102 protein-coding genes, 1 tRNA gene and 2 pseudogenes (2 of these 105 cut by a window edge) are annotated in these 115,343 nt (G+C 50.1%); 37 read left to right on the top strand and 68 right to left on the bottom strand.

From position 1 onward, the window contains the following. A protein-coding gene (gene ftsY / locus AAZR23_RS16355) for a signal recognition particle-docking protein FtsY (protein ID WP_434693783.1) crosses the window boundary here: on the bottom strand, positions 1–955 show its 5' end (the start). The gene continues 1,250 nt to the left of window position 1, outside the view; 955 of the gene's 2,205 nt are visible here — the first part of the coding sequence; the start codon lies at positions 953–955; its stop codon lies off the left edge, out of view. 269 nt (positions 956–1,224) lie between these two features. Between ftsY and rsmD the strand changes: the two genes are divergently transcribed. Beyond that, on the top strand, positions 1,225–1,833 hold the full coding sequence (gene rsmD / locus AAZR23_RS16350) for a 16S rRNA (guanine(966)-N(2))-methyltransferase (RefSeq protein ID WP_166708568.1): 609 nt from the start codon (positions 1,225–1,227) through the stop codon (positions 1,831–1,833). Then, positions 1,824–2,129 carry a DUF1145 family protein gene (locus AAZR23_RS16345; protein ID WP_046893055.1) on the top strand — a complete coding sequence of 102 codons (306 nt, stop codon included), beginning with the start codon at positions 1,824–1,826 and terminating at the stop codon, positions 2,127–2,129. The genes rsmD and AAZR23_RS16345 overlap by 10 nt, the downstream gene beginning before the upstream one ends. Here the strand turns inward: AAZR23_RS16345 and AAZR23_RS16340 are convergent, their stop codons facing one another. After that, the gene (locus tag AAZR23_RS16340; protein WP_166708569.1) at positions 2,130–2,483 is read right to left on the bottom strand and encodes a DUF2500 domain-containing protein; all 354 of its coding nucleotides are present in this window, start codon (positions 2,481–2,483) and stop codon (positions 2,130–2,132) included. Between the two features lie 105 nt (positions 2,484–2,588). On the opposite strand from AAZR23_RS16340, the gene AAZR23_RS16335 reads away from it, so the two are divergent. Continuing rightward, positions 2,589–3,221 carry a lysoplasmalogenase gene (locus tag AAZR23_RS16335; protein WP_434693779.1) on the top strand — a complete coding sequence of 211 codons (633 nt, stop codon included), beginning with the start codon at positions 2,589–2,591 and terminating at the stop codon, positions 3,219–3,221. A 140-nt stretch (positions 3,222–3,361) separates the two neighbouring features. Continuing rightward, a complete protein-coding gene (locus AAZR23_RS16330; protein WP_434693776.1) occupies positions 3,362–5,767 on the top strand; it encodes a zinc/cadmium/mercury/lead-transporting ATPase in 2,406 nt (801 codons plus the stop codon). Between the two features lie 55 nt (positions 5,768–5,822). On the opposite strand, the gene AAZR23_RS16325 is transcribed toward AAZR23_RS16330, so the two are convergent. Continuing rightward, positions 5,823–6,662 (bottom strand): DUF817 domain-containing protein, encoded by an 840-nt coding sequence (locus AAZR23_RS16325; protein ID WP_218426708.1) that lies wholly within the window; start codon positions 6,660–6,662, stop codon positions 5,823–5,825. A 22-nt stretch (positions 6,663–6,684) separates the two neighbouring features. After that, positions 6,685–6,939, bottom strand: coding sequence for a sulfurtransferase TusA (gene tusA / locus AAZR23_RS16320; RefSeq protein ID WP_434693818.1), 255 nt, complete (start codon positions 6,937–6,939; stop codon positions 6,685–6,687). 157 nt (positions 6,940–7,096) lie between these two features. On the opposite strand from tusA, the gene AAZR23_RS16315 reads away from it, so the two are divergent. The 6 genes from AAZR23_RS16315 (at position 7,097) to AAZR23_RS16290 (ending at position 12,570) form a co-directional block, all read left to right on the top strand. Continuing rightward, the gene (locus AAZR23_RS16315; protein WP_434693772.1) at positions 7,097–8,209 is read left to right on the top strand and encodes a linear amide C-N hydrolase; all 1,113 of its coding nucleotides are present in this window, start codon (positions 7,097–7,099) and stop codon (positions 8,207–8,209) included. Positions 8,210–8,326: 117 nt separating this feature from the next. Further along, entirely contained in the window at positions 8,327–8,995 is a 669-nt protein-coding gene (locus AAZR23_RS16310) for a 7-cyano-7-deazaguanine/7-aminomethyl-7-deazaguanine transporter (protein ID WP_166708573.1), read from the top strand. 201 nt (positions 8,996–9,196) lie between these two features. After that, positions 9,197–10,300 (top strand): glycerol dehydrogenase, encoded by a 1,104-nt coding sequence (locus tag AAZR23_RS16305; RefSeq protein WP_107680453.1) that lies wholly within the window; start codon positions 9,197–9,199, stop codon positions 10,298–10,300. A 173-nt stretch (positions 10,301–10,473) separates the two neighbouring features. Then, positions 10,474–11,205 (top strand): hypothetical protein, encoded by a 732-nt coding sequence (locus AAZR23_RS16300; protein WP_434693767.1) that lies wholly within the window; start codon positions 10,474–10,476, stop codon positions 11,203–11,205. Positions 11,206–11,217: 12 nt separating this feature from the next. Beyond that, positions 11,218–11,859 (top strand): DUF2799 domain-containing protein, encoded by a 642-nt coding sequence (locus tag AAZR23_RS16295; protein WP_434693764.1) that lies wholly within the window; start codon positions 11,218–11,220, stop codon positions 11,857–11,859. Between the two features lie 3 nt (positions 11,860–11,862). Then, positions 11,863–12,570: a DUF2799 domain-containing protein gene (locus AAZR23_RS16290; RefSeq protein ID WP_166708576.1), complete on the top strand. Its 708-nt coding sequence runs from the start codon at positions 11,863–11,865 to the stop codon at positions 12,568–12,570. 17 nt (positions 12,571–12,587) lie between these two features. Here AAZR23_RS16290 and AAZR23_RS16285 read toward each other — a convergent pair whose 3' ends face one another. The 4 genes from AAZR23_RS16285 to glpA form a co-directional block, all read right to left on the bottom strand. Beyond that, the gene (locus AAZR23_RS16285) at positions 12,588–13,256 is read right to left on the bottom strand and encodes a DUF3313 domain-containing protein (protein WP_218426710.1); all 669 of its coding nucleotides are present in this window, start codon (positions 13,254–13,256) and stop codon (positions 12,588–12,590) included. Between the two features lie 146 nt (positions 13,257–13,402). Next, positions 13,403–14,599 carry an anaerobic glycerol-3-phosphate dehydrogenase subunit GlpC gene (glpC, locus tag AAZR23_RS16280; protein WP_434693761.1) on the bottom strand — a complete coding sequence of 399 codons (1,197 nt, stop codon included), beginning with the start codon at positions 14,597–14,599 and terminating at the stop codon, positions 13,403–13,405. Next, positions 14,596–15,882 carry a glycerol-3-phosphate dehydrogenase subunit GlpB gene (gene glpB / locus AAZR23_RS16275; RefSeq protein ID WP_218426712.1) on the bottom strand — a complete coding sequence of 429 codons (1,287 nt, stop codon included), beginning with the start codon at positions 15,880–15,882 and terminating at the stop codon, positions 14,596–14,598. Before glpB ends, glpC begins: the two co-directional genes overlap by 4 nt. Next, positions 15,872–17,518 carry an anaerobic glycerol-3-phosphate dehydrogenase subunit A gene (gene glpA / locus AAZR23_RS16270; protein ID WP_434693758.1) on the bottom strand — a complete coding sequence of 549 codons (1,647 nt, stop codon included), beginning with the start codon at positions 17,516–17,518 and terminating at the stop codon, positions 15,872–15,874. Before glpA ends, glpB begins: the two co-directional genes overlap by 11 nt. A 605-nt stretch (positions 17,519–18,123) precedes the next feature. Between glpA and frdA the strand changes: the two genes are divergently transcribed. The 4 genes from frdA to frdD are packed head-to-tail and all read left to right on the top strand — an operon-like array spanning position 18,124 to position 21,431. Beyond that, positions 18,124–19,926 (top strand): fumarate reductase (quinol) flavoprotein subunit, encoded by a 1,803-nt coding sequence (gene frdA, locus AAZR23_RS16265; protein WP_107680448.1) that lies wholly within the window; start codon positions 18,124–18,126, stop codon positions 19,924–19,926. Beyond that, complete coding sequence (locus AAZR23_RS16260) at positions 19,919–20,653, top strand: succinate dehydrogenase/fumarate reductase iron-sulfur subunit (protein WP_046893067.1); 735 nt, start codon at positions 19,919–19,921, stop codon at positions 20,651–20,653. The genes frdA and AAZR23_RS16260 overlap by 8 nt, the downstream gene beginning before the upstream one ends. Positions 20,654–20,664: 11 nt before the next feature. Beyond that, complete coding sequence (gene frdC / locus AAZR23_RS16255) at positions 20,665–21,060, top strand: fumarate reductase subunit FrdC (protein WP_046893068.1); 396 nt, start codon at positions 20,665–20,667, stop codon at positions 21,058–21,060. Between the two features lie 14 nt (positions 21,061–21,074). Further along, complete coding sequence (gene frdD, locus AAZR23_RS16250; protein ID WP_107680447.1) at positions 21,075–21,431, top strand: fumarate reductase subunit FrdD; 357 nt, start codon at positions 21,075–21,077, stop codon at positions 21,429–21,431. 59 nt (positions 21,432–21,490) lie between these two features. On the opposite strand, the gene AAZR23_RS16245 is transcribed toward frdD, so the two are convergent. The 4 genes from AAZR23_RS16245 to hydN all read right to left on the bottom strand — a co-directional run bounded on the left by AAZR23_RS16245 (position 21,491) and on the right by hydN (position 24,408). Further along, positions 21,491–22,903 carry a sucrose-6-phosphate hydrolase gene (locus tag AAZR23_RS16245; protein WP_434693753.1) on the bottom strand — a complete coding sequence of 471 codons (1,413 nt, stop codon included), beginning with the start codon at positions 22,901–22,903 and terminating at the stop codon, positions 21,491–21,493. Between the two features lie 295 nt (positions 22,904–23,198). Next, positions 23,199–23,471 carry a hydrogenase maturation factor HybG gene (hybG, locus tag AAZR23_RS16240; RefSeq protein WP_046893071.1) on the bottom strand — a complete coding sequence of 91 codons (273 nt, stop codon included), beginning with the start codon at positions 23,469–23,471 and terminating at the stop codon, positions 23,199–23,201. 36 nt (positions 23,472–23,507) lie between these two features. After that, positions 23,508–23,849 carry a hydrogenase maturation nickel metallochaperone HypA gene (gene hypA / locus AAZR23_RS16235; protein WP_046893072.1) on the bottom strand — a complete coding sequence of 114 codons (342 nt, stop codon included), beginning with the start codon at positions 23,847–23,849 and terminating at the stop codon, positions 23,508–23,510. 10 nt (positions 23,850–23,859) lie between these two features. Next, complete coding sequence (hydN, locus tag AAZR23_RS16230) at positions 23,860–24,408, bottom strand: electron transport protein HydN (protein ID WP_046893118.1); 549 nt, start codon at positions 24,406–24,408, stop codon at positions 23,860–23,862. A 410-nt stretch (positions 24,409–24,818) separates the two neighbouring features. Between hydN and AAZR23_RS16225 the strand changes: the two genes are divergently transcribed. Beyond that, positions 24,819–26,456 carry a sigma 54-interacting transcriptional regulator gene (locus AAZR23_RS16225; RefSeq protein WP_282098091.1) on the top strand — a complete coding sequence of 546 codons (1,638 nt, stop codon included), beginning with the start codon at positions 24,819–24,821 and terminating at the stop codon, positions 26,454–26,456. Positions 26,457–26,698: 242 nt separating this feature from the next. Here AAZR23_RS16225 and fdhF read toward each other — a convergent pair whose 3' ends face one another. Beyond that, positions 26,699–28,849 carry a formate dehydrogenase subunit alpha gene (gene fdhF, locus AAZR23_RS16220; protein WP_230060289.1) on the bottom strand — a complete coding sequence of 717 codons (2,151 nt, stop codon included), beginning with the start codon at positions 28,847–28,849 and terminating at the stop codon, positions 26,699–26,701. 496 nt (positions 28,850–29,345) lie between these two features. Here fdhF and AAZR23_RS16215 point away from each other — a divergent pair, with 496 nt between their 5' ends. Then, the gene (locus AAZR23_RS16215) at positions 29,346–30,257 is read left to right on the top strand and encodes an EamA family transporter (RefSeq protein WP_218426718.1); all 912 of its coding nucleotides are present in this window, start codon (positions 29,346–29,348) and stop codon (positions 30,255–30,257) included. 49 nt (positions 30,258–30,306) lie between these two features. Here AAZR23_RS16215 and AAZR23_RS16210 read toward each other — a convergent pair whose 3' ends face one another. Then, entirely contained in the window at positions 30,307–31,116 is an 810-nt protein-coding gene (locus AAZR23_RS16210) for a hypothetical protein (RefSeq protein WP_434693747.1), read from the bottom strand. Between the two features lie 68 nt (positions 31,117–31,184). Continuing rightward, positions 31,185–31,838, bottom strand: a complete 654-nt coding sequence (locus AAZR23_RS16205; RefSeq protein WP_434693744.1) for a protein-tyrosine phosphatase family protein — start codon at positions 31,836–31,838, stop codon at positions 31,185–31,187. Between the two features lie 377 nt (positions 31,839–32,215). Here AAZR23_RS16205 and AAZR23_RS16200 point away from each other — a divergent pair, with 377 nt between their 5' ends. Further along, positions 32,216–32,350: a hypothetical protein gene (locus AAZR23_RS16200; RefSeq protein ID WP_434693741.1), complete on the top strand. Its 135-nt coding sequence runs from the start codon at positions 32,216–32,218 to the stop codon at positions 32,348–32,350. A 45-nt stretch (positions 32,351–32,395) separates the two neighbouring features. Here the strand turns inward: AAZR23_RS16200 and AAZR23_RS16195 are convergent, their stop codons facing one another. Continuing rightward, positions 32,396–32,758, bottom strand: a complete 363-nt coding sequence (locus tag AAZR23_RS16195; protein WP_434693738.1) for a type III secretion system chaperone — start codon at positions 32,756–32,758, stop codon at positions 32,396–32,398. 236 nt (positions 32,759–32,994) lie between these two features. Here AAZR23_RS16195 and AAZR23_RS16190 point away from each other — a divergent pair, with 236 nt between their 5' ends. The 3 genes from AAZR23_RS16190 to AAZR23_RS16180 all read left to right on the top strand — a co-directional run bounded on the left by AAZR23_RS16190 (position 32,995) and on the right by AAZR23_RS16180 (position 36,858). Next, the gene (locus tag AAZR23_RS16190) at positions 32,995–34,191 is read left to right on the top strand and encodes a hypothetical protein (protein WP_434693735.1); all 1,197 of its coding nucleotides are present in this window, start codon (positions 32,995–32,997) and stop codon (positions 34,189–34,191) included. Positions 34,192–34,480: 289 nt separating this feature from the next. Continuing rightward, positions 34,481–36,583, top strand: coding sequence for a pyruvate/proton symporter CstA (gene cstA / locus AAZR23_RS16185; protein ID WP_107680441.1), 2,103 nt, complete (start codon positions 34,481–34,483; stop codon positions 36,581–36,583). A gap of 77 nt (positions 36,584–36,660) precedes the next feature. After that, the gene (locus tag AAZR23_RS16180; RefSeq protein WP_004235011.1) at positions 36,661–36,858 is read left to right on the top strand and encodes a YbdD/YjiX family protein; all 198 of its coding nucleotides are present in this window, start codon (positions 36,661–36,663) and stop codon (positions 36,856–36,858) included. Positions 36,859–36,917: 59 nt separating this feature from the next. Here AAZR23_RS16180 and AAZR23_RS16175 read toward each other — a convergent pair whose 3' ends face one another. Beyond that, positions 36,918–37,232, bottom strand: a complete 315-nt coding sequence (locus AAZR23_RS16175; protein ID WP_166708588.1) for a hypothetical protein — start codon at positions 37,230–37,232, stop codon at positions 36,918–36,920. 373 nt (positions 37,233–37,605) lie between these two features. On the opposite strand from AAZR23_RS16175, the gene AAZR23_RS16170 reads away from it, so the two are divergent. Both AAZR23_RS16170 and AAZR23_RS16165 read left to right on the top strand, forming a co-directional pair. Beyond that, a complete protein-coding gene (locus AAZR23_RS16170; RefSeq protein ID WP_107680440.1) occupies positions 37,606–38,085 on the top strand; it encodes an Hcp family type VI secretion system effector in 480 nt (159 codons plus the stop codon). Positions 38,086–38,094: 9 nt separating this feature from the next. Beyond that, positions 38,095–38,673, top strand: a complete 579-nt coding sequence (locus AAZR23_RS16165; protein WP_208323191.1) for a hypothetical protein — start codon at positions 38,095–38,097, stop codon at positions 38,671–38,673. Positions 38,674–39,176: 503 nt separating this feature from the next. Here the strand turns inward: AAZR23_RS16165 and hycI are convergent. From hycI to AAZR23_RS16110, 11 genes are read right to left on the bottom strand one after another with little or no spacing between them, the layout of a single operon-like run. Further along, a complete protein-coding gene (hycI, locus tag AAZR23_RS16160; protein ID WP_434693729.1) occupies positions 39,177–39,665 on the bottom strand; it encodes a hydrogenase maturation peptidase HycI in 489 nt (162 codons plus the stop codon). Next, positions 39,662–40,096 (bottom strand): formate hydrogenlyase maturation HycH family protein, encoded by a 435-nt coding sequence (locus tag AAZR23_RS16155; RefSeq protein ID WP_166708590.1) that lies wholly within the window; start codon positions 40,094–40,096, stop codon positions 39,662–39,664. The genes hycI and AAZR23_RS16155 overlap by 4 nt, the downstream gene beginning before the upstream one ends. Continuing rightward, positions 40,089–40,871 carry an NADH-quinone oxidoreductase subunit B family protein gene (locus AAZR23_RS16150; RefSeq protein ID WP_046893082.1) on the bottom strand — a complete coding sequence of 261 codons (783 nt, stop codon included), beginning with the start codon at positions 40,869–40,871 and terminating at the stop codon, positions 40,089–40,091. The genes AAZR23_RS16155 and AAZR23_RS16150 overlap by 8 nt, the downstream gene beginning before the upstream one ends. Beyond that, positions 40,868–41,419 (bottom strand): hydrogenase 4 subunit H, encoded by a 552-nt coding sequence (hyfH, locus tag AAZR23_RS16145; RefSeq protein WP_046893083.1) that lies wholly within the window; start codon positions 41,417–41,419, stop codon positions 40,868–40,870. The genes AAZR23_RS16150 and hyfH overlap by 4 nt, the downstream gene beginning before the upstream one ends. A 15-nt stretch (positions 41,420–41,434) precedes the next feature. Continuing rightward, on the bottom strand, positions 41,435–43,168 hold the full coding sequence (locus tag AAZR23_RS16140; RefSeq protein WP_166708591.1) for an NADH-quinone oxidoreductase subunit C: 1,734 nt from the start codon (positions 43,166–43,168) through the stop codon (positions 41,435–41,437). A 3-nt stretch (positions 43,169–43,171) separates the two neighbouring features. Continuing rightward, complete coding sequence (locus AAZR23_RS16135; RefSeq protein WP_046893085.1) at positions 43,172–44,752, bottom strand: hydrogenase 4 subunit F; 1,581 nt, start codon at positions 44,750–44,752, stop codon at positions 43,172–43,174. A 4-nt stretch (positions 44,753–44,756) separates the two neighbouring features. Then, positions 44,757–45,407: a hydrogenase 4 membrane subunit gene (gene hyfE, locus AAZR23_RS16130; protein ID WP_004235001.1), complete on the bottom strand. Its 651-nt coding sequence runs from the start codon at positions 45,405–45,407 to the stop codon at positions 44,757–44,759. 12 nt (positions 45,408–45,419) lie between these two features. After that, positions 45,420–46,862 (bottom strand): hydrogenase 4 subunit D, encoded by a 1,443-nt coding sequence (locus AAZR23_RS16125; protein WP_052926659.1) that lies wholly within the window; start codon positions 46,860–46,862, stop codon positions 45,420–45,422. Between the two features lie 13 nt (positions 46,863–46,875). Continuing rightward, positions 46,876–47,826 carry a respiratory chain complex I subunit 1 family protein gene (locus tag AAZR23_RS16120; protein WP_434693721.1) on the bottom strand — a complete coding sequence of 317 codons (951 nt, stop codon included), beginning with the start codon at positions 47,824–47,826 and terminating at the stop codon, positions 46,876–46,878. A gap of 11 nt (positions 47,827–47,837) precedes the next feature. Then, the gene (gene hyfB, locus AAZR23_RS16115) at positions 47,838–49,853 is read right to left on the bottom strand and encodes a hydrogenase 4 subunit B (protein ID WP_434693718.1); all 2,016 of its coding nucleotides are present in this window, start codon (positions 49,851–49,853) and stop codon (positions 47,838–47,840) included. Continuing rightward, positions 49,850–50,470, bottom strand: a complete 621-nt coding sequence (locus tag AAZR23_RS16110) for a 4Fe-4S dicluster domain-containing protein (protein ID WP_112550294.1) — start codon at positions 50,468–50,470, stop codon at positions 49,850–49,852. The genes hyfB and AAZR23_RS16110 overlap by 4 nt, the downstream gene beginning before the upstream one ends. A 249-nt stretch (positions 50,471–50,719) precedes the next feature. Between AAZR23_RS16110 and eptB the strand changes: the two genes are divergently transcribed. Further along, positions 50,720–52,393 (top strand): kdo(2)-lipid A phosphoethanolamine 7''-transferase, encoded by a 1,674-nt coding sequence (eptB, locus tag AAZR23_RS16105; protein WP_434693715.1) that lies wholly within the window; start codon positions 50,720–50,722, stop codon positions 52,391–52,393. A gap of 127 nt (positions 52,394–52,520) precedes the next feature. Here eptB and efp read toward each other — a convergent pair whose 3' ends face one another. After that, the gene (efp, locus tag AAZR23_RS16100; protein WP_004234989.1) at positions 52,521–53,087 is read right to left on the bottom strand and encodes an elongation factor P; all 567 of its coding nucleotides are present in this window, start codon (positions 53,085–53,087) and stop codon (positions 52,521–52,523) included. Between the two features lie 40 nt (positions 53,088–53,127). Here efp and epmB point away from each other — a divergent pair, with 40 nt between their 5' ends. From epmB to AAZR23_RS16085, 3 genes are all read left to right on the top strand, one after another. Further along, the gene (gene epmB, locus AAZR23_RS16095; RefSeq protein WP_434693711.1) at positions 53,128–54,156 is read left to right on the top strand and encodes an EF-P beta-lysylation protein EpmB; all 1,029 of its coding nucleotides are present in this window, start codon (positions 53,128–53,130) and stop codon (positions 54,154–54,156) included. 99 nt (positions 54,157–54,255) lie between these two features. After that, on the top strand, positions 54,256–55,038 hold the full coding sequence (locus tag AAZR23_RS16090; RefSeq protein WP_434693708.1) for a class I SAM-dependent methyltransferase: 783 nt from the start codon (positions 54,256–54,258) through the stop codon (positions 55,036–55,038). Between the two features lie 225 nt (positions 55,039–55,263). Further along, a complete protein-coding gene (locus AAZR23_RS16085; RefSeq protein WP_434693705.1) occupies positions 55,264–55,491 on the top strand; it encodes a hypothetical protein in 228 nt (75 codons plus the stop codon). 15 nt (positions 55,492–55,506) lie between these two features. Here the strand turns inward: AAZR23_RS16085 and AAZR23_RS16080 are convergent, their stop codons facing one another. From AAZR23_RS16080 to AAZR23_RS16045, 8 genes are all read right to left on the bottom strand, one after another. Further along, positions 55,507–55,854, bottom strand: coding sequence for a DUF4156 domain-containing protein (locus AAZR23_RS16080; RefSeq protein WP_004234982.1), 348 nt, complete (start codon positions 55,852–55,854; stop codon positions 55,507–55,509). A gap of 225 nt (positions 55,855–56,079) precedes the next feature. Continuing rightward, positions 56,080–56,376, bottom strand: coding sequence for a hypothetical protein (locus AAZR23_RS16075; protein WP_434693703.1), 297 nt, complete (start codon positions 56,374–56,376; stop codon positions 56,080–56,082). A 227-nt stretch (positions 56,377–56,603) separates the two neighbouring features. Continuing rightward, on the bottom strand, positions 56,604–57,974 hold the full coding sequence (locus AAZR23_RS16070) for a class-II fumarase/aspartase family protein (RefSeq protein ID WP_052926663.1): 1,371 nt from the start codon (positions 57,972–57,974) through the stop codon (positions 56,604–56,606). 11 nt (positions 57,975–57,985) lie between these two features. Further along, positions 57,986–59,542 (bottom strand): PTS transporter subunit EIIC, encoded by a 1,557-nt coding sequence (locus AAZR23_RS16065; RefSeq protein ID WP_434693700.1) that lies wholly within the window; start codon positions 59,540–59,542, stop codon positions 57,986–57,988. Positions 59,543–59,816: 274 nt separating this feature from the next. After that, positions 59,817–60,557, bottom strand: a complete 741-nt coding sequence (locus AAZR23_RS16060) for a MurR/RpiR family transcriptional regulator (RefSeq protein WP_046893122.1) — start codon at positions 60,555–60,557, stop codon at positions 59,817–59,819. A 165-nt stretch (positions 60,558–60,722) separates the two neighbouring features. After that, positions 60,723–62,369: a chaperonin GroEL gene (gene groL, locus AAZR23_RS16055; RefSeq protein ID WP_166708596.1), complete on the bottom strand. Its 1,647-nt coding sequence runs from the start codon at positions 62,367–62,369 to the stop codon at positions 60,723–60,725. A 64-nt stretch (positions 62,370–62,433) separates the two neighbouring features. Next, a complete protein-coding gene (locus tag AAZR23_RS16050) occupies positions 62,434–62,727 on the bottom strand; it encodes a co-chaperone GroES (RefSeq protein ID WP_004240601.1) in 294 nt (97 codons plus the stop codon). Between the two features lie 171 nt (positions 62,728–62,898). Continuing rightward, positions 62,899–63,405 carry an FxsA family protein gene (locus tag AAZR23_RS16045; protein WP_046893097.1) on the bottom strand — a complete coding sequence of 169 codons (507 nt, stop codon included), beginning with the start codon at positions 63,403–63,405 and terminating at the stop codon, positions 62,899–62,901. Positions 63,406–63,783: 378 nt separating this feature from the next. Between AAZR23_RS16045 and aspA the strand changes: the two genes are divergently transcribed. The 4 genes from aspA (at position 63,784) to AAZR23_RS16025 (ending at position 67,638) form a co-directional block, all read left to right on the top strand. Continuing rightward, the gene (gene aspA, locus AAZR23_RS16040) at positions 63,784–65,208 is read left to right on the top strand and encodes an aspartate ammonia-lyase (protein ID WP_004234963.1); all 1,425 of its coding nucleotides are present in this window, start codon (positions 63,784–63,786) and stop codon (positions 65,206–65,208) included. A 115-nt stretch (positions 65,209–65,323) separates the two neighbouring features. Then, a complete protein-coding gene (locus AAZR23_RS16035) occupies positions 65,324–66,625 on the top strand; it encodes an anaerobic C4-dicarboxylate transporter (RefSeq protein WP_046893098.1) in 1,302 nt (433 codons plus the stop codon). Positions 66,626–66,862: 237 nt separating this feature from the next. Further along, positions 66,863–67,435 carry a division control transcriptional repressor DicD gene (gene dicD / locus AAZR23_RS16030; protein ID WP_046893099.1) on the top strand — a complete coding sequence of 191 codons (573 nt, stop codon included), beginning with the start codon at positions 66,863–66,865 and terminating at the stop codon, positions 67,433–67,435. Positions 67,436–67,562: 127 nt separating this feature from the next. Beyond that, positions 67,563–67,638: transfer RNA gene (locus AAZR23_RS16025), tRNA-Phe, on the top strand. Positions 67,639–67,853: 215 nt separating this feature from the next. On the opposite strand, the gene AAZR23_RS16020 is transcribed toward AAZR23_RS16025, so the two are convergent. The 13 genes and pseudogenes from AAZR23_RS16020 to AAZR23_RS15960 all read right to left on the bottom strand — a co-directional run bounded on the left by AAZR23_RS16020 (position 67,854) and on the right by AAZR23_RS15960 (position 83,718). After that, entirely contained in the window at positions 67,854–68,816 is a 963-nt protein-coding gene (locus AAZR23_RS16020) for a tyrosine-type recombinase/integrase (RefSeq protein ID WP_434693695.1), read from the bottom strand. Between the two features lie 128 nt (positions 68,817–68,944). Continuing rightward, on the bottom strand, positions 68,945–69,409 hold the full coding sequence (locus tag AAZR23_RS16015; RefSeq protein ID WP_434693694.1) for a hypothetical protein: 465 nt from the start codon (positions 69,407–69,409) through the stop codon (positions 68,945–68,947). 362 nt (positions 69,410–69,771) lie between these two features. Next, complete coding sequence (locus AAZR23_RS16010) at positions 69,772–70,920, bottom strand: TraI domain-containing protein (RefSeq protein ID WP_434693691.1); 1,149 nt, start codon at positions 70,918–70,920, stop codon at positions 69,772–69,774. Positions 70,921–70,982: 62 nt separating this feature from the next. Beyond that, positions 70,983–72,035, bottom strand: coding sequence for an ArdC family protein (locus AAZR23_RS16005; RefSeq protein WP_434693689.1), 1,053 nt, complete (start codon positions 72,033–72,035; stop codon positions 70,983–70,985). A gap of 144 nt (positions 72,036–72,179) precedes the next feature. Then, positions 72,180–73,043, bottom strand: coding sequence for an integrase domain-containing protein (locus tag AAZR23_RS16000; protein ID WP_434693686.1), 864 nt, complete (start codon positions 73,041–73,043; stop codon positions 72,180–72,182). Positions 73,044–73,411: 368 nt separating this feature from the next. After that, positions 73,412–73,732, bottom strand: coding sequence for a DUF7716 domain-containing protein (locus AAZR23_RS15995; RefSeq protein ID WP_434693684.1), 321 nt, complete (start codon positions 73,730–73,732; stop codon positions 73,412–73,414). Between the two features lie 112 nt (positions 73,733–73,844). Beyond that, positions 73,845–74,011: pseudogene (locus AAZR23_RS15990) on the bottom strand (RHS repeat domain-containing protein); the annotation flags it as partial. Between the two features lie 246 nt (positions 74,012–74,257). Continuing rightward, positions 74,258–74,707 (bottom strand): SMI1/KNR4 family protein, encoded by a 450-nt coding sequence (locus tag AAZR23_RS15985; RefSeq protein WP_283624044.1) that lies wholly within the window; start codon positions 74,705–74,707, stop codon positions 74,258–74,260. 7 nt (positions 74,708–74,714) lie between these two features. Then, positions 74,715–79,085 carry an HNH/ENDO VII family nuclease gene (locus tag AAZR23_RS15980; RefSeq protein WP_434693682.1) on the bottom strand — a complete coding sequence of 1,457 codons (4,371 nt, stop codon included), beginning with the start codon at positions 79,083–79,085 and terminating at the stop codon, positions 74,715–74,717. 319 nt (positions 79,086–79,404) lie between these two features. After that, the gene (locus AAZR23_RS15975) at positions 79,405–79,761 is read right to left on the bottom strand and encodes a DUF4150 domain-containing protein (protein ID WP_112550237.1); all 357 of its coding nucleotides are present in this window, start codon (positions 79,759–79,761) and stop codon (positions 79,405–79,407) included. Continuing rightward, the gene (locus tag AAZR23_RS15970) at positions 79,754–80,965 is read right to left on the bottom strand and encodes a DUF2169 family type VI secretion system accessory protein (protein ID WP_434693680.1); all 1,212 of its coding nucleotides are present in this window, start codon (positions 80,963–80,965) and stop codon (positions 79,754–79,756) included. The genes AAZR23_RS15975 and AAZR23_RS15970 overlap by 8 nt, the downstream gene beginning before the upstream one ends. Before the next feature lie 12 nt (positions 80,966–80,977). Continuing rightward, entirely contained in the window at positions 80,978–83,089 is a 2,112-nt protein-coding gene (locus AAZR23_RS15965) for a type VI secretion system Vgr family protein (RefSeq protein WP_338856420.1), read from the bottom strand. A 110-nt stretch (positions 83,090–83,199) separates the two neighbouring features. Then, entirely contained in the window at positions 83,200–83,718 is a 519-nt protein-coding gene (locus tag AAZR23_RS15960; RefSeq protein ID WP_434693678.1) for an Hcp family type VI secretion system effector, read from the bottom strand. Between the two features lie 976 nt (positions 83,719–84,694). On the opposite strand from AAZR23_RS15960, the gene AAZR23_RS15955 reads away from it, so the two are divergent. Then, entirely contained in the window at positions 84,695–85,141 is a 447-nt protein-coding gene (locus AAZR23_RS15955; protein ID WP_283624048.1) for a hypothetical protein, read from the top strand. A 74-nt stretch (positions 85,142–85,215) separates the two neighbouring features. Here AAZR23_RS15955 and AAZR23_RS15950 read toward each other — a convergent pair. From AAZR23_RS15950 to AAZR23_RS15915, 8 genes and pseudogenes are all read right to left on the bottom strand, one after another. Further along, a pseudogene (locus AAZR23_RS15950) lies at positions 85,216–85,425 on the bottom strand (Fic family protein); the annotation flags it as partial. A gap of 22 nt (positions 85,426–85,447) precedes the next feature. Further along, a protein-coding gene (locus tag AAZR23_RS15945) for an IS3 family transposase (RefSeq protein WP_434693676.1) occupies positions 85,448–86,559 on the bottom strand; the annotation gives its coding sequence in 2 pieces (ribosomal slippage) (positions 85,448–86,298 and positions 86,298–86,559; 1,113 coding nt in all). A gap of 322 nt (positions 86,560–86,881) precedes the next feature. Further along, positions 86,882–87,187 (bottom strand): hypothetical protein, encoded by a 306-nt coding sequence (locus AAZR23_RS15940; RefSeq protein WP_166708603.1) that lies wholly within the window; start codon positions 87,185–87,187, stop codon positions 86,882–86,884. 6 nt (positions 87,188–87,193) lie between these two features. Next, on the bottom strand, positions 87,194–87,349 hold the full coding sequence (locus AAZR23_RS15935) for a hypothetical protein (RefSeq protein WP_431739766.1): 156 nt from the start codon (positions 87,347–87,349) through the stop codon (positions 87,194–87,196). Between the two features lie 8 nt (positions 87,350–87,357). Beyond that, a complete protein-coding gene (locus AAZR23_RS15930) occupies positions 87,358–87,681 on the bottom strand; it encodes a VENN motif pre-toxin domain-containing protein (protein ID WP_208323418.1) in 324 nt (107 codons plus the stop codon). 370 nt (positions 87,682–88,051) lie between these two features. Beyond that, entirely contained in the window at positions 88,052–88,432 is a 381-nt protein-coding gene (locus AAZR23_RS15925; protein ID WP_108655258.1) for a hypothetical protein, read from the bottom strand. Then, positions 88,429–96,462: a hemagglutinin repeat-containing protein gene (locus AAZR23_RS15920; protein WP_434693673.1), complete on the bottom strand. Its 8,034-nt coding sequence runs from the start codon at positions 96,460–96,462 to the stop codon at positions 88,429–88,431. Before AAZR23_RS15920 ends, AAZR23_RS15925 begins: the two co-directional genes overlap by 4 nt. Before the next feature lie 45 nt (positions 96,463–96,507). Then, positions 96,508–98,205: a ShlB/FhaC/HecB family hemolysin secretion/activation protein gene (locus AAZR23_RS15915; protein WP_434693670.1), complete on the bottom strand. Its 1,698-nt coding sequence runs from the start codon at positions 98,203–98,205 to the stop codon at positions 96,508–96,510. A 690-nt stretch (positions 98,206–98,895) separates the two neighbouring features. Here AAZR23_RS15915 and AAZR23_RS15910 point away from each other — a divergent pair. Both AAZR23_RS15910 and AAZR23_RS15905 read left to right on the top strand, forming a co-directional pair. After that, positions 98,896–101,688 carry an autotransporter outer membrane beta-barrel domain-containing protein gene (locus tag AAZR23_RS15910; protein ID WP_434693668.1) on the top strand — a complete coding sequence of 931 codons (2,793 nt, stop codon included), beginning with the start codon at positions 98,896–98,898 and terminating at the stop codon, positions 101,686–101,688. A 207-nt stretch (positions 101,689–101,895) separates the two neighbouring features. After that, positions 101,896–102,141, top strand: coding sequence for a DUF2543 family protein (locus AAZR23_RS15905; RefSeq protein ID WP_046894627.1), 246 nt, complete (start codon positions 101,896–101,898; stop codon positions 102,139–102,141). A 76-nt stretch (positions 102,142–102,217) separates the two neighbouring features. On the opposite strand, the gene AAZR23_RS15900 is transcribed toward AAZR23_RS15905, so the two are convergent. Beyond that, complete coding sequence (locus AAZR23_RS15900; RefSeq protein ID WP_434693666.1) at positions 102,218–104,875, bottom strand: autotransporter outer membrane beta-barrel domain-containing protein; 2,658 nt, start codon at positions 104,873–104,875, stop codon at positions 102,218–102,220. A 957-nt stretch (positions 104,876–105,832) separates the two neighbouring features. Between AAZR23_RS15900 and AAZR23_RS15895 the strand changes: the two genes are divergently transcribed. Next, on the top strand, positions 105,833–106,171 hold the full coding sequence (locus AAZR23_RS15895) for a helix-turn-helix domain-containing protein (protein ID WP_166708608.1): 339 nt from the start codon (positions 105,833–105,835) through the stop codon (positions 106,169–106,171). A gap of 218 nt (positions 106,172–106,389) precedes the next feature. Beyond that, complete coding sequence (locus tag AAZR23_RS15890; protein WP_434693664.1) at positions 106,390–107,322, top strand: VWA domain-containing protein; 933 nt, start codon at positions 106,390–106,392, stop codon at positions 107,320–107,322. A gap of 69 nt (positions 107,323–107,391) precedes the next feature. Here the strand turns inward: AAZR23_RS15890 and nikE are convergent, their stop codons facing one another. Genes nikE through nikA form a run of 5 tightly spaced genes read right to left on the bottom strand, consistent with a single transcriptional unit; the run spans position 107,392 to position 112,369 of the window. Continuing rightward, positions 107,392–108,195: a nickel import ATP-binding protein NikE gene (gene nikE, locus AAZR23_RS15885; RefSeq protein ID WP_046894630.1), complete on the bottom strand. Its 804-nt coding sequence runs from the start codon at positions 108,193–108,195 to the stop codon at positions 107,392–107,394. Beyond that, complete coding sequence (gene nikD / locus AAZR23_RS15880; RefSeq protein ID WP_166708610.1) at positions 108,192–108,986, bottom strand: nickel import ATP-binding protein NikD; 795 nt, start codon at positions 108,984–108,986, stop codon at positions 108,192–108,194. Before nikD ends, nikE begins: the two co-directional genes overlap by 4 nt. After that, positions 108,977–109,831: a nickel ABC transporter permease subunit NikC gene (gene nikC, locus AAZR23_RS15875; RefSeq protein ID WP_197565210.1), complete on the bottom strand. Its 855-nt coding sequence runs from the start codon at positions 109,829–109,831 to the stop codon at positions 108,977–108,979. Before nikC ends, nikD begins: the two co-directional genes overlap by 10 nt. A 5-nt stretch (positions 109,832–109,836) precedes the next feature. Continuing rightward, positions 109,837–110,781: a nickel ABC transporter permease subunit NikB gene (nikB, locus tag AAZR23_RS15870; RefSeq protein ID WP_434693661.1), complete on the bottom strand. Its 945-nt coding sequence runs from the start codon at positions 110,779–110,781 to the stop codon at positions 109,837–109,839. A 13-nt stretch (positions 110,782–110,794) separates the two neighbouring features. After that, complete coding sequence (gene nikA / locus AAZR23_RS15865) at positions 110,795–112,369, bottom strand: nickel ABC transporter substrate-binding protein (RefSeq protein WP_434693659.1); 1,575 nt, start codon at positions 112,367–112,369, stop codon at positions 110,795–110,797. A gap of 387 nt (positions 112,370–112,756) precedes the next feature. Between nikA and AAZR23_RS15860 the strand changes: the two genes are divergently transcribed. Next, positions 112,757–113,092, top strand: a complete 336-nt coding sequence (locus AAZR23_RS15860) for a zinc ribbon domain-containing protein YjdM (protein ID WP_025152572.1) — start codon at positions 112,757–112,759, stop codon at positions 113,090–113,092. A 96-nt stretch (positions 113,093–113,188) separates the two neighbouring features. Here the strand turns inward: AAZR23_RS15860 and AAZR23_RS15855 are convergent, their stop codons facing one another. Further along, the gene (locus tag AAZR23_RS15855) at positions 113,189–113,518 is read right to left on the bottom strand and encodes a helix-turn-helix domain-containing protein (protein ID WP_166708614.1); all 330 of its coding nucleotides are present in this window, start codon (positions 113,516–113,518) and stop codon (positions 113,189–113,191) included. A 374-nt stretch (positions 113,519–113,892) separates the two neighbouring features. Between AAZR23_RS15855 and AAZR23_RS15850 the strand changes: the two genes are divergently transcribed. Then, on the top strand, positions 113,893–114,390 hold the full coding sequence (locus AAZR23_RS15850; RefSeq protein ID WP_166708615.1) for a tyrosine-type recombinase/integrase: 498 nt from the start codon (positions 113,893–113,895) through the stop codon (positions 114,388–114,390). On the opposite strand, the gene AAZR23_RS15845 is transcribed toward AAZR23_RS15850, so the two are convergent. The 3 genes from AAZR23_RS15845 to AAZR23_RS15835 form a co-directional block, all read right to left on the bottom strand. Further along, positions 114,318–114,743, bottom strand: a complete 426-nt coding sequence (locus AAZR23_RS15845; protein ID WP_243846891.1) for a tyrosine-type recombinase/integrase — start codon at positions 114,741–114,743, stop codon at positions 114,318–114,320. The two genes, AAZR23_RS15850 and AAZR23_RS15845, sit on opposite strands and share 73 nt — an antisense overlap. Then, complete coding sequence (locus tag AAZR23_RS15840) at positions 114,724–115,083, bottom strand: helix-turn-helix domain-containing protein (protein WP_046894644.1); 360 nt, start codon at positions 115,081–115,083, stop codon at positions 114,724–114,726. Before AAZR23_RS15840 ends, AAZR23_RS15845 begins: the two co-directional genes overlap by 20 nt. A gap of 67 nt (positions 115,084–115,150) precedes the next feature. Then, positions 115,151–115,343, bottom strand: the 3' portion of a protein-coding gene (locus AAZR23_RS15835; protein WP_218426771.1) for an MrpH family fimbial adhesin. Its footprint extends 626 nt past the window's final position; the window shows 193 of its 819 coding nt (coding positions 627–819); its start codon lies beyond the right edge, outside the window; its stop codon occupies positions 115,151–115,153.

Below are 115,343 nucleotides of genomic sequence, written 5' to 3'. Positions count from 1 at the left end.
CCGCCTGACGTTTTTCTTCCGCGATGCGCTGCTGTTTAGCTTCTTCCGCAGCACGCAGTGCCTGCTCTTCCGCGCGGCGCTGTTCTTCAGCCGCACGACGCTGCTCTGCGGCCTGCTCTTCCGCCTGACGTTTTTCTTCCGCGATGCGCTGCTGTTTAGCGGCTTCCGCATCACGCAGTGCCTGCTCTTTTATCCGGCGCTGTTCTTCTTCCGCACGCTGCTGCTCCGCTGCCTGTAATTCGGCCTGACGTTTTTCTTCCGCAATGCGCTGCTGTTTTGCAGTTTCCGCATCACGCAGTGCCTGCTCTTTTATCCGGCGCTGCTCTTCTTCCGCACGCTGCTGCTCCGCTGCCTGTAATTCGGCCTGACGTTTTTCTTCCGCAATGCGCTGCTGTTTAGCGGCTTCCGCATCACGGACAGCCTGTTCTTTCAACCGGCGCTGTTCTTCTTCCGCACGCTGCTGCTCCGCTGCCTGCGCTTCCGCCAGCCGTTTTTCTTCCGCCAGACGCTGCTGTTCTGTAATTTCAGCGTTACGACGCGCCTGCTCCTGTGCAAAGCGCTGTTGTTCTGCAGCTTCAGCATCACGACGAGCCTGTTCTTCCGCCAGACGGATCTGTTCAGCCGCTTCGGCATCACGGCGGGCCTGTTCTTCTGCCTGACGGGCTTCTTCCGCTGCTTGTGCATCACGGCGGGCCTGCTCTTCTGCCTGACGGGCTTCTTCAGCCGCTTGTGCATCACGGCGGGCCTGCTCTTCTGCCAGACGGGCTTCTTCAGCCGCTTCTTCATCACGGCGGGCCTGTTCTTCCGCCAGACGGATCTGTTCAGCCGCCTGTGCCTGCTCTTCCGCTAAACGCGCCTGTTCTTCCTGAGCCGCCTGTTCCTGCTGCGCCTGTTCATCATCTTTACGGCCAAAACCCAGCCAGGAAAAAAAACCTTTTTTCTTTTCTTTTGCCACAGCCACTATACTCCTTGCATACTGCCGCCCGTCACCTCCCGGCACGGTATGTCCGGAAAATCCTGAGCAGATATGGCGTCTTTATCATCAATAATTGCGAATCAGACGCAGTCTATCATTTCACAGGATGGTTGCGCATCGGCTTTCCGTAATTTCATATTAAATTTAAACGAATTTTTACAAAACCTGCGTATAATATTCCGCTGTTTTCCCGTCTGTTATTCATATTTTTGAATTAATAATTTCAGAATTAATAAGTTGCGAAGGTTATGGTTAAAAAAGCTCAAACCGCACCACAAGGGCAGATCCGCATTATCGCCGGTCTCTGGCGCGGACGAAAACTGCCGGTTCTGACACATGACGGCCTGCGCCCGACCACTGATCGCGTGCGCGAAACGCTGTTTAACTGGCTGATGCCGGTGATTAACGGAGCGCGCTGTCTTGATGCGTTCGCGGGCAGCGGTGCACTCGGTTTTGAGGCGCTTTCCCGCTATGCCGCCGCCGTGACATTTACCGAGCTCAACCGCACCGTTGCGGCTCAGATCAGCGCCAATGCCCGTCTGCTCAAATGTGAACAGGCCACTGTCGTTAACCAGAGCGCCCTGCAATTTCTGGCGCAACCGGGAACACCGTTTGATGTCGTGTTTCTCGACCCGCCGTTCCGTAAAGGTCTGCTTCAGGAAACCGTTGATTTACTGGAGACAAACAACTGGCTCAGTCCGGATGCAATGATCTACATTGAAGCCGAGTCTGAATCAGACACACTGGTTGTTCCGGGTAACTGGGTGTGCCACCGGGAGAAGGTGGCCGGTCAGGTTGCGTATCGTCTTTATCTGCGTCAGACGCAGACGACTGAACAGGAGTCCGTATGTTCCTGATTAATATTGGCCGGGTACTGATGCTGGCCGTCTGGGGTTTTCTGATTTTCAGCCTGGTGCATCCGTTCCCGAAACCGCTGAATATCTTTATGCATATCGCCACTTTTTTCATGGTGGTGATGCACGGCCTGCTGATGTCACTGTTTAACGCCGGTCAGCCGCAGGACAGGAAACTGACCGCCGCCGGTAAAGTGCGTGTCTTTTTATTCGGCGTGTTTGAACTGCTCGTCCTGCTGCGCCGCCAGCAGGCAGAACTGAAAAACAAACCGGCGGATGATAATCAGGATAAATCCTGATCAGCGCAGCGGTTCATAACGGATAAACCGTGTCCCCTGCATTGACAGCGTTCCGCGTGAATGCAGGGCTATCTCCTTATACTCATCCTCTTTGATGTACACCACGATAGTTTTCCCCGACAGTGGCGTGAAATGCACTTCATAACGGAAGGTTTCCGGGAAGACCACATCCCGCTCACGGGAGCGCATATTCGGGTACGGATAATCCTTTTTCTCTGTCACGGTGACCTGATATGTCGCCACCGCAGCGTGATCATTTACCTCATTTTGTTTGCGCTGTTCGAAGAAGCGGCGGGTTGCCAGCACAATGATCAGGGCGGCCACAATAAAACCTAACAAACCGAATTTGTTCATGGGTAAGGTTGTTTTCCTGCAATCTGGTTGATCGTGTTCTGTAAATACGGGATATTATCAGATATTCAGGTGTTAATCGCCATCAACATACCTCAAGGACACCCTATGAATTGGCCATTTATTGCTGTACTTTTTTCCGGCTGGCTCTATATCGACGCCGCCTACCGGGGACCAAACTGGCAGCGCTGGGTTTTCCGTCCCGTCACCCTGCTGCTGTTACTGCTGTGGGCGTGGAGCGGGGATTACGGGCTGGATATCTCCGGGTATCTGGTGTGTGTCGGGCTGTTAGTGGCCATTGTGTCCGATACCATCCGTCTGGTTGCTGATAATAAAATCGACCTGTCGCTGTATACCAGCGCCGTGTTTTATCTGCTCTATGCCCTGAGTTTCGCCCTGCTCAATAATTTCACCTTCTATATTCCGCTGATGATTGCGGTACCGGTGATTGCCGTTGCGGTGCTCGCACTGCTCTGGTACAAACTCGGCGATCACAAAGTGCCGGTGATGACGGCGCTGCTCAGTGCACTGGTTATGGCCTGGCTGGCCGGAGAACAGTTCTTCGGGCAGGGAACCGATTACAATTTCTCCCTGATGATCGGGGCATTCTGTCTGGTGCTGAACCTGATCCTGTGGATGATTAACCGCTTCCTGTTTACGTTTAAACTGGCCAAAGCGATTTACTCCACCTTCTATTTCCTCGGACATTTCCTGATTGTCCGTGCCATCACGCTGATGTAATTCTGCTCCCCGCAACAGGAGCGCACAATTTGCCAATAATTATGCGCCCCTGTTGTTGACTCTGGAGTAGACTCCAATGTGTACACTTCCTGTTAATGAGAAAAATTAACATCAACTCACCGTTGAACAGGGAGGTGTTTATGCACCCGAACAAAGAACTTCATGAGCACACTCATAACAGCAGTTGCTGCAGCAGCAAATCTGCCTGCACCACCGGCGGGAAAAGTGAGTCACAGGCTCATCAGCAACATGACCATTCCGCACACGATCACAGTGAGCATGAGCATCCGGAACACGACGACGATGAGTCCCGTGCGCATGGTCATGCCCCGCACGATCATGCGCATTCTGAACACGACCATGACCACGCCGGTCATGAACACGCACACGGCAGTTGCTGTTCACACGACAGCGCCGCCGCGGATGATACCGCTCTGCCTGAATTAAGCGGCAGCCGGCGCTGGAACTGGCAGGTGGAAGGAATGGACTGCCCGAGCTGTGCGCGCAAAATTGAAACCGCCGTTCTGAAAATTGCGGCAGTTACCCAGGCAAAAGTGTTGTTCGCCACGGAAAAACTGGTGGTGGATGCCGCCGGGGACGTCCGCGCAGACGTGACCAGTGCCGTACAGCAGGCCGGGTTTACGCTCTGGGATCTGAACGGCAGCACTGCCGCGCCGAAGAAGAAAGAAGAGCAGAGTCTGCTGAAACAGGCGTCACCGATGCTGATCCTGGCTGTACTGATTGCTCTCAGCTATGCCCTGGAGTTTGTAAATCCGGTACTGGGCAAATACGCCTTTATCGCATCAACCCTGATCGGGCTGTTCCCGATCGCCAAAAGCTCGCTGCGGCTTATCCGCTCCGGCACACCGTTTGCGATTGAAACGCTGATGACGGTTGCGGCAGCCGGTGCCATTGTTATCGGTGCCACCGAAGAAGCCGCCATGGTGATCCTGCTGTTCCTGCTGGGCGAAATGCTGGAATCCTATGCGGCAGGCCGCGCACGGCGGGGAGTCAGTGCGCTGATGGCACTGGTGCCTGAAGATGCGGTGGTGATTAAAGACGGGAAAAAAGTGTCTGTCCCGGTTGCACAGCTGCGTCCCGGCGACATTATTGAAATCGCACCGGGCGGTCGTCTGCCGACAGATGCTGAGCTGCTCAGCGAGTTTGCAAGCTTTGACGAAAGTGCCCTGACCGGGGAATCCGTACCGGTTGAGCGGGCGTCAGGTGAAAAAGTGGCGGCAGGTTCACTGTCTGTCGACCGCGCAGTGCAGATGAAAGTAGTCTCCGAGCAGGGTCAGAACGCCATCGACCGTATTCTGACACTGATTGAGGAAGCGGAAGAGCGCCGTGCGCCAATCGAGCGCTTTATCGACCGCTTCAGCCGCTACTATACGCCGATGATTATGCTGTTCTCCGCCCTGGTGATTGTCATACCACCGCTGTTTATGGGTCAGGAATGGTATCCGTGGATCTACCGCGGTCTGACACTGCTGCTGATTGGTTGTCCGTGTGCTCTGGTAATCTCCACTCCGGCTGCGATTACCTCCGCGCTGGCCGCCGCCACCCGTCGTGGTGCGCTGATTAAAGGTGGAGCCGCACTGGAGCAGCTGGGTACGGTCACGACTGTCGCACTGGATAAAACCGGTACGCTGACAGAAGGTAAACCTCAGGTCACTGATATTGTGGCACTGAATAATCACAGCGATGCGGATGTGCTGACGTATGCCTCCGCCGTGGAAAGCGGGTCACATCACCCGTTAGCCAAAGCGATTCTGGAGCGTACCGAAGCTCAGGGTCTGACCATCACCGAAGCGGAAAACCGCAAAGCCCATGCCGGTAAAGGGGTTGACGGGGAGCTCAACGGTGTGACCATCCTGGTCAGTGCACCGGGGAAACTGGCTGACGGCCTGCTGACGGATGCCGCTGCGGCAGATGTCACCCGGCTGGAAAATGAAGGAAAAACAGTCGTTGCCGTCGTTGCAGATAACCAGCTGACCGGACTTATCGCCATGCAGGATACCCTGCGCAGTGATGCGGTGGAGGCTATCGCACAACTGAAAGCGATGGGTGTCAGCGCCGTGATGCTGACCGGGGATAACCCGCGTGCAGCCGCCGCTATCGCCGGCACCATCGGTATGGATTTCCGCGCCGGGCTGATGCCGGAAGATAAAGTCAAAGCGGTGATGGCGCTGAATAATGAGCACCACACCATGATGGTCGGTGACGGTATTAATGATGCCCCGGCAATGAAAGCAGCCAGTATCGGCGTTGCCATGGGCAGCGGGACCGATGTGGCGCTGGAAACCGCCGATGCCGCACTGACTCACAACCGCCTGACCGGTATTGCCGAGGTGATTACGCTGTCGCGGGCTACCCGTAAGATTATCCGTGAGAACATCACTATCGCACTGGGTCTGAAAGCGGTGTTCCTGGTCACCACCCTGATGGGACTGACCGGTCTGTGGGTTGCGGTTCTGGCTGACTCCGGTGCAACCGCGCTGGTCACCGCCAACGCCGTCCGCCTGCTGCGGGTCATGAAAAAATAACCATGGGTTACTGACTGGTTACTGACTGAAAAGGGATGCTGCGGCATCCCTTTTTTTATCTCACCACCAGAATCGTGGCTTTGATATGTTTGAGATAGGCCACAATCGTGAAGGTGACAATGACCAGCAGCGACCAGGATGCCCATTTCCCGGCATGCACTGTTGCCCATGCGCCAATCTGATTCGGGTACTGCCAGACGCCGAAAAAAGTACCGAAATTTTCCGCCAGCCAGATAAAAAAGCCGATCAGCACAAAGCTCAGCAACAGCGGCATTTTGCGCTCTTTATCATACGGCGTGAAATACACCATGGTCCGTGCATACAAGCCGAGAATAAAAGCGGTGAGATACCAGCGGTAATCACCGATGAAATGATGGGCAAAGAAATTGACATAAATTGCCAGCGCAATCAGCGTGGCCAGCCAGTACGGCGGGAAATTTTCGATCCTGACCTTCAGAAAACGCCACGCCTGGATAACATAGCTGCCGACAGCCGCATACATAAATCCGGTGAACAACGGCACATTCCATAATTTAGTATACGCCTCATCAGGATAACTCCATGAACCGATAGCGGATGATGTCTTGAATAACTCCATGACAAACCCCACCACATGGAAAATACAGATGGCTTTCAGTTCATCCGTGGTTTCCAGTTTTTTCCACACCATCACGGCCTGAAACAGTACCGCCAGGATCAGCAGAAAATCATAGCGGGGAATTCCGGCCACACCGGCGGCCGGTACCAGAAAAAGAGCAAGAAAGAAGAACGCCGCAAACAGACACGCCCGCGCCTCTTTCAGGCCGAAAAACCAGAATTCAAGAACAAACCGGCGCCAGCCGGTCAGAGAAGAGTGTTTCTGTGCCAGCAGAAAGGTATCAAAGCGGTCAAGCATGGTTCAGTCCCTGAAGGAAGGATTACAGCGCGCTCTCTTTTTTGCGGATCAGGTAGCGGTACGGCGCGGCTTCAGCATCCTGAGCCACCAGCTCATGCTCCATAAAACGGCAGAATCCCGGGATGTCGCGTGTGGTTGCCGGATCATCCGCCACCACCAGTAAGACCTCACCGGTATTCATTCCGCGGATGGTTTTGCGCACCAGCATCACCGGCTCCGGGCAGCGCAGCCCGAGTGTGTCGAGTGTTTTATCGGCACAGGAAAAAGTATCAGACATCATGATTGTCCTGTTAAGTAACGAATCTGCGAATTATACCGGAAATAAAAATCTGACGCCTGTTTCTCTGTTTTTGCTTCCGCCTGTTAAAAATTGATATTTATTCCGCGGTGACTCTCCGGCAGGCTCAAATCCCCGTCGCTAAAGGAAATAACCGATGAAAAAACCATTGAAATCTCTATTACTGACCGCAATGCTGGCCTCTGTTCTGGTCATTCCGCATACGGCGGATGCCTGTACCCGTTTTGTTTATCACGGCAAAAATGATCTGCATATGACAGCCCGCTCAATGGACTGGTCAAAACCTGCCGGCACTAATCTGTGGATCTTCCCGCGCGGCATGCACAGAGAAAGCGTCCCCGGCAATCAGGGCATATCATGGACATCCCGTTACGGCAGTGTGATTGTAACCGCTTATGACATGGCAACAGTCGACGGTATGAATGAAAAAGGTTTATCCGCCAATCTGCTCTGGCTGGAAGAAACCCGTTACCCGCCGAACCACCCGGGCACGAAAATCATGCCGGTTTCAATCTGGGCTCAGTATATCCTCGATAACTTTGCCACCGTGAAAGAGGCTGCTGAGGCGCTAAGAAGAGAAGAATTTATTGTTGTTACCGATAAAGAGCCGGGCAGAGACCGGCAGGTATTACTGCATTTATCGGTTTCTGATGCCACCGGTGACAGCGCGGTTATTGAGTATACTGACGGGAAACTGGTGATTTATCAGGGTGATGATACCGATGTGATGACCAATTCCCCGGTATTCAGTGACCAGCTGGCTCTTGGCCGCTATTGGGAAGCCGCAGATGGTCTGAAAGTACTGCCCGGCTCACGCCGTTCGGAAGACCGTTTTGTCAGCGCAAAATTTTATAACAGCCGTATTCCGGAAAATTTATCCCGCGATGAGGCGCTTGCCGCCGTACTCAGTGTGATCCGCTATACCTCCGCGCCTTACCGGTCAGCACAAACCCGGAATGCGGTTGTCAGCGGTGAGGTTGATCCTCTCTCTTCCACCCGCTTGCGCACAGTGGCAGATCACCGGAACAAGCGCTACTTCTTTGATGCCGTGATGGCATCTGCGGTGATTTGGGCGGATTTCAGTAATATCGATTTTTCAGCGCAAACAGGAACAGTCAGGAAGCTGAACTTAGGGAATAACCAGCAGCATCTGTTCAGCGGCAGTGTGACACCGTATTTCCGGGAAGCCGAACCGTTCAGGTTCGCCTTACCCGGTGATGAAGCAGTGCCGCATTATCCGCTGCGGTAACCGGAGACTCTCCCCGGTATACCGCGGAGAGAGTCCTTTGCTTTTGTTGCGCAAACGACGTATTATTGCGCCCGAGATTATTGGGTTCCCTCACCCCAACCACCAAAAAGGTACAATATGTTTGATTTATCTGCCCGCCAGCGGCGCACCGCGCTTGTCTGGTTATCACTTTTTCACATTCTGATCATTACCTCCAGTAACTACCTGGTGCAGTTGCCGATCACGATTTTCGGCTTCCATACCACCTGGGGGGCATTCACGTTTCCGTTTATTTTTCTGGCAACCGATCTGACCGTCCGTATTTACGGCGCGCCGCTGGCACGGCGGATTATCACGTCAGTTATGATCCCGGCACTGGCCATTTCCTATGTGGTGTCCGCCCTGTTCTTTCAGGGGGCATGGGCCGGTGTTGAGGCACTTTCGCATTTCAACCTGTTTGTGGCGCGGATAGCAGCCGCCAGTTTTATGGCATATGCCCTCGGGCAGATTCTGGATGTGAGTGTCTTTAACCGTCTGCGTCAGAACCGCCGCTGGTATGTGGCACCGGCTGCCGCCATGTTTGTCGGCAACCTGATCGATACCCTCGCCTTCTTCTTTATCGCTTTCTGGCGCAGTACCGATCCGTTTATGGCGGCAAACTGGGTGGAAATTGCGCTGGTGGATTACAGTTTCAAAGTCATCATCTGCATGCTGTTCTTCCTGCCGGCTTACGGCGTGCTGCTCAATCTGATCCTGCGCTCTTTTTTTGCGCAACGCGCTGACGGCTCCCTGCCCGCACATCACTGATTGTTCATTTTTCTGACATGCAGAGGCGCTATCCTGCCTCTGCGCTGTCGTCTGTATCACATTTTCCCGATCTGCCCCCGTGTTCCCGGCCCGTACAGTGCGTCAGCTCTCACATATCCGTTACTGTAACTGTTAGTCTGATTCAGACGGAATACTATCCCTCACTGACACCATAACGCGAATGCATTCAGGAGTTTGAGTATGTTAAAAGTGATCCAATCCCCGGCCAAATACATTCAGGGTCCGGACGCGCTTTACCATGTGGGTAAATACATCAGACCATTAGCGGAAAAAACGTTGGTGATTGCTGATAAATTTGTCCGCGAGCTGGTGGGCGATATTGTGAATGACAGCCTGAGCGAATACGAAGTCAGCGGTGTCTTTGAAACCTTCGGCGGCGAATGTACTCATGAAGAGATCGACCGTCTGACCAAACTGGTGAAAAACCATAAATGCCAGGCAGTACTGGGCGTCGGCGGCGGAAAAACACTGGATACCGCCAAAGCCGTGGCGCACTTTGCCAAACTGCCGGTGATCATTGCCCCGACTATCGCATCAACGGATGCGCCGACCAGCGCACTGTCTGTTATCTATAACGAACTCGGTGCATTTGACAGCTACCTGTTCTATCCGCAGAACCCGAATGTGGTGGTGATGGATACCAATATCATCGCCCGCGCACCGGCACGTCTGCTGGTGGCCGGTATGGGTGATGCGCTGGCCACTTACTTTGAGGCGCGTGCATGCAGCGCCGCCGGAAAAGCCACCATGGCAGGCGGCAGCACCACACTGGCGGCACTGGCGCTGGCTAATCTCTGCTTTGATACACTGCTCAGTGACGGCATCAAAGCCAAACTGGCGGTGGAAGCCGGGGTCAGCACCAAAGCCGTGGAAAATATCATTGAAGCCAACACCCTGCTCAGCGGGCTGGGCTTTGAAAGTGCCGGACTTGCGGCTGCACATGCTATCCACAACGGCTTTACCGCCCTGGAAGAGTGCCACCACATGTACCACGGTGAAAAAGTGGCGTTCGGTACCCTCGTACAGTTAGTGCTGGAAAATGCTCCGGCGGAAGAGCTGGAAACCGTGCTGGAATTCTGTGCTCAGGTCGGCCTGCCGATCACCCTGGAAGAACTGGGTGTGGACAGCATCGGCACCGAGCTGGAAGAGAAAGTCATGGCGGTTGCCGAACTGAGCTGCGCGGACAACGAAACCATCTATAACATGCCGTTTGAAGTTGATTCCGACCAGGTTTATGCCGCGATTATGGCTGCTGACCGTATGGGACGCGACTGGCTGTATTAATCTCCGGATTATCCGCTGACCTGTTGTTTTTCTGATCCCCGTACCGCATCCGCGGTGCGGGGATTTTATTTATTGCAGATTAATCCGGCTTATCATCCGGGATAAATCAGGTATCTTCATACAGGCATAATAAAAAAAATATATCAGCCAATGGAAACGTAATAATGCGGATAATGCATTACCTCACCGCCGGTATCATCATCACGCTGCTGGCCGGCTGCGGCAGTTATGATCCTATCAACCGCAGTATTGTCAGCGACAAAGTGCTTAAATCCACCGACGCGTTTAAAGCGACAGTCACCAACAGAAGCGAAGACCGTTTTATCGGTTTTTCTTATGATCCGAAGAAAAAAGAGTTTCTGATCGCCGGTGAAACATATTCCTATATTGCGCCGGTTGCGGAAAAAGTGCAGTTCATCATTGATACCCCCGCTATCCGCGATAATATCCGCGTGTTGTATCGTGATGAAAAAGGCTGGGGAATATGGCGCTACATTCTGGTTGATGATAACGGTATCCCGCTTGAAAAGCCGGTGCTTAACGATCTCACGCTGATAATGTGCTTTAACAGCACAGTGCCGCAGTCTCAGATCGATGAATACAAAAAAGCATTTGAACGCAAACGGATTTATTTTGCCCCTCACCTGAAAGAGCCGTGTTTTTATTTCCCGCTGGGTGACAGCCGCGCACAAATCTTTGCCGGCACCGCAGAATCAAAACGGGCGGCAAAAACCAGACTGCCGCGTCCGTTCCCGTACCTGCTTGATACCGTCACCACCAAAGATAAAGCAACGCTGGAATCTCAGAACCGTAAAGCCACCGCTCTCTCTCCGTTTGCCACCGTGGCAGACGGTGTACTGACCTTCGGACAGTATCTGGCACTGCCTTTCACCATGTGGTTTTGAGGGAATAACGATATGATGAAGAAAGGGTTTCTTTTATTTATTCTGCTTCCGCTGCTCAGCGGCTGTATGTCTGATGAAGAGTGGCGCGCCATGCAGATCTCGCGGCAGGCCGCCGGAGAACGGGAAATCTGTAAAAAAGGCGCAATAACCCTCGGGCGGGATTATGCACTGGCCGGTATCGACAGTGCGCCGGGGCTGGCTGAATACACCGCGTTGTGTAAAAAACATGATTTTGTGATTGACCGCAGTCAGTGGGACAGCGGCTATAAAAGCGGCAGCAGTCAGTACTGTGAGCCGTTACAGGCCTACAACACCGGTAAACAGAATTACACCTATCAGGCAAACCGCTGCAAAAAGAAACCCGCACAGATTTCGCAACTGAATAATGCCTGGCAACTGGGGCTGCGCTGGGCAGAAATAAACCGTCAGATCAGCGAACTGGAAACGGCTTATGACGATCTGGACAGCACCATCCGCAATCTGGAGTACCGCAAAGACAGCATGGACAAAGAAGATGCCCGTGAAGCCCGCTATCTGCTGCGCCGTCTGAAACAGGAACAGCGGGATGCGGAGCGGACACTGCGTCAGTACCGCAGCAGGCTGAGTGCACTCGACAATCAGAATCTTTCTGCCATCGTGAAATATAACGGATAAACCATGATAAACCGATTACCCGCCCTTCTGCCTGTGCTGCTCAGCCCGCTGCTGCTGAGTGCCTGCGGGACGATTGGTGATGCCCGCGACAGCTATAACTATTCTCTGTATGCTGCCTCTCCGGCGGGGATCGCAGAAAAACAGGCACGTGAGGCGCAACAGGCTGAAGAAGCCCGGATTGCGCGCGAAAAAGAGAAGCAAACCTGTCTGACCTATCAGCGTGACTGGCGCGCCGCCGGCTACAATGCCGGCAGTGCCGGCGGACATCCGCAATATTACAACACTCTCCTGCGCGAGTGTCAGGCGCACAATCTGACATTCAGCAAACCGCAATGGGACGCCGGATACCGGCAGGGACTGAAAGACCGCTATTGCGTGTATGAAACTGCGCTGTATATCGGAACAGAATACGCATTTGACCAGATGATGGCGCAATGTACGCCGTTGCTTTCAGCCCGGCAGCAGCAAAACATGCAGATTTTTTATCAGAAAGGACAAATTATCTCACAACTGAAATCGGAACTGTCAGAGGCGAAATATGATCTGTCACAACCGGAAAGCAGACTGCGCTATGGCCGTGATGAAGAGATAACCCGTGAAGATCGCCGCGAATACCGCAGCCGGCAGCGGGAGGTCAGTGATTTACAGTATGAACTGGAGCTGATGCACTCAGAGGCACAACGCCTGCTGTTGCAAACCGGCGGCAGATAGTCCCCCGCCGGTGCTTATTATGCTGCCGGAAGCACTTCGGCAGCGATGGTATCAACCGCAGCTTTCAGTTCTTCCAGTGTGATTGCCTGGTCTTTATTGCTCATCTGCTCACCTTTATTTTTCCGGATCGCTTCAAGATACGGTTTTTTCGATACTGAATCTGTTATTTTCCATTCAAAATAGATAGAAGTATCCGCATCCCGGTTACCGATAGCCAGTTGTGTTCCGGCAACAATCAGCATCACCGGTAATACTTCATACGGTTTGAAATCTTTATTGGTCACTTTAACCGCAGTCACCACGCCCTCAAAACGCAGCACACCCGGTGCCGCGGTTTCCGTCAGCTGATACCGTTTTGCCAGTTCACTTTTAATCTGCTGATTGGTGTAACTGAGCAGAACCGTCATAAACTGTTTGCCCATTTTGTTATCTTCATGCAGCGGTTTAAAAACAACCGGTGTGAAGATCAGCTTTGTTTTCGGGCTTTCTGCGGTGAAATCGTCAGATATCCAGGATTTAATGATCTGACCGGAAGCGGTGTCAGTTTCTGTCAGACGCTGATAATTACTCAGGAAATCGGATTGTTCGGTCGTATCCGGCAGACGGCTTGAACAGGCAGAAAGCAGGAATACCATTGACACTGCAATAATATAGTTAGTGACTGAATGTGATGCGAAATTATTCATTCTTCTCTCAACATGTTAATGATTCTTTAAAATTCGCCGCAATGCTAGCACCGGGCAGAAGAGGAGACTGAATAGAAAATGCGGTTTGTACCCTGTATTCTGTATATAAAAAAACCGGCCGGAGCCGGTTGCTGTAATACCTTATTTTACGCAAGCGCCCGCGCCAGCAGAGATATCGGATGCTCGCATTTTTTGCTGGTCGACATCTCAATCTGCCATTTGCAGGTTTCGCAGTCACTGATCACCAGATCAATCCCGCTTTCTTCTATCTGACGGAACAGCGGGGAACCAATCGCCTGTGATGTTTCGTAATTTTCCTTTTTAAATCCGTAAGTCCCGGCGATGCCGCAGCACTGTGAATCGAGCACAATCAGCTCCACTCCGGGAATGGCGCGGATAAGCTCAAGGGAATACGCCGTCCAGCCCATTTTTTCCATATGACACGGCGTGTGATAACCGACTTTCAGCGGCGTATGCTTCAGCGCCGGTTTGCGCCCGTCCTGCATCAGCCGGTAAAGATAGCGCGTCACCAGCTCAATGTTATCGCGCAGCGGCGCGGTATCCACATCCAGAATATGCGGATATTCATCCCGCAGGGTAAAGGCGCAGGTGGAGGATGTCGCAATCACCGGCATCTTCTGTTCAACAATGGCTTTGGTGAGGGACTCCACATTCACTGCGGCCTGTTTTTTCGCCTGCTTTGCAAAACCGTTGGCGATCAGCGCCACACCGCAGCATTTTTCCCGTTCCAGCAGCTGCACCCCGATCCCCATGCTGTTAAACACCTTAATCACATCTTTGCCGAGCTGAGGATGGTTATAATTCACATAACAACCATGAAAATACGCGACCTGTTCACCGAAGCCAGCCTGTTTTTCCTGCTGTTTTTTATACCAGCGGCGGAATGTGCCGAAAGAGTATTTCGGCAGCTCACGGCGGTGATCAATTTTCAGGGCGGTATCCAGCAGTTTACGTACCGGTTTCAGACCGGTGATAGTATTGACTACCGGAGCAAACGGCGAGGAAAGTGATCCCATCAGATCAGTATGGCTCAGGATCGCATCGCGGATCTTCGGCCGTGACGGGTGATACGTCAGTTTGGCACGGGCAATAATATCCCCGATGCGGACATCTGACGGACACGCCACTTCACAGCGCTTGCAGTTGGTGCAGAGCGTGAGTGCGTCATCATACAGCATGGCGTCTTTCAGGCGCAGCCGTTCACCGTCCGGCCCCGCCTGTTTCGGTCCCGGATAATCCGGATTCACTTTTGCCACCGGACAATACGTTGTGCAGACGGTGCATTTGATACAATTCTCGAACTGAGTTTGTCCCGTACTCATACCTGTTCCTCCGTTACCGCCGCGCCAATCTGCGCCAGAATCTGTTCAGCCGCATACATCGCGGTGACAAGGGAAACACCTGCGCCGCAACCCTCCTGTAACGGGTTATACCCGCCCAGCACCGCACCGACAGCACGGAGATTGGTGATGGCGCCCTGCGCATCCGCCGGATGCAGATGCGCATCTGTTGCCACCCCGGCTTCCAGATAACGCTGACGGGCAAACAGATCCGCGGATGTCCACTCCCGGCGCGGCAGCGTTTCTGTCAGTTGCAGATTGAGCAGCGGCTCATAGATATGGTCAATATCGCTCGCCAGCCCGTTACTGAAGAAGCTGCCGGTGGCCAGCACAAACTGCTCTGCCTGTACCGGAATGTCACCGTGATTGCGGGTAAACAGATGCGTAATACGCTGACCGTTACGACGGACAGAAATAACACTGTCCCCCGGCATGACAAATCCGCCCGCCCGGCGGAAGCGGCCCAGCAGAGCCTGATGCAGACGCATTCCCAACAGTGACGGCGGCAGCGTCGGTAACTGATAAACCGTTTTATTCAGCTGCTGCTGTAAAAAAGTCACTCCGTCACTGTTTTCCGTCCCGAAGCAGGCCGGTAAAATCAGGATCTGTTCCGTGAGCCCGCACTGTGCCAGCTCATCCGCCAGTTCCTGCCGGTTTTGCGGTAAATCCAGCACACGGGCGATATTGACGGAACGGAACTCACTCGGGTTATTGCGTAACTTATCCAGACACGGCAGATGCAGGGTATACGCCTGCGCCGGATACCCCTGACGGGTAAGCGCAGCGGCGGCCATTTCCGCCTGAAAATCAAGAAATCCGGTGATACCGACAACGGCGGCCGGTTGCCAGTTTTCCGTCATTTTTTCGGTCAGTACCGGCACCACATCCGGCGTCAGCCAGCTCATCCGCCACTGCCCGGCCGGGGTCAGACGCCAGTGATTACGCTCCGCCGATCCCTGCAGCGGCAGGGTATCCTGCTGCAATAACGCCATCGCCTGCGATACACCGCGGCGTACCGCACTCTCCCCGATCACACTGTAGGGATGCGCAGGCGCCTGATGTGCCAGCGCCGCCAGTGCGGAAAGCGGTTCCGTGACCGGCTGCCCGTCCGGCAGCGCAGACAGCAGATCCAGTGACGCGGAGGAGAAATGCAGCGCGCTCTGTCCGGCGCTGATAATCGCGCAGCTCAGCCCGCTTTCTGCCAGTTTCACACCGCAGGAAAGCCCGGCAAGACCACCACCGGCGATAACCACATCATATTTCATGCTGCTCTCCCTGTTCTTCTGTCCCGCTGTTTTCCAGCCCGCACAATCCCTGATACACCCAGCCGGTGAACTCACTTTCGCGCAGCGCATTCCCCCACGCCACCGGACGCACACCTTTCCAGCGTTCGTTCAGGAAGTGCATCAGTCCGGCTTCCGATTTTTCCGCCGTGGTTACTTTCAGCTGTGTCAGCAGCCCCGCCGCGCGGCAGGCGCACAGTTCACCCTGGCAGGTGCCCATGCCGACGCGGGTGCGGCGGCGCAGATCAAGCAGGTTATTCACTGTCAGGCTTTCCGCTGCATAACGTACCTCACCGGCGGTCACCGCTTCACATTCACATACCAGGCTTTTATCCAGGCGCGTGGTGTGCGGCAGCTCCGCCGCACGATCACCGTGGCGGTACACCGCCGAGCCGCGCAGCGGCGCAGGCAGGGAAATCACTTTACGCAATGTCTGTTCCGCCGAATGTGCCGACCCCGGCAGCGGCACATCTGCCGTGGAGCACGCCACGGTAATACCGAGCTTCGCGCACACCATATCGGTTGCCCGCTCCGCCATCAGCCGGTATGTCATCAGCTTGCCGCCGGTGATGGTGAGAAAGCCGTGCAATCCGTCACGCTGCGCATGATCCAGCAGCACAATCCCGCGGCTGATACTGCGTCCGGTCGGATCATCATCCGCCGCCACCAGCGGGCGGACACCGGCATACGCCCGCAGAATACGCGCCTGCGCCATTGCCGGTGCCAGTCGTGAGCCTTCACGGATCAGGGTATCGACCTCATCCGCTGTGACGATCATATTGTCGATATCATCATAAGGAATATGAACTGACGTGGTGCCGATCAGGGAAATGGTATCCCCCGGCACCAGGATATCCGCATCACCGGGTTTGCGGCAGCGGTTGATCACGTGCTGATTAAGGCGGTGCCCGAGGATCAGCAGTGCACCTTTGGCAGGCAGCATACTGATATGTACCCCGGTAAAACCGGCGATACGCTGACTCCAGATCCCCGCCGCATTCACCACGACCGGCGCATACAACGGATAACTGCGGTGATGACGGTGATCATAAACCTGCACACCAATCACCCGGTCACCCTGACGCAGCACATCCGTGACTTCGTGATAAGTCAGCACCTGTGCGCCGTGCTCCCGCGCATCCAGCATATTGGCGGCAGTCAGGCGGAACGGGTCCACAGTGCCGTCCTGTACTTTTACCGCACCGCACAGCGCCGGGTTTACAGACGGCTCAAAACGCAGCGCCTCCTCCGGGGACATTACCTGTGTATCAATTCCCGCCGTGCGGCAGGCATCAATAAAAGTGGCCTGATAGGCCATCTCATCTTCCGGCAGTGTGATAAACAGGCCGTCTGTTTCCTCAACACAGTGACGGGCAATGTGCCGCAAAATCCGGTTTTCTGAAATACATTCGCGGGCCGATTCCGGATCAGTCACCGCATAACGGGCACCGCTGTGCAGCAGGCCGTGATTACGGCCGGTCGCGCCGGTCGCGATATCAAACCGTTCCAGCAACAGAGGGCGCAGACCGCGCCGGGCACAATCCCTGGCCATCCCGGCTCCGGTTGCGCCGCCGCCGATGATAATGACATCGGCTTCATTGACAGGTGAATCAGACATGGGTTCCTCTCAGTCATTTTCCTTTATTATGGTTACAGCTTAGCCGTTATTTTCCTTTCCATGATTGATAATGAGCAAAAACGAAACTAAATAACCATAATCAAGAGCGAAAAAAACCATAGTCGTGATGAATATCACATATTCGCAACATCAGGTATTTTTCTCAGAAAATACCCGTAAACCGACTGATTTTCCGCCGGTTTTCTGTCTGATTCACACCTCTGAGATTTAGTTATTGTCCCGCCGCAGATATGCGCTATGCTTTTAGCGCTAATTATATGTTTACCCTGTATATTTTATGTAACCAAAACAAAACAAAATAACTACACCCGAGTAATTACTTAGGTGATTACCTGAAATATCCGGTTATTCATCCGCAAAAATGCAAAATTAGCGCTTAAAACCCTTGGTTATATCAAATTTAAACGATCAGCTATTCGCTATACTTTGAACAGAATGTGATTTTATAACCAATCAGCAACCGGAAATGATTAGCATTTTTATCAACTGAAAGGATTCGGTTACTGATAACAATTTTGAGTACCTGTTTCAGATTTCGTTTTTACATTTTAACTTTCGATTTACCTGAACAATGGAGAAGCACAGTGCAAACCTTTAATGCCGATATCGCAATTATCGGAGCAGGCGGTGCAGGGCTGCGGGCGGCGATTGCTGCTGCGGAAGCTAACCCGAACCTGAAAATTGCTCTGATCTCAAAAGTTTACCCGATGCGCAGCCACACTGTGGCCGCAGAAGGTGGCTCTGCGGCTGTGACACAATCCCATGATTCCTATGATTATCATTTCAGTGATACGGTGTCCGGGGGCGACTGGTTATGTGAGCAGGATGTGGTGGAGTATTTTGTCGAACACTGTCCGGCAGAAATGACTCAGCTGGAACTGTGGGGCTGCCCGTGGAGCCGTAAAGAAGACGGTTCTGTCAACGTACGCCGCTTTGGTGGTATGAAAATCGAGCGGACCTGGTTCGCCGCCGATAAAACCGGTTTTCATATGCTGCACACCCTGTATCAGACCTCACTGAAATACCCGCAGATCCAGCGGTTCGATGAGCATTTCGTCCTCGATATTATTGCGGATGAAGGCCATGTGCGCGGTCTGGTGGCCATCAATATGATGGAAGGGACAAAAGTTCAGATCCGCGCCAATTCAGTGATTATGGCGACCGGCGGTGCCGGTCGTGTCTACCGCTATAACACCAACGGCGGGATTGTCACCGGCGACGGAATGGGAATGGCTTTCCGTCACGGCGTACCGCTGCGGGATATGGAATTCGTTCAGTATCACCCGACCGGTCTGCCGGGCTCCGGTATTCTGATGACAGAGGGCTGCCGGGGCGAAGGCGGTATTCTGGTCAACAAAGACGGCTACCGCTATTTGCAGGACTACGGCATGGGTCCGGAAACCCCGCTCGGTCATCCGGAAAACAAATACATGGAACTCGGCCCGCGCGATAAAGTGTCCCAGGCTTTCTGGCACGAATGGCGCAAAGGCCGGACCATCAAAACCAGCCGCGGTGATGTGGTCTATCTGGATCTGCGTCATCTGGGCGAGAAAAAACTGCTGGAGCGCCTGCCGTTTATCTGCGAACTGGCAAAAGCCTATGTCGGCGTGGACCCGGTCAAAGAGCCGATCCCGGTTCGTCCGACCGCACACTACACCATGGGCGGGATTGAAACCGACCAGCGCTGTGAAACCCGTATCAAAGGCCTGTTTGCTGTCGGTGAGTGCTCCTCCGTCGGTCTGCACGGTGCAAACCGCCTCGGCTCCAACTCACTGGCGGAACTGGTGGTCTTCGGTCGTCTGGCCGGGGAAGAAGCCGCTAAGCACGCGCAGGAAACACACGCGGCCAACAGCAATGCTATCGATGCCCGTACCGCGGATATCGAAAACAACCTGAAAGCGCTGATGAACCAGAAAGGCACAGAAAACTGGGCCAAACTGCGCGACGAGATGGGTGAGGCAATGGAAGAAGGCTGCGGGATTTACCGCACACCGGAACTGATGCAAAAAACCATCGATAAACTGGCCGAACTGAAAGAACGTTTCAAACGCGTTGAAATTACGGATCGCTCATCTGTCTTCAATACCGACCTGCTCTACACCATTGAGCTGGGCTTTGGTCTGGATGTTGCGGAATGTATGGCGCACTCCGCCTTTAACCGTAAAGAATCACGCGGCGCGCATCAGCGTCTGGATGAAGGCTGTACCGAACGCGACGATGTCAATTTCCTGAAACACACCCTTGCTTTCCACAATCCGGACGGCTCGCCGCATCTGGAATACAGTGATGTGAAGATAACCAAATCCGCCCCGGCAAAACGTGTCTACGGTGGTGAAGCGGCAGCGGCTGAACAGGCGGCAAAAGAGAAGGAAAACGTCAATGGCTGAGATGAAAATGCTGAAAATGTCAGTGATGCGCTATAACCCGGAAACGGATAACGAGCCGCATGCTGTCACGTATCAGGTGCCTTACGATGAGCAGACGTCACTGCTGGATGCGCTGGGCTATATCAAAGACAACCTGGCGCCGGATCTCTCCTACCGCTGGTCATGCCGGATGGCTATCTGCGGCTCCTGCGGCATGATGGTCAATAAGGTGCCGAAACTCGCCTGCAAAACCTTTCTGCGCGAATACCCGCAGGGTATGCAGATTGAGGCACTCGGCAACTTCCCGATCGAGCGTGACCTGGTTGTGGATATGACGCATTTTATCGAGAGCCTGGAAGCCATCAAACCTTACATTATCGGCAATGATCGCAAACCGTCCGAAGGCCCGAATAATCAGACGCCGGGACAGATGGCGAAATACCATCAGTTTTCCGGCTGCATTAACTGCGGTCTGTGCTACGCGGCCTGTCCGCAGTTCGGTCTGAATCCGGAATTCCTCGGCCCGGGTGTGCTGACACTGGCGCAGCGCTATAACACCGACAGCCGCGATCACGGCAAAAAAGAGCGGATGAAACAAATCAACGGCGATAACGGCGTATGGACCTGTACCTTCGTGGGTTACTGCTCGGAAGTCTGTCCGAAACATGTGGACCCGGCAGCTGCGATTCAGCAGGGTAAAGCCGCCAGTGCGGAAGATTACATTATTGCCCGTCTGAAACCACAATAAGGAAAAGAGAAATGACGACCAAACGTAAGCCTTATGTGCGTGAAATGACACCGACATGGTGGAATAAACTCGGTTTTTACCGTTTTTATATGCTGCGGGAAGGCACCGCAGTGGTCCAGCTCTGGTTCAGCCTGCTGGTGATGTACGGCGTTTACTGCCTCAAGGGCGGTCCCGCAGACTGGGCCGGTTATGTCCACTTACTGCAAAACCCGGTGGTGGTGCTGATCAATATCCTGACGCTGGCCGGCACCCTGCTGCATACCGTGACCTGGTTTCAGCTGGCACCGAAAGCCGTCAATATCGTTATCAAAGACGAAAAAATGGGACCGGAGCCGATTGTCCGTCTGCTCTGGATTGTGACCCTCATCGTTAACGCCGTCATTCTGGCCGTTGCATTACTGTGGTAAGGAAGGGAACTGATATGATTAATCCGAATCCGAAACGTTCACAGGAACCGGTTTTCTGGGGAATGTTTGGCGCAGGCGGCATGTGGAGTGCCATCGTTTCACCGGCAGTTATTGTACTGCTGGCCTTTCTGCTGCCGTTCGGCCTCGCGCCGGATATGCTCAGTTATGACCGCATCCTGGCTTTCTGTCAGGGGTTTATCGGGAAGGTTTTTCTGCTGCTGATGATTATCCTGCCGCTGTGGTGTGCGCTGCACCGTCTTCACCACTGTATGCATGACCTGAAAATCCATGTACCTGCGGGACGCTGGGTCTTTTACGGTCTGGCAACGATCCTCAGTGTAATGGCCGTGATTGGTGTGTTCACACTGTAATCGGTGTCCGTTACAAAAAGACCGGCTCCTGAAGTGCGCCGGTCTTTTTTTATCTGCTGTCAGGCTACCTCTTCCCGGTTAAGCTGCCAGTAACTGAGCTGCACCGGAGAAAGGCCGCGAAATGTGAGTGTTGCGGGTTGCTGCGGGAAATAACGGCTGCTCATCACCGCCTCACCGTCATTGATAAAAATCTCCACACTCGAATGATCCGTCAAAATATGCAGCCGCGTCACTTCACCCTGCCAGTAACGGTGCAGCCAGTCACCGCTGACCAGACTGCGGCGGGACAGGCGGATTTCATGTCCGTCATAGGAAAAAATCAGATGTTTGCTGAAGTTCAGGATAAGCGGGCCGGAGAGCCTGATAATCACTTCCAGCCGCCCCGCACTCAGTTCCAGTGCATTATCCGCCTCACCTGACCACTGACCGCCCGCACCACGCAGGGCTTCCAGCTCTCTCACCGGCCGCTGGTACAGTTGTCCGTTACGCAATGTCAGTTCACGGGGACAGGTCATCTGATGGAGCCAGCCATTTTTGATTGTCGGCTGCTGCATCTCTTCGCCGCCCGGCGCGCCCATCAGCGCCACCATAATACGTCGTCCGTCCGGGGCAAGTGTTGTCTGCGGGGCATAAAATTCAAACCCGGCATCCGTTTCGTAAACCTGAGGTTTATGACGGAAAATTTTGCTTTCATAATCAAAATCCCCGACCAGATACGCGCCGGGGGAGGTATTCAGAAAACGGGTGGGTTCGCGCGGCATACCGCGGGGACAGCACAACAGCACCCATTCATCACCGAGCCGGAAAAAATCCGGATTTTCCCACAAATACCCGGCATCCCGCAGCCCGCCGCAGTGGCTGCCGGCCAGTACCCCCCGCAGTGCCCACTCACCTAACTCTGTTGCGTCGTACAGCAGCACACAACCACGGTCATTGACGTCACGGGCCCCCAGTACCATGAACCACTGCCCGCAATGCTGCCAGACTTTGGGATTAACCACATCGGCACTGTATCCTTCGGGCAGTCCCAGCGCAGTGCCGTATTTCTCAAATATGCCGTCCGCTTTTTCCCGTGCCAGGCACTGCCACGATGCACGGGAACCATCCCGGTACGACAAACTGCCGGTATAGCAAAGTGTCAGCGTGTTATCGTTTACCACTGCACTGCCGGAAAAACAGCCTCCTGAATCATAATTACCGGACGGCAGCAGTGCCACCGGCTCATGTATCCAACTCACCAGATCTGCCGAAGACCAATGTCCCCAGCACGGTTGTTTATGCTCACACCCAAACGGTTCCCACTGATAGAACAGGTGCCAGACGTCATTGTGATAAATAAATCCGGCCGGATCATTCATCAGACCGCACACCGGTGCTGTATGCCAGCCGGGATAATGCATATCACGCTGTGCTCTCCCCTGATGCTTCATTAAGGCCTGCACAATCCCTGACAACAGTACTGTCTGTGCCATATCCCTGTCCCCTGTATCCCCTTGTCCTGTTTTTCAGAAACTATGAAACCACAGATATGGTACAGAATGCGAGTACCAACCCTCTAAGATAATTCAGAATCCGACGGGTAACAGCGGTATATCCGGTAATTTCTTATTCTGTAACCGGTTTTTTATCTTACTGACACGTGTATCACTGTTTTATGAAAAAACAGTCTTGTGCAGGAATAACGGAACGGAGGGATACGGCAGAAAATAACGGTGTTAAACACCTGTCAGAACAGGTGTTTTTATCCGGAAACCGGACAGCATACGGCTACGCATTACCACGCAGAAAATACGATACATCCTCTTCCACACTTTCCATGGCCAGCAGTGCATCCAGTGTATCGCGGGCTTCCTGTTCATCGATAATGCTCATCGCAAAGCCCACATGAACCAGCACCCATTTTCCCAGCATGTCTGACGGCTCACCTTCACACACCAGTGCGATGTTCACATCCCGTCTGACACCGCACACTTCCACCTGCGCATTGTCTGTTACAGAGTCACCCACGGCAACGATTTGCCCGGGAATACCTAAACACATAACCGGCTCCTGATTGACTGATATGTCCTTACCGGACTACTGAATTTCAATTTGTCTGACCTGCATGGCATCGCTGCTGTCCACCTGCAGGTTATGGCTGCCGCAATGCGGACATCCGGTATTAAACCCGGCCACACTGACCGGTTTCTGACAATCCCGGCACCAGGCCTGCGCCGGGACGGTGGTGACATGCAGTACGGCTCCTTCCGCCAGTGAATCACGGCAGACGATATCAAAGCAAAAATGCAGGGCATCCTCTTCAATGCAGGATACCGCACTCAGTTCAAGCCAGACAGCGGTGACGCGCTGCGCCCCGCTCTGTTTTGCCTGCTGCTCAATAATATCAAGCGCATTCTGGCATAACGTAACCTCATGCATCCGTCTGTCCTCAGGACATCAGGTCGGCCGGCATTTCAAATGCGGCACGGCGGCGGCGTTCTTTCACAATCTCATCCATCTTATTGCGGTCAACCACCATTAATGCATGAGTCGGACACACTTCCACACAGGCAGGCCCGCCCGCGCGGGTATGGCATAAATCACACTTGTGTGCTTCCGCACGGTACTGCGGGATCGTGTTCAGCGCAGTGGTCTGTTGTGCAACAGGACGGCTGATCACTTCCATGGTGCCGTACGGACAGGCAATCACACAGGTTTTGCAGCCGATACATTTTGCCTGATCGACATACACGAAATCATCTTTACGGCTGATAGCGCCGTTCGGACAGACATTGGCACACGGTGCATCCTCGCACTGACGGCAGACAACCGCCGTACTGATGGTGTACCCTTTCATCACATGAATACGGGGAAAGAATTCATCTTTCACCACGGTTTCAATACCGGTTTCCTGCTCTTGATGCGAAACGACACAAGCGACTTCACATGTGTGACAGCCAATGCACTTCTTTGGGTCTGCAATGATGAAACGGTTCATCATACTCTCCTGAATGATACGCGGCGACTTCACATCCGGCACTCCGGTGCAGCCGTCCTCTGGTTAGAATAATCAGGAAATAAGCATGCATCGTGCCAGTCTGGCATTTTTTTTAATTTCAGTGAAATCAGCGTATTAATAAATAATGCTGCCGTACCGTGTGTCATAGTGAGAATATTCGTCACACAGTTCGACATTTTTGACGATAATTTTTATCATCAGCAGGTGTCATAATATATTAGGTTTTCATCCTGCTAAAAAATAGGGGATTGGATCAAACTTAAATCAGACAGCGATATTCTTTTTTTATAGAGTCATTACAATAATGGTTATTACCTCTCTGAAACTTATTTATACCTACAACTATTCAGAGCAGAATTAATTTTAAGAGCAATCCGTCCGGATCAGGAATGAGAAAGACGAAGATGAGCGGAGACGTTGTGGACAACACTGACAAGACCGAACACATACGCCATGAACGTGACCAGTACCGGATATTGGTAGATATCACCAACTCAGTGCTTTCCCATCTGGAGATGGATGGCCTGATTGCTGAAGTCTCCCGTGAGATCCACCGGTTTTTCGGGCTGAGCCAGATAAGCATTGCGTTGTGTGATAACTACAGTTCAGCTGTATATCTTTGTTATTCCAGTTATTATCAGCCCCGCAAACCCACAGAAAAGACATTATATCATCTGGATGAACTGCACCCTGATCTGGCACAGGTTCTGGACAGTAACCAGCCGATGCGCCTGACACTCGACAGCGCAACAAAAGATCCGCTGTATCAGCATGTCTGCGCGCAGGGCATGACAGAAACCCTGCTGCTGCCGCTGGCATTTAACCACAAACCACTGGGTGTTCTGGTGTTGTCTCATGAAAATAATCATATTTTTACTGACGATAACTGTAATCTTCTCAAGCAGATAGCCGCCCGTTTTGCCATTGCGGTGGATAACGCCGCTGCTTACGAAGAGATCACCCGGCTGAAAGACAGCCTGAAGCATGAAAACCTGTGGCTGAATGAACAGATTCACAATAACGAGAGTTTCAGTGAAATCATTTTCCAGAGTGATGCCATGCGTAACATTCTGGAGCAGGTGGATCTGGTTGCCGCCAGTGACAGTACCGTTCTGATCCTCGGTGAAACCGGTACCGGGAAAGAGCTCATCGCCCGTGCTATCCATCGCCTGAGTGAGCGCCATCACCGCAGCATGATCAAAATGAACTGCGCGGCTATTCCCTCCGGTCTGCTGGAAAGTGACCTGTTCGGCCATGACAAAGGGGCGTTCACCGGTGCGACCACCACCCATATCGGCCGCTTTGAAATGGCAGATAAAAGTACCCTGTTTCTTGATGAAATCGGTGATATGCCGCTGGATCTCCAGCCAAAACTGCTGCGGGTATTACAGGAACGGGAAATAGAACGCATCGGCGGTAATAAGGTGATTCCGGTAGATGTCCGGCTGATTGCCGCGACTAACCGCAACCTGAAATCCATGACCGATGATCGTGAATTCCGCGAAGATCTCTACTACCGGCTGAATGTGTTTCCTATCTGGATCCCGCCGCTGCGCGAGCGTCCGGAAGATATTCCGCTGCTGGCGACCTATTTCACACAGAAAATCGCCCGCCGGATGAACCGCAATATCGACTGTATCCCGCGTGATGCCCTGGAACAGCTGAGCCGCTATCCGTGGCCGGGCAACGTGCGCGAGCTGGAAAATGTGATTGAGCGGGCGGTGATCCTGACACGCGGAAATACGCTTAATATTCAGCTGCATGAGCTGAATATCCCAAAGCATTCACGCCTGAAAACGGCGCTGGAGACACCAAGCTCACTGGAAAAACGGATGCAGACTGCCGCACCGGAAAGTGACGATGAAGAACGTGACCGGATTATTGCCGCGCTGAAAGCCACCAACGGTGTGGTCGCCGGTGCCCGGGGTGCCGCAACCCGTCTGGGGCTGAAACGGACAACATTATTATCCCGCATGCAGCGGTTAGGTATTACCGTACAGGATATATTTGAGGAAGATAATCACTAAGATGATATTAAAACAGCGCACTTCTGAAATAAGAATATATCGCAAATAAAAATACATCTCAAAAATAGCTGTCGTAATATGTTCATTTATTTTGCAGACAATACTTTTACAGACAATACTATGTGATCAAAATTCAAAAACAGAATCTGTCTGACATCATAATTAAACAAAAAATGAAAATATAAAAAAACCGGCGGTCATTTCTGAACGCCGGTTTTTATCATATTATAACAGACGGATGATCACCCTTCCGCAGCTTCACGCAGACGGCGCTTAATACCGGTATATTCCTGAACAACATAATGCTCAGCCTGTTTCTGATCCGCAATCGGCTCGACACGGACAGCACAGTATTTATATTCCGGGGTTTTGGTAATCGGGCTGAGGTTTTCTGCCACCAGCTCGTTACATGCACCAATCCACCACTGATATGTCATATAAACCGCCCCTTTGTTCGGACGTTCACTGACATTGGCACGCGTGATAACTTTCCCCTGACGGGATGCCACCCAGACCAATTCCTGATCTTTAATACCCAGCGATTTCGCATCTGCGGTATTGATCTGAACATAGCCCGGCTCATCCGCCAGTGCCGCCAGTGCTTTACAGTTACCGGTCATGGAGCGGCAGGAGTAGTGCCCCACTTCACGGACGGTTGCCAGCACCATCGGATAATCATCACTGACCTGATCAATCGGCGGACGCCATTCACAGGTATAGAACTGACCTTTGCCGTTCGGGGTATCAAAGATACCGCCGTCGTACAGGTATTCTGTTCCCTGGTCACTGTCAGCCACATCGCGGCACGGCCACTGGATATACGCCAGATCCGCCATCTTCTCGTAGGTCGCACCATAATAGATAGGGCAGAGTTCACGTAACTCATCCCAAATCTCTTTGGTGTTGTTGTAATGCATCGGATAACCCATCGCGGTGGACATCAGACTGATAATTTCCCAGTCCGGTTTCACATCGCCGACCGGCTCAACCGCTTTATAGAAGCGCTGGAACCCGCGATCCGCTGCGGTATACACCCCTTCATGTTCCCCCCAGGAAGTAGCAGGGAAAATCACGTCGGCAATCGACGCGGTTTTGGTCATGAAGATATCCTGGACAATCAGCAGATCCAGTTTATCGAAGGTGCGGCGGATAGTCGCCAGATCCGGTTCTGTCTGAAGCGGATCTTCACCCATCACGTAGTGCGCCTTCAGTACGCCCTCGTCAATAAAGTGCGGAACCTCACTCAGCGGAATACCGTTTTCGTCAGGCATTTTTTCGATGCCCCAGAATTTGGCAAATTTCTCCAGAGCGGCTTTATCTTCCACATACTGATAGCCCGGCAGAGTATTCGGCAGTGCACCCATATCACAGGCACCCTGAACGTTGTTCTGACCGCGGACAGGGCCGACCCCGACATGCGGTTTACCCAGGTTGCCGGTCAGTAACGCCAGGCTGGTCAGTGCGCGGACGGTTTCCACACCCTGATAGAACTGCGTGACACCCATACCCCACAGAATGACCGCATTTTCTGCTTTCGCATACATACGGGCAGTTTTGCGGATGTCATCGGCTTTCAGACCGGTGGTCGCTTCCACAGACTCTGGTGTATACGGCTCAACCAGCTTGCGGTATTCCTCAAACTGCTCGGTATGGCCATCGATAAAGGCTTTATCGTGCAGATTTTCTTCAATAATCACATGCGCCAACGCATTGATAAGCGCGATGTTTGAACCATTTTTCAGTGCTAAATGAATATCAGCAAGACGTGCTGATTCAATATAGCGCGGGTCACAGACAATAATCTGTGCACCCTTCTCTTTCGCCTTCACAATGCGGCGGGCGACGATAGGGTGTGAATCCGCGGCATTGTAACCGAAGATAAAAATACATTTGGTATCCTCAATCTCGACGATTGAGTTACTCATTGCGCCGTTACCGACCGAACGCTGCAGACCTGCAACCGAAGGGCCGTGTCAGACACGTGCGCAGCAGTCAATATTGTTACTGCCGACTGCCGCACGAACAAATTTTTGCATCACGAAGTTAGCTTCGTTACCCGGACCACGGGATGAACCCGTTGTCATAATGGCTTTCGGGCCGTACTTCTCTTTGATAGCCAACAGGCGGGAACTGGCAAACTCAATCGCCTCTTCCCAGGAGACCGGTTCCAGTTTGCCACCACGCTGACGGCGGATCATGGGGGTCTTTAAGCGGGGGGTTAAAATCTTGGTGTCATGAATGAAGTCCCAGCCATAATACCCTTTCAGGCAGAGCTCTCCTTCATTGGTGTGACCATTCGCGCCCTCCGCGCCAATGATCTTCCCGTTCTCCACCTTCAGGTTAATTTTACAGCCTGAGGCGCAATACGGGCAGACGGTGATGACTTTTTCCATCAACATTGCTCCTATATCTTCTTTTAGCGGATAAATACCGCCTTATCACCACCAGTCATGCAGGGTTTATGCCAATTTTAAATCTGAAATAAAAACCCTTTAACTTACTGAATATAGTTTGTTTTAATTTTTTTATTATGACCATGACAGGCGATGGCACCGACGGGATCGTCAAAAATGTCGAACGCGCCTGTCCGGTGTCAGATGACGACACGGACGCAGCCACGTCCCTTCAGAACAATTTTACAATTGCATGATGAATTATAACTGTGTTAAAGAAGTACAATATGATGGTGATCAATCATCCGCACCGCCGGTTTTTTTCCGTATTTCATAACAGTTTACGAAAATTTCCCTGCTGACTGTTGATATCGGTTCCCCGGTACTGTTTTACAATGACAGTAACAACGACTTAATTTTTCACGGCTCTTCCTGACGGATACTGCGCGTGGCTCCGCGTATTATCAAAATAATAAAAGAGAGATAAAAACCTGATATGAAAATTAATGATATTTTAATCGCCCTGCTGGTCGCCGTGATCTGGGGGGTGAACTTCGTGGTGATCAAAGTGGGCGTCACCGGTATTCCGCCGCTGTTTCTCGGGGCGCTGCGTTTTCTGTTTGTGGCACTGCCCGCAGTCTTCTTTATTCCGCGTCCGAAAATCGCCCTGAATCGTCTGGTTATCTACGGCCTGACTATCTGTTTCGGCCAGTTTGCCTTTCTGTTCAGTGCAGTCAAAGCCGGGATGCCGGCCGGAATCGCCTCTGTGGTATTGCAGTCTCAGGTCTTTTTTACCATTGTTCTCGGCGGTCTGATCCTGAAAGAGTCACTGAAAATCAGTCAGGTGATCGGCATTATTGTCGCCGTTGTCGGGTTAACCGTGCTGGCGAAAGGCGGGGACAGCGGCAGTCTGACCGATATTCCGCTGATGGCGCTGATGATGACGCTGGCCGGGGGCTTCTCCTGGGCCTGCGGTAATATCTGCAACCGTATCATTATGAAAGAGACACCGGACTGCAACGGTATGTCACTGGTCGCCTGGAGTGCACTGGTGCCGATTGTTCCGTTTATCCTGATGTCGCTGTGGATGGAAGGTGCGGACGCGATTGTCAGCAGTATTTCCCATATCAGCCTGCTGACCGTGGGGGCAATTATGTATCTCGCCTATCTCTCCACGTTTGTCGGTTATACCTTATGGAGCCGTCTGCTGGGCCGTTACGAAACCTGGCGTGTCACGCCGTTTGCCCTGCTGGTGCCGTTTGCCGGGATTGCCAGCAGCGCGCTGCTGCTGGGTGAAACCATCACCATGATGCAGTTTGCCGGTCTCGGTTTTATTATGGCGGGTCTGATTCTGACGGTATTCGGCAAACGTCTGGTGTCACTGCTGACACGCAGACAATCAGCCTGAAGAGAATAACAGTCAGCCCGGATGTTTACGGGCTGACTGACCGGCAAAATTACAGCGTGTACAGTCTTTCTCTCATTATACGCTGTTGTAATTGTACATCCGGTAATGAGTGCTTCCGGTCATTATCCGGTATACTGACCGTATTTCCGGGCTTATACGGCACAGCATAGTTATTTTCATGCAATGATTCATATCCCGGCTCCTCTGATTTCACATTGCTGCCTGCATCCAGGCTATCACGTGGCACAGCATAAGTATCGTCGCAGACCAGCACCATGTTCCCTGAGTCAATTACATTGTCTGTATCCCGGTAAACATCCAAATCTTCATAAATATGATTTGCAGGGTCATCGGCTTCTGCTGTTCCGGTTTCACCGCTGACCACACGGTAAGCTCCCGTGTCTTCATAAAGATTATTTTCAAGGTCATCGGTTTCTGCTGTTCCGGTTTCACCGCTGACCACACGGTAAACTCCCGGGTCTTCATAAAGATTATTTTCAAGGTCATCGGCTTCTGCTGTTCCGGTTTCACCGCTGACCACACGGTAAACATCCAAATCTTCATAAATATGATTTGCAGGGTCATCGGCTTCTGCTGTTCCGGTTTCACCGCTGATCACACGGTAAGCTTTCGGGTCTTCATAAATATTCTCTCTGGCCGAAAACCTCTCCAGCGTTATCACTCTGCCCGGCTTATCACTGCCCTGCTGTTCGCTGAGATGCAAACCAAATGATGACAACATGCCGGAAACGGCAGATTTAACTGTATTCCACGCATTCAATAAAACAGACTTAATCCCGGATGTACTGATATATGACGATAAGCGGTTACTGTCTGCTGAATCATAAATATTATTCATCAGAGTCTGACTATCCGGATATCCCTGTGTTCCCTGTATTCCCTGTGTTGGTCCCATAATAATTCGCTTTATTGTGTTTTAGTGTCGGATTTTATATCGTTATACAGTTGTACCAATGTATTAAACTGCTCGTTTGTCTGTACCATTTTTGAACAACCACTTTCACGCAACTGCAATACAATTTCCTCCGGCATGTTTTTATTACCCGGCTTCAGTATTTCAATCGCTCCGGCGACAACACCGGTACGGCCAATCCCCGCACTGCAATGAATAAACGGCTGCGGTTTGTAGCCGGAGTTCAGTCTGGTCTGCTGCTCAATTTTTCCATTGATACACTCAACCAGTTTTTTCAGTGCCGAAGGAGCAATGGTCGTACAATCTTCCCAGTTTGTAACATGCATAACCGATATCGGTGTTGTTTTGCCGTTTGCAGTTATTTCTATCCGGTAATTGTTCAGTTCAAGATTATCAACCTTTGTACTGCGGGCACTAACGTTCTCATCAACTTTGTATTTCACCGAAATATCACCATAGCAGTCATTCCGGCAGAAATACGCCGGAAGATGCCGGTTAGTGATATCAGCACGGGAAGAAAGCACAACCAACACCCCCGGTTTTTGATCCGCAAGCATACAAAGATGATCACGAAGTCCTTCCGGCTTAGGGTACTGACTGCGCATCGCCAGGTTCACCCCGTCAACTTTCATTTGATTTGCAGGCAACCCCTTGTTTTCCGGTGTAAACAACTGAGTTGCTCTGCAAGTATCGATATTCCTGTAGCGCTGATGATTTACGTCGGTAAGAAAATTATTCTGCTCCACTTTAGCTGCTGTTTTTATCTCCAATTGCTTAAATACATCACCTGATCGTACTGCTTTTATATACTCTGTGGGCGGAGTGAATTCAGGCCGGCCTCTTCGCTGTGCCGGTGACTGATGTGCCGCCTCCCCCGGTAATGGCATTCGCGGGCGCGCCTGCAATAACGGAGGAACCGGTGCAGGGTAAGGTGGCGGCTCCAATAACGGAGGAACCGGTGCAGGATAAGGTGGCGGCTTCAATAACGGCGGAATCGGTGCAGGATAGGGCGGCGGCTTCATAAATGCAGGACGAAACGGCACTGCCGGAAGTCGGCTTAATGGTTCCTGTAACACTATTATCCGCCCCTGATGCTGTGCTGACCTTGGCGGGAGGGGCGGTGGCAGAACATCATTATTCGGAGTGCGGCAGGATGTAACATCAGAATGGATCCCATACATAATTATTCCTCTGGTAGTATCAGTTAATCAAGGTCCAACAAGTAATCTGCTGACTTCAGAATATAGTCAAATAACTCAATAATATGACTGTCTTCTGCTCCCTGAAGTGACAAACGGCTCCAGACCACCCATTCATTTTTTTCATTCAGGGAAATCACCGGTTGCCCGGAAAGCTGCGTTAATGAATTGAGATTCAGAAACTTTTGCAGCAATTCATTATTTTGCGTAATGTGTGGTAACTCCCCGATATTTGCTGACAAATACCAGTCTGTCTCATTAATTACAGTCAAAGATAATGAATATCGCCCGTCAATTGTTAACATAAATGAGTGTTGATCTGCGGCGGGCTGAGAGGAATCCAGTCCGATATGGCGCAACAGCATCATGGCCGCGCGGTGAAAAGAGGATAAATCCTGCATCTCTGTTTCCCTGATTAGTGAAATGATGATCTCATCATGACAAATAATCCGGATATTACTTTCATATCTGATTCATAGAAAAATGTAATCACAGAAAAGAATACAATCACCAAAAAAATCAATCCCATCTTCATTTTATTAAAGAATAAAAAATAACATTAAAATAAAATAATAAATCTCATATATAACTTGGAATTAAAAACATGAAAATAATTCAAACCACACAAAAACCAACAGCAGAAAAACCCTGCTCAAACAGTATGCCGACATTGACATTTATGGATACGCTACAGAAAAGAATATCTCAGGCAAAAAATACACACATGGAATTCAACGGGAGATATATTAATATAACCACAGATATAATCAGACTAAGTAAGGATATATTAGCATGTCAGATTAATGCAGAATCAGGCAGCCTGGAAAAATCCGGTTTTTCTGCAAAATCAAAAAATAAAGGCAAAGATATTATCAGAATATTAGATCAACGATTAAAAGAATGGTATGAATCTGAGAAAATAACGGCACTACCCTCTATTATTTGCCGGGAGTCAGATAAAGAAGCAGAAAAAATTAACATGAAACTACCAGATAAAGTAAAAAAAGAAATAATTGACCTGATAAACGAAAAATACATAAATATTAGCACATTAGAAAAAAGCGCCTCTGTCATTTCCATGATGAACCCTTTAAAATCAGATAACGATTTGATTAGAAAAATAAACATGTTAGGAATAAAGAAAGCGTTGATCAATGACATCAAAAAAGAAGAACCCGAGAAATTTAAATTTCTGGTAGAACATTTTAACAAAGAAAAAATAAAAGATGAAAACTCAATGACACCGGAGGAACTCTTTATTTATCATGATATCCCTATAGTAAGAGAAATAACCGGAAAAATGATATCAGATGTCTACTACAGTATAATTGAAAACATTTACAGCATACTATTCAATGAGTCAGAAACAAGGAAAGCCCCAGATTTTCAGGCGATAAAGAGAGAAATAAAAAATGAAATAGAAAATGAAAATGAAAGACAAAAACCACATCAAAAACAGAAAGAGAAATTAAATAAAGAAAGGGTCACGGATACAGATACGGATACGAATCCGGATAATTATAAACGTGATATTTACGAAGACCTTATCCGCCGTAATTTTTATTCTGAAATAAAAGCAGAACCTTATTCTTTGAAAGAAGAGAGAGAGAAACTCTTTGAGACACTGGATAAAAGCCTGCGTAATGAAAGCCTTTCAGATCAGCGTGCCACGTTTAATCCCGGTATAAAATCGACATCCTCATCTTCGGAAGAAGAACTCAAAAATTTATTCGATATATTGGAAAATAATCATAATACAAGTGATTTATCTGATCAGCGTGCTGTATTAAAGAATAAATAAACTGTAAAAATGGCCGCTTCAGGCTGAAACAAATCCGGTTTGCAGGGGATATTCAATCAATATCCCCTTTTAATATCAGGATTTATTCCGCGCGCTTATCATCTCACTGCAACCACAATCACGCTACATTCCGCTAACAGTGATTAACCTAACAATAATGAAATAAATCCATCTTATCCGCAGGTTACTGCTGGGAACTAAGTCAAATAAGTGTTATTCCTCTCCTGTACAATTGGATAATAACAAACTGAAACTACTTCCTCTTTACTCATTCGGACAGGTGAAATTTATGAAAGCGTTCAAACAACTTGCCGGCGTACTGCTCGCAATTGTCGGTGCCTTTGCCCTCGGGTATATCGCACTGAACAGAGGCGAACAGATCAATGCGCTCTGGATAGTCGTTGCCGCCGTCTGTATTTATCTGGTGGCTTACCGCTATTACGGGCTCTACATCGCTGAAAAAGTGCTGAAAGTCGATGCAACCCGTATGACCCCCGCCTTTAAAAATAATGACGGGCTTGATTATGTGCCGACAGACAAAAAAGTCCTGTTCGGCCACCACTTTGCGGCTATCGCCGGTGCAGGTCCGCTCGTCGGCCCGGTGCTTGCAGCGCAGATGGGTTATCTGCCGGGCATGCTCTGGCTGCTCGCCGGTGTGGTATTAGCCGGTGCGGTGCAGGACTTTATGGTGCTCTTCGTTTCCACCCGCCGCAACGGCCGCTCCCTCGGTGAGCTGGTCAAAGAGGAGATGGGAAATGTCGCCGGGGTTATCGCGCTGATCGCCTGTTTTATGATTATGGTTATCATCCTCGCCGTCCTCGCGATGATCGTGGTGAAAGCCCTGACCCACAGCCCGTGGGGAACATATACCGTCGCCTTTACCATCCCGCTCGCGTTCTTTATGGGGATTTACACCCGCTACATCCGTCCGGGACGTGTCGGGGAAGTTTCTGTTATCGGTCTGATTTTCCTGGTGTTTGCCATTATCTCCGGCGGCTGGGTGGCCGAAAGCCCGACCTGGGCACCGTATTTTGATTATGATGGCGTACAGCTGACCTGGATGCTGGTCGGTTACGGCTTTGTCGCGGCGGTTCTTCCGGTCTGGTTACTGCTGGCTCCGCGTGATTATCTGTCTACCTTCCTGAAAATCGGGACAATCGTCGGTCTGGCGATCGGCATTCTGATTATGCGCCCGATGCTGGAAATGCCTGCACTGACAAAATTTGTCGACGGCACCGGCCCGGTCTGGGCAGGGGATCTGTTCCCGTTCCTGTTTATCACGATTGCCTGTGGTGCGGTTTCCGGCTTCCACGCCCTGATTGCCTCCGGCACCACGCCGAAAATGCTGGCTAACGAAAACCAGGCCTGCTTTATCGGTTACGGCGGCATGCTGATGGAATCCTTTGTCGCGATTATGGCACTGGTTGCTGCCTGTGTAATCGACCCGGGTGTGTACTTCGCCATGAACAGCCCGATGGCTATGCTGGCACCGGCCGGTACCACCGATGTGGTTGCTTCTGCCGCCAGTGTGGTCAGCAGCTGGGGCTTCCAGATAACCCCGGAAACCTTAACCAATATCGCCAATGAAGTGGGCGAACAGAGCATTATCTCCCGCGCAGGGGGCGCGCCGACACTCGCCGTCGGTATGGCCTATATTCTGCACGGAGCGCTCGGCGGCCTGATGGATGTCTCCTTCTGGTATCACTTTGCCATCCTGTTTGAGGCGCTGTTTATCCTGACTGCCGTGGATGCCGGTACACGCTCCGCCCGCTTTATGTTGCAGGATTTACTGGGTGTGATTTCCCCGGCACTGAAACGGACCGATTCCCTGCCCGCCAACCTGATCGCCACCGCACTGTGTGTGCTGGCGTGGGGTTACTTCCTGCATCAGGGCGTGGTCGATCCGCTCGGTGGTATTAACACCCTGTGGCCGCTGTTCGGTATCGCCAACCAGATGCTGGCCGGTATGGCGCTGATGCTGTGTGCTGTGGTGCTGTTCAAGATGAAGCGCCAGGCATACGCCTGGGTGGCACTGGTACCGATGGCGTGGCTGTTAATCTGTACCATGACCGCAGGCTGGGAAAAAGTGTTCAGCGAAGATGCCCGTGTCGGCTTCCTGGCGGTAGCCAATAAGTTCCAGGCGATGATTGACAGCGGTAATATCCCGTCGCAGTACACGGCGTCGCAGCTGTCACAACTTGTGTTTAATAACCGTCTCGATGCCGGTCTGACACTGTTCTTTATGGTTGTCGTGGTCGTACTGGCTGTCTTCTCACTGAAGACCGCGCTGAAAGCACTGAAATCAGACAAACCGACTGATAACGAAACACCGTACGAACCGATGCCGGAAAACTATCTTGATTTAGTGGCAAACAGCAAATCTGCCCACTAAAATCTGATATACTGGTGAAATAAGGAGCGGCAGACAGCTGCCGCTCCTCCGTACGCAACAGGTTCAGGGTCATAATTATGTTTGATACTCTCGCAAAAGCAGGACGTTATCTCGGGCAGACCGCCAAAATGATGATTGGCGTGCCGGATTACGATAACTATGTACAGCACATGAAAAACACCCATCCTGATCAGACACCGATGACCTATGAAGAGTTTTTCCGCGATCGTCAGGATGCCCGTTACGGCAGTAAAGGCGGCCCGAAATGCTGCTGAGCGGCACAACGGACTCCATGTAAAAATACCGCAATAATTTGCGGTATTTTTTTTATGTATCAGCGGCAGTTATTTTCCTGTAAACGCATCAGTTGCCCCAGACGGGCAGAGACTTTTTCGCGGGCATCCCCTTTGGCAATCCCGTTTCCGATACCAAAATCCCCCAGGAACCCTAATACCGTTTTACCGTCAAATTCACCGGTTTTCTCAATTTCCTGCTCAATACTGCGGGTGATAGCAATTTCCTTTTTGATATCATGGCAATCCATTAACGAGGATTCCTCAACGGATATCGCCGCCGCCTGCGGGTATTGTTTGGTGGCACAGGCGGACAGCAGTAAGGCAAACGGGATAATCACAGCGATTTTTTTCATGGTATTTTTACTCTCAGAAAGAAAGCTCAGACCATAAGAAAAAATGCACCGCCCGGATATCAAATACCGACCTTAAATCCGTGTGTTTATAAAAAAACCGCCGGATTTCTGAACTGTAATCCATAATGGTTAGTATATGCTCTGCCATTTCTGATACCCAAGTTACCCCGGAAATCCCGGTACTGCTTTGCCGTCAGATTGCCCGTTTTCTTCAATTTTCTGCTGAATACTGCGTAGGGGAATGGTGATTTTCAATCTATGACTTTTCATTCGCATTTTTAGGTATATACTTTTTTATATTGCAAATTAACGTAATTCATGCAATTAATGGCCTGACAACATGGAATTATTAAATGTAAATGGATTATATTACATGGCTGACATTATCTATCTAACACTAAAAGGTAGTAAACAAGGGCTTATATCTGCTGGTTGTTCCTCTTACGATTCAATTGGTAACAAATATCAAGAAAATCATATTGATGAAATACTTGTGTATTCAACCACCTATGATTTAGCACGAAAACAAAATGTTTCACATGCACCATTTCTTATGACTAAGGCTGATGATAAAGCATCGCCATTATTACTTTCCTCTATTGCTAATAATGAATTACTAGATTGTATTTTTAATTATTACCGTATAGATAAAAGTGGGGTTATGACGCCGTATAAGACAATAAGACTAACTAAAGCATCTATTATTCGCATTACTAATGAGTCGCCTAATTCATTAACAGACAATAACTTACAGTCAATCGAAAAAATATCACTCCTTTATGAGAGCATTACTTGCTCACATAATATTGCTAATACCTCTGGTTATTCAATCAGGGATGAAGCTATTCGGTAGAGGTATGTAATGAAAATTAATGATGTATATTTCAATAGATTCAACATCCCAATCATTACTTCTCCTGATGTTCATTCAGAATCATTAATTAGTGATCCTGTGAAAATATTTGTAGTTTCTAATTATAATTGGGGTATCGGGCATACAGGTTTAGTTGTAGGTGAGGGGCAGGATGCTATTTTATATGACCCCGCAGGAGGATACTCTGGCTGCCCGTCAAAAAAATGCTATGACAATATAAATGAACCCCGAACACTACGCAGTTCCGGGGAGTTTTTTGATTATCCGGAGTTTGACTGGGATGATTACTTATCATTTCAGTTATGGGATGGCCCTGATGTACAAATTATTGAGTTTACAGTACCAAGAGAACAAGCTGAAAAAATAAAATCGCTTATTTTTTCTCATGGTATGGCTGATTGGCTTACTTGTTCGAGAACAGTTTTGAGAATTTTAAAATCCAGTGGCGGAGTTTTTAGTTCACTTGAGGAAAGTATTATTTTCAGAGAGGATCCCTGGAACTTTCGGGAAAAATTAATTGATCTGCATTATCCTAAAAGTGGGGGGGTAATTTCAGGTGCATACTAAATACAAGGTATTAATATTATACTTTTCACTTTCATTAAGCACTGCATTTTTTTATTTTGAAACAGTCCATCAATATTTTTTCAGACTTTACCCTCATTCTGTAAATGTTAATTTGGTTATAGGCGCTCAAACCACTTTATCTTTGTATTTTTTAATTTATTTATTTATTTTGAGCATTCTTTTTATATATAAAACAGATGTTAAAATCACTACAAAATTTAGATTTATCATCTATTTTTTATTTCCATATTTAATTTGTATTTTTGTCTGGATTTTAAATTCACATAATAGAAATAGTGAGTTTCTGGTAAGTGACTGGCTTATTAATTCATATATTATACACTTTGTTTTTGTGATAACACTGTTGTCTTATTTTGTTGATTATATCCTTAGGGTTTTAGTTTTCAGAAGTAAAGATGAATTAATGAAGATATTATGAACCCTTATCCATAAAAAACCGCCGGATTGCTGCGGCGGTTTCAGTGATAGTCAGAGGAACAGGCTCACTCTTCGTCTTCACCTTCAAATAAGGTAAATCCGCCAAAACCGTCCCAGCCCGGCAGTGCATCATAAACCTGCTGCACCGCGCAGGTGACTTTCTCATTAACCGGCATATAAAAACCGACAAGATCCGGCTGAATGCCCAGGAAAATGACGTCCGGGATATCTTCTTTCAGTTGATCAATAAGAAAGTTGAGCGGCAGGTTATGCGTGCTCATGATAAACATCTCTGCGATATCATCCGGATCAATTATACGGATGTCACCGGGGTTCAGGCCGATATCCGCCGCATCAACAATCAGCAGACGTTCCGGTTTCAGCGCCCGCACCTGATGCGCCACATTTTCCGGCGCACTGCCGCCGTTAACGGCAATCCAGCCGTCAACCGGGTTTTGTTCCATCAGGTCAAACAGCATCGGTCCCGCAGCATCATCGCCCATAATGGTGTTACCGACAGCCAGCATCACATTTTTTGCAGTTATTTCACTCATGGGCGGCGCTTCACTATCAGGTAAATAGCCGGTTCACGCTCAATCTCCCCGAGCAGGCGGATCAGCGTGGCACTCCATTCGCGGAAGTCCGGATTGTTATCCTTCGTCAGCGGATCCAGTGCCAGCGCCAGCATATTGGTATGCGTGGAATCGATATTGATTTCACCGAAGGTAATCAGTCCCTGCAACTTGCGGCGCGCCTCCCCTTCGGGAAGCGCATTCACCCAGGACTGATAACCGCTGAGCGGGCAGATCAATTCCGTATTCAGACAATCGATCATGCCAACGTGGTGGCCGATTGCCAGTGAGTAATACATCACCTGCTGAGCCTCTTCCGGCACATCATCGTCACTGTCGACAAACTTTTGTCTCAGCGACCAGAAGATCACTTTTCCGTCAGTATCTGCATGATCGGGTGTCTGTTCAGGCATGAATGCCTCCTTGTTGTAATACGGTCACCAGGCGGTTCACGATTTCGCGCAAACGCGGATCCTGCTCTTCATCCATCCAGGTCTGCATCGTGCCTTTCACCTGTTCCGGTGTGGCGTTTTCCAGCAGCGTCAGGAAGCGGTCACTGATTTCGCGTCCCTGATAATAACCGGCCTGACGGCGCGCTTCGCGTTCAATCATCACACGGGTTGCCAGCGGGACGGACGGCAGCAGCAGTTCCACACGCTCATCATCCGCCTCAACATGATCCTGACCTTTCAGTTTCTGATTCAGCAGACCCAGCGCCACGGCAAAACCGTAGATGGTTGCTGCCGGTGTCGGCGGGCAGCCCGGGATCCAGACATCGATCGGCACGATATGCTCACTGCCGCCCCAGACACAATACAGGTCATGGAAGATACCGCCGCCGCAACCGCAGGCACCGTAAGAGATACAGATTTTCGGATCAGGGGCGGATTCATACGCCCGCAGTGCCGGCATCCGCATAGCGCGGGTCACCGCGCCGGTAAACAGCAGAATATCCGCGTGACGCGGTGATGCCACCACTTTGATCCCGAAACGCTCCGCATCAAATACCGGGGTAATAGCGGAGAAGATCTCAATCTCACAGCCGTTACAACCGCCGCAGTCCACACGGTAAACATAGGCTGAACGTTTGATATCTTTCAGCAGCGTGCTTTTCAGTTTCGCCACCTGCTCATCCATCTTCAGCGGTTCGCTGACATGATGGTTCACCGGGATTTCAGGCAAACTCATGATTTTTCTCCCTCAATATGCAGACGGAAGTTCTGACGGTCATTGTTCAGCAGGTTATTTTTCTGCTTACAGGACGGACAGGTTTCATACATCGGCCGCAATGCTTCAATTCCGCTCTCTTCAATACCTGACGCCACCATCAGCGCCATCGCATATTCCACGGATTTTTTCGGTGCGAACGCTTCCCCGCACTGACGGCAGTGCTGTAAGCGGAATGTCCCTTTCATATAGAGATCCGCTTTGTTCATTACCGCCGTTTCAAACTCTTCGGTCAGATGGATAGCCCGGGTCGGACACACTTCCTCGCAGCGCGCGCAATAAATGCAGCGGCCGAGGAATAACTGCCAGCGGCGCTCACCGCTTTCCAGGTCAGTCTCCATCGTCAGGGCGTTTGCCGGACAGGCAGAAATACAGGCACCGCAGGCGATGCACTGCTCCGGCACATATTCCGGCTTACCGCGGAACCCGTGTGCCACTTCCAGTGGTTTGAACGGATATTTGACCGTTGCTGTCCCCGCATTGCGGAGGGTCTTAAACAGTTTAAACATGGTATTCCCTCCGGCTTATTTCAGCGGTGAATGTTTGCGATCGATGCTGTACTGCTCGATCTCTTTGTACGCCACAGTTTTCGCTTTGCGTTTTTTCACATCCACCAGCGTGACGCGGTCAGTACAGGAGTAGCACGGGTCAAGGCTGCCGATAATCAGCGGCGCATCAGAAACGGTATTGCCCTGTAACATATAGCGCAGCACCGGCCAGTTGGCGTAGGTGGCGGCACGGCAGCGCCAGCGGAACAGTTTCTGGTTATCCCCCAGCATGCTCCAGTGGATATCTTCCCCGCGCGGTGCCTCGGTGTAACCCAGGGCAAATTTGTGCGGCTGATAGGTAAAGCCTTCGGTCAGAATCGGCCCTTCCGGCATGTTATCCAGCGCGTATTCGATCATGGCGAGTGAATCCAGCACTTCTTTCACACGCACCATCACACGGGAGTAAACATCGCAGCCATCCATGGTAAATAATGTTTTCGGCAGGTTGCCGTAATCAGCAAACGGATGATCAAAACGAACGTCGCGTTTAAAGCCGCTGGCGCGGATCATCGGACCGACCGGGCTGTAATCACGTGCAATCTGCGGATCAAGACGACCGACGCCGACCGTACGCTGTTCCATATTTGGTGTGCTCAGCAGCATATCCACCAGTTGTGTGACATCCGCGCGCATCTCGCGGACCAGCTGAATGGTTTTCACCCGCTGCTCTTTGAGGAAATCACGGCGCACACCGCCGATCAGGTTGGTTCCGTAAGTTTTACGCGCACCGGTCAGCAGTTCGGCCATGGTCATGGATTTTTCACGCACACGGAAGAATTGCATAAAGCCGGTATCAAAACCGGTAAAGTGGCTGGCGAGCCCGATATTCAGCAGATGGCTGTGCAGACGCTCCACTTCCAGCAGTACACTGCGGATGGTATGCGCACGCTGCGGCACATAGATACCCAGCGCGTTTTCCACGGATGTGGTGTACGCCACGCTGTGGGTAAAGCCGCAGATACCGCACACGCGGTCAGACAGGAAAGTGACTTCGTTATACCCCATACGGGTTTCCGCCAGTTTTTCCATGCCACGGTGGACGTAGAACATGCGGTAGTCCGCATCGACAATCCGCTCCCCGTCAACGAACAGACGGAAGTGACCCGGTTCATCCGACGTGATGTGCAGCGGGCCGATTGGCACAACGCGCGCATCTTTTTTGCTGTCGTTGATAAACTCGTAAGTCTCGGTATCGGTGGTCGGTGCCGGGCGCTGACGGTAATCCATGGTGTCTTTGCGCAGCGGGTAGAGATCATCCGGCCAGTCATCCGGCAGCACCAGGCGGCGTTCGTCCGGCAGACCCACCGGACGCAGCCCGTACATATCACGGATCTCACGCTCGCCCCACACCGCCGCAGGCACGCGCGGTGTGACAGACGGGAATTCCTGGGTGATCGGGCTGACATACGCCTTCACGGTGACCCAGCATTTTTCACCCTCTTCCATAGAGAGTGCATAGTAAACCGCGAACTGTCCGTTCAGCGGACGCTCATCGTTACCCCACAGCACCGGCAGCCAGCCGCCGCAACCGTAGTACAGAAACTCCACCACCTCCGGCAGCATCTCTGTTTTGATGGTGATGGTCAGCTGATTGGCAGTCTGCCACTCTTCTTCCAGCACCGCATGGGGAAATTTCTCGCGGACCTGTGCCAGATAGCCCGCGCCTTTACGAACGCCCTGAAGGGTATCTGTATAATTCTGATAGCTCACGTTTTATTTCTCCTGCGATGATGTGGATGTTGTATCAACACCCCACGGCCAGCGGTAGTCCGGGGTGGTTAATTCTGTACCTGGTAATGCACTGTCCGTCAGGACAATAGTGGCGGCATTTTCGAGCAGACGGCTGACCGGCTGCGGAATGTGGGTGCCCATCACCAGCATCAGTACAATGAGGATGGCCATCGGCAATGTCGTCAGGATACCTGCCTCGCCGCGTGACACGCAGTCAGGCTGTGCGCCGAACAGGGTTTTCGATACCATTCTAACCAACCCGCCGAGGACGATAGTGAGCAGGATCAAAAGCAGCAGCGTCAGCCAGAAATGATCCGCCGCCAGACCCGCAACCACCGTCATAAACTCACTCAGGAACACGTTGAACGGCGGCATACCGCCGAGTGCCAGCGCGCCGCCCGCAAAGACAACTGCCGTAAACGGCATGGTGCGCAGCATTCCTTTGACCACCGTGATATCACGGGTGCCGTACTTCAGTAACACGTTACCGGAACCGCAGAACAGCAGGGTTTTCCCCAGGCTGTGGTTCAGCGTGTGCAGCAGTGCGGCCAGCACACCCAGCGGACCGCCGATACCCAGCGCCACCGCAATCAGTCCCATGTTTTCCACACTGGAGTAAGCCAGCAGGCGTTTCATATCACGCTGGATAAGGATGAAGAACGCAGCCACCGCGACAGAAAGCAGGCCGAAGACCAGCAGCAGTGTCTGTGTGAATTCCCCGCCGATAGCAGACGTGATAATGATGTAGTAACGGATGATAATCAGCAGTGCACAGTTCAGCAGAACCGCAGACAGCAGCGCGGAGACCGGGCTCGGCGCTTCACTGTGCGCATCCGGCAGCCAGGCGTGCATCGGGAACAGACCGGTTTTGGTTCCGAAACCAATCAGCACAAACACAAAGGCCAGGTGCATCAGGGTCGGATCCAGCAGTGCGGTATGTTTCAGCACTTCAGTCCAGAAGATAGCCAGTTCCGGATCCGGCATCACACTCGCCGCATTCGCATACACAAGAATAGTGCCGAACAGACCGAACGCCACACCGACACTACAGATAATGATGTATTTCCACGCCGCTTCGAGGGAAGAGCGCTGTCCGTAGATACCCACCAGGAACGCAGAGCTGAGCGTGGTGGCTTCTACCGCCGCCCACATCAGGATCAGGTTGTTACTGGTGATCACCAGCAGCATGGTGAACAGGAACAGATGGAAGAAGCCGTAGTAGTTGCAGAGTGTTGCCACACTGACTTCACCATCATCCACTTCGTGGTTCATATAGCCGATGGAGTACAGGCCGGTCAGGAAACCGACGATCCCGAGGATCGCCAGGAATAACCCGGCCAGGCTGTCCAGGTGGATCCAGCGGTCTGCCATCAGCAGATCACCTTCCTCACCGATGGTGTAAACCATCCACAGCGAGAAGACGAGCATCAGGGAGATACCGATGGTATGCACCAGCGTCACCACACCTTTTGCACCGCCGCCCGCCAGGCGGCAGGCAAATGCCAGCAGTGAAATCACCAGCGGCGTTGCCATTAATAACGTTAACAACATGGTTTGACTCATCTCATCACCCCTTCAGCGCGGTCAGTTGATCCACGTTCAGTGTGTTGAGCGTGCGATAGATTTTACGTGCCAGTACCGCCATGATAATCACAGCGAAAATGGCGTCCGTCGCGATACCGATTTCCACCAGCTCCGGCGCTTTATACGCCAGCAGAGCCAGTGTCAGGTGCGATCCGTTTTCCATCAGGCAGTAACCGAATGCCTGTTTGAGGATGTTGCGCTGTGTCACGATGCAGAGTAAACCCAGCATAAAGTGACCCAGAGAAACAGCCAGCGCCGGTTTCAGATCCGCCACCATCGGCAGTTTCACCGGTTCGACCACAAACCAGCACAGCACCACAATCACCGCCGCAGCCAGCATCAGCCAGGCCGGGCTTATCACGCCGCCGTTGGCGGTCGGATCAGACAGTTTGCGGAAGGCATAGCCCATAATCAGCGGCACCAGCACCACTTTGGTCGCGAAGGCGGTGATCGCCCACATGCCCAGTTGCGGTGCGTCCAGTGTCTGTGACAGCGTGGCAAAAATCGCCACAAGCACCAGAGACTGAAGTGCGTAGAACCAGCAGGACGCCACCGGGCGCTTCGCCCCGATAACCAGCAGCGAGGTGATCATCATCAGCCCCGCGAGATTGTTCACAATAATAGAACCAGTCATACTTTCTCTCCCTTAACCGAGCCAGATGACGGCGATAACACTTGAACAGAACGACATCACAATCAGCAGGCCGATAACCCACTGCATTGCTGCCGGAACCGGAGTTCCGTTTGCCACGTCTTCACTTGGTTCACCCGGCACGACTTTGCCGAACCAGTAGAGCAGCCAGGCAAAGCTGGCAACGGATTCGATCAGTACCAGCACCATGATTGGCGCAAAGATCCAGAACTGTTCAGATAACGCGAAACCTGCCGCGAAGATCGGGAATTTACTGAAGAAGCCGTTAAGCGGCGGTACCCCGGCAATCGCCAGCGCAGCCACACAGAAACCGACGCCCAGCAGCGGATAGCGTTTTGACAGACCGCGCAGACGCGGCAGCATACGGGTTCCGCAGCTGTAGCTGAGCGCACCGGCCACCAGGAAGAACAGACTCTTGGCAAACGCGTGGTTAAAGATGTACGCGATACCGCCGTCAAAGGCTTCTTTGGATCCGAAGATGGACAGAGACAGCGCGAGGAAGATATACGCCAGCTGAGTGATGGTTGACCAGGCCAGCAGACGTTTCATATCTTTCTGCGGCAGATACATCATAAAACCATACACCAGCGTGATAACGGCCATCACCACACCGACCCAGCCGATGATTTCCGGCACATGATCAGACGACATGATGCTGCGGGCAAAGATGTAAACCCCCACTTTCACCATGGACGCGGCGTGCAGATACGCACTCACCGGTGTCGGCGCTTCCATCGCATCCGGCAGCCAGGCCTGTAACGGCAGCTGGGCTGATTTACCCCATGCCGCAAACAGGATACCGCCGAAGACGATCAGGCTTTGTGCCTCATTCAGCTGGTTAATCGCGCTCAGGGCAAACGTGCCGGTGCTGATAAACAGCGTTGCCGCCGCCATAAACAGGCCGAGGGAACCGACGTGTGTGATCAGCAGCGCTTTCATCGCCGAACGCTGGGCTTTTTCTGTCTGGTAGTAACCAATCAGCGCCCATGAACAGCCGCCGGTGATTTCAAAGAACAGTAACTGACCCAGAATGGTGGATGACAGAACCACGCCCGCCATCGCACCGATAAAAATCAGCAGGAAGGCATAATAGCGGCGGGTCGGCCCGTGTGCGTGCTCGCGGTTACCTTCAGTCAGATAGCCGGTGGAGTACAGGCAAATCAGGAAACCGAGGAACACCACCGCAAACGCGATCAGGGTGCTGACACCGTCAACGGTAAAGCCGAACAGCGCGACATCACCGGCCTGAACCAGTTCCAGTGTGGCGGCAGTCTTACCGCCGTCGAGATACAGCCAGCCCAGTGCCGCCGTACCGAGAGAGGCCAGCAGCGCGACTAAGGTACTCAGCCACGGTGCCATGCGCGTCGGCAGGACACTGACCAGCAACGCCCCGGCAAACGGAATCAGCAGGGTCGCCAGTGCAATATTTTCTAACATGCTTTATCGCTCCTTACAGACCGGTGAGATAGAACACGAATCCGAGCGCAGCCACGCCGAATCCTAACCAGGTCACATGATGCGTCAGCAGAAAACGACCACGGGCCAGACTGTTTTCGACCAGCGATGCCAGAACGAAAATCACCAGCAGTTTTACCAGCATCAGTACCAGAGCCAGCAGCAGACTGCCGGCGGTCAGAACGGATGCACTGCCGAACGGGAAGAAAATCGAGAGAAACAGCACGGCCACAACCACCTGTTTCAGACCGATCCCCCATTTCACCAGCGCCAGACCGGAACCGGAGTACTCAGTCAGCGGTCCTTCCTGCAGTTCCTGCTCGGCTTCCGCGACGTCGAACGGGATTTTGCCCATTTCGATAAAGGTCGCGAAACCACAGGCCAGCATCGCCAGGAGCGTTGCGGTCGGTGATACCCAGCCCTGACTCATCACGGCACTGATATTGCCGATATTGGTCGAACCGGCAATCAGCGCAACCACCAGCAGGCCGAGGAACAGAATCGGCTCCACCAGTACACCGAGGGTCAGCTCACGGCTGGCACCGATACCGGCAAACGGGCTGCCGGTGTCCAGACCGGACAGGGAGAAGAAAAAGCGGAACAGCGCGAAAATATATAAAATGATGATGAGGTCGCCTGCCCCGCTGAACAGTGACGTTGTGGTCACAACCGGCAACGCCATCGCCAGCAGCAGCATGCTGCCGAGCAGCACATACGGCATCACCCGGAAAATAAATCCGGAATCACGCGGTGCCACAGACTGGCGTTTCAGTAATTTGATGATGTCACGGTAATCCTGCATAATGCCCGGCCCCTGACGGGAGTGCATTTTTGCGCGGATCTGACGGGAGATGCCGGTAAACAGCGGCGTCAGCAGCAGCAGGAAAATCGCCTGAACTACTGCGAAGAGCCCCGTCATCAATGTAGGTGTATCCTGAATCGACATGGTTTCTCTCCTTACGCCGCAATCACAACAAGCAGAACAACCAGCGCGGCCACGACATACAGACAGTAAAGTCTGAAATCCCCGCCCTGAAGGCACTGAATGCGTTTGGCGAAACGGTTAATACCGCGCACCAGCGGATAAATTATGCGTTCATCCCAGAATGGCTCGACTTTTCCGGCCCCGGCTTTGGTCACGTCTAAGGCGTGAGCCAGACGGGCTGACGGATCAAGCTGTTTGCGCATGCGGTACAGCGGTGCAAACATTGAGCGCAGCGGCTGGGTAAAGCCTCCGGCAGACACTGACATATCGCGTTCCCAGGCATAACCACATGCCCAGGCGTCGCCTTTGCGGCGGAAGCCCATCTGTTTGCCTTTGAAGACCAGATAGATGATGAACGGGATCAGCGGCAGCGCCAGCAGTAACAGGAATGTCATCGCCGGAGAAATCATGGCCTGAGCGGCAGAATCCGGCACCAGCATCGCGCCCTGCACAACAGTCACATCCGTCGCTGCCGTCAGTGACATCGCCACTTTCGCCAGCACCGGTGCGATCACACTCGCGCCCACGCCCAGCAGCACACACACCACCGCCAGAATCAGCATTGCGGCGGTCATTGTCCACGGCACTTCGCGGGCATGGGTGGCCTCTTCACTGCGCGCACCGCCGCAGAAGCTGACACCGTATACTTTCACGAAACACATCGCTGCCAGTGCACCGGTGATCGCCAGCATCACGATGGCGATAGGACCACTGATTTTCATGATGAATGTGCCGTCATGACTCATTGAGAACAGTGACTGATAGGTGTACCACTCACTGACAAAGCCGTTGAGCGGCGGTAACGCGGAGATCGCCATACAACCGATTAAGAACGCGGTTGCGGTCAGCGGCATCAGTTTGGCGAGGCCGCCCATTTTTTCCATATCACGGGTATGAATACGGTAAATCACCGCACCGGCACCGAGGAACAGCAGGCCTTTAAACACCGCGTGGTTGAGCAGGTGGTAAATCGCACCGAGCAGGCCAATTGTTGCCAGCACCGGCATATCATTCGCCATACCGACCATTGCCACGCCAACCCCCATCAGGATAATCCCGATGTTTTCCACGGTGTGCCATGCCAGCAGACGTTTGATATCGTGCTCCGCCAGCGCATACATAACACCGAGAACGGAAGAGACCGCGCCGAAGCCCAGTACCACGATACCCCACCAGCCCTGGGTTGCACCCAGCAGGTCGATACCGACTTTGATGATCCCGAAAATACCGATTTTCACCATCACACCGGACATCAGTGCAGAGGCATGAGACGGTGCGGCCGGGTGAGCCTGCGGCAGCCAGCTGTGCAGCGGTAACATCCCCGCTTTGGCGCCGAAGCCGAAAAAGCCCAGCAGAAAGACCACAGAGGCCATCGCCGGAGATAGTGAGAGCTGACGGAAGGAATCGAAATCCAGACTGCCGCTTTCGCGCCACATCAGGAAGAATGCGATCATAATCAGCACAGAACCGGCGTGGGCAATAAAGAAGTAAAGCAGACCGGCACGAATGGACTTGTCATCCTGATCCGCAATGACCAGGAACCAGGAGGCCAGCGACATCATTTCAAACAGAATGATGAACCAGAAAGCGTTATCCATGACGACCAGAGCAACCATGGAGGCGATAAACAGGTTCAGGAAGAACCCCATGCTCCACGCGCCGCGGCCCAGATATTCCTGTACATAGTTCAGGGAATAGAGCGCGCTGACCGTGACCAGCAGTGAAATCACCATCACCATAAAGGCAGCGAGGCTGTCGAGGCGGACAACAAAATGGGCGAACGGGAAAGGCCCCTGTGCGAAATACGTCAGTGTTTCGCCGCTCATCAGCACCGGAACAGCACTGAATAAACCGAGTATCCCTCCGGCAATCGCCGTGATACCGGCAACATACACCGCCATTTTCTCCTGCCGTTTAAACAGCAGCGAAATAAAACCACCGGCGGTATACAGAGCAACAGACCATAAAAGTAATTCAAGAGATGTCATTTGCGGCTCTCCTGTCCTGAGACGAAGATGTCGAACTCCGGCGGCATCGCATCAACAGATGCGGTACGGCGTTTCGCACTTTCGTTTTCCAGCTTATTCTCTTCAACGAGATGGAGGGCATCGGTCGGGCACACTTTTACACACGCCGGGCCGTCTTCACTGAAATCACACAAATCGCATTTCACGGCGATATTACGGATACCGGCATTCCATGCCAGGAACGGATTCATGGTCGGCAGGCTGTCCGGCACATCCAGCAGCATCTCCTGCGGCACATACTGCTCAAAGAAGTCCGGCATATCGACAGGTTTACTGCCTGACGGGGTGATAGCCCCGAACGGACAGACCAGACCGCACAATTTACAGCCGATGCACAGACTTTCATTCAGCACGATCATGTCATTTTCGTGTGTAATGGCATTCACCGGACACACACGGGCACACGGAGCATCATCACACTGACGACAAAGCATCGGCGCGGTCAGTTCCCCGATTTTCACCACATTCAATCTCGGATGTGTTTGTAATCCCTGCTGTTTATGCGTCTCAGAACAGGCCGCCATACAGGTATTACATCCGATACAAAGATGCGGGTCGGCAATAACAAAGCGATTCATTCGCCCCACCCTCCAGAAAAATCAGACGAGTCATATAGTTTGATACCCTTGTTAAGCATTTTTCGTGCCATATACAAAAGCGTTTGTTTATCAATGTATTGACATGATTTTCAGGCGGAGGTAACTGTCGGTTCGACACTAATGACGACAAAAATGTCATGGTGTCATCAGGTAAAATGAATATGATTAATGAATAAATATTGAACCAAGTAACCGATAACTTCTCTAACTCCCTTTAGCGATGAAGTGATGTACCCGATGCCTATACGTCAGTTATTGAATACACTAAGAAATGAATTTGTTGTTTCTGCCATTCTTGCCCTGTTTCTGGGCTTTTTTCTGAACTACACCGTCTATTTTTCCCGCGCTCAGAATCAGTTATTACTGAGCGGCGACTATGGTTCCGTTTATCTGATTGCCGAAATTTTCGCCAATATTTTGTTCAGCTTTTTCTTATTCAGACTGATTGCTCAGACCGGGCTGCTGAGTTTTAAAATTCTCAGCAGTCTTATTATTCTGGTCAGTATCGCAGTCAGTTACTATGTGATGTTTTATGATGTGATTATCGGTTACGGTATCTTAGTCTCCACCCTGGCAACTGACAGTGTCGAACTGTCGCAGGAAGCTGTCGGCGAACATTTTTATCTCTGGTTCTCTCTGCTTTCTGTTCCTTCGCTGCTCCTTATCTGGTCCGCCAAAAAAACAAAAATACAAACGGCATCACGGCGCCGGATGCTGTCCCTGTTTACCTTTATCGTTATTCCGGTGTTGATTTTCGGTTATTTAAAACTGGCTGATGCCAATCAGAAAAAAATTGAGCTGAACGGCATGATTGATGTGTCCAGTTACGGCGGTGAACTGAGCTACTCTTATTTACCGACCAACTGGATTGTGCCGCTGGTACAATATGCCGTAGTCAAATATGACGACACCTTTAATGAAATTGATTTATTCGATCCGGCCAAAGAATTTACCTATACCCCGGCCCCGCAGAATGACGACGTATATGTGGTCTTCGTGATCGGGGAAACCGCGCGCTGGGATCATATGCAATTACTCGGTTATGAGCGTGAAACAACCCCGTTATTATCCGCAGATAAAAATGTCATCGCCTTTAAAGGCCAATCCTGTGATACCTCCACCAAATTATCGCTGCGCTGTATGTTTGTGCGTGAAGGTGGTGTCAAAGATAACGAACAGCGGACTGTCACTGAAAATAATGTCTTCTCGGTAATGAAACAGAACGGGTTTTATTCCGAACTGTTTTCCATGCAAAGTGAAGTCTGGTTCTATAACCGGCTCGACCTGGATAACTATCTGATCCGTGAAATGATCACCGCACAAAACAGAACACCGGGCAAAGCTATCCGTGATGAATTACTGATGGATGAGGTTGATGATGTGCTGGCCCGCAAAAAACAGGGACAAAACCTGATTATTTTGCATACCAAAGGCTCGCACCATCTTTATTCCAAACGCTATCCGCCTGAGTTCCGCAAATATATGCCGGAATGTACCGATGCGGGCGCCAAATGCAGTGTGCAGGAAGAAATTAACGCCTACGATAATTCAATCTTATATACGGATCATCTGCTGAATGAACTGACGGAGAAATTAAAAGGCAAAAACGCCATTGTCTTTTATACCTCCGACCACGGTGAATCCCTGGGTGAAAGAGACGGAATGCGGCTGCACGGCACACCACGGAATATTGCCCCGCCGGAGCAGTTCCGCGTACCATTTATTGTCTGGATGTCAGATACCTACATCAAAAATAATCAGAGCCTGTTTGATAATCTGAAAGAAAACAGCCGGACACGGACGTTTTTCCATCATGAATTATTTGACAGTATTCTCGGTTGTTCCGGTGTGACATCACCGGACGGCGGGATCAATAATAAAAATAATCTCTGTTATCGGTGATACAGTAACCTCGTCCGCCAGCCCGGAACCGGCCTTACCGACACTCCGGGTTGCCGGGGTAACGATGACTGAATAACAAAAAAACCGCCGCTGAATCAGCGGCGGTTTTGTAATTCATCACGTAATCTTATTTCACGCGGGAAACGTATTCACCTGAACGGGTGTCAACTTTGATTACTTCACCAATCTGTACGAACAGAGGTACTTTAACCACAGCACCGGTGCTCAGAGTCGCTGGTTTACCGCCGGTACCGGCTGTATCACCTTTCAGGCCCGGATCAGTTTCCGTGATTTCCAGCTCAACAAAGTTCGGCGGGGTAACCGCGATAGGACGACCGTCCCACAGGGTAACGATACATTCAGCCTGGTCGATCAGCCATTTGGCATTATCACCGATAGCTTTCTCATCCGCAGCCAGCTGCTCGAACGTTTCGTTGTTCATGAAATGCCAGAACTCACCATCGTTGTACAGGTAAGTCAGGTTCAGATCCATGACATCAGCGCCTTCCGCAGAGTCTGTTGATTTGAAGGTTTTCTCCAGCAGTTTGTTGGAGATCAGCTTACGCAGACGCACACGGGCGAATGCCTGACCTTTACCCGGTTTAACAAACTCACTTTCAACAACCACGCAAGGTTCGCCGTCTAACATAATTTTAAGACCTTGGCGAAATTCGTTGGTACTATAAGTAGCCATGGAAATCCTCTAATTTTAAATAAATGGCACAGCCAAAAAAATGGTCGATATTGTAACCCAAAAACCGCTCGCCAGAGAAGTCTGGCTGCATCAACTCACCGATTCTGTCACTAACCCAACAGAACTGCTTGAAATATTAGGTCTGGAACAGGACGAAAACTGGCGTGCCGGTACTGATGCCCGCCGGTTGTTTGCACTGCGCGTCCCCCGTCCTTTTATCGCCAAAATGGAAAAAGGCAATCCGCGCGATCCGTTATTACTTCAGACCATGACGCACAGGGCTGAATTTGACCTGACACCCGGGTTCTCTGACGATCCGCTGGATGAACAACACAGTGTTGTTCCGGGACTACTGCATAAATATCACAACCGGGCATTGCTGTTAGTGAAAGGCGGGTGCGCGGTCAACTGCCGCTACTGTTTCCGCCGTCACTTCCCGTATGAGGACAATAAAGGCACCAGACATAACTGGCAGCAGGCGCTCGATTATATCGCTAACCATCCTGAACTCAATGAAATCATTTTCTCCGGCGGTGATCCGCTGATGGCAAAAGACCATGAGCTGGACTGGCTGCTGACGCAACTGGAAGCCATTCCCCATATTCAGCGGCTGCGTATCCACAGTCGTCTGCCGGTTGTGATCCCTGAGCGCATCACGCCGGAACTGACCGCACGTTTCCGCGATTCACGATTACAGATAATTTTAGTCACACATATCAATCACGCGAATGAAATCGACGATGTATTGAAAGAAAAAATGAATCAATTGCGTGAAAGCCGCGTCACCCTGCTCAATCAGAGTGTCCTGCTGCGTGATGTGAATGATAATGCAGAGGTGCTGGCACAGCTCAGTAATGCGCTGTTTGACGCCGGTATTCTGCCTTATTACCTGCATGTGCTGGATAAAGTACAGGGTGCGGGACATTTTCTGATCAGTGATGATGAAGCCCGCCGTATTATGCATGATCTGCTGCCGCGTATTTCCGGATATCTGGTACCGCGTCTGACCCGTGAAATCGGCGGTGAACCGAGTAAAACACCGATCGATCTCCGTCTGCGTCAGAGCTGAGTATTACCACGTAAACATGGTCATCTGAAGAAATAGTATTTTACAGGTACCTTCAGACAGGTTAAATTACGCTCATTATGTATTATGGAGTACAAAATTATGACGGATTTTTTAACCTCAAACCAGGCCGCGTGGGATAAACAGGCGGAACAACAACAGGCGTGGTCAACACCGGTCAGTGCGGAACTGATTGCTGCCGCCAAACAAGGGGAATGGGATGTGCATCTCACCCCGCTGCCGCTGCCGAAAGCCTGGCTGGGGGATGTGGCAGGAAAACGTATCCTCTGTCTGGCCTCTGCCGGTGGCCAGCAGGCACCTGTACTGGCTGCCGCCGGTGCTGATGTGACAGTGTTTGATTTTTCAGATAAACAGCTTGAGCACGATCGTCAGGTCGCTCAGCGTGACGGGCTGACACTGCGGGCAGTACAGGGGGATATGCGGGATCTCAGCGCATTTGCGGACGGTTCATTTGATTGTGTGTTTCATCCGATTTCCAATCTGTATATCCCGGATGTGAATCCGGTATGGCGGGAATGCCACCGCGTACTGAAAACGGGCGGCACACTGCTGGCCAGCTTTTTTAACTCTGTGGTATTTGTCGGCGATCGCGATGCGAAATACCGTGAACAAGGTATTATTAAACCAGCGTATAAAATGCCGTTTTCTGAACTGACAGCCTTAACACCAGAGCAACTGGCAGAGAAGCAGGCGCGTCAGGAAGCTTTTGTGTTTGGCCATTCCCTGACCGATTTGATCGGCGGGCAGCTGAAAGCCGGTTTTCATCTGACGGATTTTTATGAGGACTGGCAACCGAACCCGCGTTTTGTTATCGATAATTATCTGCCGACATTTATTGCCACTGCGGCTGTGAAGATTGGCTGAGATTCCGGTGCCGGAAACTGTGATTACGGTGCCGCGCTGATAACCGGTAAAAGCAGAAAGTCGCTGTGAATATGTCCCTGTTATACGCTAAATCATTTCGTTCAGAGCAAGGCGGCAAGTGAAGGGGCCCGGGGAACATACACCAGTATGTGACCCGGGACACTGAGTGCGGCCAACGCAGCTATGGACGAAAGGATGACGCGTATACGCTCAGGCGCGTCATCCATGGCCCGCATGCTTTCTGTTCTTTTTACCTGTTACCTGTGCTTTCTGCATCTGAATAAAAAAACCACCATTTATATCGACGGTGGTTTTTTTGTATCTGATTCAGACAATTTCGCTAAATCATTCAATCTGCAGCAAGGCGGCAAAGTGAGGACATCCGGGGAGCATACACCAGTATGTGACCCGCGTGGCCGAACGAAGCCAACACCGCTGCTGGTTGAAGGATGACGCGAATTCGTTAAATTACGGGCACTTAAAAACCTGACCAGTAAGCTTGCTATCCACCGGGATCAGGCTGGACACAATCGCTGACTCAGCCGGGCTGCCGAGACCATAAATCACGTTACCGCCCATTGCCGCTGCCTTGTTACGCAGGTCATTTGCCGCACCGCGCATGGAGCTGCTTTCGTTACCGACGCCGGTCATCCAGTTACTCTGTACGCCGGTGACTTCACCTAATTTCTGACATTCTGCCGGTGGCTGCTCTTCGGAAAAGCGGACCTGTGATCCGGCGGAGCTCAGTTCGTTCGTGGTCGTACAGCCTGCCAGTAATAACAGTGCCAGAGCACCGGGTAACATTTTAATCCGCATAGTTTTCCTCATTCACGGTTGGAAAAAATTTATACAGCTAATTTAACCACTTTGTGGCAGCGACTTCAAAAACTAATCGCTGAAAACCACCTGCTGATCGCAATCAGCCGCAAATAATGCATAAAAAAACCGGTGCCTGAGTTTCCCCAGTGCACCGGTTTGTTATTGCCACAGGGTAATAACCCGATTCTGATATAAGTACAGAGCATTACCTTTCAGTGGTTTTTATTTACTCTTACCACATGTTTTAGATACATTTGCCGGTTCAAGATCGGTACCTGCATTTAACTCAAGAACTGCATCTTCAGAAGATTGATTATGTTTGCGACAAAAAGGTACGATGTACCAACATTCATCAGTACTACCGGATTTCTGAACATGAGCCCCGACTTCTGCATCAGATGAACACCCTTTCACAGAACACTTATCAGCCGTCTGTTTACTAAATTCTTCCCAATGCTTAATCCAGCTATCGCATTTGCATTTATGATCACTTGTCCCATTGATATTTGTAACTTTCATTTCACTTTCCTTGTAACGGATTAAAAATCCGGTGGTTAAGAATGGCAAAGCCTATCTTTGCCAACCGAACACAATAAAAGAGAAAAAAATTAGATCAAACAAATAATCAATAAATACAATAAATTACGACAATTTCATTATCAAAACAGAAATCAGTTACATAAAAAAACCGGCACCTGAGTTTCCTCAGAGTGCCGGTTTATTTTTTCCTGTGTCAGCCCGGTAATTTACTGATAATCTTTTTTGATTTCCTGAGCGGCGTCTGAGCCCCGTTTCGCTTCTTTTTCGGCGATTTCAACGGACAAACCAATATATGCACGCGGATCTAACATCGCTTTGATCTCTTCATTGCTGAAGGCGGCGGTAATGGTGTCGTTTTTCGTCAGATTTGTGTAGAAATCCTCACCATCCGCGGCGGTTTTGATCGCTTCCTCATACAGTAATGAATGCGCCTTATCTTTACCCAGCTTTTCCGCCATTTTCATCATCACGTATTCGGTGTTATCCAGCCCTTTGTTTCTCATGACATTATGCAGCATTCTCTCTTCATGAGGCACAATCGTTCTGGTGAGTTCTTCTGTTCTCAGCAGCACTTCGGTGGTCAGTTCGAGTGCTTCTTCAATCAGCCCGTCGAATAACATATAAGAGCTGCTGTCGCCCTCATACGGCCTGACGGCGGAGTACATACCGACCCCCGGCAGTGAATACAATTTCTGGGAGTTCGCGATAATCCCCTTGGCCAGTTTCGGGTTAATTTTGTGCGGCATCGTGCTGCTGCCCACCGTACCTTTGGTAAAGCCTTCTGAGACTTCCGCGATTTCTTCCAGCGTGGTGCTGTAAACTTCCTCACCGATTTTATGGCAAATATTCGCCATCAGCGCCAGGTTCGCCATGTACTCCAGTTTATGTGTGCTCAGGTTGCGGGACGGCACTTCCATCGCATGCATGCCGGTCAGTTCAGCAACCCGCTTCTGGACTTCCAGACCTATACCCGGCATGGTGTTAAATGCCCCGACAGCACCGCCCATCATGATAGTGAATACACGCTTTTCGCACTCCCGCATGCGCTGGCTGCAATCAATAAAATCGCTGATCCACACCGCCACTTTGTAACCATAAGTGATAGGAATTGCGTGGCGGCCATGTGTCCTGCCCGGCATCACCATGTGTTTGGTTTTTTCTGCGAGCACCGATAAATTTCCGAGGATCTCACTTAACAGCAGCATAAATTTATTATGCACTGTCTTCATCATATACAGCTGCGAACTCTGCTGAATATTCTGGGTGGTAATACCGTAATGGATATATTTACCACTCTCTTCAGAACAGGCGTTCACTAATACTTTTAAGAACGGTACAAAGCCATGACCGATTTTCTGATAAATACGGCTCATCTCTTCGAAATCGATATTCTCAATAACCGCCTTTTCTTTAATTTCATCGGCAGCAGACCGGGGGATAAACCCCAGTTCTGCCTGTGCCTGAGCTAACACTGATTCAAACATCAGCCAGGTAGTGTATTTGGCCTCATCTGACAGCAGCGCTTTTATGCCGCGATCATCGATGGTTTTACTTTTAGAATCATATAAAGCTCTCATCATATATCCTTTTATTTCTTCATTGCTTCATCAACAGCATTGCGGACAAATTCAACCTTCGGTCCGTAAACAACGTGGACGTGGTTTGCCGATGGAAAGAAGAATGCAGTACATCCTGATTCCGACATTAACTCTTTATCAATCTTATTCACTTCTGCGATATCAATACGCATACGGGTAATACAGTTATCGACGTTACGGATATTTTGTTTTCCGCCTAAAGCCTCGATAAGAATTTCAGCGATTTCACCATAACGTTTTTCTTTAATTAACGTGTTTTTCAGGTTGCTGGATTCTTCACGGCCCGGGGTTTTAATATCAAACCGCAGAATTGCCCAGCGGAAGATAAAGAACGTCACCACAGCCAGACCGGCACCGATAAGCACCAGGAATATCCAGTTAGTACGCTCATACAGCAAACCAAAGATAGTAAAATCGAATATCGTTCCGCGGATATAACCGATGGCAACACCGGCGAATGACAGTAATACTGCGCCGATACCGACGATAATCGCATAAATTAAATACAGCAGCGGTGCGATAAACACGAAGGTAAATTCGAGCGGTTCCGTGACGTTACCAAGCATGGCAGTCAGTACCATTGTCACCAGCATCGACTTCACTTCCGCACGGTTCTCTGCCTTCGATGTTTTATAGATAGCTAACGCGATGGCCGGGAACAGGAACAGCGTCACCAGCATTTGCTGCTGCGCCATAAAGCGCGTCAGGCTCGGCATCATCGCCCAGTATTCTGTGCCCGGTCCCTGTTTGAACAATACTTCTGTTAAGGCAGGAACGACGCCGACAAAGGTTTGTCCGTCAATTACATACGTACCACCGGCTTCGGTAAACCTGAACAGTACGTTCCAGACGTGGTGCAGACCGAACGGAATAAACAGACGCTCACCACCCGCCGTAAAGAACGGGCCGACCGGGCTCAGGAAAACAGAAGACAGCTTCATCAGCCCCTGAACCAGTACTTCCCAGATAAACGGCAGTGTCGCACCCACAGCGATCATCAGACCGACCATGATGATAGAAACGGATTTTTTACCGGAGAAAAACGCAAAGGCTGTCGGCAACTCAAGGTTATAGAACTTATCCGTTGCCCAGGCGGCAATTAAACCGGTGATGATCCCCCCTGCTGCGCTGATATTTAAGGTTTGGATACCCAACACCTTAATTTGTCCCGCCTGTCCCATCACTGCTGCATCTGCCAGTTTGCCTGTCAGTACCAGCCAGATATTCATGGTGATAATCAGTGACAGGTAACCCACCACAGAGGCAAAGACAGCGATCCCTTTATCACGCAGGCTCATCCCGTAGGCAACCCCCATGGCAAAAAGCAGCGGGATGTTGTCAAAAATAACACCGGCAATAGAACGGATACTGACAAGCAGTGCGTTAACCGTTTCATTTCCGAGGAAAGGGAAGCGGGCAATCATGTAGGTCTGAACCAACGCTCCGCTGATACCCAGAATCATACCTATCGGAGCCAGAACCCCGATGGGCAGGAGCAGTGTCCGGCCAAAGCGCTGGATTGACTCTCCGAATTTTCTTTTAGCCATATTTTTTTCCCTGCAACCAAGAATATTGACAATATCCGGAATACTAGCATTGCGTTTTTTAAATGGAATGATGGTGCGGTTTTAAATATTATCTCAGGTCTTAAATTATGACCCGGGTCATTTTAAGGCGATAATTATTTAAAAATCATAGCAATAGTAATTTTTGTGTAAATACAGGCGTGATTATTCAGACAGATAATTATTTTAAAAACAGCAGGAATTATTGAACAAAAAGCATTCGGTTCAACTTAAGGCAAATAATGAGTTCATTTATTTATAACAAACTTTCCAGTTCATTAATTAATAAATCCACCAGAATAAAAAATCCCGTTCTGGACTTTGAGTCATCCCGTTTGGTGTCATAACTGTCAGAGAAGCAAAACAGCGTATTATTCGCGTATGAGGTCAGTTCATTGGTATGGAAGGCGGTCATACTGATGATGTGGGCATCTTTCAGCTGGACGATTTTAGCGGTTTCAATAATCTTTTTGGTTCCGCCGGAGAGTGAAATAAAAATTACCGTATCGTCTTTGCTGACAAGGCGGGTAAAGGAGTCAGAAAGGTTATAGTCATTAATAAAAAAGCAGTGCAGCCCGAGCGAGAATAATAAATGCTCCAGATAATAGCCGACCGCCTTGCTGGTTCCCCGGGCAACCAGGAAAATATTCCGCGAGCCGTGTAATGTTTTTGCACAATCCCGGATCTGATCTTCATTAATCAGCGTAAAAGTCTTATGAATATTATTTTCGAGCTGTTTTTTATAAGACGCAGGTGCTTTTTTCTCTGCTTTATTTTGTGAGAGGATATGATTGTTAATCTGAAATTTAAGTTCTTTAAACCCGCTGAAACCTAACTTCTGAGATAAATTGATAATCACCGTTTTAGAAACAAACGTTTTGGCGACTAATTCATTAATATTCAGCCAGGGGATATCAGCAATATTTTCGGTAAGATATTTTAATACCTTCTTCTCACTGACGGTTAAGTTATCGTAATTCTTCAGAAAATCCAGCATATCCGGCACTCCCCCGTTTCAGCGGCAATATCTTCCGATAATACCTCATAATAATGATAAACAGTGGATATTATAAATCACATCCGTCATTAACATACAAAAAAAGCCTGTAACCAATTAAGGTTACAGGCTTTTTCAGCAAACAAGTGCAGTCAGACTACATGATTACATCATGCCGCCCATACCGCCCATGCCGCCCATACCACCGGCTGCACCTAAATCCATTTTGTCGTCTTTAGGCAGATCGGTGATCATCGCTTCAGTGGTGATCATCAGACCCGCGATAGAACCGGCGAACTGCAGAGCAGAACGGGTTACTTTAGTCGGATCCAGGATACCCATTGCGATCATATCGCCGTATTCTTCAGTTGCTGCGTTGTAACCGTAGTTGCCTTTACCGCCTTTCACGGTGTTAACAACAACAGATGGCTCTTCACCGGCGTTTTCAACGATCTGACGCATAGGTGCTTCCATTGCGCGCAGCGCAACACGGATACCCACGTTCTGATCTTCGTTATCGCCGGTCAGGGCAGTCAGAGCAGCCGCAACGCGGACTAATGCAGTACCGCCACCGGCAACAACACCTTCTTCAACCGCTGCGCGGGTTGCGTGCAGAGCATCGTCAACACGGGCACGTTTTTCTTTCATTTCAACTTCAGTTGCCGCACCGACTTTAATGACAGCAACACCGCCTGCCAGTTTCGCTACGCGCTCCTGCAGTTTTTCACGGTCGTAATCTGAGGTTGAATCTTCGATCTGCTGACGGATCTGACCAACGCGTGCTGCGATAGCCTCTTCGTCACCCACACCATCAATGATAGTGGTGGTATCTTTGTTGATAACGATACGTTTTGCCTGACCCAGGTCTTCCAGAGTCGCTTTTTCCAGCTCCATACCGATCTCTTCAGAGATAACAGTACCGTTGGTCAGGGTAGCGATATCCTGCAGCATGGCTTTACGACGGTCGCCGAAGCCCGGTGCTTTCACCGCAGCCACTTTCACGATACCGCGCATGGTGTTAACCACCAGTGTTGCCAGCGCTTCACCTTCAACATCTTCTGCGATGATCATCAGAGGTTTGCTTGCTTTTGCAACGCCTTCCAGAACCGGCAGCAGTTCACGGATGTTGGAGATTTTTTTGTCGACCAGCAGGATGTACGGGTTTTCTAATTCAACAGAACCGGTTTCCGGTTTGTTGATGAAATACGGGGAGAGGTAACCGCGGTCGAACTGCATACCTTCAACAACATCCAGTTCGTCTTCCAGGCCGGTACCTTCTTCAACAGTGATAACGCCTTCTTTGCCGACTTTATCCATCGCTTCCGCAATCAGTTTACCGACGGTTTCATCGGAGTTTGCAGAGATAGTACCTACCTGCGCGATAGCAGTGGTATCAGAGCACGGAGCAGACAGTTTTTTCAGTTCTTCAACGGCTGCAACAACGGCTTTATCGATACCGCGTTTCAGATCCATCGGGTTCATACCTGCTGCAACGGCTTTCAGGCCTTCAGTGATGATAGACTGTGCCAGTACGGTTGCAGTGGTGGTACCGTCACCCGCAGCGTCGTTCGCTTTAGAGGCAACTTCTTTCACCATCTGCGCACCCATGTTCTCGAACTTGTCGTCCAGCTCGATTTCACGTGCAACAGACACACCATCTTTAGTGATAACCGGTGCGCCGAATGATTTGTCTAACACAACGTTACGGCCTTTCGGACCTAAAGTAACTTTTACTGCGTCTGCCAGAACATTGACACCACGGAGCATTTTAACACGGGCGTCGTTACCGAATTTTACGTCTTTAGCTGCCATTATTTCTATTCCTTCGAATGCTTTTATGGTTTAAGAAGATCTGAGTACAACCAGTACGGTGTAATTATGCTTCGACAATCGCCAGGATGTCGCTTTCAGACATAATCAGCACTTCTTCATTATCAATTTTTTCAGCTTTTACGCCGTAACCATCATTGAAAATCACGATATCACCGACTTTGACGTCGAGTGGTTTCATTTCGCCGTTTTCCAGGATGCGACCGTTGCCTACTGCCAGCACTTCACCACGGGTCGATTTACCTGCCGCTGTACCGGTCAGGACGATCCCGCCCGCTGATTTCGCTTCAACTTCTTTACGCTTAACAATAACACGGTCGTGCAAAGGACGAATTTTCATTGATAGATCTCCTGTAAAAAATCCGTATCAAATAACGTGGATTAAAGGTTCAGGCCGGATACTAATACCATTGCCATGTTTGAGCAGATGGGGTCAGTTCCGGACAAGTTCAAGGGGGCAGAGATGAAAAAAATACGAAATTTCACGGTCTCTGTCCAAACTGTTCAGATATCAGGGTTTATCCTGCGGATTATCATCATTGCGCGATACAGGTGACTGATTAAGCCGCTGTGACGGAGTCTCTCCGCGGCGCTCAAATTCCCCTTCGTAAACATTTCCCTGATTTGCAGAAGTACCGGCGAACGGGTTTGTCCGCGGCTGATACACACGGATAAACGGCAGTACGCGGGACACCAGCAGTTTCTGTACCGGCGGCAGCAGCAACAGCAGCCCTAAGAAATCGGTGAAAAAGCCCGGCAGAACCAGCAGGATCCCGGCCAGCACCAGAGAAACACTTTTGATCATCTCTGCCGCAGGGCTTTCACCTGCCTGAATTTTCTGCTGAATCAGACTCAGATTACGCATTCCCTGATTACGCACCAGAGACACGCCGAGACAGGATGTCAGCACCACCAGCACCAGTGTCATAAACACACCGATAGCAGATGCCACGTGAACAAAAATGACCGCCTCAATATAGATCAGCAGACAAATGAGGATAAGGGGTAACCAACGCATAACGTCTTCCTTATGTGGTGCACTGTGATGTAAAAAACCGCCCCTTTGTCAGCCTTTGTGAACTACTTCTAAGAGACGCGCTGTAAATTCGATTTTTAGTCATAGATGTACATAATGATGGGGCCATTTCAGACGTTTTCAAGCGCGGCACGTAACGGAATCGCACAGGATATTTGTGATTTATCGCACATAAGAGTGATAATAGTGCAAACATTTCAGTTAATAAGTGATCTGGCTAAAAGGATTCAACGCAAATTCAGAATATCATCACTAAGAATGCAATAAACCAAGTGATACTCACTATTAATATCGGACAAAATAATATAATTGCTGTCTTTACTATTAAGTAAGACAACCATTCAATCAAAGAAGGTTCTCATGTCAAATAATTTTCGTATCGAAGAAGACCTGCTGGGTAAACGTGAAGTGCCGGACGACGTGTACTATGGTGTCCATACACTGCGGGCTATCGAAAATTTCTATATCAGCGACCGTACGATCAATGATGTCCCGGAATTTATCCGTGGCATGGTGATGGTGAAAAAAGCCGCTGCCATGGCGAATAAAGAACTGCATACTATTCCGCGTGCGATTGCGGATACCATTATCAAAGCCTGCGATGAAGTCCTGATCCACGGTAAATGTATGGATCAGTTCCCTGTGGATGTTTTCCAGGGCGGTGCCGGTACGTCACTGAACATGAATACAAACGAAGTGCTGGCAAATATCGGCCTGGAACTGATGGGCCACAAAAAAGGGGAGTATGAATTCCTCAACCCGAATGATCACCTGAACAAAGCCCAGTCCACCAACGATGCCTATCCGACCGGCTTCCGTATCGCCGTTTATAATTCAATTACCCAGCTGATTAAATCAGTTGAGTATCTGAAAGGCGTATTTGATACCAAAGCAAATGAATTCAAAGACATTCTGAAAATGGGTCGTACCCAGTTACAGGATGCCGTTCCGATGACATTAGGCCAGGAATTCCACGCCTTTGCCATCCTGATGAAAGAAGAGGTCAAAAACCTGCACCACTCTGCACAACTGGTGCTGGAAGTGAACCTGGGTGCCACCGCGATTGGTACCGGGCTGAACACCGCACCGGGTTACCAGAAGCTGGCGGTGGAAAAACTGGCGGAAGTCACCGGTCTGCCATGTGTCCCGGCAGAAGATCTGATCGAAGCGACCTCTGACTGCGGCGCTTACGTGATGCTGCACAGTGCGCTGAAACGTCTGGCGATGAAACTCTCCAAAATCTGTAATGACCTGCGTCTGCTCTCTTCCGGTCCGCGTGCGGGTCTGAAAGAGATCAATCTGCCGGAAATGCAGGCGGGTTCTTCTATTATGCCGGCGAAAGTGAACCCGGTAATTCCTGAAGTGGTTAACCAGGCCTGTTTCAAAGTTATCGGTAACGATGTGTGTGTTACCATGGCGGCTGAAGCGGGTCAGTTACAGCTGAACGTCATGGAACCGGCCATCGGCCAGGCTATGTTTGAGTCTATCTCCCTGCTGAGCAACGCCTGCCGTAACCTGGGTGAAAAATGCGTTTCCGGCATTACTGCCAACAAAGAAATCTGTGAAGCGTATGTGTTCAACTCTATCGGTATCGTAACGTATCTGAACCCGTTCATCGGCCACCATAACGGGGATATCGTCGGTAAGATTTGTGCGGAAACCGGCAAGAGTGTACGCGAAGTGGTTCTGGAGCGCGGCCTGCTGACAGAAGCTGAGCTGGATGACATTTTCTCGATTGAAAACTTAAAAAATCCGGCCTATAAAGCAAAACGTTTTGATGATTAATATAACAATAATAAATACATAGAACATAAAAGCACGTCATCGCAAGGTAACGTGCTTTTTTATTACCTTACTACAAAAATTTAACATTTTTCTATGGGATTTTACAGGAGCACTTATGCTAGCCATCGAGTTTATTATCGTACTGCTGGCCATTTATCTTGGGGCGCGCCTCGGGGGGATAGGCATCGGTTTTGCCGGCGGACTGGGGGTTCTTGCCCTGGCAGCCATCGGCGTGAAACCGGGCAGCATCCCGTTCGACGTGATCTCCATTATTATGGCTGTTATCGCTGCAATCTCTGCCATGCAGGTTGCGGGCGGGCTGGATTATCTGGTTCAGCAGACTGAAAAACTGCTGCGCCGTAATCCGCGCTATATCACCATCCTCGCCCCGATCGTTACCTATTTTCTGACACTGTTTGCCGGTACCGGTAATATTTCACTGGCAACCCTGCCGGTGATCACCGAAGTTGCCAAAGAACAGGGCATCAAACCTTCACGTCCGCTTTCCACAGCGGTTGTGGCCGCGCAGATAGGGATCACTGCGTCACCGATTTCAGCTGCGGTCGTATATATGTCCTCGGTGATGGAACCGATGGGGGTCAGCTATCTGCATCTGCTGATGATCCTCCTGCCATCCACCTTTGTCGCCATTATCCTGATGTCCTTTATTGTCTCCTGGCTGTTTGATGACAAGCTCGCCAATGACCCGGTCTTTAAAAAACGCCTTGCCGAAGGTGTGGTTGAACTGAACCGCAGTGAAAAAGCCGCTATCAAACCGGCTGCCAAACTGTCAGTGCTTCTGTTCCTGCTCGGCGTCCTGTCAGTTGTGGTCTTTGCGGTTGTGAACAGTAAGAGTGTCGGGCTGCTGTCCGAACCGATTATGACAACCACTAACGCTATCCTGATTATCATGCTGAGTGTTGCGACACTTATCACCCTGATTTGTAAGGTAGAGACAGATATCATCCTGAACTCCAGTACCTTCAAAGCCGGGATGAGCGCCTGTATCTGTATCCTGGGTGTGGCATGGCTGGGCGATACCTTCGTTCAGGCGAACCTGGACTGGATCAAACTGACGGCCGGTGATTTAATCACGCAGCATCCGTGGCTGCTGGCGGTTATTTTCTTCTTCTGTTCTGCCCTGCTCTATTCACAGGCCGCCACTGCCAAAGCACTGATGCCGATGGCACTGGCGCTGGGTGTCACACCACTGACCGCCATTGCCTCTTTCTCTGCAGTTTCCGGGCTGTTTATTCTGCCGACCTATCCGACGCTGGTCGCGGCAGTTCAGATGGATGACACCGGTACCACCCGTATCGGTAAACTGGTCTTTAACCACCCGTTCTTTATACCGGGTACCATTGGTGTTGCACTGTCAGTCTGCTTCGGCTTCCTGATCGGCAGTATCGTTCTGTAATTTCCTGCTCTGCTCAATCCGCCCTCCGGGGCGGATTGAGATTGCAGACAAAGCAGGATAAAACGTGGTTTTTCCTGGTTTATTTTTACAACCTCTGGCAGTCGTCGCCAACCCCTGCGGGTTTGTCAACGGCCTGAATCCGCCCTCCAGGGCGGATTTTATTTTCCTGCGTCTCTCGCCTTTCATCCGCACTCACGTTATTCTGAACGCTATTGCCTCAATCAGGGAGAACCTGCTGTGCAACGTGAAGATGTCCTCAATCAGGCACTGAGTCTGCTGGAAAACCACGGCCTTCTGATGTCTGAAGCCACCCTCAACGATAACCTGGATATTGATCCCGAACGTCTGCGGATTTTCTGGCCGACCCGTAATGATCTGCTCTACGACTGCCTGCGTCACCACGGCAATCAGATTGATATCTGGCAGCGGCGCGTTCTGCTGGATGAATCTCTGTCCTGCGAAGACAAACTGCTTGCCCGTTACAGCGCACTCGCGGAACGCGTCCGGGAAAACCGTTTTCCGGGATGCCTGTTTATTTCTGCCAGCAGCGCATTTCCTGATACGGATCACCCGATCCATCAGTTATCCCGCCAGCAGAAACAAAGTGCCTTTGCATTCACCACAGAGCTGCTCAGAGAGCTGGATATTGATGATTGTGATATGGTGGCCCGTCAGCTGGAGCTGATTCTGGAAGGATGTCTGAGCAAACTGCTGATTTCCCGCAGCAGCAGTGATATTGATACTGCCCGCCGGCTGGCAGAAGACGTGCTGACTATCGCCCGCTGCCGCAAAAACGGCGCACTCAGCTGATTTATTCACCATCTGCATAAATTGCACCCGTATTCTGCATAAAAAGAGCACACTCACACTTTTTTTATGGTTTTTTGACAGAAAGGCATTGACGCAAACCACGGAATACGGTTTAATGCGCCCCGTTGCCCGGATAGCTCAGTCGGTAGAGCAGGGGATTGAAAATCCCCGTGTCCTTGGTTCGATTCCGAGTCCGGGCACCACTAATTCAGAACCCGCTTGTCAGTTAAACATGATGTTATTCTGACAGGTTAGGAAAAGAGCACAAAGTAAAACATAACGTAACATTGTTACCCGTGTTTGAAAAAGCTCTCAAAAAAACAGACTTGTTCGCGCAAGTCTGTTTTTTTATGCGTGCGATCTTTACAGATCTTCTCCGTCAAAGTCAAACTCAGTCAGTAAATTCCCCCTTTGAGCACTACATCAGCTCGGTTTCCAGTATGTTACGCAGACCGTCAACATTTTCATCAATGTATTCCATCGTCGATGCCAGGCTGACATGGCCGAGCAGACGCTTTACCACGTACAGATTGCGCTCTGGCGATTTCATCATATGTGTCGCGACGGTATGGCGAAAACGGTGTGGTGTGACGGTGAATTTACACTCACGGGACAGTCGCCGGAAGAATGAACGTAACGGCGCCTCATCCATCAGTTCCGGATACTTACGTTTATGGCCGGGGTGAAACCAGCCCACATTAAACAACTGGTGCTTCGGTTCCATTCCAGCTTTCTCTGCCTGCACCATCAGATACTCCAGCGACGGATACAGTGCATCAACAATCGGTATCTGGCTGTCATTATGATTCTTGGAACCTTCAGAACACAGATTAATCAGACGTTCCTCCAGATTGACATCACACCAGCGGATATAGAGCAATTGCCCCAATCGCATTGCGGTATAACGTAACACGTTCATGACCGTGCTCCAGAACCAGGCAGGAAGCATGGCATTCGGACGACGGCAGTGAAGTAACGAATTACCGTGAACCCTTTCCAGATCCAGATACAGCTCAATCCGCCGGTATAGCGCCTCCATCTGGTTTTTCGTCAGAATTTTTTTCCTCTTTTTACCAACCCGGACTTGCGTGTAATAAAACGGGTTTTCATCGTGAGGTAAAAATCCTTTTGCGATACCGAAATTAAACAAAGCCCGCATATGAGCCACTTTGTTATTCCAGGTTCGCGGAGCCCGCTTCTGCTCCTGCAAAACAAGATGACGCCAGCCCAGCACGACATGGTGATCCACATCTGCAGGTGAAACAGCCGAAAAATTCCCGAATGTACGGACAACTTTCAGGTAACTTTTTTCTGATCGGGGACGCAGCGATTTACTGTAAAAATACTGATCAGTCAGGTACTTAAAGGTAACATCATCCATAACGCACTCATATGTAAACGTAATTCATGTATCCGGTGCCGCGTGTTATCGCTTATAACACCATGAAATACCATAAAATTTCGACCATCCACGATTGTGATAATCTTTTTTTTCCTCCCTGTTGTGCATCATGCCGTCCTTTCATCAAGAAACCGGGTTCCTTCTGCTGTCCGTAACCAGCGCGGTGACTGCAAATCTGTCTTAAAATAATCCAGTAACTCATACAACAGCCAGCTCAGGTTCATCGCCGTCTGAGAGCCAAATCCCTGCCCTGCCAGAACCTGTGTCAGCGCCAGACAATAGTTGCAGAGTTCGGTACTGTCGGGATTAAAACGGGGAGGAGAAGAGACAGAGGGTATATCGGTGGTCAGACATTCAACAAGATGGGGAGCGATGGGATCAGCGAGTTTGGATTTCAGCAGAGAGAGGCCGGTGCTTATCCTGCCGCATAATGCCAGTTTCTGCACCGGGTCAGCCGACTCAATCAAAACTTCAGCAAACAGGGCGCAATGGTCAGCCAGGACAGTAAAATCAGTATCAGCGGTGAAGGAAACAGAAACTAACGGATGATCGGGGTTAAGGGTCGTCGCCATAATGGCATCCTCTAACAGATGATGTTTTATATTCACCACCGAAGAGGCCAATCTTACGGGTGGTGAACCGGACAGAGTTGGCCTTACCGGTCTGTTAGACACCGGCGCGTCTTTCGACGCCTCCGCCCGGCCCACCATAGAGGTACAACCGGTCATACGACATTAATCGTATATCTAACAGACATATTCGGGAGGCCAATCCCGGCACCGGATTTTGCCGGTGCAGGCGAAAGATACCGTGATTAGTAAGTCGCTTCAAGCGCTCTTTGCCGGTAATAATTGTCATGCCCGATTTTACAGGCATTTACCGGTTTTCATCTGTCACGGGGATTTATAGTCGGTGAGAATCTATAACGATATCATTATATAACAGCAAGCAGGGGATTATCCCCGTAATTAATTCCGCCGCTGAACACCTTCCCGGCGGGAACCAGATAACCGCTCAGTTTCCGGTAAAGCCCTTCCCTGTCTTCCGTCTGATATAAATGACAGGTGACCATTTTTCCGCTGTTCCGCCGGTGATACCGGAGTCGCTCAAACGCTTTCTGAATCGCGTCTTTTTCCTGTAGCTCGCCGCCGGTTGTAGTCAGGTATTGCCGAAATATCCACGGCGAGGGCAGAAAGAGATAACCGCCGGTCAGATGAACACTGTTCTCCGCCTGATTCACCGCGATTTCTCTGCTCCTGCATCCTGTCACCAGCCACTGCCAGAACTGACCTCCGGGATTGTCAGGAAGTTCTTCCGGTGCTTCACTCACATTGCTGCTGACCACAGCATTGACGGGTTTTTCTTTCTCCGCAGTCATCCCTGTTGTCAGCCGCACCGCCTCAGAAATAACATGATGAACCACACCCGTCTGTTCCCGGAAGCCACTCAGATACAACGATAAGGCACGAAACGCATCCGGATAGTTGTTCAGCCACTGAATCGCCTCCGCAGGAATTAGCCGCCACGCCAGCATAGCCCCGGCACTCTGCCGCGCATCATCTGGCGCTGCGGGAAGAAACCGGAACCGGTAAGGCTCAGGAGGTGCATTATCCAGCGGAAACCAGCGTTTTCCGTTTGCCAACTCAACATGTACATCACAGAGATAACCCAACGGCGATAACATGGCCGCATACACAATCACCGCGTGCCAGGCAGTACTTTGTGCAGCCTGCTCTTCCGGTGGAGCACCCGACGGCAACATATATCCTTTTGCCAGCCGCACCGCGTATGACAGGCTTTCCAGCATGTAATCCGCCATTCCCCCTGAACGGGCGTGTATCCCCTCTGCTGTCAGCGGAAACTGCTGCATCAGGGTCAGACAGCGCATCAGCGGCTGCTGATAATAATGCCGAAACTGAGCTTTCGGCAGTGGTGAGGAATCACGGAGAAAAGCCAGCCACCGCTGACGCTGTGGTGTTGCCAGCAACTCGTCCGCACTGAGGGGAGAATAATATCCGGCCGGGATTTTTGGTGTTTTTTCTGAGGGACGTGTATGGCAAAAAACGGATTTCAGATTCAGCATCAGGATTTCCGGACATAAAAAAGAGCTACCGGAACAACCGGTAACTCCTGAGTGTTATGATATCAGCGACAGGTTTCTGTCTCTGAGGTCAGATATTCAAAGGCTTCCCGTGCATAACGCGCAGCCCGGAATATCGCCCGTTTGTCCTCCTTCAGGATCGTCAGCCAAGACGCGATATTACCCAACGTCATTCGAAATGCAGGCAGGCGGCAAGGGAAGACAGACGGGGAGCATACATCAGTATGTGACCCGGCTGGCTGAGTGCGGCCAACGAACCTGCAATTTGAATGAATAAGGGTATAGCTTTCATGCTGTAAATCGCCCTGAATCCCCAGGTCTGCACACAGAAATGCTGCCCCCATCTCCGCAACCAGCTCCTCAAATCCATATACAGGATCATGTTTATCTGCCGGACAATCCACAATTCCTTCCCGGGCCAGACGCGATACATGGCCGGTGGAATGCACCAGTTCATGCAGCAGCGTGCTGTAATAGTCCGCAGGGCTCCGGAACTGTGCGGCCTGCGGCATAATGATGTGATCAGCAACCGGATGATAACAGGCACGTCCGCCGTTGTTGTGTCTCACCGGAACGCCGTTTGTCGTGACTATCTTATCCGCTCCGGCGATACGTTCCGCTTCCGGCAGTACCGGCTGTTCCGGACACAGCTTATCAGGCAGATTTTCACACTGATCGATATTAAACAGATGAAAACTGTCCATCATCCGGTAATTCCTCATGACAAGGTCACCGTTTTCATCCGTCGTCATCCGGCCGTGCTCATCCTCCTCCGCTTTCTGAAACGGTTTGAACAGGACCACAGTCGTGGATTTCTCCCCTCTGCGCACATTTCCCCCCGCTTCCCGCGCCTGACGGAAAGTCAGCCAGCGGTTGCGTTCATACCCTTTATTCACTGCATCCGACCACAACAGCATCACATTGATACCGCCGTAACGCCTGCCGGTCACGGCATTGGCGGGCAGCCCTTCATTTCCGCACTGCCACGCCTGACGCCACGGCGGTGTGCCGGATTCCAGTGCAGCAATCATTTTGTCGGTCACCTCCCGGAATAAGTCAGCTTTTACAACGGGTTTACGGTTAGTTTTCTGTTTCATAAGACATCCCTGTCAGTCAAAACGGGGATGTCTCCCGGCAGGGAAAAATCCCCGCGCGGGTTAATAAAAGGCTGTTGTCAGTGACAACGAATAATCTGCCCGATACTAATTTTTTGTTACTGACAACGAGAGCAGAAACTCTTTTCAGCTTTCTGAAGATTTCGTGTAAACGCGCATCACATAGCGCCCGCGCCCGTCACCGTGCCCGAGATCCATCGACACCATCGCGCTGACTTCCTTTTCACTCATGCCGTTGCGGGTATGAAACTCCACCGCATCAACCGCCCAGGCATACCGCAGGCTGTGCGGCGAGGACCGGCCGGTCAGTCCGGATCGGCGGGCGACATTGCGGTAACGATCAATGGCGGATTTCAGGTCCGGCCGGTCAATCAGGCGGCCATTTTGCATCGTCGCCAGGGCATAATTGACTGCGTGCAGCATTTTTTCTCTGTCGATCACGGTTGTATCGCGCGGCCGCCCGCCCTTTGTACCGAAGACCACACGCAGCAGCGCCTGTTGCCAGGTTTTCAGCGACTTCACCGACTGCACCGCCTCCTCCGTCCGCAGCCCGAAACAGCGGGCAAGCTGCAACGCCGCCGCCACACCGGCGTCCTGTTTTTCGGCACCGGAAACCGCCGCGAGATAACATTCTGCACTGATCGCCACCTTCGTGCCGTCACGGCTCGCACCGGACAACCTGAGCGCCTTATTACTTAGTTTTTCATGCTGCGGATCGGCCAGCTTACCGCGACCGGCGGTGATCAAAATATTTCTCACTGCCGCCATCTCATTTTGCAGCGTGCGTGTTGAAATCCCTTCCGCCTGACGGCTCCGGATATATTTTTCAATATGCTGCGTTTTGATGTGTTTCACATCGCGGATCTGGATATTTAGTGCAGCCATCTTCGCCGCAAAGCGTGCTGCCAGTTTTGAGCGATCCGCCACGGTTTTAAAACTGCCGCCGCCCTGCCGGGCAAGGGTAGTGAGTTGTCTGGTGAGTTTTGACATGGAGGTATCCCTGAATGTGAGTAAGCTTGTGAAACCGGTGTGCTCAGGGATTTTCAGAAAGATATCAGCTAAAAGGGAGAGTAAAGTAATTTTTGAGGGCAAAAAATTACCGGGGTTTCTGTGTTAAAATTTGATTATAACTGTTCCATTTTGGAGGAAGTGGGCACCGGTATTATCGGTGGCTCGGAAGTGTCTAGATTATCTGTGCGATTAAGAATCGATTATCAGTAAAACCAACAATAGCAAGCGATACTGAGTGCAATGCAGCACTCGATGCGCTGATAGCAAATTTGTCAGCGGCTAAAAACAAAACTAAACATATCTTAAAAACGAAGAAACCAGAAGATTAAGGATCTTCTGGCTATGAGCTAAAATGTTAAATAATTGTCATTATTAAAATAATAAATGAGGCATTGAAGTAACTCTTCTTCAGTTACATTTGCTTTTTGTAATTTAGCATTGGTGACAATGCTTTGTAATATTTGAATTGATATAACATATTTATAATTAGCTTCTTTTATAACTTCAGGATCATCATCTAGTTCATCTGATTCAACATCATCAGGATCTTCAATCATAGCAAGTGTATCTAAATTCCAGTTCACTGTATTTTTAGGTAGGTACAATGCTAAATTCCACGGTATATCTAATACTTTCAGTAAAACATTTCTTATTGTTTCATTATTCATGCTATCTTCCTCCTCCCCAATTATTCATTCCCTCCTTCCCTCCTGGGTGTAAAGAATCTTGCACAATCCCGAGAGACTGATGTTGTTTTATTGGAACTAGCGATATATCCTGATGGTCGGTGACGAGGTAATGCAGTTTTCCGTTTTCATACCGTGCTGCCAGAACCAGTGCACCCAGTTCATACAGCCACTGAATCCCACCGTCATACGCCACCGTGCCGTCCGCATATACCGACGCTTCCTCAATCATCTATTGCCGGACCATAGATACTGCCAGCCACAAACTACTGGGGCTGGTTCAGACGCTAAAGATGTACCGGTTTCTGTACGTTCACCACCTGATATTTTCTCTGGCGACAGCCGAAAGCATCATACGTGTAACGCCAGCAATCGCCCTGTGAGGTAAATCAGATATAAGCTGATTTAAGGAATTCTATATAGTAGTTATTATATTTATAAATAACTATATGATTTCATCTATCATATAGTTATCCGTAGCCAATATAAATATTAAAATTTATCCATCTAAATCCTGAGTTCAACATACTCATTGAAAAATGACATAAACGAAGGATGTAAGATACCGGTTATTTTCTTTGAAAATAAATCATAATTTATAACACTACCATATTTATCATCTGAACAATCAATGCACCAACATACATCATCGTCCTTAAAATAAATCACACATAAATGCGGCGGTAATTCAAAATCCTTTCTGCAATTCATTGTATCATAATAAATCGAACCACCAGACTCAATAAACACATCATTATTCACAATACCAGATATTTCTTCTCCAACAACCCCTCCACCACCAGTTATAGATAAAAAATTCATAAAGTCAGAGGGTAAATCAATAGATAGAGCATCCTTAAGAGTAGTTATTGATTCACGATTAGCAGAGCCAAGCCAATATACTTCATCAATGGCATTATCATTTAATTTATTAATTAATGCATTAATACTGTCCATACTCACCTCATTCAAAATCTTTCGCTCTGAGTTTCCAGTAATCACGCCTATATTTATTGTATTGGCGATCTAGTGCTGGGGTATTTCTAAAACTATTACCATTCTCGATAAGTCCATGTAATGGTTTATGATAATCTTTATGTGTTGTTGCTACCAGTTCAACCATTGGGCCAGGCTCTTTACCTATTACATGGTGTAAGTTAATCTGCTTCCCATCAGGACCAATAGGCGCATATCCATTCTTCATTAAATCTAAGTTTGTCCATCCATCATCAATTTTACCCTTTATTGATGGGTGAACTGACGGATGGACATAAGAAGGTGCATCTGGTATTACATCAATAGTATTTTTATATACTTTTCTTCCTAAAACATCTTCTGCCTGATATTTATTGCTAAATGTTGATGTTCCCGCCAATCCAAACGGATCCACCCACCCCACAGGACAGTGCACATACCCATACGGATTAAAGCCGCCTTCCAGCCCTATAGGATCAGGGCTGATGTACTGTCCCGTGTCCTTATCATAATAGCGGAACCGGTTATAGTACAAGCCCGTTTCAGCATCTTCATATTGTCCCGCGAAGCGGAAGTGACATTCGGTGTAATTCGGGTCATTGGCACTGGTTTTCAGGCTCCAGAACGCCATTTGTCCCCACGTGTCCGGCCGTACTGCCCAACTGATCGTCCCGGTTTCCGTGAAAATTTCACGCGGTGTGCCCTGATGGTCGGTGACCAGGTAATGCAGTTTCCCTTTTTCATACCGCGCTGCCGGAACCAGTGCGCCCGGTTCATACAGCCACTGAATCCCGGCGTCATACGCCACCGTGCCGTCCGCATAGACCGGCACTTCCTCAATCATCTGATTGCCGGACCACAGGTACTGCCGGCCACGGGTTTTCGGTGGCAGATTCAGGTGCTGGTTGTGGATTTGTTCCTGAGTATCAACCACCTGATATTTACTCAGGCGGCGGCCGAAGGCATCATACGTGTAACGCCAGCAGTCGCCCTGCGGGGTGAAGCAGGATGTGAGCTGATTTAACGTGTCCCACTGATAGCGCCACTCGCGCGGCCGGAAGCCGTTCCGGTGCTCGGTTTTCCGCTCCAGACGCCCGTTGATATCGTAGTGATAATCAAAATGACCGGTTGCCGTGGTGCGCCGGACCACCCGTCCCGCCTGCTGTTGCTGCGATAACTGATGCAGGGCACCCTGTGCCTCACCAGGTATCAGCGTCTGCTGCCGGATGTTCAGATTGGTATCGTAGCTGAACTGCTCTGTCTGAGGGTATAAACCGCCGAAGGACGTGTTCTCAATCTGGTCATTCTGATTATAGCGGTACTGCATACGGCGCCAGCGATGGTCATCAATCGCCGTGATGTTATAGGCTTTATCATACTGCCAGCTCCGGTTGACATCACTGGCGGCAGGCGGCTGTACCGGGTTATCCCGCAACGCCTGAAGATAACTGCCCGAGCCGCGCCCGGCTGTCTGATGCGCCAGCATACCGGTCGCCGTGTAATGGCGTGACGAGGCAAAACCGGACTGACTGTGACGCAGGTATTCCTGCCCGAGCGCATTGCGGTTCAGTTGCAGCGGCTGGTGTTTTCCGGCCTGAAACTGTGTCAGTTCACCCTGTAATCCGTACTGATACTGTAATGCCTGCGACCCGAACCGTGTCTGCGTGAGCCGGTCTGTCTGCGCATTCCACGCATGCTGAATTTCTCGGCCATTGATTTTTTCACAGATAAGCCGCCCGGCAGCATCATACTCAAATTCCGTGACCGCATCCGGATTTTCGGCACGGATAAGCTGCATCCGGGCGTTATACTCGTACCGCGTGGCGGATTTCAGTTCACTGCGTGTGCCGTCATCAAACCAGATATCCTGCCGGATAATCAGCCCTTCCGGGGAGTACGACCAGCGGATTTCATGCTGATCCGGGTAACGGGTGGCCGTGCGGCGGCCAAGCCGGTCATAACGGTACTGAATCTCCCGTCCGGTAAAATCGGTCTCGCGGATAATCTGCCCGGCATTGTCCCGCTCATAGCAGTACTCATCCCCGGCCGCATTAATCACTTTTTTCAGCCGCGTCAGGCTGTCATATTCAAAGCGGATTTCTGTACCGTCAGGACGGACCATCGCCAGCAGCAGGTCAAACGGCCCGTAACGGTAACGGGTTATTTTGCCCTCGCCGTCAGTGACCGCCACCACCCGGCGTTCACTGTCATAATCAATATGCTGATGTACGCCGTCAGGCAGGAAAATATCACTGATACTGCCGTTAACCCCCGCATGAGACGAGTCATAGTTATAACGGGTGGTATTATTCAGTGCATCCGTGAGATGGGTAAGGCGTCCCAGTTCATCAAACTGATACTCCGTGCTGTTAAGATACGGATTGATACTTCTGCTCAGCTGATACGCAGACGTATATTCATACCGCCACTGCGCCCCGTCAGGTGAAACGGCTTTCAGTAATTCACCATGTACACTGTATTCGTACGTCTGGACGCGGCCCTGCGGATCAGTCTCTGAGATCAGATTACCGGCAGTATCATAATTCAGCCGCCACTCATCTCCTGTTGGTGCGATATAGCGGGTGAGCTGTCCGTTATCATTGTATTCGCAGCCAATCTTGCGGTTATCCGGCAGATAAATTTGTGCCGGTAATCCGTTGGCATGATAAACATACCGCGTGATTTCACCAATATCATTGATTTCACTTATTTTCTGAAAATCACGCCATTCTGTACGGGTTTCCCGGCCTGACGGATCAAGTGTGCGTACCACCAGGTTATCTTCATTGTAATAGTAACGGAAGTGCCCGCCTTCACCGTCGATATAGGTATTGAGCCGTAATGTATCGTCATAAACAAAACGGTCGCACCAGTATCCGCTGTCAGAATGCGTTTGTATCACACGCCCCCGGTCATCATAAGTAACCGTTAGCGAAGTCTGGTCAGAATCCTGCCATCCGGTCATCCACCCTTCTGGCGTATAACTGTGCCAAAGGTGGTTTTGCTGAAAAGCATCACACTCACTCAGATAACCGGAATTATCGTACCGGCATGAAACAAGCCGCTGTGTCCGGTTGTCACAGCTATAATCAATATACATCAGCTGATGTTGCTGATAATGCAGCCGGATTATGAATCCGTCATCGCGGGAGAGGTGGCTGAGCTGCCGGTCTTCATTATAATGAAAATGTAAGGCAACACCCTGTAAATTGGTAATTTTGATCAGACGGCGGTGCAATACCGGCGCCGGTTCAAAGTGATATACCCGCTGACGGCGGTTATCCTGTATCTGTAACCCCGTTTTCCGGTTGCCTGACAGCAGATAGTACGGAGCACGTAAATTTCGGGACCGGACTTCATCGCCGGATATTTCAAAGGTATACCGGTTTCCGCCGGGATCCTGAAAATCAGCAGTGTCATCATGTATCTCAAGATACATTGACCAGTCATCTGCCCATTTTTCACCGAAAAGTCCCCGGGTTGACTGGACGGAGTAATATGTCCGGGTCAGTTCAACCGGCAACAGACCGGGAATACAGATAACCGGCCATGACTGAATAAAATCCCCGCTGACCAAATCCACCGGGTCACCGCCGACATTACGGTTATTATTATCCGTTCCTTTACCGTCACTGCCAGACTGTGTTTTTTTCGTATCTTCACTGACTTTTGCTGCCGCGGTATCCGGTGTTTTATCCGGCGGAACTTCACGGGGTTTCACCACCCCTCCGGCGGACGGTTTTTTGCTGATAATTTCAGCCGCTTCCTCTGCAATTTCTTTTTCCAGCTTCCGGCCTGTTGCTTTTACCAACCCCAGCGGATTTATCATCGCCAGAAATGCCCCGCCTTTTTCGGCTTCAGACAGATTTTCAAATCTGGCAAAATTAAACGCCGAATAACCCAGCTGACTTTTAACACTATCTGCATGCTCTTCCGCTTTTTTAGCCCATTTATCACTGAACAGCCCCGCAATTTTCGCCCCCAGAGTACTTGCGGTTATTTCAATAATCTGTGCCCCTGCATACGCTAAATCGAGCACATCAGGCACAATATTCCAGGTATCTTTTATAGCTCCGCTGATTCCTTCAAAAGGCGAATCCAGTGCAGCCGAAATTTCATTACCGGTTTGAGTTGCCCAGGCCGTTAATTCCTCTTTTCTCTCTTCCGCCCACTGACGTACTCTTTCCGCATCTTCTGCGGACAATAAAGTTATTGTGGGATCGGTAAGTCTGTATTGCTCAGCGGCCGTCTCAGCGATCACCGCAGGGTTAGCCTGCTGTGCAGAAACGGCAGCAGCTCTGGCCTGTGCAGTGATGACACCGATGGTATTTCCGTTTGCCGGGCTATTGGCATAAAGCATATCCTTTGAACGGGGAAGTGAACTGCTTATCCTGTCCAGAGCTGCATCATATTCTTCCGCTGTAACTATCTGCTCTTTATCTTCTCCGGTATCAATATCATATTTATAAATTTTTATATCGTCGTCATTCTGCCTGGCAAAAATTAAAACTTCAGATCTTCCATTATTTTCATATTCAAGAACCTGTACATAATCACCATATTTTTCCCGGTCATTGACATTAGGTAACTCCAGGTTTCCGTATTCCTCCTGAATTTGAACTGAAGAAGATGTACAGTTATCTGAAAAACATGCAAACACTTTCATTTCCTGCACTTTTCTACCTCCCGTTCATCCAGAATTTATCGCCGTGACGCAGGATCCGTTTTTTCCCTGCACAAACACTGCCTGAATGTTCTTTCGGATAACACTTTCCGCCGACAGTCCCGCTTTTAATGCCATTTGCCACACCGGGGGCATCGCCTAAGGTGGCCGGAATAAAGCTCTGATTAAATACCACTGCGGGATGACCATTAGCTCTGACTGACGACACCACCGAAGCCGACGTTTCCAGCTTCGCAATCACAGGATAGGGGATCGGCGGTGTCGATGATCCCACCGGGGTTTTACACACATCCGGTGTCAGACTAATCACCAGCCATTCCCCCTGCCGGCGGGCCAGGTAGTTATCAGCCATGGGTCAATTCCTTCTGAGGTTCGGCAAAACGGACCAGCGGCGCAGCAGGATCCGTTTCAAAACGGGCTTCACATACCCGTACGGGCAGATCCGCTTCAAAAATTAAGCGGTAAGTCAGGGAAAGTTGCAGTTTTTCAGTATCAATCACAATCGTATCCGGATTGAGTTTAAGAGGGATAAGCTGTCCTTCCGCCATTCTCAGTAAAACAAACGGCCGGTGTCCCGGTAAGGTGGTACGGACAATGCCACCGGCCGTTAAATTAGTCAGAGTCAGGGAGAAATCACCCGCCGGAAAGGCGATTTGCTGATCTTCCGGCGCGCAGTTCCAGTAACTAAAATCAAAATCATGCGGCAGATAAGGATGACGCTGATTCAGCCATGTTTCATCATAAGTTCCTGCCAGCAACCGGCGGGGCAGCCATGCCCGGCCTATAGCACCAAAACCGGCGATACCGTGCGGCAGTTGCTCACCATTAAGTTGTGACACGACCCACCCGGCGGTAACGGGATATTCCGGAGATTCAGTCTGAGGTGCGGCAAACGCGGTAACATTCAGGGATTGCTGATACCATGATGTTATAAATCCCTGCCCCAGCGGGTTATGCTCTTCCGTACTGTGAGCTACCGGTACCGACTCTTTTTCCGGATGGGCAGCACGCCGGATATCAGAAAGTAATGCCTCTTCGGCGACAGGACGACTGAGTGCATCATGTCCGTAAATTTTGCATTCCCCGCCGAACGCATAGCGGTAATCAACCGGTAACTGACGTACCGCAGCCGGAGCCGTTAACTGCCATTCACCTGAGTTTTCATCGAGCACAAACTGACGCTCCCCGAAACAGCGCAGGGATTTTTCGATTAATACTCTGTGATGCCTGTCTGTCATAAGCAATGAGACAACTATTGACTCCGCCGGAACATCATCCGGCGCATAGGCAATTCCGTTAACAAGAACATCACAGCGGGGCTTGAACGGAGCCAGATCACTTTCGATCAAAACAGATGATGTATTGAGATTCCCCGTAAACTGATCTTCAGACACCAGTGCAAAATCCGTCAGCAGGCGAGGGGTATAGTCCCCGTTATTACCGCCGGACACTAATTCATACCCCACTTTCATCGCAATGACATGATGCTCAATATCATCCGTATCCAGCATTTTGTAATTCATCACTGAAAATGGTGTCAGGTTACGAAATTCCATCTGATCCCCTCCTCAGTTCAAATCAATGTCTTTGCCCGTGATCTGCACCGGACCACTGGCTTCAAAGCTGAATTCAGTCCCGTTGATCGTCACCCGTCCGGCACTGTCCATCCGCAATACACTGGCACCGCAGCGTAATTCGATCACATCACCGGCGGTCACTGACAAGGTATTTCCCACTGCCACCGATTTATGTTTTCCGACCGTTTCACTGTTATTTTCACCGATCTCTTCTTTGCGGTGGCCGTTGACCGTCATACTCTGATTTTTTTCAACCAGCTCACTGTGATTCGCTTTCACCAGCGTGCTGCGGTCATTCAGTACCACCGTGTCCATATCCCGCTGAGCATGAATAAAGACCTGCTGCTTCCCGTTTTCATCCTCAAAGCGCAGTTCGTTGAATCCCTCGCCTTTGTGTGTTTTTGTACGGAAAGCCGTTTGTGTTTTACTGCCCGGGAATGCCGACGGCGGTGAATTACGGCCATTATAGGTACAGCCGGTGATAATCGGGCGGTCAATATCGCCGTTGAGATAAGAGACGATCACTTCCTGGCCGATACGCGGTACGGCGGAGAAACCATAGCCGCCGCCGTTCCAGCCCATCGCCACCCGTACCCAGCAGGAAGCACTGTGATCCGGTTTGCCGTAGCGGTCCCAGTGAAAATAAACTTTCACCGCGCCCTGCTCATTGGTGTAAATTTCTTCCCCTTTCGGGCCGACCACGGTTGCCAACTCGTCACCGTCCGCCTGCGGGCGGAAGCGGAACGGCGGGCGCCATTCTCGGGCACCGGGAATAAACTGCACTGTATTACTGAATTTAGTGCCTTCACCGCCGCCGTTATCCGCCAGCGGCTGGATACCGTGATGATTCACCGTAATGACCTGCCACGGCTGATTCATCGCAGCCGACGGATGGTTTTTCAGGGTGAAGATTTTACCCGGCATCAGGGCAAAGCAGTTGGTTCCTGCGGTGCCGGTCTGGCGCTGGTTCTGGGATTGCTCATAACGCAGTTGCGTGAACGGTTTACCAGTCTCGTCGTCATGATAGCGGCCGTAACTTTCATACACCGGATGCTGTTTATGTACCTCGCCGGTGACTTCATGTTTAAACGGATATGACGGGCGATCCGGGTTGTAATCTTTCTGGATAATGACATCGCTGCACAACTGTTCGGCGTAACGCCAGGAGAACGCGGTGCTGTCACTAATATCGGTATCCGCCTGCGGGTTGTAAGTCAGATTGATACCGGCGGTCATGCCGAGATGGTTGTCACTGTAAAAGAGTTTCGGGCCTTCCTCGAACCAGAAGTTAATCCCCTCTTCTGCGGCCAGACGGCACCAGAACTCATAAGCGGATTCACGCTTCTGGGTGATGTAATCCCGCTTCTGATGCAGTTCGTCCTGATAGAATTTCAGGTCATTTTTGACGTGAGCTTCTTTAAGCAATGTTGCCAGCACCTCCGGCACGGATTGCTTCTGGAAGATACGGCTGTCCTGGTTGAGGGTCATGATCCACATTTCCGGGCGGATCAGAAAGTGATACCAGGTTTTGTTGCCATCGGTATTGCCCTGTTCGGCAGAGGCCAGCAGCCCCTGCACGGTGCGGACTTTGACACCGTCACGGGTAACCGTCAGTGAGGCGGCGGAGCCTAAATGCTCCTCAAATGTGATCGACGGCAGCAGGCTGACCGCGCTGATGGTCAGTGAAAACAGCGAAGAAAGAGATTCACTGAGCGAGAATTCGGTGACCTGAAAAGTCTGCTCCGGTAACCGGCCGATTTTACAGGTAAATACCAGTCCCGAAGGTGAACGACCGGAGAGCAGCGCCCCTGCAATCTCACCGGCAGAGCCGGAAAGTCCGGACAGACTGCCGGGGGCAGAACTGTTCAGGCCGCCGGTAAATCCGCCGCCGGGGATCAGGTTTGCGGTGCTCACAGCAGATGCCGCAGCCTGAATCTGCGATGTGGCCGCCTGAACCTGACGCGCAGCGGTAACCACTTTCTGTGCCGGAGCAGACAACGCGGCCGTGGCTTTTTCCGCTGCGGCATCACCCGCCTGTTGAACAAGAGAATCTTTCAGTGCGGCGATATCTGCCGCCTTCTTTTTGGGATCTTCAGCAAACATACCGGCTCCGGAACTGATCAGGCGGGTGACCCGCCGGAATACGGGGGATCACTGCGGGAAAGCAGGAACACCACAAACCCCCGGAGGAATTTGTGGTGTCTGTGAGCACATTACGCTTCGATTGGCGCACGCCAGTCATCAGCACCGGAAGTGCCTGCAACGGTGTGTTCCCAGTCGATTTTGCGGTAAGAGAGTGACACTTCGATCAGTTGGGTGTAATCCGTTTTTTCCGGGTCCTGGCAGTGCGGCATTTTGCAGTCGATATTGACGATGGTCGCATCTTCCAGCGAGGTAGTGAAGAAATGCTCCTGCTTGCCCTCAACGGAGGTGCGGTACCATTTCAGCTGCACTTTCGGCAGCATTTCACCGGCGGCCAGGGCGTTGTACAGCAGCGGAACCGCTTTGTTCAGCGCAACGGTAAATTTAAACGGACGATGCGCACGCTGGCCGGATGGCTGACCGGACTGCGGGTCTGTCGGGACGGTGACGATATGATCAAACTGCTGCACCAGCATCTCATCTTCATGACCCTGCACATAGATGTTGCCGACGGATTCAGCGGTAAACGCACCGGTAGTGATATTGCCCTGAGTTTTACCTTCGATGGAGATATAGCATGGAGTTGGCATGATAAAATTCCTTATTTATTAACAGGTAACAAATCGTTACCGGACGAGTGACTTCGTCATCAGCCAGTGCGCATGGTGATAATGATTAAAGCATAAATTTCACTTACGGATATGTAAAGACCGGAGGAAGGGCTGTATCTCACAGGATCTGTCACTTAAGTTAAAATCGTTGCAAAAACAGGATATCTGACCTGAAGTAACACTAATGGCCGGTTGACTCAGTGAAATATGTCAGATCATAAAAATGACAAACAATCATATTTTTTAACATATCTCGCTAATACACTGTAAAAAATAGAGAAAACAACCATTCCCCTTATGATCAGAAAAATAAATATTTAACCAAATACAAGTGTCACGTAATACAATGAATTATAATAATAAAAATATAATTCCGGGAAATTATACAAACCTACCGGATTTTTCATTCTGCCGGGTACAATATAAATGGATAAAAACACAACATCATGCTGTTTTATTTTTATCCCTTTTCTGTCGTAAGAAATAATGCTTTTATTTCATGATATTAGAAAACCCAAAAACCGGCCCCTGTGATATGGCTAATCCTCACATTTGTGCTTAAGTTGATATCCTCCTTAGGGTATTCCTCTGTTCACTAATTTTGAACCGAAAGCCACGGTCTTAAACTACCGCTCTCTTCCGGACAACAGTCGTGAGTTGTCTGGTGAGTTTTGACATGAAGGTTATCCTTGGTCGGGAGCCAGACTGATTCAGGAATCTTCAGGTGGATTACCGTTAATCAGAAGAAGGAAACATTTACCGGTACAGATAATTTTCTGCATATTTTAATTAATATCCTGAAAACTGATAATATTTCTATCGGTGATTTCATATCTATGATAGTGAGCCTTCGGCTTTACACGTATAATTAATCTTATTTTTGCATATATCGTCATAACTCAATCTATAAGAGGATGCCTTGCTGACATTAAACAAAATAAAAAATGAAGCCACAATGTTCCGTGAACGAATCGAAAAGTGCGATAAAAATCAGACACCTCTTGTCATAGATTGCTTTCCTATAATGAGCTGTAAATTATCTTCGATGCTTCTTGCTTATCATTTTTTAACGTTATGGCCGGAATCAGAGATAACAGGGATAAGCGCAGCTACCGGACGACGACAGCAGATAACACATTACTGGCTGGAAATTAATAATATCGTCATTGACATAACCGGTGACCAATACAATCTCATTCCTGATAACGAGCTCAATAAAAAAATAATAGCATATCGCCCTTTTCCTGCTGTTCATGTTATCAGTAGTAAAAAAAGCTATCTCTATACGTTATTTAAAGTTAAAGAAACTGAGAAATTTACTGCAAGTTTCCCTACAATAGGAGAGGATTTTATTGAGGAAATGAAATTTTCATATAATAAATTAATGGGTAATACGCAATAATAAATAACACATGGCTACCTTCCGTAATAACCATATGTTTTAACCATAAAGTACTATCAGCCTGTTTTCCGTATTTATAACTCCGGGATAAATCCCTCATTCTTCAATGACGTGATCACCCCGCGAATCAGATCTGAATTTGAAAATTTTGCGGTATAGTAACGGGCACCATCCTCTACAGGCTGAATCAATCCACGATCAAGTAACTTACCTAACTGATAAGTGATCTGAGCTGATTTCAGTTCCGGTAAAACAGAACGCAGATCACCCGCTTTAATTGTTCCTGAATCTGTAAATAGACCCGTTTTAGTTCCATGCATTTTTTGAGATCCCGGCTAAATAATGGTGTTGCCGGTATTCCTCCGGCGTCATATTGTTCAGTGATTCATGCGGACGTTCACAGTTATATTCTGATAACCATTTTTCCGTAATTTCCCGTACCTCATTCAGCGTTCTGAACAGATAAAAATCGAGTATTTCTGTACGGTATGTCCGGTTAAAGCGCTCAATGAAAGCATTCTGTGTCGGCTTACCCGGCTGGATAAACTCCAGTTTTACGGCATGTTTCTCTGCCCATTCAGCCAGCGCCAGAGAAATAAATTCAGGGCCGTTATCCATGCGGAGCATGGCCGGATAGCCACGGTTTGCCGCGATCCTGTCGAGTATACGGACCACCCGCAGGGCCGGCAGATTCAGGTCTATTTCAATCGATAATGCCTCACGGTTAAAATCATCAACGACATTGAACGTGCGAAAACGACGGCCACAGACCAGGGCATCATTCATAAAATCGACTGACCAGCTTTGATTCAGTGCTTCCGGCGTGGCCAGTGGCGACGGATTACGTACCGGTAACCGTTGCTTGCCCTTACGGCGGAAATTCAGCTTCAGCAGACAGTAAATACGGTGGATCCTTTTGTGATTCCACGAATATCCCTGCCGCCGCAGGATCCGGAAAAGTTTCGGAAAACCGTATCGCGGATACCGCTCAGTCGCCGCCTGCAACGCAACAATAACGGGTTCATCACGTGTGATATCCGGACGATAATGGTAAACCGTTCTGCTCAGGTTCAGACTCCGGCAGGCCTGACGGATACTGAGTCCGAACGTCGTTATCAGATGAGTGACCAGCTCACGCTTAAAAGCCGGTTTTAAAGCTTTTTTTCGATAACGTCCTTCAGCGCCCGGTTCTCAAGGCTCAGGTCAGCAAACATCTGTTTGAGACGCCGGTTCTCGTCCTCAAGCGCCTTAATCTTTTTAATATCAGACGCCTCCATACCGCCGTATTTGGCTTTCCAGTTATAGTAGGTAGCTTCAGAAACACCGGCTTCCCGGCAGACATCTTTAACAGTTCGTCCGGCTTCAACCGACTTAATCACAGCGATAATCTGATGCTCAGTAAAACGGGCTTTACGCATAGCGCTCTCCTTAGTTGGCAAATTGATTATGCCGGAGGATCTCTAAATGTGAATGGCACGATTATGCGGGATGTTTACATCCGTATCGCGGCTCAGGTCTGCCACGTCCTGTTTCTGGTTCTGGTTTTCCGTGTCGCGGATAATCTATTTGCCGTCTGAGACCGCCGCGTTGCTGCTCTCTTTTTTGTTACCCGCCACAGCAAAGGCATTGCCCGGGTTGGCGATTGACCATGACACCGTTTATTATTGAATTCGGTGACTGCATGAACGATCACCTTTAATGCGGTAGCAATTACACAGAATTATTTACAGGGTTCGCTATTTAGATCAAATCTTCACCATTGAGAAGGACTATTACATTATTTTTACCTAATTCATTCTTTAGCAAACTAGCTATATCGTCTATAGATATAGAAAACGACTTATCATTTGCCGATATATATAAATAAGATTTTGGTATTAAACCAAACTCATTAGATATCTCTATGTCTATAGAGTCCGGAAGAGCAGCCTTAGATAAATAATACTTCCCCGGGAAAATATCAGGGTATTTTACGGTGAAAAAATCCAATTTTTTTTGTAAATCCTTAGTATTATAGCTTGTAAAACAAGTGATTCCTATCGACATAATTTTTCATTTCATCCTCATAACATTACCAGATTTATCAACGATGATAACTTTATCCAGTCCCATTACCGGCCATTTAGTCAATTGCTGCTGTAGTTCAGGAACAGAGACTTTTGTATCCGACATGTTAATCACTACATTGGTTGTTTGTCCGCTTGTCACTTTACGCTTTATTTCACTATATATATTCCGAACATTACCTGACTTAGGTGCATAGTATAGAGAGTAACTAATTTGTCGGTATAAGCATCTTTATCTGATAAATAAATAATATTTTGGGATGCTTCCTTTAGGTTTCTTCCAGCCTTTTGATCTTCAAGTGCTTTGTCTCTTACATCCCGATCATCCGGGCTTAAGAAATTATTCTCAACCGTCGTTTTCCCCGCCTGCGCCGAATTCGCCGCACTCTGCGTATCACCGCCGACCAAACCACCGGCAAGACCCGATGCCAGCGTAGCCCATGCGCTGACATTCTCTTTTTCCTGTTCGGTCAGTTTGTAAGCATCCCGGATAAAACCAATTTTTCTATTATTTTCAGTGGTTAAAGAGCGATTTTCCCAATGCTTTTTTACATTTTAACTCAAAAGTCCCGACGTGCCTTTTGGGTTTTATGAGGCTTTTCTTGAACATGTTTCGTAGTAACGTAAAAACACCGACGACTAAAGAAGAAGTGGTCAAAACCAGACACTATACAGTGGATAACCACCCCTAACCGCGGTAACCCCACGCAACTGACATTAAGCGGTATTAAGCGGTAAGTGGCTAACAGAGATGGGGTTGAGGTAGGAAGCCACTATACCCTCACTCGCCAAGCCGGACAGTTGATTATCCGGCTGGCTGAGGGGGAGTGAGACTATTTCGATATCATGTATAGCGCTCTTTAAGCCTCATCATAGAGCGCTCTATTGTTTCTTTATTCTCTGGATGCTCAGTTATATAACTATCTGTTATAACCTGCATTAACTCAACAAATTTCTGAGGTGAAAGCGTCGAACTTTCATAGTCTCCAAACATAAAACTAACCTCATCAAATTCATCAGGTATATCCCAATCTTGGTCTAATGCATAACCATTACCTTCTGAAGGAGAAAAACCATGCCCTTCACTAGCCGTACTTAAAAATGTGGGGTATGTCATTTTATTTTTTTCTAACGTTTCAAAAATAATATCATATAAATCCCTGCCATTGTTATCATACAGCTCTTTCTTTACATTTATTAACCAATCTAATTTGTCAATAATCATTTTTTATCTCTCGGTGGCATTGTTATAAATGCGTTGTTAATTTCTCCAGTTTTTGCATCTCGAGTTACTTGAAACCAGTAACCATCAACTTGAGCTGAATATTGCCTATAATCTGGATTGTTTTTGAAAAAACTCTCCGCTTTTTGAGAAGCCTTATAGGACATATCGTTAATTTTTGAGTCAGACAATACTGTAGGATCATATGTTGTTTTTGTTTGCTCTGCCTTAAATCCAATTTGCTGACCTCTACCATTAACAGCTGGAATTTGATATTGATACTCCACTAAACCAGGATACTTTTTATCCGTTATAGTTAGATTTATTTTAGCCCCAGTCATTTCAACAGACTCTAGGAATGCATCTTGTTTATGGGCTCCTGAAATAGTTCCTTGTCTGCGATTTAAGACACCTAATTGAGTGTTATGCTCTGCAATTTTATTGGTAAGATTTTCTGGAATTAGTTTATTTATTTCATTAGTCTTATCATAAGGAAATGATGCACCGCTGGATGACTGCGAGGCTGGGTTAGAAGGTGATTTTGATGATAGTGATTTGCTGACCATTTCCGGCGAAACTTTACCGCCCTGCTGCTGCATACTCTTTAACGCGGACAATTCGGATAATTGATTAACAGTAAGTTTCGCTGTAGCTGTACTTCCGGTTATCGCTATTCCTGCAGGTGCCGCATCAGCTCCCAGCATTTCAATAATCCAGACTCCCACCTGGTTTGCACATAAGACCGGATTTTCCGCACAGGTAATTGCACCTGCTTTTGCAGCAGCGATGATTTCAGGCGCAGCAGTTGCCGTATAGTAGCCACCGACAACAGTTGCATACAAAACAACCGCTGTTTTTGCATTCTCTTCGGCAATTTCTCGTTGTTGCAGCTCTATTATTGCCCCTTGGTCACCTGATTCTGCCCTTATTTCAAGCTCATGAACATATGCATCGGTTAATTTATATAACGGGTCATTTGAGTTTTTAAAATCCTCTGAGTAGCTATCAATATCAGGAACCAGCATAACCAAGGAGTTATTTTCAACCGTCGTCTTCCCGGCCTGCGCCGAATTGGCCGCACTCTGCGTATCTCCGCCCACCAGCCCACCGGCAAGACCCGATGCCAGCGTAGCCCATGCGCTGACATTCTCTTTTTCCTGTTCCGTCAGTTCGCCCGGCTGTTTTTTGTAGACAGATTCAGCCAGTATACCGATAGCTTCGCCGGTCATGGCACCGGTGGCCTGTGCGGCGGCGTTTTCGCCTTTGGCCAGTGCCAGCGCCGCGTTGGCGATGCCGTGGGCGATGGTGCGTTTCAGATTGGCGTCGGCGTCATCATCCGGGATCAGGTTTTTGATTTCATTGGCGATAAACGGTGCAGCGCCGTTAGCCAGTGCCGCATTCAGGTCACCGTTCATCAGACCCTGTACCGCTGCGGTGGCTGCCTGCATGGCGCGGGTGTACTTGCCGCCGGTGCCGAAGCCTGATTCCGCTAAGTTTTTCTCAACCTCTTTGTTAAATAACAGTGCACTGATCGCTTCATCGTCAGTTTCTTGACCGTCTGCCGTCAGTGCCGCTCTGGCGTTATCGATATCATCCTTACTGTACTTTCTGATATCAAAGCTTTCCTTCGCTTTTTCTGTGGCTTTGATTTTTGCCTCAGTCCGGGCAATATCAATCACCTGAACACCTATCTCACCAAGCAGTTGCTGCTCTTTCACCCGGTTCTGCTCTTTCTCTTTATCAAATATCTGATTAAGGGCTGAGTGGGCGTTGTCTGTGTCACGGCTCAGGTCTGCCACGTCTTGTTTCTGGTTTTCCGTGTCGCGGATAATCCATTTACCGTCCGAGACCGCCGCATGGGTGGTGTTGCTGCTGCTCTCTTTTTTGTTATCCGCCACAGCCAGTGCACTGCCGAGGTTGGATACCAGGTTACCGCCGACAGCGCCGCCGGAGCTCAGACTGCCGCCCTGGTGCTCCACCTGATATTCCGCTTTGTTTTCCAGATTGTTAAAGCCCAGCGTACCGGTATCGAGGGTGTTTTTGTCTTTATCCGCCGCTGAGGCAATCACCGCGCCGTCAAGCTGCGTGTGTTTGCCGACAGTAACCTCAAAACCCTCTTTTCCGGCATAAATACCCGTCTGGTTCTGTACTGATTCGTATTCACTGTGCATCTTATCGCGGTTTGCCGAGATATTCAGTGAACCGCTGCTCAGACCGATGCTTCCCCCGGCACTGAGACTGGTTTGTTTCGCGTCGTAGTTATCAACCGCCTGCTCACTCTGCAGTGTCAGGTTGCCGCCGGTATTGACGATAACTTTTTCACCCTGTGCCTGTGCGCCTTTCAGTGTGGTGTCGTTGCCGCTGTTAATCGTCAGGGTTTTACCCGCGTTCACCGTGGTATCAGTGGCAAACTGACTGTTGCCTTTCTCGAACCCTTTGCCCTTATTCACGCTGGCGTTAACATTCAGACCGGTACCGCCCGAACCAAAGGTGATGCCCACTCCCACCGAGCCGCCTTTGCTGCTGTTTTTACCGACCACGGTCTGCGTGTTCTGCGCCGAAGTCAGGGCGATGTCATTCTCTGCATTCAGGGTAAGATTGCCGCCCGCCTGCAACTCACTGCCGGTGACGGCGATATTCCCGCTGTCCGGGGTTTTACCGGTGGCGTTAATGGTCAGATTATTCCCCGCACTGACACTGCTGCCCTGTGCCGTGGTCTGCCGGGTGGCCGTTTCGGATGATGAGGAGCTGCTGCCGTAAGACAGATTTACACCAAAGGCGGAGCCCGTATCCCCCTGAACATCGGCCAGACGACCGGCTTCCAGTGCCTGGGCGCCGGATAGTCCTGCCTTGATATTTTGCAGGGCTTTCACGCGGCCGTTTTCCGTTTCTTTTGCGTCATCCGCTGTCTGCACTGCCGTATTCAGTGCGCCGCCTGCGGCACCGCTCAGCGCCAGCGTAAATCCGCTCTGCTTCTGTTCGGTTTTGGTCAGTTCGGTGTGCGTGTTTTCAGCGGCGGTGACCGCAACGGATTGTCCAGAGAGACGGATATCTTTTTTCGCCACCACATCACTGCCGTGAATGGTAAGGTTTTCCCCGGCGGTCAGGCTGACATTTCCTTCGGTGCTGCCCAGCGTGCTGCCTTTGCCGAAACGGCTGTCGCTGTCGGTGGTCTGTTTCATTTCCTGTTTGCCGACGGTAAAACCGATACCGCCGGAACTCATCAGGCCGGATTTTTTCTCCTCGCGCAGATGCGTTTCCTCACGGGCTTCATCCGTGGTGGTGACCGTGATATTTTTCCCGGCCGTGGCGGTCAGGTCGTTATCCGCAATTACCTGACTGCCCTCAACGGTAAGATTATTACCGGCTTTCAGGGTGACGGTATCGCCGCCGAACTGGCTGCTGACCGCATCGGTGCGGTGTACTTCGTCGTGGGTTTCCAGTGATGAGGCGGAGAGCAGACCTTTACTGGTCTGTTTACTGTGCTCAGTCAGGTCAGAAACGTCTTTGCCGGACTGAATGGTAATATCGCGCCCGGCAGTGACCGTCAGGGCATTTTTGGCATCAACCGTTGCGGCGGTGGCGTTCATATCCCGCCCCGCGTTCAGGGAGATATCCCCGCCGTGCAGTTGTGATCCGGTATCTGTCTGCGTGGTGAGGTGACGATAATTATCGTTACCCCAGTCGCCGTTTTCAGTCCGGGTGGTGGTGACGGTATTGAGTGTGATGTCATTCCCGGCGGTAATAGTGGTTTTGCTGTCTTTACCGGTAGCAGCAATATCAGTTGCCGTCAGTGTGACCGAGTCTTTCGCGTTCAGGGTCAGCCTGCCGTTATCCCCCTGCACATAAATGCCCGCGATGCGGTTGAGATGACGGTTATCCGCATCCCCTGCCAGGGTGGTTTCACTGCGGATGTTCTCCGCATTCACAGTCAGGGAATCGCCGCCGATGAGTGTACCGCCGAGGTTATTCAGGTCACGCTGTGCATTAAGCAGCACATCATTACCGCTGACCGTGCCCTGATTGAGAATGTCCCCTGCATTGATGGTCAATGCGTCTTTACTGAGGATAGAGCCGCTGTTAACCAGTTGTCCGTTTACAGTAAATCGGGTGCTCTTACCGGCCAGCAGTGCGCCGTCGCCGGTTAAATCCCCCGGTTTCACCCGGGCATAAACCTGCGGCACGAGGACTTTCTCGGTGCTGCCGTCCGCCAGGGTGATGGTTTTCTCAACCAGCCACACCATGTCGCCGGTCAGCAGTGCCATCTGCTCTGCGGTCAGCGCCACGCCCGGGGTCAGATTATATTTTTTTCCGAAGATGATGCCGTTATCCATCAGCGCTTTGAATTGTTCTTCGTCGTTGCGGTAATTGCCGAGATAACGCTGCCCGGAGAGTGTTACGATCTGGTCAGTAATAAGCTTCTGCTCGTAATAACCATCACCGAGGCGTTTGTGCATCTGACTGTGATCACTGAGCAGCGACTGCTGCATATAATCAGTGCCCAGCCATTTTTTGCGGTTGGTAAAACGCGGGTCAGTTTCCACCAGATACTGACTGTCACTGCCGGGTTTCACATTAAACAGGCTGTTGTCTGGCAGCGTTATCGTGTTATTACCGGTACGGATCACAGTGTCTGCTGTGGTGCCGCCGGTTTCTCCGATCACCGGAACATCAATGATCGCCGGAGCTGTGCGCCCGGAGGTATCCACCGCCTGAATGTCGGTCTGTGCATTCATTTCCCATTTATGCACACCGAGGTCAGTGTCGGTGATCACCGGTGCGGGACGGTAACGGCTGTTATCTCTGCCCTGCGAGGTTTTGGTGCCGCCGATTTTCCGTTTTTTCTTTTTCGCGTACCAGCGGGTCTGTTTCCCGATATCCGTGACGATATGTACCCCTTTGGTGGCAATATTCTGCAAATCACCAATCGTGGTTGTCAGCAGTCCGCCCGCCAGGACACGACTGTCTTTGTTCAGCAGTGTGTCACTGTTAATGGTCAGATCCGCACCGGACTGAATAACACCCGGCTCTGTGGTTACAACCTGCGTATCCTCAATTGTCCGGGTATAGTTATATTCATAAAACTCGTCATTACGGGTTCCGTCCGGCATCACCGCGGTATGAACGCCGTATTTATTTTTACGGCTGGTATCGATATCTTTCCAGTTGAAGCGCTGTGTCTGACCTTTCAGTACGCCCTCATGAATTTTCTGTCTGCCGGTAACCTCAACCCGGGTGACCAGGTTGGTATTGATATTATTGATTTCCCGGATATTCAGCGTCATATTCCCCTGCGATTCCAGGGTGGATCCGAGGTTATTAAACAGGTCAGCACTGCTGGTGGCGCGGTAGTCCGTATCCAGTGTACGACCGATACTGAGCAGTCCCTGACTGTAAATCAGGCTCTGTCCGGTGTTGTTCAGCGTACCGGTGCCGATATTCAGGCTGTTGCGGGCGGCAATCACCGCCGAGCGGGATTTGTCTGCGGCGGCGGAGTTATTGAGGGTATCAGCCTGAAGCGCGATATCATCACCGTAGATCCGTCCGGTGGCGGTATTGTCCAGCGTGTTGGTGCTGATACGGGTATTGACGCCGTCAATCAGTCCGGTGTTGGTGAGGGTGTTTTTAACCGTCAGCGTGGTGTTGTCCGCACTGATTTCCGCATCGCGGTTATTGGTCAGATCTGAGGTTTTAATCGTGACCGCATTGCCGCCCTGAATCAGGGCCTCATTCTGCACACCGTTTTTCACAATCATGGTCAGGCTGCCGTTGGCCTGTACCTTTTTCCGGTTGGTGAACGCATCATTCAGGGACAGTGACATATCCCCTGACGATAACACATCGCCGTCACCGCTGAGGCTGCCACTGCTGACCGTCAGATTCTGACCGGCAATCAGTGTGCCGCCGGTGTTGGTGAGGGTATTGGTGGTCAGCGCCGCGCTTTTATGTCCGGCAACCGTGCCCCGCGTGTTATCCAGTTCACGGGCGGAGAAAGTAAGCTGTTTGCCGCCGCGCAGTTCCCCGTCGCGGTTATCCGTTTTTCCGGTGACGGTCAGTTGTGCCTCAGCACTGCCCTGAAGTTTTCCGCGCTGGTTGCTCAGTGTTTCTGCGCTGAGGGTCAGATGTTGTCCGGCGATCACTCCCTGTGTGTTATCAAGGGTATGCTGTACCGCCAGTGTCAGTGCACCGCTGTCGCGCTGCACCATTTTTCCGTCACGGTGAGACAGGGAATTCATCTCACCGGTAATAGTGCGGGCTGAGGTTTCACTGTTATCCATCTGATAATTTCCGCCTTTCATCATCAGATGACCGTTAGAAACAATCACACCGTTTTGTCCGGTGAAGTCCGGCGTGGTGATACTGACCGTACCGGTTCCGGCATGCTGAATGCGGCCTTTTTGGTTATCAATTCTGTCTGCATTCAGCGTGATATTATTGCTGTTGGCGGCGATCGTGCCGTCTTTATTAATGATCCCGTCTTTGTGGTTCAGTTTCAGATCATCTGTACTGATCTGAATTATCTGCCCCTGTGTGTTATCCAGTTTGCGGGCGGTCAGTTGCAGCGCACCGGCGGTCAGTTTGCCGCTGCGGTTATCAATACCGTCCGGCGCAACTGCGGTCAGCGTACCGGAAGCGGAAACGTCCGCATTTTTCAGGTTCAGTCCGGAGGCGGAGGTCAGCGCCATGTCTTTTGCTGCCGTGCGGCTGTTTTCCAGCGAGATGTCTGCTGCGGTGACCGCCATACGGTCATGTGCCAGTTGCTGTCCGTTAAGGGTGGCACCTTTCGCGGCGGTCAGTGTCATATCGCCGGTCTGTGTCAGCCGCCCGTCTTTATCCGCTCCGGCCGCCATCACGGCACCTTCGGCATTGTTCAGCGCCCGGCTGTCTGAGGTGATATTACGTCCCGCCAGGATCTGTTTTTGGTTATCCGTATCCCCGGCGGTGCTGAGCTGAATATCCCACCCGGCACTGACTGTACCGGTATTGGTGATATTATCAGTCAGTGTCGCTTTCACGTCCGTTGCTGCAGTAATAATACCGCTGTTCTGTAATTTGCCGTCAGCGGACAGGCTCAGTTCACCAACCTGCGCCCCGATAGTGCCCGCATTGCGCACACCGACGCCGTGTTCGGTGCCGACCAGTTTAATTTTATTGCCATACATACCGCCGACCGCCGCGACATCCAGCGCAAACGCAGGTGTAGTGCCGTCAGCCGCTTTTTGTGTCACCACATTACCCTGCGCATCCGTGATGTTGCGCCCGGTGGTGATGGTCAGATCCTGTGCATGCAGTTTGGCATTGACTTCCACCGCACGGCCTATCAGCCGGGTATAGTTGCTCTGCGTATCATTCATGCCCTTGCCGGTAACAGCAATCTGCCCTTTATCGACATCAAAGCCTTTGACCCGGCCCTGTTCCAGTAAAGCTTGTGCAGCAGCCATGGTGGTCTGTCCGGCATTGATAAAACCACAGCCGTTACAGGTGATCCCCGCCGGGTTGGCGATGATCACATCCGCCCGTTTCCCGGCCACTTCGACAAAGCCATTAAGCTGACTCGGATTAGCGCTGTTGACCTCATTGAGGATAATGTTTGCCTCACCTTTGGCCACCCACGGATTGGCGGTGACCAGCCCGCCCAGTTGTGTCTGCGTGTTGACTGCGCTGTTATTGAGGATCGCACCTTTCTGGTCAACATCAAACTGACTGTACTGGTTGCGGGAGACTCCATCACTGTTCGGCGCCTGAATATTGACCTGTGGCGTGCCGTTGGCAGAGGAGATTATGGTCGGCTGCTGATTACCGGGAGCAGAGCCGTCCGCCACAATACCGCCCGCCATCACCGGCAGGGCAATCCAGCCGAGCAACAGCATCATACTGAGCCGCAGCGGGGAAATTACCGCTGTCAGTGAGGTAATGTCCGCGCTGTTCTGTGTGCGGGATTTGTCGCTGCTGTGATTTTTTGCCAGTTCGGATACCACCATCATCATCTGGCGGGCCTTGTTAAAAATAATCCGGTAACAGTGTTTGTTCATAATCTCAGTTCCCTGAAAATCGGGTAATCATCCGTACAGCGGGCATCAGTACTGCCAGCTCACATTAAAATTGAAGACAGCATTGTCAGTTTTAAAGCCGTCCGGTTTCGCAAACGGCGTGCCGACAGAGAAGTCATACGACAGCCCCGCCGGGCTCAACGCTCCGCGCAGGCCGAGCACACCACCCGCGAGTGTCCGGCCGATCAGCCAGTCGCGGTTATGCCCGTCGACACGGCCGTAATCCGCGCCGAGATAGAGCTGCTGCTGCGGCAGCGGCGTGTTCCAGGAGAGGGTGTTGCGGAAATACCAGCCGTCATCACTGCTCAGCGTCCGTTCGCCGTCAAAACCACGGACACTCCAGCGGTTGCCGATAGAAAACTGATCCTGCGGGGTCAGCGGAGTACCGCTGAGCTGGCGCAGGTATTCGCCCTGATACTGAAACTGCTGTTCACCCAGCGCAAAGGGTACAGTCAGAGAGGCTGAGAGCTGTAAGATACGGGAGAGCGCCGTGGCGTAATCGTCACTGCCGGCAGGGCCGTACTCCTCCCAGGCCGGCATCGCGCCGAACCAGCGCGTACCGCGCTGATAACTGACACCCGCATCAAGAACCGATGTCCCGATGTACTGCCGGTGATCCAGCCCGATTTTCCAGGTGCTGGTGCGGCGTTTCTGGTTCTCAATTTCAGTTTCCTGAATATAGTTACGGGTCTGGCGGAGATTCACACCGTAGTTCAGTGAGGTTTTGGCCGTCGCGTCGCGGTACAGCACATTACTGAGCTGTGCATTGAGGGTTTCACTGCGGCCTTTGTAACGCGCGTCGCCGTTGAGCAGTGCCACGGTCTGCACGTAGTCGTACTTACTGCCGGTCAGCGCAAACTGCCAGTAACCGAGCGGTACAGAATAGTGGGCACTGTAGTTGGCGGATTCTTTCCCGCCGGTAAACAGCAGGTCACGGGTAGCGGTCACATAAAACAGGTCACTGAGGGAAAGCGGATTATCCAGTGCGAACATCAGCCCGCCCTGATTTTTCCCGGTACTGTCCGTGCCGGAGTTGTCCACCCAGGCATTGAGCCGCCACATTTTTTTCTGTTTGCGGGTGATAACGATATCACTTTCACCGGGTTCATCACCGGGCACAAGCTCCATTGAGGCTTCCACGGCCGGCAGACGCTGTAAGTTTTCCAGCCCCTGCTCGATGTCCCGCAAATCAAGCACGTTGCCTTCGCGGGCAGGCATGGCGGTGTAAAGAGTGGCGTACTTATCTGAATCATCCGTGAAGCGCACCTGGCGCACACGGCCCGGAACCACAACCAGCGACAATTTCCCCTGTGTCAGATCCTGCTGCGGCGCCAGCACCCGGGTGGTGACCCAGCCGTGGCTGATCAGGCGGTTCTGTATATCGGACATCAGCAGATTAATGCCCTGTACACCAAGGCACTGTCCCGCGCCCTCATTGGCCAGACGCTGTAACGGCAGCCAGTGCGGCAGGGATTCCGTCCCGCTGACTGTCACCTGCTGAATATCAAAGCAGGGTGTTTCCTGCGGAAACGCAAGCTTACCGGCCGGGGCTGCGGGTGCTGCCAGACGAACATCCGGCGCCTTTGCACCAAATTTTTCTTCCAGTGCATCCTGCTGCTGTTGCTGATGGATAAACTGCTGATCACCGGGTGCACTGAAAGCAGAACCGGTCACAAAAATAAGCACCGCGCCGGGTAAGATGCGGTTGGTCACTCTGTTTTTCATATTATTCATAATTAAATAACGGCGCGGAGTATTGCCGGAAAGCGGATGCGGTATTGCACTAAGTAAAATTTTACCGGAGGAAACCGGATGCGGGAAAGTGAAAATACGCACGAATAGTTAAAAAAAGATAATATGTCGCCAATATGAACATCAGGACATTTTACAGTCATATTCAGTGTAAACAGGAAAATGACAGAATACGTCACTAATACTTATATATTAATTCAGTGAAATCAGAAAATTAACTGATGGATACATATATCCCGGTGACGCGGTTAATCCGTACATTTGTGTTTCAGCTGATATCTGCGCACCGGGATACTTCCACCACAACCCGGTACTTTCAATAATAAAACGCGACTGTCAGTCTTCAGGTATACTCTGCGGTTAAATAATTTAATATTCCTCATACCCTCAGATTATTTCCTTACTATTCTTAAATTGTTACACATTAATCTCTCATTACAACAGACATGAGTAGAGGCATTATCCTCTGCGTGATATTTTTTATCCACGGGCTGTATATCCGATATATCACCGGAAGACAGTATTTCCCCGGGTTCCTCATTATTTTATTACCAATTAAAAAATATTATTCCGTTTTATTTCCGGACGATTTTTATATAGCCCGCAACACCATATTAAATCTGATAAATAATTTTAATTCATTTTTATAACCAGGACTTGGATATGACATTTAATAATTCAGTGCTGATTGCACTGTTTTCTGTTTCTTTCAGCGCTTATGCCACGGATACACCGGAACCACCACCACCTTTTCAGTCAGAGGCTGAAACTCCTGATATTAATGCGATTCTCAGTAGTGCGACTGACGGCTGGCCAATCGCAAAGGATAAATGGGACAATAAATACCAGTCTATTATCACCGGTAACCAATATATTAACGGGCAGACATTAACCCGCACCTGGTTTCCCGAGCAGATACTTTATGTCGAGAATAATTCTTACAGCCTGAATAATACGATCGATTCCTTCCAGGCCACATTCAGAAGCGGTAGTGTTGCTATCGGGAATATTGTCAAAGGCGGAATTGCTAATCCGTCTGATCCTTCAAAAATATACCGCGGCTTTATGTCAATGATGGACGATTCCGTAGCGTATAACACAATTGTTGAAAATAACGGAAGCATCAGTCTGAACAATGATGCTAAGGCGTATAACACCACGGTAAATACCGGCGGGAAAATGGTAGTCGGTACGCGGGGCTATGCCCAGGCAATTTTAATCGACGGCGGTTATCTGGAACAATCCGTTACCAGTACCTCAAATACCAAAGATGTCATCGTCGTCAATGGCGGGCAGCATATTATCTATGGCGGCACCGCAACCAACAGCCATATCGGTGGCGGCAGCTATCAGATGAGCAGCGGTAACACGATAGATACCGTGTTGTATAACGGCGCAGTTCAGCAGATCTATGCCGGAAAGGACGGAGTGACCGACAGCAATACAACAATTAACCACGGCGCATTGCAATTTGTTACCCACGGTAATACTGAAGATACCCGTGTTTATGGTACCCAGATTATTACCGGTGTTGACGGCGAATGGCTGAATGGCGAATGGACATCCGATGATGCTTTCCGGATTGATGAGCAGACAGCAAAGAATGCCATTATTTATGAAGGCGGTGTGCAGCGTATTCAGACCGGTGAAGCCATTGATACTCAGGTTTACGGACAGCAGATTGTCAGCGGTAAAAAAGGCGGCTGGACCGGCGGGCAGTGGGTTGAACGGGACGGATGGATTGGCAAAGATCAGGTTGCCACCGGGTCTGTGATCCATCAGGGCGGTCAGCAGATTGTTGAATACTATGCCGATGCGGTTGGTACGCTGGTTAACGGCGGCACACAGCTGGTCAATGAATTTGGTCATATTCAGGATACCACCGTTGAAAATGGCGGTTCATCCTTTATTGCCTATGGCGCATATTCCACCGGTGACCTGAATGTGAATAACGGTTCAGTAACCATGGAGGGCGGCAGCCTTCACAGCTGGACCGGCGCACTGGATGCGAAAGGCGCGTATGTTACCCGCCTTAATCTGGCCGGTGATAATGCGTTCCTGTATCTGAAGCATAATGACACCACCAGTGAATCCGAAGCGACCATTGAAAAACTGACCAACAACGGAACTGTGGTATTCGGCAGCAGCGACGGCAGTGATGCGGGTAAATACAGCCGCCTGCAGATTTCAGATCTGACCGGTTCCGGCACCTTTGTGATGAACACCAATATTAACGGTGGTACCGGTGATTTCCTGAACATCAGCAACAGTATCAGCGGTGAGTTTAATGTCAGAGTGATGGATTCCGGTCAGGAGCTGAAAAGCCGCGGCGGCGTGAATCCGCACCATCTGATTTTTGCTAACGGCAGTGACAGCAACAGTTTTGCGCTGGTGAACGGCAGTGTTGACCTCGGTGCTTATAAATATTACCTGGTACAGGGTGATGAGCAGGACAGTGATAACTGGTATTTATCGCCGAAAGCAAATGAACCGGCACCAAATCCGGACCCGGGTCCTGATCCGGAACCAAAACCGGAACCGGAGCCTGAAATCTCCGAGAGCGGTAAAAACGCCATCGCAATGGCAAACGTAACGCCGACTATCTGGAACAGCGAATTATCCACACTGAGAACCCGCCTGGGTGATCTGCGTGATAACCGGACTGCGCAGGATGGTGTGTGGGGTAAATATATCGGCAGCCGTAACCGTATCTCAACCGGCAATGTCGGTTACACCCAGGATATGAACGGACTGATGCTGGGCAGCGACCACGCGATTGTGCTGGATAACAGCCGCCTGCTGATCGGCGGAATGTTCTCCTACACGCATTCTGAACTGGATGCCCGCACCAGTGACGGTAAAGTGGACAGCCTGGGTCTTGGTGTTTACACCACCTGGATGCATAACAGCGGCTACTATGTGGACGGCGTGCTGAAAGCCAACCATTTCAGAACCAAAAACAGCGCGCAGTTTAATGACGGCAAAACCACTGCCAAAGATAACACCAACGGTATCGGTTTCTCTGTGGAAGGCGGTAAACACATCACAGCGGGCAGTTACTTTATCGAGCCTTATGTACTGGGATCTTACTTCCGCGGCGAAAAAACGGACTACCGTTTCAGCAGCGATATGAAAGTGAAAGCTGATGCTGCTGAATCTGTGAAAGGTGAAATCGGTACCACATTCGGTAAAACGTTTATCACTGAAAACGGCGGACTGATTAAACCTTACGCCCGTCTGGCAGTCAGCCACGAGTTTAAAAAGAACAACGGCGTGGTGATCAATGACACCGAATCATTCAGCAACGATATGTCCGGAACCGTCGGTAAATACGGTGTGGGTCTGACAGCGCAGATGAATAATCAGTGGTCGGCCTATGCAGAGTTCAACTATGCCAAAGGCAGCCATGTGGAAACACCTTACAGCGGCAACCTGGGTATCCGTTACAGCTTCTGATAACACAGCGGAAATAACAAAACCGGCTCTGTGACAAGACCCCCGATAATAATCGGGGGTCTTTTTTTATGTCTGAATCCGGACATAAAAACAGAGACGCTGTTTTATTCAGCGATCGGACACCGGGCCTGGTGCGAAAAAGAAGCCGGATCAGATACAATGGGACAATACCAACCACTGACACCGGCGTTAGCCCCGGAGGGATTTATGGAAAATATAGTACCGGATAAATACTATGACATCGCGGATGAGTATGCGCTGGAATCGGAAGAACCGGTTGAAGAGCAGGAGTACGACGGGCTGGCGCACTATTTCCAGTTGCTGATCACCTGTCTGACGAACGGCGAAGAAATCAGTGAGGATGCTCAGAAAAAGATGGCGGCTGAAGCCGGTATCAATAAACAGCGTATCGATGATATCGCAGAGTTTCTTAACCGCTGGGGTAACGATTAAATCTCTGTTGCCGCCGGACACAAAAAAGCCGTGATAACAGAATCGCTGTTATCACGGCCGGAAGTCTTATTTACAGTTAAAAGCGGTATTTCAGACCTAACATACCCTGTGTATCCGAGTAGTTATCACTGCCGGCCTGCTGTGCCACATTAAACCAGATATCTGCATTGCGGGTCAGTTGTCCCTCAATCCCCACTTTGATTTCACCAATATTGCGGGTACCGGACTGGCTGACGTGCTCACCGTTCATGGAAACACCGGTCATCTTACTGTTATTCAGCCAGTTAATTTCAGCAAACGGCTGGAAGTGACGATCGTTTTCTTTATCCTGCAATGCCTGTCCCAGACCGTATACTTTCACCCCGAGACGGGTCTGGATATTCCCTTCACCGGTTGCGGATACGCGGGTACCGCCCCTTTCTGTGTGTGTATCCATTTTCACACCCATATAAGTCACCTGTGCTTTCGGCTGAATATACCAGCGGTTAATACTGCCCTCACTGCCCTGTGTTTCATTGATCAGGAAGCTGTACCCGGCTTCAGCAGACAACGTGATACCGTCTGAATCGTATTTCTCTTCTGCTAATCCCCGTCTTTCAACCCGGTTTTTAAACCAGTTGTATTGCGCCCAGCTGTCAACATACAGACCGGTTTTATCCGCTTCATTGGCGTAATAAGTACCGTATATCCCGGCACTGTACCCGTCAGAATGGGAGGTTGCTTCTGTACTTTTCACACTGTTTGCGGTTTTTCCGCTGATACGGCCATATCCGGCCATTAATCCGATATGATAGCGGTTAAGATCATTATCAGACCATTGCGCAATATCCCCGCCCAACTGCACCACATACCGGTTTGTTCCGGTTCTTAACTGACCATTACCGCTTTTCACCACTGAGTGTCCGGCCACATTCCGCAGCCACAGACTGGTGACTTTACGTTCACCGGTCAGTACATCGGTATATTGGGTTTCACCGAGGCGGTCATGCAGACGCACGTTAAACAGCGTGTTCGCCATCTGCAGGTTACTGATATATCCCCCTGCTTCAGGGCGGATAGCAGGATTTACCGGCGGATCGATGATCGGTTTTTCAGGTTCAGGATCGGGATCCGGCTTTGGCTCCGGATCAGGATCGGGATCCGGTTTTGACGGCGTGTATTCTGATGTCAGATACCAGTTTTTCTCATTACCGTTTTTGCCGCGTCCCAGAGAATAATCATATGCTCCGGCAACTATCGGCCCGCTCTGAGTAAAGGTACCGTCAGAAACACCGTCAACGGTGATAACTTCAATACCGTTGAGTGTGGTCAGTGTGCCCTGCCCGCCGATATTCACAAAACTGACTGTCGTGGCTCCGGCAGAATTACCTTTGATCAGCAATTTATCCGTCGGTGAATCATCCCCGTTCAGTACCGTGTTCAGAATCAGGCGACCGCCGTTACCGGTGTAATCGCCGGCTACGGTAAGTGTTTTCGGCACAAAGGCATCCGGATCGGTCAGATCATCCGGTTCGTTATAGCGGAGTGTTGCGCCGGTCAGTGTCAGGTTTGACAGCACAGAATCAGCCGTCATATTCCAGATACTGTTTGCACCGGCAATATCCAGGTTAATGGTACCGTTTGTGGTCGTATTCGGCGCACCTGCCGCATTGTATTCCAGTGAGTTGGTACTGCCGGTAAACCGGCTGTTATCCGCCATTTGCAGATCAATAATCCCTTTTGTTTCTGCCTTCATATCACCGTCAACGGTGAATACGCTGCGGATGCTGTCACCGGACAGGCGATCAGAAGAGGAGATCTGTGAATCCGCGCCTTTGGCATACAGGGAAAATTTCCGGCCGTCACTGATTACATTGATGGTGGTATCACCACCGAGATACACCTGACTGCCCGCAGTGACCGTTGCACCGCCGACCTTTTTCGATCCGGCTTCGGCATAAATACCGTGCGCCGTCGTACCTTCGGCGCGGATATCCGTTGAACCCAGCTCGATAATACCGCCTTTGTTGGCATAAACCGCATGCGCTGAGCTGCCGTTTGCCACAATAGTGCTGTTATCGCCAATCACCACACGGGCATCGCCGGTTGCTGCTGAATTAGTATTCCCGGCATAAACCGCATAGCCGGTACCTAATTCCCGACCCAAAAATTCCAGATTACTGCCCGCTTCATGGGAAATAATGACCGCATTTTTCCCGAGAGTGATCAGGTTTTCATTTGTTCCCGTGGTTGATGAGTTAGCGCGGACGCCCATGCCCCAGGCATCAATATAGGCATTGTCACCTACAGTAATAATTGTGCCGTTGCTTTCCTTGCCAACGTTCAGGCCATCCGCAGAGGACCCGGTGGTTGTAATGGTTAATTTATCAATATTGATCTTACTGGCACCGTTTTTTGTCACAATTCCGTCAGCTTTGGCGCCGCTGGTCTCAATATTCAGTTCTTTAAAATTATAGGTGCTGCTGTTCCCGTAAACCGCCCACCCCTGGAGTGGAGAGGTTGACGCGTCCGGCGTGGTATTAATGGTCACACTCGCATAATCGGATAACGGGGTTCCGCCGTGATCAGCCGCGCTGTAATAATAGATGGTTGAGCTACAGGTCAGATGTTTTTGTCCGTCTCCGTCTGTAACCGATGTGCAGGGATCCGCCATACCGGGAAGAGAATATAATCCCGACCCCAGTATAATAGATACCGGTAATGCGAATCTTTTTACAGATTTATATTTTTTCATAGGGGAAAGCCTCCCGGCGTAACAATAAAAGCAGGATATAAATATAAAAATAAATTTAAAAAAATATCCGTGGCTTTATAAATATATAAAGTCAGCAGATTTATATTATTATCGGACGTTATTCAGGTTATATGCATGAGTAACATTACGTGTATTTATATGTTATTACAACCGCATATACACATAAGCCGTGTTAATGATATTTATGTTAACAAATTGTTTTTATTATTTTTAACTGATATTTCAATGAATTAATATGAAAGATGTAAGTAAACATTACTTAGTAACAAAAAACCCGGAGTGTTTATTCTTTATTTATCTATATTTGGATTAAGAATGGAATAAAAAACCAAAATACCGCAATTTACACAAAATTTAATGTATTGAAACCAAATCAAACAGAATTTTGTTATAAATGTTATTTTTTACAACAAATGCCGGTATCAATCTTAACGCTTATATGATGTCACTGAAAAACAACTCAAATCATGCAAATTTCGATATAACACACTGTAAAATAATAAGTAATAAGATTATATCCCATGTTCGCGGAAAACATAATGCACTGAAAATATACGTGTTTTTTAGATAAAATAGCGTTTTTTGTATCTATATTTACTTAACATATCTTATAAGACAAGATGCAAATCTGATCGAATAAAAAATTTCAACAAAAAAAACATGTAAAACATGAGAAATCCTTTATATTTTGCACTACATCAAATAAAAGCGATTAAACTACACACCAATTTTGTAAATTTATGAAAATAACAAAACACACGGATATTATATTTGCATCAAAAAATAACATGTGTTATTTAATTTTAATCATTCGATACAAAATTAGTTTTTTTGAAAAATACCAGAGATACAAATAAAACCCCAAAACACAACCGGTAATTATTTATCGGGAATAACAACCATTCCTGCTATGACAGATTTAATCTACGGAGATAAATGGTGCAGAAATTTCAATGCATAAATTCAGATTTACTCAATAAAAATATCGGGGAGGTACTGTACAGATTTCGTAAGCTGAAAAAAATAAGCGGTGAAAAATTAGGCTTTACACTTGAAATCAGTCAGCAGCAGGTCTCCCGCTATGAACTGGGTAAAGGTAATCTGACGGTCAGCCTGCTTTTCCGGATACTCACAGCTCTGGATATTTCACTGATCGTTTTCCTGAACGAACTCAGAAAACAATATGATTCCTCAGATATTGTTCATACATTATTAGATATAGATAATTCATTGTTTTTAAATAAAAATATTAACAGATTTGATTTCTTATTGTAAAAATACCCCCGCCTTTCTGCCCCGGCCGTGCCACTGTCACCGGGGCCATGATCCCCTCAATAAATAGCCTGACTCTTTTATTTTTTAGGAAATACATCACTGAAAAATAAAAAGATACTGCTCCTCTGCGCAACAGATTGCACAGAAAATACACACCTGTAACACACGGAGGTTATTTCTCCGCTGTCTGTCACTGTAATAAACACAGAGGAAAAACAATGAATCAGGATCTCAGCACTCAGGATTTGTCAGCACCGGCTGCCGGTATTGACCCGTCAGTGTTCGTCATGGGCGGTAACAGTGATATTGCTCTGGATTTGGTGGTTATCATTGATACCAGCGGTTCAATGTCTGATGAATCCGCCGATCTCAGCCGGGAAATAGATGCGGCGATAGAAAAAGCGGCTGCCCGCTGTCCGTCTCAGCTCAGGGCTACATTCCTGGGCATTCAGGATACCTGGCCAGGGACAAGGTTTGATAAGTCGCTGAGTGATTATCTGATGGGCAAAGGCGCTCCCGCCGGAAATCTGCAGGCCCGGGAACCGTTTCCGGAAGCCGACGGCCGTGATCACGCGGGAAATAAAGAAGATCTGTGCCGTGCCGTTATCGATGCCTGCAGATATTTCGACTGGCGTCCCGGCGCACGGCGGGCAGTTTTTGTACTCGGTGATGAAGGTATGGAGGGCGGCGGCGGAATACTGACTAACGCCGCCGTGATGAAAAACAGTGAAGCGATAAGTGTCGCCCAGCTCCACAGCGTTAAAGTATACACTTACCAGGGAACGCCGGATGACCGGCCGGAAAACCTTGACCGCTTCCCGTCTGTTGCAGAAAGAGACAAAGTGACAAAGGAGTATCAGCGGCTGGCAGAGCAGACCGGCGGACGTTCTTATATCTACACCACCGGTATTGCGAACTTCCTGCTGGTATTACAGGAAATTCTCTGTGACAGTCTGACTCCGCCGGTGATCCCGGATAACGGCCATTCACATGCGGACTGCCGCGATGTGTGCGAACAGCTCTCTTCTATTATTTCCACCGTCAATAAGCTGGCGGATATCATCAACAAAGCTATTGATGCCTGTTGCAGCACAGATACTCATCATCACAAAGAAACCGCCGCCAAATGCAGTTGCTCAGATAAAGTCTGAGCGCTGTAAACCATAAAATGAGAGTAAAAGCGCCCTGCTGATATCACGGCGCTTTTTTCTGTACTATTTTCAGGCGGATTGACGTCTCCGGGAAGACGGAAACGGTGGTAATACGGCATTTTTCAGCGCCAGTGATGCAGGATGGCGCAGCTGTTCAATACAGCCCTGTGGTGAGGTTTCGGCAATTTTGCCCTCATCCATCACCACCACCCGTGCCGCAAATTTGCTGACCAGCCGCAAATCGTGAGTGACAAACAGATAGGCAATGCCCCGGGTTTTCTGCAGCTGACCAAGCAGTGTCAGCAGAGATGCCTGCAAATGAATATCCAGGTTTGACACGGCCTCATCCAGGATAATCAGACGCGGGTCCGGTGCCAGCGCCCGCGCAATACAGATACGCTGTAACTGCCCGCCGCTGATCTGTGACGGCAGTTTACCGAGTACTGACAGCGGCAGTTCCACCATATCCAGCAACTCCGCTATCCGGGCTTTGCGCTGTATTTCATCAAGTGAGGTCAGCAGTTTCAGCGGTTCGGCAATGGTCTGCTCCAGAGTAAACCGCGGATCAACCGCCCCGGGAGGATCCTGAAAGACCATCTGGATCTCCGAGCGGAACTGCCGGCGTTGTTTTTTATCCAGTTTGCGTACCGGCATCCCCCGGTAGAAAACATCCCCTTTTTCCGGATATTCCAGCCCGCAGATCTGACGCGCCAGCGTGCTTTTTCCGCAGCCGCTGCGCCCGAGAAGCGCAACCGTTTCGCCCTCATTCAGGGTCAGGGAAATGTCATCGAGAATACAGCGCGGTTTTCCCGCCCCCATCAGTGAATGGCTTTGGTAGCTTTTGCTCAGGTGTTCAACAGAGATCAGTGTCATGCGGAAAGCTCCAGACCATACAGTGAAAGGTGCGCGGAAATAAGATTACGGGTCACCGGCGAGCGCGGCCGGGCAAAAATATCCTCCGCCGGGCCGGTTTCAATAATTTTCCCGTCTGACAGCACCGCCACCTGGTCGGCAAGACGTGCCACCACGCCCATATCGTGAGTGATCAGCAGCAGTCCGGTCTGCCGGTCAGCCACAACATGATCCAGCAAGTCGAGGATTTTCATCTGCACCACCAGATCCAAATCGGTAGTCGGCTCATCGGCAAACAGAAACGGCGCATCACTGAGAATAGCAATCGCAATCATCATCCGCTGCAACATGCCGCCGCTCATCTCAAACGGATAGAGCTTCAGAATATGCTCACTGTCCCCCAGTTCCACTTCTGCCAGCACATCACGGATGCGTTTATCAATGCCATGCAGCGGCTGCCGGGTCGCTTTCAGTGTTTCAATAATATGCTGATGCATTGTCCGTACAGGGTTAAACGCACTGCGCGGATTCTGCATAATCGATGCAACCTGCCTGCCGCGCAGAGCCTGGCCGGTGACCGCCTGCCCGTCCAGCAGGATAGTACCCTGTGTTTTCTGCACGCCCGGAGGAAGAACATCCAGTACCGCAGAGCAGGTCATCGATTTACCGGAACCGCTCGCCCCGACCAGCGCCAGTACTTCGCCGCGCCGCAGGGAAAATGACAGATCAGAAATAAGGAAATGCGCATGATTATTATGCAGATAGCCTGCCGATAAATGACTGATATCCAGTACAGAATGATTTAATGACATGTTCCGGCCCTCAGTGTCGGGTCCAGACGATCGCGCAGTGCATCCCCGAGGATGTTAAACGCCATCACACTGAAAAATAAAATTAAACCCGGCCAGAAAATCAGCATCGGTGATGTCCAGACAAACTGGCGGGCATCACTGATCATCACGCCCCACTCTGCGGTCGGTGCCGCCACGCCCAGTCCGAGGAATGACAACCCGGAGACATGCAGCATCATATGGCCGATATCCAGCGTCGCCAGTACGATCAACTGGGAAATAGTGGCGGGAAACAGATGCCGGAGAAAGATCCGCACATTACCGGCACCGCTCAGACGTGCCGCCAGCAGAAACTCCCGGTGACGCAGCGAGAGAATAATTCCGCGGACAATCCGCGCATACCATGCCCAGTGTGAAAGTGCGATCGCAATAATCACGTTTGTCAGCCCGGTACCGAGTATCCCGATTAAAAACAGCGCCAGCACCAGTGTCGGGAACGTCAGAAATACATCCGTAAACCGCATGATAATCTGATCCGTCCGCCCGCCGGTAAACCCGGCAATACCGCCGATCACCAGCCCGAGTGTCATAATAATCACCAGCGTGATTGCTACGGTTCCGAGAGAAATCCGCGCCCCGGCAATCAGGCGGGAAAAAATATCACGCCCGAGATGGTCGGTACCGAGCCAGTACTGACTGTCCGGTGCCTGAAGCCGGTTCGATAACTCTACCAGATCCGGATCATGCGGAGAGATCCACGGCCCGGCAATCATCGCGAGAACCAGCAGCGCCACCACGGCCAGCGCAAACCACAGCAGAAGATTGCGGCTGAGTGTCCGCCCGGCGGACGGGGCTTTCAGTATCATATCGCTCATTCAATACCCTCCGCAGAGAGGCGGATACGGGGGTCCGCAATCGCATAAATAATATCCACAATCAGGTTGCAGAGAACAAAAATCACCACCATCAGCAAAGTAAAGCACTGAATTACCGGGTAATCCCTGTTCATAATAGCGGAGACTGCATAGCGCCCCACACCCGGCCAGCTGAAAATACTCTCTATAATCAGCGCACCGCCGAGCAGTTCCCCGATATGCATTCCGATAGCCGTTATGATCGGCAGCCAGGCGTTACGCAGAATATGCGAACGCTCCACCGTCATTTCGGACAACCCGCGCAACCGCGCATAACGGACATGCCGCTGCCCGGCGACCTCGAGCATACTTGCCCTCAGCAGCCTGGCATTAATCGCGAGTGACATCAGCGAGATAGCAATCACCGGCATCACCAGATGTTTTGCTTCTCCTTTCCCCATCGGCGGCAGCCAGCCGAGATGTATGGAAAAAAGCAGAATAAGCAGGAATCCCAGCCAGAAATTCGGCATGGAAACCCCGATAAACGCGATCACACGCACCAGCTGATCCGGCCATTTCTCCCGGTAACGCGCCGCCAGCATGCCCATCGGCACAGACAGGATAATCGTCAGCGCCAGCGCCAGCCCCGCCAGTTGCAGCGTGGCGGGCAGGAAATAGAGCAGATCCGGCAGTACCGGTTTCTGCGTGGCATAAGAGATACCAAAATCCAGATGCAGCGCGTCAGACAGCCAGTGAAAATACTGGGTCATAACCGGCTTATCCAGGCCAAGGAGCTCACGGGCGCTTTCCACCGCCTGCGGGGTCGGCGGAATTTTAGACAGCCGCAGATAATCCAGCGCGGGGTCTGACGGCCCCAGGCGCAGGATCAGAAAGATAAACAGCGAGGTGCCGAGCAGCATCGGGATCAGCAGCAGCACCCGCCGGAAAATAAATCGCATCATAATCGCGGGCCTGTCACTTAACAGCCGGTGTCAGCTGATCAAACGGGATCTCATTCGACATCGCGCTGAACGGCACATCACCGATTTCCGGTTTTGCCACCGCAATGGCGGTGATGTAGGTCAGCGGCAGATACACCGCTTCTTCGTGCAGACGGGTCAGGATGTCGTGATACAGCGCACGGCGCTGTTTTTCATCCGTGGTGGTCAGCACCTGTGTGATTTTGGCATCGATTTCCGCTTTATCCGCCAGTCCCTGCTGTGCCTGATAATCGGCATGGGACGGAATGCGCATGGAACTGACAAACGCGTGCGGATCAAACGGCGCACCCCATGTGCCATTGAAAATCATCCCGAAACGGCCGTCTTTCTGGCGCGAATAAATACTGCTTTCCTCTTCCCCGACCAGTTTCACATCAATCCCGGCGCGGCGCAGATCTGCCTGTACCACCTCAGAAATCGACTTCGCCACCGCATCAGTACCGACAAAATTCAGCTCGACCACCAGAGGCTCGCCCTCTTTCTCACGGATACCGTTTTCGGTTTTCGCTTTCCAGCCGGCGTTTTCCAGCAGGGATTTCGCTTCTTCAACGTTATAAGAATACGGTGTCAAACCGGCATCCGCGTACGGTACATTTTCTGAGAAAAGGGTGTCCGCTTTTAACTGCGTGCCGTACAGCACCTTTTCAATCATTTTATCTTTGTCGACTGCGTGATTAATCGCTTTACGCACAGCTAAATCGCGGGTCGGACCTGTTTTGGTATTAATTGCCAGCACCAGAGATTCCAGAGGCGCGGACAGTTTGGTGGTATATCCCGGCATATTTTTAAAACGCTGATAGGTATCCGGATAAATAATCCCGTCCGTTCCGTACAGTAAATCCACTTCACCGGCTTCAAATGCCACCGCACGGGTATTCGGGTCCGGGATCACTTTAAATGTGACGGATTCATAAACCGGCTTTTTACCCCAGTATAATTCGTTGCGGACAAATTCATCCTTCTCACTCAGACGGGATTCCGTTAATATCCACGGACCGGTACCAATTGGTTTCATAATACCGTCTTTGGTGCCGCCATCTTTAAACTGTGACGGTGCAATAAAGCGGAACGGACGCGGCAGTGCCAGCTCCTGCAAAATAGGGTAATACGCATCTTTCAGGGTGATTTTTAACTGATTCGGCGCGATATCCTCAACGCCGGTAATCTGATTGGCCAGCTCAAGCCAGGCGTGGCGTTCGCGGTTTGCCAGAATAGCATCGAAATTTACTTTGGCTGCGGCGGCATCAAACTTTTCGCCGTTGGAGAATTTCACATCATCACGTAAGGTAAAAATATAGGTTTTTCCGTCATCTGAAACCGTCCATGACTCTGCCAGCCACGGCTTCACCGTTCCGTCATTCATATAACGGACCAGCGGTTCATACACCATGGTTTGTCCGGCCATCTGGTTCGGTGCATACTGGTGCGGATTTAACGGCCCCACATTTACCGGCCAGGCAAAATTTAAATGCGGATCGGCAAAGGCGGTATTTAAGGAACCCACCGCGAGCGCCGCAGACAATAATAAAGAACGGACAACATTACGCATATTTCACTCCTGATGTGCCACAGACAAATAAACAAGAAAGTCAGAAACCGGTTATTAAAATAATGCAGTCATAATATATAAGAGTCTGTTGCGTAATTAAGTACTCCCCCTGAGTACTTATTCAGAAAAAAACGATAAACTCCGGTTATTTTCAGCACTGACGGATTTATCAGGAAACCTGAGGCCGTTATTGCGTTATTTACCTGTTTATTCCCCGGTCAGCGGAAAGGTGATAACCACACTCTTTATCCGGTAAAAGCTGCAAAATGGCAGCGATCCCGCTATACTGACGCCCGCACTGAAGACAGTGCACATAACCACGGGCAGATATCACACCATCACGTGACAATTTGCTGCTCCCCATTGTAAAAATCTGAGAGTCTCATTATGTCATTACCTTCATGTCCGAAATGTAATTCTGAATACACCTATGAAGATGGTGCAATGTACGTGTGCCCTGAATGTGCCCACGAATGGAATGATGCCGAACCGGCAGCAGAAAGCGACGAGCTGATTGTCAAAGATGCCAACGGTAATTTACTGGCGGACGGCGATGCCGTGACAGTCATCAAAGACCTGAAAGTCAAAGGCAGTTCATCCATGCTGAAAATCGGCACAAAAGTCAAAGGCATCCGTTTAGTGGAAGGTGACCACAACATCGATTGTAAAATCGACGGCTTTGGTCAGATGAAACTGAAATCTGAGTTTGTGAAAAAGAACTGATTTTCTGACATAAGATTGCTGACAAAATCCCGGCCTGTTTTTTCCCGGACTTTGCCAACAATCTGAGGCTCCGCCATACCGGCGGAGCCGCTTTGTTCAGTCTGCCGCCGTTATGCCGGCCGTAACAGACTCCGCAGTATAGATATCTGACTGAACGCTGAGACTTTCCCCGCATAAATTTCTGTCCTGACACCCGGCAAAAAACCAGCCGACCGGTGTCTGTAAAACATCAGCCGCTCTGGCCAGCATACCCACATTAATCCGGCTTTGTCCCCGTTCATAACGGGATAGCTGCTGCTGGCTTATTCCCAGGCAGGCAGCAACCTGCTGCCCGGAATAACCCAGTGCTTTTCGTCTGCAGAAAAGCCGGTCACCGACAGCACGATTTACCGACATCATATCCGCGCCGGATTGCATTTCTGTCATATTCATTACCTTCAGAAATAAATTCACCCGGAAATATATTCCGGATACCAATAAAAAAAAACAAAAAGCATTTACTGCATAAATATAATGAAGTTTATTTCATTAACAAAAATAAAAAATAACGCTGAATAACAATAAATACTACGACGATAAATGAAACATAAAAAATAAGAAAAAATGGAATACATAACGATAATATAAAAAACAAGTAACATACTAAATTTATTATCTTCAGATAAATCAGCAATACATGATCAATTTTACCTGTTTATAACATTATGATGATAATGATGAAAAATAGGCCATCATTTTATTCTGTGATAACGTCTGAAAAAGAATTAAACCTGACTATAATAACCAGACTGAATATTCCCATGAAAGAACGAAAACACCTGAGTGAACAGGAGGTTCATTCCTTAATATCATCATTACCTGACTCAATTAATCATATCCGTAATCAATGCCTGATTGCAGTTTGCTTCAGTCACGGATTACGCGCCAGTGAACTGACCGGCTTAATGCTCAGTGATATTAATATCAATGAAAAGACCATTCATATTACCCGGCTGAAAAATGGATTAAGTACCAATCAGCCATTACAGTCCCCTGAATATAAATTGCTGATACAGTGGCTGGCACAGCGGAATTCATCCGTTCATTATGCCGAGCCCTGGCTTTTTCTTTCCCGCAAGGGCGGTCGTTTATCCCGCCAGCAGATATTCCGTATTATCCGTGACAGCGGATTGTCCGCCGATCTGAATATTGCGGCACATCCTCATATGCTGCGCCATGCCTGCGGTTATGCATTAGCGGACAGAGGAACAGATACCGGCAGCCCCGCCATTTCCCCCAGTTCTTTTAAGATCCGGTAAATACGGGATCGGGAAAGATGTCCGCCTTTGCGGGATAAAAACAGCCAGTGGTTTTCAGCAGCACGGGGATAACGGGAACGGCAGTTAAGCCAGCGGGTAAGCAGATTTTTTTCTGTACGGCTCAGGGGATGGGTGGTGGAAAGGCCGTTTTTAAGCCGTCTTATATAGAGATTATCGGCGGCAACATCCATGTCCGATAAACTCAGCTGTCCCAGTTCACTGACGCGGAAGCCGTGGACAAAACACATCCACAGCAGACAGGTATTCCGCTCCGGATCACGGCCGTTTTCCGCAGCCGCCATCATTTTTTCCACCTCAGACTGCATCAGGTGTTTACGTTTGTTTTCCTTCATCCGGTTTCCTTTTGTACCGGGATTGTGCGGGCAGGTCATACTCAGGAACAGATTCCGCCATATAAATATCCGCTTTTCCCCGGAAGCACTCCCGGTATGAACGCGCTTCCGGACAGTCAGCGAAAAACCAGCTGACCGGTGTCTGTAAAATGTCAGCCGCCCTGACCAGCAGACTGACATTAATCTGGCTGCATCCCCGCTCATAGCGCGAGAACTGCTGCTGGCTGATCCCCAGCTGGTCTGCCAGGCGGCTGCCGGACCAGCCCAGTTCTTTCCGCTTGCGGAAGATCCGGTAGCCGACAGATTTATTAACGGTTAAATCAGTATCTTCTGTAATCATATTTTAGTCTCACTCCGGGCCCACAGCGCTGCCGGTTTCTGCAACGCCATGAGATAAAAATAAGAAATTACGGCATGACAAGAATGATGGAGCCGGAACCTTCAAAGGCTCCCGGGGCAACCCGTCCGTTCACTTTCAGAACCGATTTCACATCCACCTGTGTCGCACCGCCGGCCGGAACATGAATAGGAGCGCCCCTCTCACCCGGGTTGTCGTTAAGATAAAGATCCGCGTACAGGCTGTTATCCGGGCGCAGCGGT

Source organism: Morganella sp. Je.2.23, assembly GCF_051129855.1.
GTDB classification, from domain to species: domain Bacteria; phylum Pseudomonadota; class Gammaproteobacteria; order Enterobacterales; family Enterobacteriaceae; genus Morganella; species Morganella sibonii.
Note: the sequence above shows the minus strand (reverse complement) of the source record. Positions and strands in the feature narration are given on the sequence as shown.

Bases quoted from the DNA above. Each gene is read 5' to 3' on its own strand.
- rsmD (WP_166708568.1), top strand. From the start codon at position 1,225: ATGGTTAAAAAAGCTCAAACCGCACCACAAGGGCAGATCCGCATTATC.
- AAZR23_RS16345 (WP_046893055.1), top strand. From the start codon at position 1,824: ATGTTCCTGATTAATATTGGCCGGGTACTGATGCTGGCCGTCTGGGGT.
- AAZR23_RS16340 (WP_166708569.1), bottom strand. From the start codon at position 2,483: ATGAACAAATTCGGTTTGTTAGGTTTTATTGTGGCCGCCCTGATCATT.
- AAZR23_RS16335 (WP_434693779.1), top strand. From the start codon at position 2,589: ATGAATTGGCCATTTATTGCTGTACTTTTTTCCGGCTGGCTCTATATC.
- AAZR23_RS16330 (WP_434693776.1), top strand. From the start codon at position 3,362: ATGCACCCGAACAAAGAACTTCATGAGCACACTCATAACAGCAGTTGC.
- AAZR23_RS16325 (WP_218426708.1), bottom strand. From the start codon at position 6,662: ATGCTTGACCGCTTTGATACCTTTCTGCTGGCACAGAAACACTCTTCT.
- tusA (WP_434693818.1), bottom strand. From the start codon at position 6,939: ATGTCTGATACTTTTTCCTGTGCCGATAAAACACTCGACACACTCGGG.
- AAZR23_RS16315 (WP_434693772.1), top strand. From the start codon at position 7,097: ATGAAAAAACCATTGAAATCTCTATTACTGACCGCAATGCTGGCCTCT.
- AAZR23_RS16310 (WP_166708573.1), top strand. From the start codon at position 8,327: ATGTTTGATTTATCTGCCCGCCAGCGGCGCACCGCGCTTGTCTGGTTA.
- AAZR23_RS16305 (WP_107680453.1), top strand. From the start codon at position 9,197: ATGTTAAAAGTGATCCAATCCCCGGCCAAATACATTCAGGGTCCGGAC.
- AAZR23_RS16300 (WP_434693767.1), top strand. From the start codon at position 10,474: ATGCATTACCTCACCGCCGGTATCATCATCACGCTGCTGGCCGGCTGC.
- AAZR23_RS16295 (WP_434693764.1), top strand. From the start codon at position 11,218: ATGATGAAGAAAGGGTTTCTTTTATTTATTCTGCTTCCGCTGCTCAGC.
- AAZR23_RS16290 (WP_166708576.1), top strand. From the start codon at position 11,863: ATGATAAACCGATTACCCGCCCTTCTGCCTGTGCTGCTCAGCCCGCTG.
- AAZR23_RS16285 (WP_218426710.1), bottom strand. From the start codon at position 13,256: ATGAATAATTTCGCATCACATTCAGTCACTAACTATATTATTGCAGTG.
- glpC (WP_434693761.1), bottom strand. From the start codon at position 14,599: ATGAGTACGGGACAAACTCAGTTCGAGAATTGTATCAAATGCACCGTC.
- glpB (WP_218426712.1), bottom strand. From the start codon at position 15,882: ATGAAATATGATGTGGTTATCGCCGGTGGTGGTCTTGCCGGGCTTTCC.
- glpA (WP_434693758.1), bottom strand. From the start codon at position 17,518: ATGTCTGATTCACCTGTCAATGAAGCCGATGTCATTATCATCGGCGGC.
- AAZR23_RS16260 (WP_046893067.1), top strand. From the start codon at position 19,919: ATGGCTGAGATGAAAATGCTGAAAATGTCAGTGATGCGCTATAACCCG.
- frdC (WP_046893068.1), top strand. From the start codon at position 20,665: ATGACGACCAAACGTAAGCCTTATGTGCGTGAAATGACACCGACATGG.
- frdD (WP_107680447.1), top strand. From the start codon at position 21,075: ATGATTAATCCGAATCCGAAACGTTCACAGGAACCGGTTTTCTGGGGA.
- AAZR23_RS16245 (WP_434693753.1), bottom strand. From the start codon at position 22,903: ATGGCACAGACAGTACTGTTGTCAGGGATTGTGCAGGCCTTAATGAAG.
- hybG (WP_046893071.1), bottom strand. From the start codon at position 23,471: ATGTGTTTAGGTATTCCCGGGCAAATCGTTGCCGTGGGTGACTCTGTA.
- hypA (WP_046893072.1), bottom strand. From the start codon at position 23,849: ATGCATGAGGTTACGTTATGCCAGAATGCGCTTGATATTATTGAGCAG.
- hydN (WP_046893118.1), bottom strand. From the start codon at position 24,408: ATGAACCGTTTCATCATTGCAGACCCAAAGAAGTGCATTGGCTGTCAC.
- AAZR23_RS16225 (WP_282098091.1), top strand. From the start codon at position 24,819: ATGAGAAAGACGAAGATGAGCGGAGACGTTGTGGACAACACTGACAAG.
- AAZR23_RS16215 (WP_218426718.1), top strand. From the start codon at position 29,346: ATGAAAATTAATGATATTTTAATCGCCCTGCTGGTCGCCGTGATCTGG.
- AAZR23_RS16210 (WP_434693747.1), bottom strand. From the start codon at position 31,116: ATGAATAATATTTATGATTCAGCAGACAGTAACCGCTTATCGTCATAT.
- AAZR23_RS16200 (WP_434693741.1), top strand. From the start codon at position 32,216: ATGCAGGACGAAACGGCACTGCCGGAAGTCGGCTTAATGGTTCCTGTA.
- AAZR23_RS16195 (WP_434693738.1), bottom strand. From the start codon at position 32,758: ATGATGCTGTTGCGCCATATCGGACTGGATTCCTCTCAGCCCGCCGCA.
- AAZR23_RS16190 (WP_434693735.1), top strand. From the start codon at position 32,995: ATGAAAATAATTCAAACCACACAAAAACCAACAGCAGAAAAACCCTGC.
- cstA (WP_107680441.1), top strand. From the start codon at position 34,481: ATGAAAGCGTTCAAACAACTTGCCGGCGTACTGCTCGCAATTGTCGGT.
- AAZR23_RS16180 (WP_004235011.1), top strand. From the start codon at position 36,661: ATGTTTGATACTCTCGCAAAAGCAGGACGTTATCTCGGGCAGACCGCC.
- AAZR23_RS16175 (WP_166708588.1), bottom strand. From the start codon at position 37,232: ATGAAAAAAATCGCTGTGATTATCCCGTTTGCCTTACTGCTGTCCGCC.
- AAZR23_RS16170 (WP_107680440.1), top strand. From the start codon at position 37,606: ATGGCTGACATTATCTATCTAACACTAAAAGGTAGTAAACAAGGGCTT.
- AAZR23_RS16165 (WP_208323191.1), top strand. From the start codon at position 38,095: ATGAAAATTAATGATGTATATTTCAATAGATTCAACATCCCAATCATT.
- hycI (WP_434693729.1), bottom strand. From the start codon at position 39,665: ATGAGTGAAATAACTGCAAAAAATGTGATGCTGGCTGTCGGTAACACC.
- AAZR23_RS16155 (WP_166708590.1), bottom strand. From the start codon at position 40,096: ATGCCTGAACAGACACCCGATCATGCAGATACTGACGGAAAAGTGATC.
- AAZR23_RS16150 (WP_046893082.1), bottom strand. From the start codon at position 40,871: ATGAGTTTGCCTGAAATCCCGGTGAACCATCATGTCAGCGAACCGCTG.
- hyfH (WP_046893083.1), bottom strand. From the start codon at position 41,419: ATGTTTAAACTGTTTAAGACCCTCCGCAATGCGGGGACAGCAACGGTC.
- AAZR23_RS16135 (WP_046893085.1), bottom strand. From the start codon at position 44,752: ATGAGTCAAACCATGTTGTTAACGTTATTAATGGCAACGCCGCTGGTG.
- hyfE (WP_004235001.1), bottom strand. From the start codon at position 45,407: ATGACTGGTTCTATTATTGTGAACAATCTCGCGGGGCTGATGATGATC.
- AAZR23_RS16125 (WP_052926659.1), bottom strand. From the start codon at position 46,862: ATGTTAGAAAATATTGCACTGGCGACCCTGCTGATTCCGTTTGCCGGG.
- AAZR23_RS16120 (WP_434693721.1), bottom strand. From the start codon at position 47,826: ATGTCGATTCAGGATACACCTACATTGATGACGGGGCTCTTCGCAGTA.
- hyfB (WP_434693718.1), bottom strand. From the start codon at position 49,853: ATGACATCTCTTGAATTACTTTTATGGTCTGTTGCTCTGTATACCGCC.
- AAZR23_RS16110 (WP_112550294.1), bottom strand. From the start codon at position 50,470: ATGAATCGCTTTGTTATTGCCGACCCGCATCTTTGTATCGGATGTAAT.
- eptB (WP_434693715.1), top strand. From the start codon at position 50,720: ATGTACCCGATGCCTATACGTCAGTTATTGAATACACTAAGAAATGAA.
- efp (WP_004234989.1), bottom strand. From the start codon at position 53,087: ATGGCTACTTATAGTACCAACGAATTTCGCCAAGGTCTTAAAATTATG.
- epmB (WP_434693711.1), top strand. From the start codon at position 53,128: ATGGTCGATATTGTAACCCAAAAACCGCTCGCCAGAGAAGTCTGGCTG.
- AAZR23_RS16090 (WP_434693708.1), top strand. From the start codon at position 54,256: ATGACGGATTTTTTAACCTCAAACCAGGCCGCGTGGGATAAACAGGCG.
- AAZR23_RS16085 (WP_434693705.1), top strand. From the start codon at position 55,264: ATGGCCCGCATGCTTTCTGTTCTTTTTACCTGTTACCTGTGCTTTCTG.
- AAZR23_RS16080 (WP_004234982.1), bottom strand. From the start codon at position 55,854: ATGCGGATTAAAATGTTACCCGGTGCTCTGGCACTGTTATTACTGGCA.
- AAZR23_RS16075 (WP_434693703.1), bottom strand. From the start codon at position 56,376: ATGAAAGTTACAAATATCAATGGGACAAGTGATCATAAATGCAAATGC.
- AAZR23_RS16070 (WP_052926663.1), bottom strand. From the start codon at position 57,974: ATGAGAGCTTTATATGATTCTAAAAGTAAAACCATCGATGATCGCGGC.
- AAZR23_RS16065 (WP_434693700.1), bottom strand. From the start codon at position 59,542: ATGGCTAAAAGAAAATTCGGAGAGTCAATCCAGCGCTTTGGCCGGACA.
- AAZR23_RS16060 (WP_046893122.1), bottom strand. From the start codon at position 60,557: ATGCTGGATTTTCTGAAGAATTACGATAACTTAACCGTCAGTGAGAAG.
- groL (WP_166708596.1), bottom strand. From the start codon at position 62,369: ATGGCAGCTAAAGACGTAAAATTCGGTAACGACGCCCGTGTTAAAATG.
- AAZR23_RS16050 (WP_004240601.1), bottom strand. From the start codon at position 62,727: ATGAAAATTCGTCCTTTGCACGACCGTGTTATTGTTAAGCGTAAAGAA.
- AAZR23_RS16045 (WP_046893097.1), bottom strand. From the start codon at position 63,405: ATGCGTTGGTTACCCCTTATCCTCATTTGTCTGCTGATCTATATTGAG.
- aspA (WP_004234963.1), top strand. From the start codon at position 63,784: ATGTCAAATAATTTTCGTATCGAAGAAGACCTGCTGGGTAAACGTGAA.
- AAZR23_RS16035 (WP_046893098.1), top strand. From the start codon at position 65,324: ATGCTAGCCATCGAGTTTATTATCGTACTGCTGGCCATTTATCTTGGG.
- AAZR23_RS16020 (WP_434693695.1), bottom strand. From the start codon at position 68,816: ATGGATGATGTTACCTTTAAGTACCTGACTGATCAGTATTTTTACAGT.
- AAZR23_RS16015 (WP_434693694.1), bottom strand. From the start codon at position 69,409: ATGGCGACGACCCTTAACCCCGATCATCCGTTAGTTTCTGTTTCCTTC.
- AAZR23_RS16010 (WP_434693691.1), bottom strand. From the start codon at position 70,920: ATGCTGAATCTGAAATCCGTTTTTTGCCATACACGTCCCTCAGAAAAA.
- AAZR23_RS16005 (WP_434693689.1), bottom strand. From the start codon at position 72,035: ATGAAACAGAAAACTAACCGTAAACCCGTTGTAAAAGCTGACTTATTC.
- AAZR23_RS16000 (WP_434693686.1), bottom strand. From the start codon at position 73,043: ATGTCAAAACTCACCAGACAACTCACTACCCTTGCCCGGCAGGGCGGC.
- AAZR23_RS15995 (WP_434693684.1), bottom strand. From the start codon at position 73,732: ATGAATAATGAAACAATAAGAAATGTTTTACTGAAAGTATTAGATATA.
- AAZR23_RS15985 (WP_283624044.1), bottom strand. From the start codon at position 74,707: ATGGACAGTATTAATGCATTAATTAATAAATTAAATGATAATGCCATT.
- AAZR23_RS15980 (WP_434693682.1), bottom strand. From the start codon at position 79,085: ATGCTTTATGCCAATAGCCCGGCAAACGGAAATACCATCGGTGTCATC.
- AAZR23_RS15975 (WP_112550237.1), bottom strand. From the start codon at position 79,761: ATGGCTGATAACTACCTGGCCCGCCGGCAGGGGGAATGGCTGGTGATT.
- AAZR23_RS15970 (WP_434693680.1), bottom strand. From the start codon at position 80,965: ATGGAATTTCGTAACCTGACACCATTTTCAGTGATGAATTACAAAATG.
- AAZR23_RS15965 (WP_338856420.1), bottom strand. From the start codon at position 83,089: ATGTTTGCTGAAGATCCCAAAAAGAAGGCGGCAGATATCGCCGCACTG.
- AAZR23_RS15960 (WP_434693678.1), bottom strand. From the start codon at position 83,718: ATGCCAACTCCATGCTATATCTCCATCGAAGGTAAAACTCAGGGCAAT.
- AAZR23_RS15955 (WP_283624048.1), top strand. From the start codon at position 84,695: ATGTTCCGTGAACGAATCGAAAAGTGCGATAAAAATCAGACACCTCTT.
- AAZR23_RS15940 (WP_166708603.1), bottom strand. From the start codon at position 87,187: ATGTCGATAGGAATCACTTGTTTTACAAGCTATAATACTAAGGATTTA.
- AAZR23_RS15925 (WP_108655258.1), bottom strand. From the start codon at position 88,432: ATGATTATTGACAAATTAGATTGGTTAATAAATGTAAAGAAAGAGCTG.
- AAZR23_RS15920 (WP_434693673.1), bottom strand. From the start codon at position 96,462: ATGAACAAACACTGTTACCGGATTATTTTTAACAAGGCCCGCCAGATG.
- AAZR23_RS15915 (WP_434693670.1), bottom strand. From the start codon at position 98,205: ATGAAAAACAGAGTGACCAACCGCATCTTACCCGGCGCGGTGCTTATT.
- AAZR23_RS15910 (WP_434693668.1), top strand. From the start codon at position 98,896: ATGACATTTAATAATTCAGTGCTGATTGCACTGTTTTCTGTTTCTTTC.
- AAZR23_RS15905 (WP_046894627.1), top strand. From the start codon at position 101,896: ATGGAAAATATAGTACCGGATAAATACTATGACATCGCGGATGAGTAT.
- AAZR23_RS15900 (WP_434693666.1), bottom strand. From the start codon at position 104,875: ATGAAAAAATATAAATCTGTAAAAAGATTCGCATTACCGGTATCTATT.
- AAZR23_RS15895 (WP_166708608.1), top strand. From the start codon at position 105,833: ATGGTGCAGAAATTTCAATGCATAAATTCAGATTTACTCAATAAAAAT.
- AAZR23_RS15890 (WP_434693664.1), top strand. From the start codon at position 106,390: ATGAATCAGGATCTCAGCACTCAGGATTTGTCAGCACCGGCTGCCGGT.
- nikE (WP_046894630.1), bottom strand. From the start codon at position 108,195: ATGACACTGATCTCTGTTGAACACCTGAGCAAAAGCTACCAAAGCCAT.
- nikD (WP_166708610.1), bottom strand. From the start codon at position 108,986: ATGTCATTAAATCATTCTGTACTGGATATCAGTCATTTATCGGCAGGC.
- nikC (WP_197565210.1), bottom strand. From the start codon at position 109,831: ATGATACTGAAAGCCCCGTCCGCCGGGCGGACACTCAGCCGCAATCTT.
- nikB (WP_434693661.1), bottom strand. From the start codon at position 110,781: ATGATGCGATTTATTTTCCGGCGGGTGCTGCTGCTGATCCCGATGCTG.
- nikA (WP_434693659.1), bottom strand. From the start codon at position 112,369: ATGCGTAATGTTGTCCGTTCTTTATTATTGTCTGCGGCGCTCGCGGTG.
- AAZR23_RS15860 (WP_025152572.1), top strand. From the start codon at position 112,757: ATGTCATTACCTTCATGTCCGAAATGTAATTCTGAATACACCTATGAA.
- AAZR23_RS15855 (WP_166708614.1), bottom strand. From the start codon at position 113,518: ATGACAGAAATGCAATCCGGCGCGGATATGATGTCGGTAAATCGTGCT.
- AAZR23_RS15850 (WP_166708615.1), top strand. From the start codon at position 113,893: ATGAAAGAACGAAAACACCTGAGTGAACAGGAGGTTCATTCCTTAATA.
- AAZR23_RS15845 (WP_243846891.1), bottom strand. From the start codon at position 114,743: ATGAAGGAAAACAAACGTAAACACCTGATGCAGTCTGAGGTGGAAAAA.
- AAZR23_RS15840 (WP_046894644.1), bottom strand. From the start codon at position 115,083: ATGATTACAGAAGATACTGATTTAACCGTTAATAAATCTGTCGGCTAC.